We start from the raw sequence: 115,343 nt of genomic DNA, 5'->3' as shown, positions 1-115,343 counted from the left end.
TTGACCAAGCCCATGATGTTAGAAGATGGTGCCGACGGACAGGCCCTCGTCGGTGTTGGTCAGCTGCCGCTCCCACTCGGAGCGGATGTGCTCCACGTGCGCTTCCGGGTGCGACCCGAACTTGAAGATGTAATGCCCATCCGCCAGCGTCTCAATGGTGCGCGCCGTCTCCTGCGCGAACCCAAACGTTTGCTGGCACCAGAGGGCGTCCTCGGGGCGGGACTGCCGGTAGACGACCACGGTTTGGGCTTCCTGGATGATGGCCATGCCGGGTGAGTCCTTGGGAATGTCGGTGCCTTTGTGCATCACGAACACGTTCGAGATGCCGAGGCCGCGGGAGAGTTTCTGGTTGGCTTTGATCAGCTGCGCCGACGACCCGCCGATCATGTGCCAGCCTTCCTCATAAACAACGGTGGTCGCGGAGTCGCGTTCGCTGCGCAGCCGACCCAGCATCCACATGTTCCCGATCGCCATGACCACCGGCACCGCCGGGCCATCGTCGGGCAGCTGCGAGATATCAAACGAGGTCAGCTTGCCGCTGAGGTCCACGGTCGATGATGTCTCGCCGTCGAGGAGGCCGGCGTATTCGTCGAGCAGCCCGTTTAGCGTCCACTTCACGGACAGGCCGGCCTTGTGGAGGTCGTCGCGGGCTGTGGCCGAGAGGGTGCGGTAGTCGTCATCGTCGACGACGAGGCCGAGGTTCGGCAGCACGTCGGCGAGTACCGGGGCTCGCCCGTGTGCTTTGCCGACGGTGCGGCGCAGCGCCGCGCGGAGGGCTTCTTCTTCCCATTCGCTGAGGGGCTGGTCGCCGCGGGCGATGCGGGTGACGATGTTCAGCAGCCGTGTCTGCCCTTTAACGCCGGTGCCGCGGGCGATCATCGGATCGAGCAGGTTCAGGGTGGTGCCGGTGCCGTCGGTGGTGAACCGGATCGGTTCAAACCCGTAATGCCGCACCACGTTGGAGTACTCGCCCTCCCCGTTCTGGTCCTTCTTGTCAAACACCACCCCGCGTCGGCCCTGAAGCAGCAGGGGGCGGACGACGTAGTTGCATTTTGTGTGGGAGCTTTTGCCGGCGCCGACGTCGCCCATCACGATTACGTTCGGACTCGACACCTCCCGCGGCTCCGAGTTGTAGGCGGTAACGGGGTCGTGGGAGATCGTCGTGCGCGACAACACGTCCCGCCCGTTGACCACACCGCGGGTGCCGGTCGGCGGGCCGATCAGCGCGGTGTTGAGAATCTCCGCCTGCCGCGTCGTCGTCGGCGCGCCGGCCAGCGCGGGCGCGTAGAAGCCGCGACGCGCGGCCGCGGCCTGGGTGCGCAGCGGCGTGCCCGGCAGCGCCCACGGCACAATCTCTACCCCGCCGGCCCTGCCGGTACCGGCACGGTCGGCGCTGCTGGCTTCGTCGGCTGGGACTTCGATGGGTGGTGCGAAGCGGCGTAGCACGGGCAGCGACCAGAGCTTCGAGCGCGAGCTGTGGCTGTCGGGTGTGGTCATGTGAGGGCCTCCTTGTCGGATTTGCCGGCGAGGCGGCTGTAGACGCGGGCGGAAAATGACGGCGCGGATGCGACCAGGCCGCGGCCGATCGGCCAGGTCGTGCCTGACGCGGCCGCCTGATACGAGTCGAGCCAGTCGAGGCTCTCAATGCCCAAGCCGGTGGAGCAGGTCTCCTCGAGCTGCCGGGAAGCCCGCGCCAGCTCCTCCCGGCTTTGGACTGAGATCGTCACGAACCCGATCCAGACAGCGCCGTGGTGCTGCGACCCGGAGACGAGGTCTTGCCGGCGCCGGCGGGCGGCCGTCATGTGCACATCGGTATCGTCCGTGTCGAGCTGCCCGGCCTCCCTCCGGGAGAGGGCTTCGGCGGTATCGCGGACCAGGTCTTGCCGGGCGGCGACTTTCGCCTCCGACGCCGGCACCAGATGAATGTGAAAGCTCACCGAGCGGACGAACTGAATGTCCTTCCCGATCAGCAGATCCAACACCCACAGCTGCGTGCGCGCCGCGGTCGCGAGGGCTTCCGCACGGATCGCGGCGGTGCGGTGCCACCACCGCACCGGCAGCCCGGTGAGCGGGTCGATGCTGTCGACGATGTGCGCGGAGAACTCCTCCTCGGCCGGTTCGCCGACCCGGTTCGGGTGCACGTCGGCGACGAAGTCGATCGGCCGCGACGGGTTCTGCTGATGCCGCACCACCGCGGCCACCTGCCGCGCCGTCAGCACTTCCACCCGTCCGATCTTCGACTCCGCCAGGCCGCGCTTGGTCGAGGCGATCTCCTGCCGCATCAACGCCCGCCAGCCGTCACGACCGTCGCCGTACTTGGCGGCCGCGTCAAAGAACGTGGGCGTGAGCGGCCAGTTCACGGTGACGAAGTGGCGTTGCACCATCGCGTCATTTCCGGTCAGGCGCAATACTTCCTCGTAGGAGGCGACCGCGTCCACCGGTGCAGCCGGGTCAAGGTTGTTCAGCACCCAGAATTCCTGCAGCGCGGTATCCGCCGGTAACACCCGCGTCGTGACCTGCACGTCCTGCACCAGCACGGATGGCACGGCACGGGCAGCGAGGAATGCACCCCAGCCGTGGGCGGCGCGCGCCATCACGATGGCCGATTCGATCCCCCGCAGCTGACCGCTGACGGTGAACGTCATCGACAGGTAGCTCTGCTCCCCAACCGGCGCGTGCCAGGCGATGCCGGGCTCGCCCCTCCCGTATTGCAGCCAGCCAAGCCCGTCCGACCCGTCTGGGTTCGCCCGCATCGCCACCACCGCGCGGGACGCCTCCGCGGCCGCCTCTCGCGCTGCTGCGCCTTTGGCTGCGCGCGCGTCGGTGAGGGCTTGCTGGAGCTGGTCCCACGCCCCGACCTCGTAGGGCATGAACCTGGTCGTGCCGGCCTGGGTGCGCTTCTTCCACCGGGCTCGTTTGCGCCGCCGGTCAACGATCGACCCGCGATGCGTTTTCGCGGTAACCAGAAACGTCACCCCGCAACTCGCCGCCGCTACCGCGAGGGCGGGCCAGCCGATCAGCGGGGTGAACACCATCCCGAACACTAGCGAGCACGCGAGGAAGATGACGCGGGCGCGGGAGTGCGTGCCTCCGAAGAAGGACCGGTGTCCACTCTCCCCGCCTAGGTAGCGGATGACCGTGCGGTGGTGCAGATCCGTCATCATGTGTGATCTCCTCCAACCGTGGGGGTGTCATCCATCGAATCGGTTGCCTGCTCCCCCGCCATCTGAACCATCTCCACGCCCTTCCCGACCACTTCGGCACCCTTATGCGCAGCGGCGATGCCCGCCGCCGCGATCAGCGTCGGGACGCCGACGACCGCGCCCGCGCCGGTCGCCGACTCCGCAGTCCCCGCAGCGGCGAGCCCCGTCTCGGCCGCAGCGGCGCCTCCGGCGGCAGCCGCACTGCCCCCCTCAGCTCCTGCGGTGGCGGTTGCTGCCCGGCCGGCGCCGATCGTCGCCCCCTCACCTGCCGCACCCGAGCCCGCTGAGGCAGCAGCAGCGCGATTGCCGATGACCTCCGAGAGGCTCCCCTGACCTGTCGAGGATTCCGAGACCCGCTCGGTCGTGGAATCCGTGGACTCCTTCGTCGTCGTCGAGGGCCGATCCTGACTGGAGGGTTGGCCGTAGCGCTCGGTCGCTTCCGTCATGTTCTGCGCTCCGATGTGCTTGCTCACGTCCACGGATGGACCGGTCGTGCCACCGAAGGCCATCGGAATGATCGGCGCGAACTTCATCAACAGCAACGGCGAAAGTGCCGCCATCAGCAGACCGATGATGGCGACCAGCAGCGACACCATCGATTGGATGCTGAAGTTATTGCCGAACGCGTTGAGCTGGTTGGCCGTCATCGAGAAAGCCAAGCCCAGCAGCAGAAACAGCAGCGGGTGAGCGGCGAGAATCCCAATCCACAACCCAGCGATCTTCAAGCCGAAGGAGCGCTTGTTCTTGTCGATGATCCACACCAGCCCGAGCGGCAGAAGCACACCGGTAAAATACAGCGTCACCAGCTGCACCAGAAGCATCAGGAGCACGAGGAAGAGCCCAATGATCATGCAGACCATCAGAATGACGCCCATCACGACTCCACCGGTCATACCGACCGGATCAGCCTGCTTGATCATCGTGCCGAGCTGCGCGGTGATCGTATCCGTCGTCCCGGTCAACCCGGCAGCGACGAACACATCGGTCAGGGCGTGAAAGAAGTTGATCAGAATCATCCCGAACATTGGCCCGAACATGGCCCCGACCAGGAATGTTCCAAAGTACAGTCCGACGGACTCAACGAGATCGCGGCCCGCTTGCGCGCCGCGCGCGGTGCGCACGGCTTGCGGTATCAGCAGCAGGACGGCGACGAAGATCGCCGTGGCAAAGCTGATTTTGTAGGCGTTGATGAACCAATCCGCTGACAGGTCCGGCAGCGTCGCGCTCGTCAATGCCGGCATAATGTCCCGGCTCATTCCCTGCGCGGTATCACGCAGCATCTTGAACGTATTGCCCCACGGGTCCGACCAATACGACGCGACACCGACTGCGGTGTTGAAGGCATCGGCGATAGGTTGAACCGGGTTCCACCAACCGTCATCGGTCGCGAGTACGACTGCCTGCGCGAGCATCAGCATCCCTCCGTAAATGGCCGCCCCACCGAGTACAGGCTCTCGGGCGAACGATTGCCGTCCGCATCGAAGATTTCCCAATGCCCGTCTTCCCACACCGTCACTACCGTGATGGCCGAGTTCAGTGTGGGACTGAGCGCTCCGTCAATAACAAAAGCAGTGCCGACCGATACTTCAACCCGATCATCGGTCGCCGACTCCACGTTCCAAACGCCAGGAATGGTGCTCATGTAATACGTGACCCCAGGACCGACAACGCCGCCCGACAAGTCGGGTTGACCAGACAGATAACCGGGGAGGTCGCTCATTACAGAATCGCGCGCCATAGCGCTGCCGCCGACAGCGGCCGCGTCATCGGCGCTCGGATATGGGAAGCGTTGGATCCACCGCACGAATGACGCGGCGAAGTCGACGGCACCATTGGTCGTGTGCGGTGCGGCTTGCTGCGCGGCGAGGACCATTGCGGCGTCGCGTGTGTCGCCGCCGAGGCATCCGGTCGGCTCCGCGTCGACCGGTGTCGTGCTCGGCGTCGGCGTGCTGGTCGCTGCTGGGGTTGTCGGGTCGGGTGTGGGTGTGGCCGTGCCGCGTTGGCCGCCGAAATAGACGGCACCGGCGATGATGAGGGCACCGATGAGGATGGCGGCGCCGACGATCCAGGGCCAGGTGCGGCGTGTGGGCGGTGCGGTCGCGTGCACGGGTGCTCCTATCCGAAGACGGCGAGGATGGCGCCAACAATGACGGCGAGGGCGGCGAGCACGCCAAGGGAGATGCCGGCCCACATGGCTTGGTTGCGGGCGGTCTTATATTCGTTGGGGTTGCCGCCGCTGGACGCGCTGGCCATCTTGATGATGCCGATGATTAGGAACACGATCGCCAGGATGATGCCGATCCCCCACACCCCGGCGAGGAGCTTCTGCCAGAGCGAGGTGAACTCCGTCCCGAAAATGGTGAAGTCCGGCAGGATGCCATCGAGCGGATTGTCAATCGTGCGCACCACGGTGCCCACGAGGGTCTGCAGGGATTCTGTGAGCATGGCGCTTCGCCTTTCGCGGCTATCGGACGGTGGCTTGCAGGGTACGCACGACGCCCGCCGCCGCGGCGGCGAACGCCCGCCTGGTCGACGGTTCGAGGTGATCGAGGGTGATCTGCCCACGCTCAGCAATGTGCGGGTCGTAGGGGATGGTGAACACCTGCTCGACGCCAGCGTCTTCGATGATCTGGTCGACCCGGTCGACAACCTGCCGGTTCTCCGGCCGCCCATCGGTCAACCGCAGGATCGTGGCGTGATTGGCGAGGCTAGCGGCCTTGCCGCCGGCCGAGCGGAGCACATCCAGCAGCGCGACTGCTTCCAACACTGCATCCCCAGCGTTGAACACCGGAATCACCAGCGCGTCAGCTGTATCGACCGCGCCCTGGAACGCGGACGAGGAGGGCTGGTTGCCGCTGTCCATGACGCGGATGCCGTAGTACTGGTCAACGACCGCCGCGACAGCAGTCACGTCGTCGTGGGTGAGGCGTGGCCGACGCCGGACGGTGCCGATCACGGACGCGAACGAGGTTTGTGGGGCGGTGTAGCCGGCGAGCTGCCCGGCACTGCTGATCGTGTTCACGTCGCGGACGAGTTCGCCCATACCGTGGGCCGGGTTCCCCTCCGCCCGGAACGACAGCGCGCCGGGGTCGTCGGACACCTCGAGGATGCACACTGACCCGCCGCGGGCGGCGGCGAGGACGCCGCCGGCGATGATCGCCGACGGTGTCTTGCCGACGCCGCCCTTCTGGTTGGCGACCAACACGCTCACCGCGCGAGTCCAGGTCGCTTGCCGGATCGTTTCCTCATCCCGGCGCAGCGCCTCGGCCTGCTCCCGCTCGGCCAGCTCCGCCGGCCCCGGCGACATCGTGAATCCAATCCGGGAGAGCATGCCGCGCAGGCCGCGCTGCGCGCCCTGCACCGGCGGGGCGGTGGAGAGCCGTCCGAGGTTGTGGTCGGACCTGCCGAAAAGGTCGGCCAGAGCCGGCTCCGACCGGATTCCCGCCGGCATCTTCGGCGTCGCGGTGGACGGTTTACCAGTCGCGTCGACGGCCCGGACCTCTGGGGCTGTGGCGGCAGGGCGTTCGTTGGTGGGGGCATCCGCTTCGATGTAGCCCTGGGCGCGTGAGGCGCCGCGAAAGGCGGTGCTCACGGGTGGGTCGGTGTGCTGGTTCGTGGTCTGTGTCGTTGTTGCCTGATTCTGACTGGACACAAGTAAATCTCCCTCTCTAGGACTCGATACGGTGCTCGTCAATCACCACAACGACGCGACACGCAGAATCAGTTACGGGGCTGGCCGGGCGGCGGCGGATTGTGGCAACAGCCGGGCATATTCCTGCCAGCGGGGCTGTCTTATCCGTTCGAGCGGACCGGGTGTGCACCGTCACGATTCCCTTTCTGTGCGGCGTCGTCGCCGTCTATGTCGAGAGTAATGCTCACCTCTGACATTGGTGGTGACACACCCCCAGAAGACAGAAAATCACTTCAATAATCCTGAGCGCAACAACACCTCCGAACCCTCATTAGCCGTGTCGTGAGCTAACGTGCGGCGACCGCTGGACGATGCAAAGACCTGTGCGGAAGCGGCTGTCGCCGCTGCAAACCCCAAATTTTGAGCCGCATTCGCGGCCTGTTTTCAGGGGCTTGTTTGACCTTTCCGGCCGGTCATCGTAGCTCGCTTCGCGCCTGCGTTCCCAGATTCTCAGACGCGGTCGCAGGCTCCCTTATTTCGCCTGAGATTCTGGGCACTACGGCTCTCCCGCTCGCTATCGATTTCTCTCGCCGGAAGGCAAACAAAATATTCGGTCCAGGAGAGGGAGCCACCATCATGACCATCGCTGCGGTTATCGACACCATCAGCCAAGGCACCACCACGAACAGCCCCATCAGTCACGACACCATCGCCCGCACCGCCTGGGCCACCATCGCTGAACCCGGCGACCGTCACGTCGGCGCGCTTATCGCACGATATGGAGCCGAACCGGCCCTCACCGCTCTCCTCACCCCAGACGCCGAGACTGCGGCTGGACGAGACGGGACCATCGCGCAGCTGCGATCAACCACACTGCCGCGATACTCGGTCGACCTGGTCGTCGATACGATCCGCCGCACGGTCGACGGCGAGTACGAGCTGCTCACCCCGGCACACCCGAGCTGGCCGACATCCGCGAACGATTTCGGGGATGCAGCCCCGTTTGCTCTATGGGCTCGCGGGGATGCTTCCCTTTTGAGCGCTTCGAGCGTGGCACTGACAGGTACGCAGTTCGCGACCTCCTTTGGCCAGCACGTGTGCGTGGACCTGGCCTCTGGGCTTTGCGAACGCGGATGGGTGATCGCCTCCGGCGCAGCTCGCGGGATCGACGCCGCGGTACTCGCCACCGGCCGGGCATTCGCCGGCCGCAACGTGGTCGTCCTGTCGACCGGCCTGGATGAGACGGCCGCTGCGGAGAACACTGAGCTGGTCGACGCGGCCGCGACGCGCGGCGTCGTGGCAAGTGAGATCCCACCAGGGACCTCCTCGGCGGTGTGGAGGTTGCAACGGGGCAACCGGCTTCTGGCGGCACTGACGACGAAGACCGTCATTGTCGAGGCGGAGGACCAGTCCGGTGCGCTGGGCACCGCAATAACCGCCCTGGAGCTGAGACGTCCCTGCGGTGCAGTACCCGGTCTTGCTTCCAGCGCGGTGGATGCTGGCTGCCGCCGCCTCATCCGCGACTATGGCGTTCGCTGCGTCGTCACCATCGACAACGTCGACCGGCTCTGATCGTGGTGGGACGCCGCCGGCACCAGTCAGGCGGCGCTCCCCGATTCCTCCGGTTCGACAACATCGAGCTGCTCGATCTGGCTGACATCATCACGCTCGGCGACGGCCGACTGAGGCGTCATCGGCACAGACGGTGGTGTGTGCATCTGCCGGTTGGGCAGCGCACGAAAGGGGGCGATCGCACCGCCTTGCACGATCCAGAACGCCCCGTCGGCGGCTTCGCGCACGTCCTGCGGCGGGATGACGTAGGTGTGCTGGGCGCGGGCGCTGCCCAGCTCCTCACCGGTGGCGCGGCCGGCAGATTCCATCCGCATCACCGTCCCGGCATACTTCACCACATCCTCCGGGTCTTTGGACCGGCCAAAGATCAACGCCGCCCCACTCGTCAACGCACGACGCCGCCGAACCTCATCGTTCGACAAACCCGCCGGGCTCTGCGTCGCCAGGACCAGACCGACGCCCGCGCTGCGCGCCGTCTCAAACAGGCTCCCCGCGGTGTCGCCCGGGTCCTGCGACCCGGTCACCAGCTGCGGGAACTCATCGACGATGACAACCACCGGGGACTTATCACGCCGCTCCAGCCGGGCTGCCAAGAAGTTTCGTAGGTCCAGCAACAGCAGATCGCCCAGCCGAGCCTGGGCATCATCGACCGGCGATAGCGGAATCACCGTCACGTCGGCTTTCGGTGCGTTGTAGGACCAGCCGTCTTGGCCGATCCAGCGTTGCATCGGCCGCAACGCCACCAGCAGGCTCTGCAATGCGCGTGTTCCCGCGGTCGCGCCATCGCGTTCAACACGCTTGTTGATCAGCGGCAGGTCGACTGTATCCTCCACGAACCGGGCCGGATACGTCAGGCGCTCCCGCAGGTCGGCGATGCTGCGCAGCGGCGACCGCCCTTGCACCATTTGCAGCACGCCACGGATCTCGTCCAGGTAGTGCTGGTTGGCGCCGTCCGGGACCGGCATGAGCCGCATCAGCTTCGCTGTCACCTGGTCAGCGGTGCCGTTGAACAGGTTCCAGGTGCCGCCCGTAGTTGCGGTCCGTCCGTAGGTTTCGGCCACGGCAACGAGGTTCTCGGCGTCGGCCGGGTCGCCCTTCGCGTCGATGACGAAGACCGGCCATCCGTACTCCAGCGCGCACAGGACGAGACCGTTGATGAGGACGGTTTTCCCGCTGCCGGACTCGGCGATGATCAACGCTCGAACGGACGACGCTGTTGGCGGTAGCACTAGGTATTTGCCGGTCGCGTCGACCCAGTCGCGCACCCGGCGCATGTCATAGAACCGGTCGGCGAGCGTCCGCACCGTCACGCGGCTGGTCACCCCGAACGCTTGCCGCTGGCCGCCGACGGCTAGCGGCACGGTGACGGCTTGGCGGGTGGTGCCGATGATGCGGCCCGTTTCGGTTTCGAGGCGCACGCCGATGCGGTGAGCCACACTGCTGTCGGCGGCGCGCTTACGGGCGGTCTCGATCTTCTCCTGCCGCACTACGTTCGATACCCGCCGGGACCGTACCTGCTCGGCGATCTTCCGCCGGCGCAGAGACCACGCCGTCGGCAGCAGCAACACCCCGGCGAAAAAGTTTGCTACGGCCCACGGGCCAAACATGGGCCAGAGCTGCGCCCACCACTTGTCTCCGTCAAAGAATACGGTCGCGCCGCCGGAGCGGATCCAGCCCACCAACAGGAAGCCCTCCCAGATGATGAGCCCGGCGACCAGCAGGATGCCGATGGTGTTCACGACCCACTGCCATCGCCACACCACCCAGAACCGGGTCTTCGTCGCGATCACGTCGCCGGCAATCCGACTCGCCACAACGGGCACGACCAGGGGCAACGCAACTACGACGACACCGAGCGCGAACGCAGCGCCGAGGAGCCGGGCGATCATGTCGCTGGTGGCGTCCGTCTCGGCCGGAGCGACGGTACCGCTCATGAGGTGGCCTGCGCTGCGCCCCACCCGCTCGTGCTATCGAGTTCAACCAGGAGGTCGGTCCGGCCGTGGGCGGTGGCGTAGGCACCGGCGTCCAGTTCGGCGCCGGTCCAGTACCCGCGTGCGTCGAGGGAGTGTTGGGAAACGAAACGGGGTCGGTCGGTGCGGACCAGGTGCTTATCCGCCTCCCGTGTCACCGCCCGATCAGCGTCCGCCGTGCAGAAATACGACACCCGATCAATCCCCTCATGAGCCAGACGATACGCATGGTTCTGGCAGATCGACTGGTACCGCTGCCACGTCTTCGGCGTCAGCTCCACCTCCACCAACTCGACCATCCCGTCACGCTCGGCCACCCCATCAGCTTGATGCTCACGCATGCTGTTCGGTTTGCGGTCCCGCCGCCACGTGAACCCCTGAGCCAGGTAGCGGGCAGACACCGTCGCGACAGCGACCTCATGCCGGGTCGTCTGCCGAAACAAGTTCGGCGGGGGCTTCCCGATCGCCAGATGCGTGGCCCACACGACCGACCCGTCTCGATACGCCACTCGGCCCCGGTCCAGCAGTCCGGTACCGATCATCCGCGCGGCCCACTGCTGCGCCCGCCGCAACGTCACCGGCTCGCCAGCGCCGGAGAGGGCGCCCAGCGCCCACCGCACGGCGTCCATATCGGCCAGCCGAACGACGTCCAGCCATGCCAGAAGTGCTTCGTCGCGCTCCGTCACCTGCACCATCATTCAGCCTCCGCACTGACAACGTTTCAAGGTCTACGAGACGATTCTCCACCCGGCCACCGACAGCACCCGGCATGCCACACCGCGCATTTTCGACCTGAGCCCTGCTCCTTGATCGCATCCGCTCGTCACTTTGCCTGTCCTGCTCGTTCTACTGCGTCGCCGCTGTCAGCTCACGCATTTTCGGTTCGCCTCGCTGCTGTTCCTGCCCCATTTTTTCTACTTTCTTCCTGTCTTTTGTTCTTGTTCTTTCTCTGTTTTCTCTTCTGTTTTTTGTCTTTTGTTTTTGTACTTCTGTTTTCTCTTCTTCTACTTTTTTCTTCTCTTTCCCTGTCCCACCACCACCCCTTTACTTCCCAACCTCCTACACACTGAGGAACGATGGGTGTGGGAGGTTGGGAAGCGAGCGCAGCGCGGGGGTGGTGGTGGGACAGGGAAAGAGACCCCTTACCTATTCGTTTACCTATTCGCTGCCGGTGAATAGGTAAACGAATAGGTGGAAGCAGCAGCTGTCAAGATCAGCTGGCTGAAACAGCATCCCTAGATCGCCGAAGAGCGTTGCTCTTGCCACGCAACCGTTCGCCAGAGCCGACCCAAAATCCGCGGGCCAACCTAATTTTCAGCGGTGCGCTTAGTCTGCATTCGGAGCACACGCGCTGGGCCTTGATACACCTCATTGAGAATCTCTGCCATCACGCTCAGCACCGCCTCACTATCGTCGACATCCGTTCGATCAACAAAATCCCCGTGGGCCATGTCGTTACCGAGGAAGCGCAATTCGTGAGCCGCATCGCGAGTGAAATTCCGTACGATTCCTGCAGCGTGCATGCCCTCAATTTTCGCGTGAAGCGTCCCGGAGGTGATTCCGTTGTCCTTGGCAGTCGCTTCAACGACTCCGCGCGCGAGCAGAATAGCCGCGCGAAATGCGCCGATCGAATGACACATATACGTTTCATCAGCAGCGGACGCTATGTGCTCTGGAACATCGGGAAATTTCTTCCCCCCAATCGTCTTGGGCGTCCAAGAAATATGCTTCGTATTGCGGTCCCAAAAGGAGGTGTTGTTCGCGTGTGGAGCGGATTGTCCTGGGTCGCCCCAAACCTCCCCGATGCTAAAACGCTTGCAGTTACTGCATTGAAATGGGGCCTGGAACTGATGCTCCGTGGAAGCTTCGTCCATGTCGACGGTTATCGAGTCGTGGTAGCGAATCATCGTGGAGTATGCGGCGCACCACGCACATGTTGTCGCAGTCATGAAATCAATCCCCCCTGTTTCGGTAACCAGCGCAGTTTAGCGCGGAAGATATCGAGGCACCGCTTGATTCCGCGCTTCTTTGCCCTAGCCGCTGCAGCGTGAACCACGCTTCCTGCTCAACGAGAACGTTAGTCGCTAAGTTCGCGGAGACCTTTCCACGGCGTCGAACCAGCGGACGACGCTGTTGGCGTTGTGGGCTTGCACGAGGGCATCCTCGACGATGCTGGCGAATTGGGCGGCGTCGCGGAGGCCGAGTTCGGCGCGGGCGACGCCGGGTGCGCAGCCGGCGCCGCAGCCGTCTTCACCGTTGTACTCGACGCCGTCGATGACGGTGCTGTGCCAGTTGGCGAGCTGGTCGTAAACCTGGCCGAGCGAGCGTTGGGTGGCGGTGAGGCATCCGAGCAGTAGGTAGGAGTCGTAGGGCCGGTCGATCGCTCGAGTCGCGTGTGCCAGGCTGCGTGCGGTGTCGGCCAGTTCGTTCGCCCGGGTGATCAGTTCGCTGTCGTGGTCGTTCATGGTGGTGCTCCTTTCACGAGGTTGTGTGGGTGGGCCGCGAGTGCAGCCCACCCTGGATGGCTATTCGGTGTCGGGCTTGGAGTTGCGGCGTACGGTGGCGACGGCCCGGTTGAGGTCGGGTCCGACGTTGTCGGCGTCGATGACGCGGCCGTATTGGCGGGCCTGGTCGTCGCCCCAGCTGTCGGTGTGTTCGCGGCCAACAACGATGACAAGGTCGCCCTTGTGCAGGGTTGCGGCGACGTTCTGGCCGAGCTCGAACTTGGCTTCCACGAAGTGCGTGGTTGCGGCGTCGTGGGCGAGCCATTTTCCGCCGCGGTATTCGCCGGTGTTTTCGATGACGCGCAGTTTGGTGATCTGGATGCTGCCGGCTGTGACGACCTCGGGGTCGAGAGCCAGGTTGCCGATGATGGTGCGTGTGGTCATGAGTGCTTCTCCTTCAATGAGTCGAACGCTGACTTGCTATGGGATGTCGTTGGCCTTGGGTTCTTCGACCAACTGTTTTTTGTGCCGTCCGGCGAGAGAAATCGATAGCGAGCGAGAGGGCCCCGAGTGCACTGAATCTCTGACGAAATAAGGGAGCCTGCGACCGCGTCTGAGAATCTGGGAACGGAGGCGCGAAGCGAGCTACGGTGATCGGCCGGACAGGTCACAAATGGTGTTTTACGCGGTGTCACGTCGAGCCATTTGTGGCTGCGATCGAGGGGCAGTCGGCGGGCGTTTGAGGCACGTTATCCACAGGCGATTGTCGCGCGCGCGTACTGTTAATATTTTGTTTGTCCTGTTAGTACTGTTAGGGGGGCCAGTCAGCGGCCCCCTATAGGGCCAGATCTGGCCCCCTATAGGTACGCTAAACGGCCCCCTACGGGGGCCGCTCGCCGGCCCCCAAACGTCCTCGCCGAAGCATCGGAATGACGTTAGTTTCATACCCCCGGTGACCGCCCGGTTTTCTGCTGTCGACGAGCAGATTGAACTCGGCATTGTGGCCGCGATGGCCGGAGCTGACTCTCTCGATAGCGCCGCTGGCGACGAGTTCTGCAATCGCCCGCTTGACCGAATGGTGTGCCGATTCTGATCCGTTGTCAGGAGCCAGATAACCCAGGGCGATCGCCGATGATTCTCGGGATGCGAAGTACCGGCGCGGCGGTTGATTACCTGGGTTGTCGGTGTCGTCCCAGCTTTCCAGCGCCATGTGCAGCAATAGCCGGGTCGCCGCGTGCCCCAAACCCAAACGTGCAGCCACGAGAACGGCACCCTTCGCCGCATAGAGGCCCACCGCGCTCTCACCCACCAGGTCGGGTGCGAAGCATTGCGAGATGGCAGAATTTCAGTACTCTGGTCATAGATCAGATCCTTTGCGGGTGTTCGATCCTTGCCCCGGGGTGCAACCCGGGGCTTTTTCTTTGGCCTACCGCCAGCCGGCGTTCTCGGCGCTGGCAGCAGGAGGAGCGGCCTCACCGGGCCACGAGGGCGGGTTCGCCCGTCTGCACTTGGGCGCTCGCCTCGATCCAAGCGATGATCTCGGACCTCTTGTAGAGGACCTTCTTCGGGGTCGGCTTGTAGAACCGGGGACCGCGGCCGTTATAGCGCAGCTGAGCCAGGCCGCCGACAGTCAAGCCGGTGAGTTCCGCCGCGACAATCGGGAGAACGAATTCTTCACTCATCACTACTTCCCTTCGTTGACACGAGACACTCGTTATCTCGTGTTGCGATCACAATAAAACGCTTCTGACTGTTTGACAAGGGTCAATCCCTGTACGGTGTCGACATGACAGGTTTTGTGAGGCAGTCTGGCATTGGCGAGCGGATTCAAGCCATCCGGAAACGGCATGGCATCCGCTCCGCCAAGGACCTCGCCGACCTCATGCCCGGCGGAAACGTCACCGAAGCCATCCTGCAAAACCTCGAAGCCGGCCGCAAACAAGACCTCTCGGTCAGCCAACTCCTGAACATCTCCCACGCCCTACGCGTCCCACCGGTCTTTCTCCTGGCACCGATCGGACGCCCACAGGACCCGCTCGACCTGGTCAACCTCAGCGATACCTTCGAGGGAATGACCGTCGCTGAATTCGATGCCTGGATCTCCGGGGAAACGAATGGCACCTACCGGTGGCGTGACCTCACTGAACGCGCCGAACGCTCGCAGCTCGAGGCCATGCGCGAGCTGCTCGCCAGCCTGCGCGAGCGCCACCGTCTCACCACCAACATGGTCATCGAGGCGGAACTCACACCGCCCGGCGAGGTCAGCACCGGTCCTGCGATCTGGGACACCACTCAGGAACGACTTGCCGAGGCAAACCGGCGGATCGACCAGCTCAGCAGCTATCTCTCCGACGCGGGCTGGGACCTCGAAGGATGGGTCAAGTAGGCCGCTAAGTCAGGGCCGAATAACGGTCGTCCGCGTGTGAGCCGTCGGGGTGGCGGCCTCAAGTTGTACTCTGTGCGCGTGACGAACTTTCTGGCGCAGGTTGGGATCGGCGACCGCATCCATGCGATCCGCAAACAGCACGGCATCCGGTCGGCCAAAGCCTTGGCCGACCTCATCCCGGGTGACAATGTCACCGAATCGATCGTGCAGAATATCGAAGCCGGCCGTAAGGACGACCTTCTCGTCAGCCAACTCCTGAACATCGCCAAAGCTCTCCGGGTCACGCCGATTTTCCTGCTCACCCCTATCGCCACACCATCAGCCCGTCTCGACATCGCGAACCTCAGCTCGAGCTTCGATGACATGACCGTGGTCCAGTTCGATGCCTGGATCTCAGGCGAGCCCGACGGCGCCTACGAGTGGAGGACCCTCGCCGAGCGTTCCGAGCGCACCCAGCTGCACGCGATGCGAGAACTGCACGAACAGATCCGCGAGCGCAGGAGACTGGCAGCCAAACTCGATGCCGCGATCGACACCGGCGGAGGCGACCACGCTGGGGACACGACCAAGGGCCGACTTAAGGAAGCCGACCGGCGCATCGCGCAGCTCACGTCCTACCTTGTCTCCGCCGGCTGGTGCCTCGAAGGTTGGGTCGACTAAGCGCATTATCGACATGTCGGTGGGTGCGAGGAGAGTGAGTCTAGAATCACGATCATTGAGTATCCCGAGGTGAGGTCATGGGAACGATTTCGGCGTATGAGACAGCCTCTGGCAAGCGTTACCGTGTGCGGTATCGCAAGCCCGATCGTTCGCAAACCGACAAGCGAGGCTTCAGAACAAAACTTGAGGCTGAGCGTTTTCTCGCTTCAACGGAGGTTTCGAAGTCGCGGGGTGAGTTTGTCGACGTCTCGACCGGGCGCATCACAATTGGGCGGCTGGGTGACGATTGGCTGACGCACCGGGGTCATCTGAAGGCATCTTCTGCTCGGCCTCTTGAAATTGCTTGGCGCCTGCACGTAGCGCCGCGGTGGGCGGCCATCCCTGTCGCTGACGTTCGCTACAGCGACGTGCAAACGTGGGTCACGGATATGCATCTCGTGCGAAAGATGAGCCCCACATCTGTGCTGCGCGCCTACGGAGTCTTGGCCTCGATCCTCGACGTAGCGGTACGTGACCGTCGCGTGCTGTCCAACGCTGCGCGCGGCGTGAAGCTCCCTCGAAAAGTGGGCAAGGAACACATTTACCTATCCCACCAGCAGGTTGCTCTCTTGGCCAGTCATTGTCCAAGGAACAGCACAATGGTCGAATTCCTCGCGTATACCGGCCTCCGGTGGGGTGAGATGACAGCACTGCGGGTCAAAGACCTGGACTTTACCCGCCGACGAGCAAACGTGCACCTGAATGCTGTGGGTGTGGGCGGGGCTTTCGTGCTGGGAACGCCAAAGTCGCACGAGTCCCGAAGCGTCCCCTTTCCAGGATTTCTCTCGGCCCCACTGAAGGAATTATGTACCGGCAAAGCGGCAGACAGCCTGGTCTTCGGCACTGGCATCGCGTTTGTTCGACCGCCAGATAGCCGCCGCGGCTGGTGGATGGCGGCGCTCAAGAAGTGTCAGATCGACGATCCCAATTTTCCGTCGATCACCCGTCATGACCTCCGGCACACGGCGGCAAGTCTGGCGATTTCGGCCGGCGCAAACGTGAAAGCCGTTCAGCGAATGTTGGGGCACTCGTCCGCCGCGATGACACTGGATACCTATGCCGACCTCTTTGACGATGACCTGGATCGCGTCGGCAACGCCCTCGACGAAGCGCGCATGCGTTCCACGACGACGTTTGGTTCGACTTCGGTCTAGTTTCAACCAGCTCACCAGCAACGCGGAGAACGACCGCTTTGCCGATCCGGGACGCCGAAAGAAACCGAATTCTCGACAATTCACTGGCCGCAATATGCGCGACCTGGACTTGCCCGAAACCGCCGTGTGATCACGATGTGGAGTCTTTTCTATGTCCAAAATTTTTTGAAGTGTGGGCAAAATGTGGGCAAAATGACCATCCGGGCAAAACGAAACCCCCTACTCCCCAGTGAAACACTGGGCTGTAGGGGGTTTTTCGTGGCGGTACCGGTGGGATTTGAACCCACGGTGGAGTCTCCCCCACACGACTTTTCGAGAGTCGCACCTTCGGCCGCTCGGACACGGTACCGGGAGAGAGCTTAGTTCACTCTGCGGCCCCGCGCGAATCGAGATTCTCCCTTCCCCGTTTCATCTGGTCGCTGTACTCTCAGCTCGTGAGAATTCTGAGTCCCGGCATGCGTGCCGCCTTCATTGCGGTCGGCATCGGCACGGCCGCAGCTTTGCAGCTCAAGGGGTTTCGTGAGCGACTGGCGATCGGCGCCGCCGACCTGAACGAAACCCTTCCCGTGCACTCATTGTGGTGGCGCAACCATGCCAAGGAGCGCGGCGAGCTGCTCTACGTGGCAGTCGGCGACAGCGCCGCGCAGGGGATCGGTGCGAGCCGCCCGAACAACAGCTACGTGGGGCTTCTCGCCGACCAGGTGCGGACCCGCACCGGCCGTACGGTGCGCGTGGTCAATCTCAGCGTGTCGGGTGCCACGGTGGACCTCGCCGTGCGCGACCAGTTGCCTCGATTCGGAACCCTCTCCCCCGACCTCGTCACCGTCGCCATCGGTGCGAACGACATTGCGCAGTGGGATGCCGCCCTGTTCGAAGCGGGAATTCGTCGCGTATTCGGGGCACTTCCGAGCCATGCGCTCGTGGCGGAACTGCCCTGCTTTCACCTGCCGTCGGCCGAGCGCAAGGTGGCCGTGGCCAACGGCGTCGTGCACGCCGTTGCGGCCGAGCTGGGCCTGACCGTGGTGCCCCTGCACGCTGCCACAAAACGATCGGGACTGCGCAGTGTGGCAACGCACGTGGCGAAGGACCTGTTTCACCCCAACGATCTCGGCTACCGCGTCTGGGCCGACGCCTTCCTCCCGTCTCTCACCGCACTGGTCGACAGCCGTTTCACCCCCAGCGATGGCCCCGCGCCGGAGACTGTCGGAGGCCGCGGCTAGGCTCGATTGCATGGCTAAACTCGTCTCCAACTTCCGCTGCACGGAGTGCGGCTGGACCACACCCAAATGGGCCGGCCGCTGCGGCGAGTGCCAGCAGTGGGGCACGGTGCAAGACGCCGGTCAGTCGGCCGGCGTGATCCGCTCGCTCAAGGCAACGCCGGTCGTCGGCGACGACATCGCCCGCCCCATCACGCACGCCCGAACGGACGCCGCCGATCACTGGCCCACCGGAATCAACGAGTTCGACCGTGTGCTGGGTGGTGGCATCGTTCCCGGCTCGGTCATTCTGCTCAGCGGTGAGCCCGGCGTGGGCAAGTCCACCCTGCTGCTCGAGGTCGCTTCCAAGGCCGCGGCGGCCAAATCCCGCGTGCTCTATGTGAGCGCCGAGGAGTCCGTGAACCAGGTGCGCCTGCGCGCCGAACGTACCAACGCCCTGCAGGAAGAGCTGTATATCGCCGCCGAAACCGACCTCGGCACCATTCTCGGCCAGATTGACGCGATCAAACCCGACCTGCTCATTGTCGACTCGGTACAAACGGTGTCGAGCGCACTCTCCGAGGGCTCTGCGGGCATGCCCAGCCAGGTGCGAGAGGTGGCCTCCACGCTGATTCGCCTGGCCAAAGACCGCGACCTGCCCGTGCTGCTCGTGGGCCACGTCACCAAAGACGGCTCGATCGCGGGACCGCGCGTGCTGGAGCACCTGGTCGACGTCGTGTGTCAGTTCGAAGGCGACCGGCAGACCGCCCTGCGTTTCGTGCGCGCGCTGAAGAACCGTTTTGGTCCCACCGACGAGGTGGGTTGCTTCACGATGACGGGTGAGGGTATCGAAGAGGTACCGGACCCGAGCGGGCTGTTCCTGAGCCGCGGCGCCGAGCCGGTGTACGGCACGTGCGTCACCATCACCATGGAGGGTCGCCGGGCGATGCCCGTTGAGGTGCAGGCGCTCGTCACGAAGACCTCCGCCCCGAACCCGCGGCGCGTCACCAGTGGGATCGACGCCTCGCGTGTGGCCATGCTGCTGGCCGTGCTGCAGGAGCGCGTCAACATGGACCTCTCCGGCATGGACGTGTACGTGTCGACCGTGGGAGGGATCCGCCTCACCGAACCGGCCGCCGACCTCGCCATCGCCCTGGCGATTGCCTCGGCGATGACATCGCTGCCGATCGGGCACGAGGTCGTGGCTTTTGGCGAGATCAGCCTGGCCGGCGAAATCCGCGGCACGTCCGCGGCCAAACAGCGCGCCAGCGAGGCGAAGCGGCTGGGTTTCGACACCCACGTGGATGCCGCGAGCGGGTCGATCCAGGCGGCCGTCGCGTACGCGCTCACCACCGGCCGCGACCCACGCGAGGCGGAGCTTGATGAGGCTTTTCGGTAGCGTCGACGTGTCGGGTGGCAGTTCGACCGGCCGGGCATGACGCCGGCGTTGTAGCACCGGACCCGGATGCCGTCACGAGGTGCGGCGTCCGTGTGGTTCCACGGAAGCGACGTAGGCCAACGCTCGAATCGGCCACCGGTCAGTGTCAGTGGTGCCTGTCACACTTATCTCATGACAACCACCATCGAAGGTGTTTTCGTTGGTTTGACCGGGTCGCTGGCCCGATCGAACATAGCCGCGGCGTCATTCGCGGAGCTCTCCGACGACGAGTCGGAGAACACCCATCGGGCCATCGCGCGCCTCTCCCGCGAGGTCGCCACGTACCTCGCCCTGTCGGCGGCAAATGTCGCCGCCCGCTCCGACTGGCAGCTCGGCCGCGAGGGCCTCGCCAGAAAGAAGGGTTACGGCTCCGCAGAGGACCACGTGCAGGCGCTCGGCGGAGGTGGCGGCGGCACGAAGGCCGACACCCGCCGCCTGATCGAGGCCGGAACCATGGCCACCGAAGCCCAAACCGCCCGCGAACGCCAAAAGCAGGCCGAGACTCACTCTAGTGAGCACCCGGACGCGCCGCCGGTGGACGTGCACGTGCCCTGGTTCGCGCCGCTCGGCACAGCAGTCGCCGATGGAACCCTCAGCACGGACGCGGCCACGGCCATTCGCCGGGGCCTCGGCGAACCGGCGATCGGGGTCACCGAGGAGATGCTCGCCGACGCGGTCGTTGCCCTGATCGCCCAGTGCTGCACCGGGAACGCCGACCAGGCCGCGAAGGCGGCGCGGCAGTGTCGGGACTCCATCGATGCAGCCGGAGTCGCCTCCCGGGCCGACGCCATGCGCGCCCGCCAGTACCTGCGGGTGTGGGACAAGCCCGACGGCATGTTGCACGGGAGCTTCGAACTGGACCCGGAGAACGGTGCCTACTTCCGGGACTTCCTGTTGCGGACCACCGGGCCCCGCACCGGCGGACCGAGGTTTGTGGAGAAGGGCGAGAAGGAACGCGCGCACCGCATCATCGACGACCCCCGCTCCACGGACCAGATTGCGGCCGAGGCACTGATCGAGGTGATCAAGGTCGCCGCGGCCGCCGACCCCGGCACCCTCTTCGGCCGCATTCGCCCGTCGGTGAAGCTCGTTGTCACTGCGACAGACTCTCCGGCACCGACACCCTCGCGTGGTGCCTCGGGCCACCTGGTTCTGACTGACGGGTTCATCGAAGGAACCCCGGACGCGATCCCAACGACCACCATCGACCGGTCGATCTGCAACGCCGGTTTCATCCCGGTGCTGTTCAGCAGGGCCGGCACCGTGCTGGATGTAGGCAGGGAACAGCGCCTCTTTTCGCAGGCACAGCGCGCGGCACTCGCGCTTCGCGACGGCGGGTGTCTCTGGCCCGACTGTCACCGCCCGCCCAGCCACTGCGAAGCGCATCATTTGCACGGATGGGCAGACGACGGCGGGCTCACCAATCTTGACGACGGTATCCTGCTCTGCGCCCGCGATCACCTCCGACTGCACAACGACGGGTGGCAGATCACCCGCGTCGGTACCGGTAGCGGCATGGATTACTGGCTGATCCCACCGTCGACGGCCGACCCCACGCGCACTCCGATCCGGCTGGCCGGAATATCACCACTGAGGTCGCGGTCGCCGCTGCGACAAGGCTCCTGAGACCGACGACGGTTACGTGCCGGCCGATCGCGTCACTGAGGTGACGGTCGGGTCGCGTCAGTCGAGGCTGCTGATGTCCTGCGCGGTATTCTCGTCGGGTTGCTCGCCGAGGGCCCGCATGAGGTCGGCCGGGGCCGCCTGCATGACGTGGGGTCCGGCGATGTCGAAGAACACCATCTCGAGGGTGCTTTCGTGCACGGTGAGGAACTCGCGCAGCCACTGGCCGTCGCCCACCATCACCTGCGGATTCACGTCGTCGGGCACCATCCGGGCATAGTTCTCCGCGGACGAGAAAAGAAGCAGCATGCGCTTGTCGGTCCCCTCGCGGCCGAAGACGCGCACCTGCTCGGCTTGCCCGTTGACCACGAGCTGCGGAATGATCATCACGTCGTTGCGCAGCGCATAGGCGACCGCCACCACATCCTGGGCTGCGAGGGCTGCGGCGAGGGCTTCGGAGTGCGTTGGGGTGGCAGGGTCTGGGGAGAGAGAATCGGTCACCCCTTCATTCAATCAGGCCGCGCCCGACCTGCCCAGTCCGCAGGGCACGCCCCGAGCGAACGGGCGGAGCGAGCGCTCTAGTAGAGCAGGATCTGCTTGGGACTTGCCGAGGCGATGCCGTCGACGGTGACGTTGAGAAAATAGGAGGCGCCGCTGCCGGGTGCCGCCTCGCGCGTCGGGTTGTCGCAGGTGTCCACGGCGGATCGAGTGCGGTCCCACGCGATTGGCGTCGAAGAGCTCACGGCCACGCCGGGCTTGAGTGTGACCTCGGAGTCGGCGGCATCGGTCTGGCAGTCCGTTGACGTCCAGTACGTGTCGCTGCCGCTCGTCACGGTGAAAACCTGCTGAGCGGTGCCGGCATTGATCACGCAGCCGGTGGAACCATTGTTGGTGAGGCTCAGGGAGAGCTGAGGCAGCTCCCCTGGTTCGTATGAGCTCTTGTCGGTCAGCGCCTCTACCGTCACATTGGCGGCGTCACACGGAGCGCCGTCGACCGCGGCCACCGCAGATGGCGTCGGACTGGCCGAGGCATCCGTGGCGTTGCTTGACGGCGATGCCCCCGGGCCCGGTTCTCCGCCACTCGCGGCGGGTTTCACGATCACCAGGGTGACGACCACCACCACGGCGAGAAGTCCGAGTAACGCTACGAGACGACGGCGCCGGTACACCTTGTTGGACTGGCGGCCGTGAGGCTGCTTGATCGTCGACATGCCCCTAGGTTAATGATGTTCGGAGCCCGCACCCGGTAATGGTGAGCGTGTCGGATGCATTTGCCGTCGGAATGCACGCGGCCCGCCTACCACCGGAGAAGTTCCGGTGGCAGGCGGGCCGTGTCACCCCGCGCGGTTAGCGGTGGTGGTAGGAGGAGTGCGAGTAGGAGGAGGAGTGCGAGTTGGCGCTGGAGTACCAGTTGTAGTGCCCGTGCTTCGGGGGCTTGTGTGCCTTCTTGGCCTTATCCACCTTGAAGTCGGTCCAGCCGATCACGCCACCGTCCGCATTCTGAGCGGACAGAGTGTAGTTGCCGTGCTTGAGGCCATCGGCGAGCGTGACGCTCACGGTGCCCTCAGCGCTCACGAGCAACCAACCGCCCAGATTGTCAGCCTTCTTCTTGGAGTACACCCACACCGACACGTACTCTCCGGCGTGCTTCACCCCGACATCAACAACCACGGTGGCACCGGCTCGGTACGAGCTCTCGTCGGTGTCGATGCGGTTCTTCAGGTGCTTGGTGAGCGACTTCGCGGGGGCTGCGGTGGGCGCATCCCCCGGTTCGGCGCTCACGGCCACCGCGATCGCCAGGCGCACGATGGTCCCCGACTCTGCGGCGGTCATCTCGAGCACGCTGTTTTCGACGGCATCGGTCGGCACCGTCACCGTGACGGTAGCCGTGCCCGTGGCGTCAACAGATGCCGTACCCACATCGGTGCCCGACCAGCGCAACGCGAGCTGTGTGTTCTTCGGGGCGCCGAGCGATGTGAGGTTGAGGCTGCCCACCGTGAAGGTGATCGTGTCACCCGGGTTGACGGCCGTCGTGGGTGCGCCGGTGATCGACGCCTGGTTGGCCTTGAACGACGGGGACAGCGGGCTGTTGGTCTGGATGTAGGAGATCCAGGCCTCCCGGTCAACGAGACCGGAGTCGCGGGTGTTGGTGCCGTTGGTGAACTCGCGGAAGTTGTCGCCTCCCGTGAGCAGGAAGTTGAACGAACCGATGCGGTAGGACTGCGCCGGGTCGATCTGCGTCCCGTCGATCCAGATGCCCGTGATGCGGTCTCCCGCGGCACGGCCGGCATCGAACGTGTAGTTCACGTTGTCGCTCAGGCCCAGCTGCAGGAACGGCCGGCTCGGAATCGTGCCGTCCGCGTTGGTCTGCCACTGCTGCTCGAGAACCGTCTTGAACTGTGCACCGGTGAGGCTCGTGGTCCAGAGGTTGTTCAGGAACGGCAGCACCGCGTTCGCCTCGGCGTAGGTGATCACGCCGTCGGGAGCGAACGAGAGATCAGCACGCATACCACCGGGGTTGACCACGCCGATTTCAGCGCCGCCGATGGCGGGGTCGGCCAGGGATGCGCGCAGCGAGTTCGCGACGAGCGTGCCCAGGGTCGAGGGAGCCATCCGGTTTTCGGAGCAGGGTGCCACTCCCCCGACACATGCCCGGGTGATGTCGGCAGTGACGGATCCCACAGGCACGTTGCCCTGGATCGCAGCCTCGGCCAGTGCGGCGGTCGTGATCGACTGCACCTCGGCAGCGCGCGGGTATGCGGCAACCAGATCGGCATCGGCAGCGGTGGAACGCGTCACGTTGCGGTTCTTCACCGTTGTCGTGTCACCGGATGCGATGTCGTAGCTGAGCACGACCTGCCCGATGTGCTCGCCGTAGCTGCCCGTCTGCAGCACCGGACGGGTCACGCCGTCGGCTGCGCCAGGAACCTGTGCGTCCCACGCGTACTGCTTGTGCGTGTGACCGGTGAAGATCGCGTCGACCTCGGCAGAGGTGTCATTCACGATGCTCGCGAAGGCCCCGCCGGCCGCGAGCTCCTGCTCAAGCGTCGCGCCTTCGGGGAGTCCTGCTCCGGCACCCTCGTGGTACTCGGCAATCAAGACGTCCGCTTCGCCGTTCGACGGGTCACCGTCGGTCAGCTGGGCGGCCACGCGGTTGACGGCCGCGACAGGGTCACCGAAACTCAGGCTCGCGATTCCGTTCGGCGAGACGAGCGACGGAGTCTCCTTCGTCACCGCTCCGATCACGCCCACCTGCACGCCGGCCACGTCGAAGATGGCGTATTCCTGCATCGCGGGGGTCTCCGTGCCCACGTCGTAGACGTTGGCGCCGAGGTAGTCGAAGTTGGCTGCGTCGGCCACCCGACCCGTGAGATCAGCGAAACCCTGGTCGAACTCGTGGTTACCCACGCTCGAGGCCGCGAGGCCCAGGGCGTTGAGAACGTTGATCGTCGGCAGGTCCTTCTGCAATGCCGACGCGAAGAGGGAAGCCCCGATGTTGTCGCCGCTCGACAGGAACAGCGAGTTTGCGTCGCCGTACTCGGCCTTCAACTGCTCGACGGTGCCCGCGAACTTGACGGTGTTGCCGTCGATACGTCCGTGGAAGTCGTTGATGTTGAGCAGGTTGAGCTCGACCGAGGTGGGTGTGGCGAGGTTGAGTCCGAGAATGACCGGGTCGTGGTCGGACGAGCGGAAGGGATCTGCCGAGTAGAAGTCCGTCACGTTGTTGTTGTAACGGCTGTACTCGAGGGCGACAGACTCGACCGAGTTGATGTTCCACACGTCGACGTCGTTCACCGTCGCGTCCGCTTCGGGGGAAGCGAACACGTGGTCGAGCGATCCGACCGTGCCGCCGAACGCGTAAGTGTATTCGCCGGTCTTGGCCTCCTGGTTGATGTAGCCGGCGTCCGTGAGAACCTTGATCGGGTCTTCCCGGTCGTAGGCGTTGAAGTCACCGGTGAGGAACACCCGGTCAATGCCTGTGCTGGTCTTCTGGCTGTCGGCGAAGGCGACGAGTGCCTCGGCCTGGTTGACGCGTGAGGCGTTGGATGCCCCCTGGCCGTCTCCCATGTCGGCGTCGACGCCCGTTCCCGAACCCTTCGACTTGAAGTGGTTGACGATGGCGAGGAATCGACTGCCTTCGTCACCGGTCAGCTGGAAGGCCTGAGCGAGCGGCTGGCGCGCGTTGCTGAAAGCGGCCGACCCGGTGAGGATCGTGGAATCTCCCACGGTTTCGACGGTGCCGACCTTATAGATGAACGCGGTGCGGATGACATCCTCGTTGACCGGAAGCGAAGCGGGCGAGGCCACATAGGCCCAGACCGTGCTGCCGGCGGCGGCGTTGAGCGCGTTCACCAGGTTGGAGAGGGCGTCGTCGCGAACCTTGCCGAACGCGGCGGAGTTCTCAATCTCTTCGAGCGACACCACGTCGGCGTCGAGCGCATTGATGGCGGCGACGATCTTGGCCTGCTGGCGCAGGAAGTTCACCTCGTTTGCCGCACCGCGTGCGTCGCATCCGGTGCGAACCGTGATCGGGTTTCCGGCCCGGTCGTTGTAGTAGCTGCAGCCGGAGATGGAGTCGCCGACCGTGGAGAAGTAGTTCAGCACGTTGAAGCTGGCCAGGCGCACGTCACCTCCCACATCTTCGGGAGCGTTGGTACGGGTGTTGGCGAATGTCGCCGGCTGCACCGAGGCGGCATTCGCCGCTGTGAGTGCCTCGCTGGGCTGGAACTTCCACGTGCTGTTACGGTAGTCGAGAATCACGGGCTTCGTGAACGTGACGGCGGCGCCGATGCGGAGCGGGTCGGCGACCGTGAGGTACGGAACCGGGGTGCCCTGGTTGGTGCCGGAGAGGTAGTTCGTGCTCGCACCGTCATCGAGGGTCACGGCCCGTGCGGCGTTGTCCGCGATGGCGGCCGTGTACTCGGCCGATTTCGGTCGTGCGGTCACTGTGGGGTTGACCAGGGGCGTCGTTCCGGCGGCGAGGCCGATCTCGGCGTACTGGTTGGTCGAGTAGTTGTTCGTCACGGTGAAGTCGCCCTGCGGCGCCACCAGCATGCCTTCAAGCGACTCGCGCTGGCCATCCGTCGCGGGCAGCGGCACGGTGGCCGGCGTCGCGCCGACAACGCCGGTCGCGTCGAGCGGCACGATGTCGCCGAGCGACGTCACGTTAAGCTCGGTGAGGCCGAAGTACTCGGTGATGTTTCCGGTGACCGACACGTAGTCGCCCACGGCGACGGATGCGACCAGGCTGCCCGTATAGACGAACACGCCGTCGGACGCGGTGTGCGTGCCCAGGTCAATCGCACCACCGGTTCCGGCGGTCTGCAGGTAGAACCCGGCAAACCCACCGGTCGGGTAGGCGGCCGTGACGATTCCTTGGGTCTTCACCGTGGTGCCGGCGAGGGGGCTCGTGTCTGTCGTGCCCTGGATCGCACTGATCGGCGTCACATCGGTGGGCGCCGGGGTGTCGGTGGGGACCGGCGTCTCGGTGGGTTCGGGTTCGACCGGAGCGGCCGTCTCACCGGCCGCGTTGGTGGGGGTCGGTGTCGCCGTCGTGAAGTCGGCCGCGTTGACGTCGGTGTCAGCGAATGCCGTGCGATTGAGCGAGGTGCTGACGGAAGCGGCGGTGGCCGCCGTTCCCTCGAAGGTGTTGGAGGAGCCGTAGCCGAGCAGGTCGATGATCGCCGGGTTGCCCACAATCGACCCGGTCGGCGGCGCCGTCAAAGCGGTCGACTGGTTCGCGAAGAAGATCGTTCCCGATGCGCCGGCGAAGGAGAAGCCGAGTGCGGCGTCGGGGGTGGGGAGCGTCGCTCCGTTGGCGGCGTTGGAGCTGCCCTGCACCAGGTAGTACGCGCCGGCCTTGATGGTGCCCGACAGCGCGAGCGTGCCGGTGGGGTTGACGGTTCCGCCCGAGGACCGGTACTGAATGGACGTGCCATCCAGCGACACGTCCGACGCGGTCGGATTGTAGAGTTCCACGAACTTATTGAGGTACGTGGCCCCCGAGCTGCCACCGTTCAGGTAGGCCTCGTTGATGATCACGCCGGTGCCGTCAACGCTGGCGGCAGCGGGTAGGGCAACCAGTGGGGCGGCCACAAGGCTCACTCCCAAAATCGCCGCGGAAATGAGCGTCTTGACGCTCCTGGACCGGTTTCTCATTGGTGCCCCTAATGAATTAGCAATGCCCTGAGTGGTCCTCGCAGGATAGCTACAACGCGTGTCCAATAGGTAAACTCGGTGAAATTTGCTCACATGCGCGTTGGCTGGGAGCGGGCCTCAACATCAGACAGACCCGTCGACTGCCGTGACGGCCTTGACCATGCGGGTGTTGCCCAGGGTGTTCGGCTTGACCCGCGCGAGGTCGAGAAACTCGGCGACGCCCTCGTCGTGTGAACGGACGAGTTCGGCGTACACGGCCGGATCCACCGTCTCGGTGCCCATATCGACGAAGCCGTTGCGGCTGAAGAACGGCACCTCGAAGGTGAGGCAGAACAGGCGGGTCAGGCCGAGATCGTGGGCATCCGTTTCGAGGCGCCCGAGCAGGGCACGACCCACGCCGCGGCCCAGCCACGCGGCATCCACGGCCAGCGTACGGACCTCGCCGAGGTCTTCCCAGATGACGTGCACGGCGCCGCACCCGATCAAACGGCCGGTGGAATCTTCGGCGACGCGAAACTCCTGCACGGCCTCGTAGAACACGACGAGGTCCTTGCCGAGCAGGATGCGTTTCTGCACGAGCGGCTCGACGAGCGCCTGTATTCCGGGCACATCGCTGGTGCGAGCGCGGCGCACCGTGAAGTCGTTCTGCGTCATCGGATGCCCCTTCGTCGTGGACTTTCAAGTCTAGGGAGTGGGCCCGGCCCGGCCGACCAGCCGCTCGCGTGGGCCACCGGGCGCGACGAAGGGCCCGGCGGAAATCCGCCGGGCCCTTCGTTGCTGCTTGCGTGGCTACTCGGTCGTGATGGCGAGGTCCGGGGTGCCCGGGCCGGTGCCCACGGCCGCCGTGGTGTTCACGCCGACTCCGACCGCGTCGTCACGCGTCGTGGTGGTGAAGACGAATTCACCGTCGAGAAGGTCCACGTGCACGTGGTCTCCCGCGTTGAGCTCTCCCTGCAGGATCTTCTCCGACAGACGATCCTCAACCTCGCGCTGGATGGCGCGACGCAGCGGACGTGCTCCCAGGGTGGGATCGAAGCCGATCTCGATGAGGCGCTCCTTGGCGGCCACGGTGACGTCCACGGTCATGTCGCGGTCGAGCAGACGCACGCCTAGTCGCTTGATGAACAGGTCGACGATCTGCAGCAGCTCCGGCTTCGTCAGCTGCGGGAAGACAATGACTTCGTCTACGCGGTTGAGGAACTCGGGCTTGAAGTGCTTCTTGAGCTCGTCTTTCACCTTGCCGGCCATGCGCTCGTAACCCGTAGCCGAATCGCCCTCGAGCTGGAACCCGACGGGGCCGCCGCTGATGTCCTTGGTGCCGAGGTTGGTCGTCATGATGATCACGGTGTTCTTGAAGTCGACGACACGACCCTGGCCATCCGTCAGGCGTCCCTCTTCCAGAATCTGGAGGAGCGAGTTGAAGATGTCGGGGTGAGCCTTTTCGATCTCATCGAACAGCACCACGGAGAACGGCTTGCGGCGCACCTTTTCGGTGAGCTGCCCGCCTTCTTCGAAGCCGACGAACCCGGGAGGAGCACCGAACAGACGAGACACGGTGTGCTTCTCGCCGTACTCACTCATGTCGAGCGAGATCATCGCGGCCTCATCATCGAACAAGAACTCGGCCAGGGCCTTGGCGAGCTCGGTCTTGCCAACTCCGGTGGGGCCGGCGAAGACGAAGGAACCAGAGGGACGCTTCGGGTCCTTGAGGCCGGCGCGGGTGCGACGGATGGTCTTGGCGAGCGCCGAGATGGCCTCTTCCTGACCGATAACGCGCTGGTGCAATGCCTTCTCCATGAACACGAGGCGAGCGGACTCTTCCTCGGTGAGCTTGAAGACCGGGATGCCGGTGGCCTGGGCCAGAACCTCGGCGATCAGCCCCTCGTCGACGACTGCAGTCGACTTGACGTCGCCCGACTTCCACTTCTTCTCCAGGCGCAGGCGCTCTCCAAGGAGGTTCTTCTCCTCGTCGCGCAGTCCCGCGGCCTTCTCGAAGTCCTGCTCCTCGATGGCGAGTTCCTTGGCGGCTCGAACCACGGCGATCTTCTCGTCGAATTCGCGCAGCTCGGGCGGGCTCGACAGGATCGACAGGCGCAGGCGGGCGCCGGCCTCGTCGATCAGGTCAATGGCCTTGTCGGGCAGGAACCGGTCGGAGACGTAGCGGTCGGCGAGGTTCGCCGCGGCGACGAGCGCACCGTCGGTGATCGACACCTTGTGGTGTGCCTCGTAGCGGTCGCGCAGGCCCTTGAGGATGTTGATCGTGTGCGGCAGCGACGGCTCGTTCACCTGGATCGGCTGGAAGCGGCGCTCGAGCGCGGCATCCTTCTCGAAGTGCTTGCGGTACTCGTCCAGCGTGGTCGCACCGATGGTCTGCAGTTCACCGCGGGCCAGCAGGGGCTTGAGGATGCTGGCGGCATCGATGGCGCCCTCGGCGGCACCCGCACCGACGAGGGTGTGGATCTCGTCGATGAAGACGATGATGTCGCCGCGGGTGCGGATCTCCTTGGTGACCTTCTTCAGGCGTTCCTCGAAGTCACCGCGGTAGCGACTGCCGGCGATGAGCGAGCCGAGGTCGAGCGAGTAGAGCTGCTTGTCTTTCAGCGTCTCGGGAACATCACCCTTGACGATCGCCTGGGCGAGGCCCTCGACGACGGCCGTCTTACCGACACCGGGTTCACCGATGAGCACGGGGTTGTTCTTGGTGCGCCGAGACAGGATCTGCATGACCCGTTCGATCTCTTTCTCGCGCCCGATGACAGGGTCGAGTTTGTTGTCGCGGGCGGACTGCGTGAGGTTGCGGCCGAACTGGTCGAGGACCTGACTGCCCGCTGTGCTGGCGGTCTGCTCGTTGGCGCCGACCTGCACCTGCTCCTTGCCCTGGTATCCGGAGAGGAGCTGGATGACCTGCTGGCGCACCCGGTTGAGGTCTGCGCCGAGCTTCACGAGCACCTGGGCGGCAACGCCTTCACCCTCGCGAATGAGGCCGAGGAGAATGTGCTCGGTGCCGATGTAGTTGTGGCCGAGCTGGAGCGCTTCGCGCAGGCTCAGCTCCAGAACCTTCTTCGCACGCGGCGTGAAGGGGATGTGGCCGGTGGGCTGCTGCTGCCCCTGGCCGATGATGTCCTGAACCTGCTCGCGCACGGCATCCAGCGAGATGCCGAGGCTCTCGAGAGCCTTCGCGGCGACGCCTTCACCCTCGTGGATCAGCCCGAGCAGAATGTGCTCGGTTCCGATGTAGTTGTGGTTGAGCATCTTGGCCTCTTCCTGGGCCAAAACGACGACACGACGAGCTCGGTCGGTAAATCTCTCAAACATATGATCGCTCCCTTGGCGCCAGGGCAGTTGGTGCCGTTACATCGAGAGTAACGAGCCTGCGCGCGCTATGGGCCGATGTTCGCCCTAGGCGTGACGGATGCGTGCCGAGGCCGGTTCGCGCAGCCTCACAAATCGGCGTCGGGCTACTGAACTGCGGAGGTCAACCGGGCGAGATTGTCCAGCACAGTGGAGCGCAGCGGCTGCTTCATCCATTCCTCCAGGGTGAGCTCCCGGCTGTCGGCACGGTAGCCGTCTTCGACCGCACGCAGCTCCCGCACGAACGAGCGGCCGCGCACCATGAGCGACACCTCCATGTTCAGGCTGAAAGAACGCTGGTCCATGTTGCTCGAGCCGATCACGGCGACGTCGTCATCGATCGTGAAGTGCTTCGCGTGCAGAATATACGGTGCCTTGTACATGTAGATGGTCACCCCGGCCCGCAACAGCTCCTCATAGAATGACCGTTGCGCGTGGTAGACGAGCGCCTGGTCGCCGATCTCTGAGACGAACAGTTCCACGTGCAGGCCCCGTTGCATCGCCGTGGTGATCGCGTACATCATGGCTTCGTCCGGCACGAAGTAGGGGCTCGTGATGATGATCCGCTCCTGCGCGTAGTACAACAGCGCCAGGAAGAGCCGCAGGTTGTTTTCGCCCGTGAACCCGGGGCCGCTCGGCACCACCTGGCAGTCGAGGGCGTCGCTGACCAGGCGCGGGTGCACCGGTTCTACATCGCGGGTCAGCAATTCCTCGGTCTCGCTGTACCAGTCGGTGATGAAGATGGCGTTGAGCCCGGCGACGATGGGCCCCTCCAGCCGGGTCATGAGGTCTTTCCACTGCAGCCCACGGCGAATGTTGCGGCGCATGTTGTACGACCGGTCGATGATGTTCTGTGAGCCCATGAACCCGACGACGCCGTCCACGATGAGCAGCTTGCGGTGGTTGCGCAGGTCGGGACGCTGCCACTTGCCCTTGAGCGGTTGCAGCGGGAGCATGAGCTGCCACTGCACCCCGGACTCGGTCATCCGTTTCTTCGTGCGGCCGAATCCCGGCTTGCGCAGGCATTGCAGATGGTCCATGAGCACCCGCACGGTCACACCGCGCGTGACGGCCCGTTCCATGGCGTCGAAAAACGGGGCCGTGGTGTCATCGAGGGAGAGAATGTAGAACTCCACGTGCACGTACTTCATCGCCGTGTCGATGTCCGCGATCATCGCGTCGAAGGCGTCCTGGTACCCGCCGATCAGGCGCGCGCTGTTGTCGCCCACGAGCGGCATGGCCCCGAGATTGCGGTTGAGTTCCACAACGGAATCCAGCCAGGAGGGCCATGGGCGGTCGTGCTGCACGCGTTCCATGCCCTCGGTGCTCTCGAGGATGAACTGGTTGATCTCCGCCTGCATCGCCAGACGCTTCTTGGGCAGGGTGCGGTAGCCGATGAGCATGAAAAGCAGCACCCCCACGTAGGGAATGAAGAAGATCGTCAGCAGCCAGGCCATACCCGACATGGGCCGCCGGTTGCGGGGCACGACGATGATCGCCACGACTCTGACGGCGAAGTCAACGAGAAAGGCCAGGAGTATGACGATGGTTGAGCCATCGATACCGAACATTCGGATCAGGTGACGGGCTTGTCGAGACCGAGGCGCGCGCGCTCTTCGGCCTCGATCTTGGCGTAAACCTTACGTTCGGTGCGGTCGGCGTGGAGAATTGAACGCAACAGCATCCAGAACAGCAGTCCCAGAAAAATGGTGGGGATCACTGAAAAGAGTGCGTTGGCCCAGAAGTTCTCGATCACGCATCCAGACTACCTGCTATTTGTTGATGAGTCCGATTACGCCGGAGAGCAGGAAGTACACGCCGACTCCACCGACGATCACCCAGATGACGATCCGGTTCATCGAGGGCTTCCTCGGGTCTTTGTCGGGCTGAAGATCGTCGGGCGGCACGAACGTCATGGCTACTTCACCAGGGGGAAGAGGATGGTCTCGCGGATGCCCAGGCCGGTGAGGGCCATCAGCATGCGGTCGATTCCCATGCCCATGCCGCCGGTCGGTGGCATGCCGTGCTCGAGCGCCCGCAGGAATTCCTCGTCGAGGCGCATCGCCTCCGGGTCGCCGTCCGCGGCGAGTCGGGCCTGTTCCACGAAGCGTTCCCGCTGCACGACGGGATCGACGAGCTCGGAATACCCGGTGGCGAGTTCGAACCCACGAACGTAGAGATCCCATTTTTCGACGACGCCCGCGATGGTGCGGTGACCGCGTACCAGGGGGCTCGTGTCGACGGGGAAGTCCATCACGAACGTGGGGCGGGTGAGGCCGCCCTTCACGAAGTGCTCCCAGAGCTCCTCGACGTACTTTCCGTGGATGGGGTGGTCGATCTCCAGGTTTTCCCGGGTGGCGAGAGCCTTGAGTTCCGCGATCGGGGTGTCCGGCGTGATTTGCACGCCCGCCGCAGCCGACAGGCTGTCGTACATGCTGATGCGCGCCCAGTCGCCGCCGAGATCGAACTCGGTGCCGTCGGCCCAAGTGACGACGTGTGACCCGGCGATGGCAAACGCGGCATTCTGAATGAGGCTCTGCGTAAGGTCGGCGATGGAGTTGTAGTCGCCGTAGGCCTCATAGGCCTCGAGCATGGCGAACTCGGGTGAGTGCGTGGAGTCGGCGCCTTCGTTGCGGAAGTTGCGGTTGATCTCGTAGACCCGGTCGATGCCGCCGACGACGGCGCGTTTCAGGAACAGCTCGGGCGCGATGCGCAGGAACAGTTCGGTGTCGAACGCGTTGCTGTGCGTGGCGAACGGACGCGCGGATGCCCCGCCGTGCATAACCTGCAGCATCGGGGTCTCGATCTCCAGGAACTCGAGGTCGGTGAACGTCCTGCGCAGGCTCGCGACGGCCGTGGACCGCGCAACGACGTTGCGGCGGGCCTGGTCACGATTGATCAGGTCCAGGTAGCGGCTGCGCACGCGGGTCTCTTCGCTGAGCTCGGTGTGCAGGTTGGGGAGCGGGAGCAGGGCTTTCGCGGCGATCTGCCAGTCGCTCACCATGATCGACAGCTCCCCGCGGCGGCTGGAGATGACCTGGCCGGAAACGAAGACATGGTCGCCGAGGTCGATCAGGTCTTTCCACTGGGCGAGCGATTCCTCGCCCACCTCGCCGAGGGACACCATGACCTGAATCCGGGTGCCGTCGCCGGACTGCAGACTCGCGAAGCACAGCTTGCCGGTGTTGCGCGAATGCACCACACGGCCGGCGAGGCCGACGACGACGCCGGTGACGGCATCGGCCTCGAGGTCACCGAAGCGCGCGCGCACGGCCGGGATGGTGTGGGTCACGGGAACGGACACCGGATAGGCACCGCCGGCCGGGGAGACGGCCGCGGCGTTCAAGCGCTCGCGCTTGCCCAGGCGCACGGCCTTTTGCTCGTTCATCTCGGCGGGGGTGAGCTCTTCAGCGGGGTTGGTGCTCATGCGGGTCTCCATTTGGTGCGGGCTGGCGCTTGGTGTGGGTGCTGCCGGGTCGTGGTGCGGTTACGCCACGTCGAGTGACACGTTGTCGATGAGCCGCGTGCCGCCGACGAGAGCGGCCACGAGCATCCGGGCCGGCCCGACGTGGCCCGCCCCGACGGGCAGGAACGTGAGCGGGTGAACGACGACCAGATAATCCAGTTTAACCAGCGGCTGGGCGTCGATGAGCGCATGAGCCGCGTCGAGTGCGGCAACGGGACCGGCGGCGGCGGCGGACTGGGCGCTCGTCAGGCCGGCATACAGCGTGGCGGCGGCGTGCCGTTCGGCCTCGCTCAGGTTGCGGTTGCGGCTGGACAGGGCCAGTCCATTCGCCTCCCGCACGGTGGGAACCACGTCGATTGCCACGCGCACGTTGAGGTCGGCGACCATGCTCTGCACGAGGAACACCTGTTGGGCATCCTTCTGGCCGAACACCGCCGTGTCGGGGTTCACAATATTGAGGAGCTTCGCGACGACGGTGAGCATGCCGTCGAAGTGCCCGGGGCGGGAGGCGCCTTCGAGGAGCGCCCCGACGGGACCGGCCGCGACCCGGGTGTCATTGCCGCGGTCCGGGTACATTTCACGGGCGTTGGGTGCGAAGACGAAGGTCACACCCTCTGCGGCGAGCGCTTGCAGGTCCGCCGCCAGGGTGCGCGGATACCGGTCGAGGTCCTCGTTTTCCCCGAACTGGAGCGGGTTGACGAAGATGGACACAATGATGATGTCGCCCAACGCTCTGGCTCGCCGAATGAGCGCAAGGTGCCCCTCGTGCAGGGCGCCCATGGTGGGCACGAGCACCACGCGGGTGTCGCCGCCGACCATGGCTGCCACGTCGCGGGTCTCGCACACTCGATTGCGGAGCTCGTCAATAGTGCCAATGACTTCTGGCATGGTGAGCACAGTCACTCGTCCTCCGGGTCGTGGTCGTCGAATGGTCCGCGTGGGCCGTCATCAAGCCTGTCACGAAGAAGGCTCGGCGGCAGACCCTCCAAGTCCGACAGATCGACCGCGCCGGGAGCAAGGCGACCAAGCGCATTCTCCATGGCGGAGCGCACCAGCGGACCGATGACGGCACCCGGCTGTTCGATGCCGATGTCGGCGAGCAGCCGGGTGGCCTGTTCCACGATCGATGTGGAGAAGGCGGTGGCCGTCTCCACCGCCTCGGCGTAGCTCTCCCGGTCTCCCTCGGCCACGATGATGGGTTCGCCGCCCATCTCCACGACCAGGGCCTGCCCGATGGGCAGCACCGGCGTGGGCGCCGTCACGGCGAAGTAGCTGTCGGTAAGCCGAGTGAGATCAAGACTCGTGCCGGTGAACGCCATGGCCGGGTGAATCGCCAGCGGGATGGCGCCGCCGGCGAGGGCGGGAGCGAGCACCGCGGTGCCGAACCTGGCCGAGGTGTGCAGCACGAGTTGGCCGGGCCGCCACGTGTTGGTGGCCGCGAGACCCGCCACCAGTCCAGCCAGCTCGGCGTCCGGCACCGCGAGAATGACCAGTTCGCTTCGTTCCACAATCTGCGGCACCGTGAGGATGGGAACGAGCGGCAGGATCGCTTCAGCCCGATCACGGCTCGACTGGGAGATGGCGTTGATACCCACCAGCGCGTGGCCGGCGCCGGCGAGAGCCGCGCCGAGGATGGGGCCGACCCGCCCGGCACCGATGATGCCGACGCCGAGTCGTCCTGGTCGTTGAGTCATTCGGCTGGTCCTGTCAGTGGCGTGATGTCGTGGGGATCGTTCGTGTCGATTTCGGCCGCCGCGATGGCGCTGCGCGACACGAGATCGAACAGATGCAGGGCCTCACCGCGGTTGATGACACTGAGCCGCGCCGATACCGGGCCGGTCACGGTGTGCAGGGTGGCCGTGGCGAGGCCCAGGCGACGCTGGAGCGGACCCTGCGAGATCCGCACGCTTTGCAGCCGGGCGAGCGGCACCAGCACCAGCTCACGGGACAGCACGCCCCGGCGCAACAGGGTGACGCCCGCACTGACCGCGTAGCCTGTGCGCCGCCAGGAGAACGGCCGCAGCCAGGCGGCCGCCCGAGGCGCGTTCACGAAACCGTCGCTGCCGCCCCGTGATCGCAGGCCCCGCTCGATCAGGGTGCGCTGCTGCTCGCCGGCGAAGCTCGGCACGAGTAGTTCCAGCACGCGAGTCACATCGTCGAGGGTGCCGACCGGCAGGATGACGGTGTTCGCCGCGCCGGCTGCACCCGAGTTGGAGGAATGCCCGGCCTTGTTGATCTGCACCTGCCACCAGCCGAACGGCCGCCACAGCAACGGCTGCGACACCCCCACGGCATGAATGCGCCCGCTGGGCAGGGTTTCGCTGCTGGTGGACAACAACCCGAAGCCGACGCGCACGCCCTCGTCTGTCGCGGCGATGCTGTAGCGCAACGACTTGACGAAGCGCGAGTAGTAGTAGCCGAAGCTGCCGATGAGACCGGGCAGGATGGCGACCAGCAGCCAGTCGGGGCCGCCGACCACCGTGCTCATGATCAGGGCAGTGATGGCCAGCAGCACGAACACGGTGAACCCGTTGCAGACGACCGAGCCGATGAGTCGGCCCGGGGGGATGCGCACGATCGACTCGGGCGGTGCGGCATCGGGATCGAGTTCGGGCGCAAGAAACTCGCTCACTCGCGATTGGGCCAGATCGCCGAGGGTGTGGCGATCGCCGGTCGGGCCCGGGGCGCCGGTCGCCGAAGCGCCCGCTGTGGGCGTCGGCGCGGCGGCGTTGGCCGGGGCGCCGGTCGCCGTGCCGGCCTGCCGCAGCCCGGACGCGAGTCGCAAAATATCGTGGCGTAACCCGTCGGCGAGGGATGAGCCGAGGTAGGCCAGCTGCACGTTGCCGTCCTGGCCGGCCACGCTCACCTCGAGGCGGGCCGCCCCGAACAGGCGGGGTATGAACGGCCGCACGAGGTTGACGCCCTGCACGCGATCGAGTCGGGCGCGGCGACTGCTGCGGAAGACGACTCCGCTGCGTACCTCGACCACCTCCGAGGTCACTCTGAAGGTGTGCATCCGCCAGGAGAGCGTGAACGCTGCGAGGATGACGATGAGCACCACGGCGATGCCGAGTAGCGCCCAGCCCACCACCCCGTTCCTGACGATGACGTCGATGGGGTCGTTACCGTCGGTCGGCTCGTCGAAGAAGATGCCGAACACGCGTTCCCTCAGGTTCGCGATCACGAAGCCGAGAACGGCCACGACAAAAAATCCGCCGCGCAGCAGCGGGGTGGCCGGGTGCAGCCGGTGCCACTGGCCGTCGGTGACCCCGGGCAGTGCGAGCGCCACACCGAGTTCGGTCGGGGCAGGTTCCGACGCGTCTGGCGATGACTCGTCGGCGGTCACAGTCCGGCCCGGCGACTTTCGGCGAGTTGCACGAGAAGATCACGCAGTCGCTCCGCGTCGGCCTCCTCGAGTCCGGGGATGGCGACCCCCGTGGTGGCGGCGGCGGTGACAAATTTGAGGTCTGCCAGTCCGAGCCAACGCGCAACGGGCCCACGGGTGATGTCCACGAGCTGCATGCGCCCATAGGGAACGGCGACGAAACGCTGGAACATGATCCCGCGTCGAAACAGCAGGTCGTCGTCGCGCAGTTGGTACCCGATGGAACGCACGCGGCGTGGCTCGAACGCGACGATCACGATCGTGATGACCGCGATGGCCAGCCCCACGTACAGAGCCCAGATCTGGTCTGTAAGGATCCACACCACTGTGGCCGCGCCGCAGAGCACGAGGCCGAAGAGGATACTCCCCACGATCTCCACCACCACGTAGCGCGGCGCCACTCTCTGCCACTCCCGCACCTCTGGCAGGTCGAGTCGCACGGAAAGGTTCGGTTCAGACTCGTTGGGCACCCGGAACATCTCCACTCGGTTTATCTGCGGCTTTCTCGTCGTCGTCGGGGGGCAATGTGCAGAAAAACTCGGCGACGAGGCCTCCCACCAGCAACAGAAGGGCACCGATCGCCGCAGCGATCGTGAGCCAGAACGATGGTAGCGCCGCGACGACCGTGCGGGTGAGAATGTACGTGACCACGCCCACCGCCATGCCGAGCAGCAGCGCTCCGCTCAGACTCGAGGCCTTCGAGAGCACGGCCACCCGCATGGCCCAGAACGGGTCCATCCGCCTGGTGCCGCGGCGCCTGATCGACCGGCGCACCCGCCAGGCCAGGCCCACCACAATCGCGGCCATGGCCGCGAGGGTGAGCGGCAGGCTCACAGGCGGCACGATCATGGCCGAACCGGAAGCCGCGGCTCCGATCTCCACCAGGAAACCGACAACGAGTCCCAGCAGTCCAAGCCCGATGAGCGGCGATGCGTGCGTGCGCTTCATCGCGCCGCACCCGTCTCGGGGGCGCCCACGACAGTGTTTTCGGTAGCGGCGAGCAGGTCGCGCACGAGTCCGCGGCCCGGGATGACGGCATCCGCGTCGAGGTGAAGCCACGGCGCGAGCACGAAGTCACGCTCCCAGGCCCGGGGGTGCGGCAAGGTGAGGCGCGGGGTGTCGAGTTCGAGGTCGTCAACGACGATGATGTCGATGTCAAGCGTGCGATCGCCCCACCGTTCGGCGCGTACGCGTCCGTGGCACGCCTCAATGGTGTTCACGGCGGCGAGCAGGTCGAGTCCCGCCCCCGCATACCGGCCCGTCACCACGGAGTTGAGGTAGCGGGGCGAGCTGTCGTCGACCCCGTCGGGTTTGACCGCGGCCGATTCGAAGTTCGGTGAGATACCGGTCAGGGCGAAGCCGGCCAGGTCGGCGAGGTCGCGCGCCGCCGCGGCGAGTGTCGCCTCCCGGTCACCGAGATTGCTGCCGAGGGCCAGGACGACACGTGCCGACGCGGGAAGCGGCGACACCGTATCGGCGTTCACGCGCGCGTCCGCTCGATGCGCACCGCGACATCCGTGAACGGCACCTCGATCGGCGCCTGTGGTTTGTGCAGCGTCACCTGCACGCGTTCGGCGGCCTCGTGCAACAGCACGACGGCGGCGATGCGCTCGGCGACGGTCTCGATAAGGTCGACCGGGTTGTGCTGCGCGGCCGCGGTGACCTCATTCGCGAGTTCGCCGTAGTGGATCGTGCGCGACACGTCGTCGCTCGCGGCGGCCGTGCGCAGGTCCAGCCACACGGTGACGTCGATCACGAAATCCTGGCCGTTTTCGCGCTCGAAGTCGTAGACGCCGTGGTGAGCCTTGACGCGCAGCCCGGTAAGAATGATCGAGTCGCTCATCACACCATTGTGGCTCATGCCACGGGTCCGGGCGCGACGGCCGCCGTGACCCGCTCGAGAACGTTGAGCGCGGTGCGCGTCGCCGACACGTCATGCACTCGCACGGCCCACACGCCGGCCTGCGCGGCGAGCACGCTGATCACGGCCGTCGGCAGGTCGCGGGCGAGAACGGATGCCTGCGCCGGCAGCACGGCCGCGACGAAGCGCTTGCGAGACGCCCCCACCATCAGCGGGAGGCCCAGGTCGTCGAAGGCGGACAGGTTTGCGAGCAAATCCCAGTCGTGTTCGGCCAGCTTGGCGAATCCGAGCCCCGGGTCGATCACCAGGTTCGAGCGTTTGATTCCGGCGCGTTCGAGCTCGGCGACGCGGGTGACGAGTTCGTCGTGCACCTCGGTCACCACGTCACCGTACTGCGCCCGAGCGCCCATCTCCTGCGCGTGACCACGCCAGTGCATGGCCACGTAGATGCGCTCGCTGCGGGCTGCAACGCCGGCCATGAGCGGGTCTGCGAGGCCACCGGAGACGTCGTTGATGATCTCGGCGCCGGCGGCAACGGCCGCCTCGGCGGTGCCCGCGTTGAGGGTGTCCACGCTGATGCGCACACCGCTTTGCGCGAGCGCGGTGATCACTGGGATCACCCGTGCCCGTTCATCCGCCGGCGCCACACGGGTGGCTCCGGGACGGGTGGATTCCCCACCGACATCGACCAGGTCGGCTCCCTGCGCGGCGAGTTCGAGGCCGTGCTCGATCGCGGCATCCGTGGAGGCCCACCGCCCGCCGTCACTGAACGAGTCGGGCGTGACGTTGAGCACCCCCATCACGAGCGTCATGATCCGGCCGCGATCAGGGCGATGATCTCGGCCCGCGCTGCCGGGGACGACAGCGTGCCGCGGCTGGCCAGGGTGACCGTGGAACTGCGGGTCTGGCGGGGGCCGCGCGTACCGACGCAGCCGTGCACCGCGTCGAGCACCACGAGAACCCCGAGGGGGTCAAGGCTCTCCTGCAGCGCCTCGACGATCTCCTCGGTCAGGCGTTCCTGCAGCTGCGGGCGGGCCGCGATCGTCTCGACAACCGCGGGCAGACGGCCCAGCCCGACGACGCGTTCCCGCGGCAGGTACGCGATGTGTGCCGTCCCGAGGAACGGAAGCAGGTGGTGCTCGCAGGTGGATCGGAACGACACGTCCCGCAACAGCACCAGCTCCCCGGTGTGCGGGCCCACCGGCAGAAAGTCACGCAGGTGGTCAAGCGGATCCGTGCCGATGCCGCCGAAAAACTCGGCGTAGGCATCCGCCACCCGGGTGGGAGTCGACTCGAGGCCGTCGCGATCGGGGTCCTCCCCGATCGCGGCCAGAATCTCCGAGACCGCCGCCTGGATGCGCGCCTTATCGACCCCCACGTCGACCTACGCGGTTGCGGGGCGCGGGTTGCGGTTGGGTGTGCGCTTCGGCTTGGCGGTGGCCGGGTCGTCGCTGGAGACGCCACCGTCGACGACGCCCTCATCGATGGGCGCCTTCGGTGCCGGCATCTCGATGGGAGGCAGGTCAGAGACCGGGCGCTTGTCGCTGGAGAGCCACTGCGCACGCGGCGGCAACTTCTCCACGTTCGTGAAGATCTCGGCGAGAGCATGCTGGTCGAGCGTTTCATGCTCGAGCAGCGCCGCGGCGAGCTCGTCGAGGATGCCTCGGTTACGAATCAGCACCTCGTAGGCCTCGTCATGGGCGTCTTCGAGCAGCTGACGCACCTCGCTGTCGACCTGTTCGGCGACGCTCTCCGAGTAGTCGCGCTGATGGCCCATGTCACGGCCGAGGAAAACCTCGCCGGACCCCTGACCCAGTTTGAGCGGCCCCACGGTTGCGCTCATACCGAACTCGGTGACCATCTTGCGAGCGGTCGATGTCGCCTTTTCGATGTCGTTTGAGGCGCCCGTGGTCGGGTCGTGGAAGATAATCTCCTCGGCCACCCGGCCGCCCATGGCGTAGGCAAGCTGATCGAGAAGTTCGTTGCGCGTCACGGAGTAACGGTCTTCGAGCGGCATGACCATCGTGTAGCCGAGGGCGCGCCCGCGGGGCAGGATCGTGATCTTCGTCACCGGGTCGGTGTTGCGCATCGCCGTGGCGACGAGAGCGTGTCCACCCTCGTGGTACGCCGTGATGAGCTTCTCCTGGGCGCGCATCACACGGGACCGACGCTGCGGTCCGGCCATGACGCGGTCGACGGCCTCGTCGAGGGCACGGTTGTCGATCAGCTGCGCATTGGAGCGAGCGGTCAGCAGCGCGGCTTCGTTGAGCACGTTGGCGAGGTCGGCACCGGTGAACCCTGGGGTCTTCCGGGCGAGAACCTCCAGGTCGACACCGGGCGCCATCGGTTTGCCCTTCGAGTGCACCTCGAGGATGCGCTTGCGTCCGAGCATGTCGGGGGCGTCGACGCCGATCTGACGGTCGAACCGGCCCGGGCGCAGCAGCGCGGGGTCGAGAATGTCCGGACGGTTGGTGGCGGCGATCAGGATGACGTTCGCCTTCACGTCGAAGCCGTCCATCTCGACGAGCAGCTGGTTGAGGGTCTGCTCGCGTTCGTCGTGCCCGCCACCCATGCCGGCACCGCGGTGGCGGCCGACGGCATCGATCTCATCGATGAAGATGATGGCCGGGGCGTTCTCCTTCGCCTGCTGGAACAGGTCGCGCACGCGGCTGGCGCCGACGCCCACGAACATCTCCACGAAGTCCGATCCGGAAATCGCGTAGAACGGAACGTTTGCCTCGCCGGCGACGGCGCGGGCCAGCAGGGTTTTGCCGGTGCCAGGGGGGCCGTAGAGCAGTACACCCTTGGGAATGCGCGCGCCGACGGCCTGGAATTTGGCCGGCTCTTTGAGGAATTCCTTGATCTCTTCGAGCTCTTCGATGGCCTCGTTGGCGCCGGCCACGTCAGCGAACGTCACCTGCGGGCTCTCTTTGGAGACAAGTTTTGCCTTCGACTTGCCGAACTGCATCACCTTGTTGCCGCCGCCCTGCATGCCAGACAGCATGAGCCAGAAGAACGCGCCGATCAGGAGCACGGGCAGCAGGAAACCCAGTACGGAGAGCAGCCAGTTGGGCTGCGGCACCTCGTCGGTGAAGCCGTTCTTCGGGTTCGCGTTGCTGACGGCCGTGATGACTTCTTCTCCACGCTGGGAGACGTAGTTGAACTGCACCTGGGTGCCGAGATCACCGGACGCCTTGGAGAGGGTCAGGTCCACGCGCTGTTCGCCGTCGACGATCGTGGCCTCGGCCACCTGCCCGTTCTTCAGGAACTCCAGCCCCTGCTGGGTGGTGATCTCACGGAAGCCGGACATGGTGATCAGGCTCGACCCCACCCAGACGGCGATGACGGCGAGCACGACATAGAGAATGGGACCGCGAAGCAGCTTCTTGACGTTCATAGTGCTCCTAAGTTAGCGTGCCCGCACTGGGGGAACGGTGTGTGTTCGCCTCAAGGAAAACAACCAGGGGGCGTATCCCACTCCCGGGGCCGGATCAGGCCGTGGCTGAGTCGCTGGTCGGCGCGTAGACGTGCGGGGCGAGCACGCCCACGGAACGCAGATTGCGATACTTTTCGTCGTAGTCGAGGCCGTAGCCGACCACGAACTGGTTCGGGATGTCGAAACCGGCATACTTCACGTCGATGTCGACCCGTGCGGCGTCAGGCTTGCGCAACAGGGCGCAGATCTCGACGGATGCCGGCCCGCGCGAATTCAGGTTGGCGAGCAGCCACGACAGGGTCAGGCCGGAGTCGATGATGTCTTCGACGATGAGCACGTGCCGGCCGGTGAGGTCGGTGTCGAGGTCTTTGAGAATGCGCACGACGCCGCTCGAGGTGGTGCCGGAACCGTACGAGCTGACCGCCATCCAGTCCATCGCGATGGGGTGGTGCAGTTCGCGGGCGAGGTCTGCCATCACCATGACGGCTCCCTTGAGCACGCCCACGAGCAGCAGGTCCTTGCCGGCGTAGTCCGTCTCGATTTGCCGGGACATCTCCGCGAGACGGCTGTGGATCTGCTCTTCGCTGATCAGAATTTCGGTGAGGTCGCCGTCAATGTCGCGAGTTTCCATAAGAGCGGGGCAGTCCTTTACTGGGGTGTGTGTCCAGAACGGTGAATGTCAGCACACCGTCCTGCCGTTCAACTCTAATGCCTGGCAGGTTGAGAGCCTCCTGTCCGCGCCAATCGGTCACCAGGCGGGCCACGGCGAGGGTGTGAGTGCGGGAGAGCAGCGCCCCGAAGTTCTGCTCTGCCGCGAATCGAATCACCCGCTGCCGCACGGCCGCCGAGGGCGCTGCGAGGTCGTCGACCGGGATCTGACCGCCGCGTGCGGTGCCGGACCACGTGGCACGCAGCACCCCGCGCGCGAGTTCGTCAAGCGCGTCGGAGTCCTCGCGCAACGCGTCGGCGGTGCGCACGAGCGCCTCACTGATTCCGGGACCGAGTTCGTTCTCGAGCATGGGCAGCACGGTCTGCCGCACGCGCACCCGGGCATAGTGCGCGTCGTCGTTTTGCGGGTCGTGCCAGGGCGTGAGGCCACTGTCGACGCAAAACCGGTGGGTCTGTTCCCGTCGGATACCGAGGATCGGCCGCAGGTAGGGACCGTTGCGAGCGCTCATGCCCCGCAGGCTCGTCGGGCCGGACCCGCGAGCGAGCCCGAGCAGCACCGTCTCGGCCTGGTCGTCGAGGGTGTGGCCGAGAAGTAGGGCGCTCGCCCCGGTCTCGGCGAGGGCGCGCTCGAAGGCGGCATAACGCGCCGTCCGGGCGGCGGCCTCCGGACCGCCGCCGGAGCCAACATGCACCGTGAGCACGAGCACGGGAGTGAGACCCAACCGGTCGGCCTGCTCGGCCGCCGCTGCGGCGACATCCGCTGACCCGGGCTGCAGGCGATGGTCGATGACAACGGCGCCGGCACGCACCCCGGCGCGGCGCGCTTCGAAGGCCGTTGCCGCGGCGAGGGCGAGGGAATCCGCTCCCCCGCTGAGTCCCACGAGCACGAATTCGGGGGTGGGCTCGGCGCGAAGAACGTCGCGCACGGCGCGGCGCACATCCGCAATGGCCGGGGTGAGACGGCGGCGGCGTTCAGACTGCATCCAGTAACGTTAGCGGCAGACTTAGATCAAGGGAGAAAAAAGGCCATGGCCGAATACGACGCAGTCATCGAAATCCCCCGCGGGAGCCGCAACAAGTACGAGGTCGATCACAAGACCGGACGGGTCTACCTCGACCGAGTTCTGTACACCAGCTTCATGTACCCCACCGACTACGGGTACTTCGAGAACACACTCGGACTCGACGGCGACCCCGTCGACGTTCTCGTGCTGCTCGATTACCCGCTGTTCCCCGGCGTCGGCGTTTCGGTTCGCCCGGTCGCCGTCTTCAATATGACGGATGACGGCGGCTCAGACGCCAAGGTCATCGCCGTTCCCGCCGGCGACCCGCGCTGGAGCCACATTCAGGACGTGCTCGACATTCCCGAGTACACCCGTAAGGAGATCGAGCACTTCTTCGAGCATTACAAGGACCTCGAGCCCGGCAAATGGGTGAAGACCGAGGGTTGGGGTGACGCCACTGAAGCCGAGCAGATCGTGCGTGACGGCATTACCAAGCTTGCCGCAGAGGGCCACTAGCCCGCTGCACGGTCCGCAACACAGAACGGCCCCGAGCACTCGCTCGGGGCCGTTCTGTGTTGTGCGTCAGGCCGGGCGGCCCACGTACGGCGCGACCTGGCTGATCGACCAAATACTGTGGATCCGCACCGGCGACGACGGGTTCGGTGCCTCCAGAATCTGCCCCCCACCCATATAAATGGCCACGTGGTAGTAGTTTCCGGGGCTGCCCCAGAACACCAGGTCGCCAACGGTCGCCTTTGAGAACGACACGAGCTTTCCCTGCGACGACATGGTGTTGTACTGGTTCGTCGCGGAATGCGACCCGACGTAGATGCCGGCCGCGGAATACGCTGCCTTGGTGAGACCCGAGCAGTCCCACACGTCGGGTCCGGAACCGCCGAGCACGTACCGGTCGCCGAGCTGCGCCCTGGCGAACGAAATGGCGGTGTTGACGGCCGTCGCGTTGGGGATGCGAATCGGGGTTCCGACGGAGGCGCTGGCGGATTCCGCGGGTGGCGGCGCCGCCACCGGAGCCGCTAGCGGAGCCGCTACCGGAGCCGCCACCGGAGCCGCCACCGGAGCCGCCACCGGAGCGGCGACCGGAGCCGCCACGGGGGCAACCGGGGCCGCGACGGGGGCGGCGGGCGGGGCGACCGGAACCGCGACCGGGGCGGCAGCTGCCGGCGCCGCAGCGGGCGCCTTGGGTGCTGTCCTGGGGGCTTCCTTGGCCGCGATGCGCGCCGCCGATGCCTGAGCCGCGGCGAACGCCCTGGCAGTAGCAGCGGCATCCACGCCGGCCTGGTAGCTGCGTTCTTCCTCGGCCGTCGTGTCTTTGAGCAGGGCGAGCTGTTCGAAGAGCTCGCTCGACTTCTTCTGCTGCACGTCGAACGCGGTCTGCGTTTCGGTCGCTGCCCGGTTGGCGGCGTCGAATGTGGTCTTGGATTCCTCGGTGAGGCGTGCGCGCTCGGTGCTCGCAGACGCCGCCTGCGCGCCCAACGACTCGGCCGTGTTCTTGTCCTGGAGCGCCTGGCTGTAAATCGCCTGCGACTGTTCGCTGAGCTTGCTCGCGCTACCGAGCTGGTGTAACAGGTCGTCGGCGGTGTTGCCGTTGAGGAACAGATTGAGTGACAGTCCGCCGGCGCCGGCCTTGCTGAGATGCGCGGCGATGAGGCCGGCGCGCATCCTGGAGGTAGCGGCGGAATCCTCAGCAGCGGACGCCTGCCTGCTGAGGCTCGCTTCCCGTGCGGTTGCCGCGTCGAGCGCGTCGAGCGTCACCCGGTAGGCCTCCGCGGCCATCTGCGACGATGTGGCCGAGTTCTCGGCTTTTTCCCGCAGGGTGCCCAGCAGACCGCTGATTGTCTCGATCTGGTCGAGTTTGGTGGCCTCGTTCTCCTTGGCCTTCTGCACGTCGTCCCAGCTCGGGTAGCCGGGGTTGGCGAACGCGGCCGGGGCGACAAGGCCCCCCGACACCCCCACCGCTCCGACGAGTCCGATGGTCACGGCCGAGAGCAGCCGATTGGGTCCCCCACGTGTGCGAGAACGTGTATTGCTAGTAACCAAGTGAAGCTCCCCTGTTGGCCATGAACGGCACGGCGTTGATGCGGTTCCCGTTGGTCCACACCTCAAAGTGCAGGTGGCAGGCGGTCGAGGCGCCCGTGTTACCGGAACTCGCGATGTTCTGCCCGACCGACACGCTCTGGCCGGCTCGAACGTAGATCCCGCCGTCGCGGATGTGCGCGTAGCCCGTGGACACTCCGCCGCCGTGGTCGATTTTCACAAAGTTGCCGTACGTGCCGAGCCGACCGGCCCAGGTGACCGTGCCGGAGTGTGCGGCGTAAATGGGGGCGCTGCATCCCGTTCCGATGTCGGTGCCGTAGTGGAAGGAGCCGCTGCAGTATCCGCCGCCGCTGCTGCACAGCGACGTGCGGGATCCGTAGCCGCCGGTGACGCGGCCACTGGCCGGCACTCCCCATCCGGACGTGCCGACGGATCCACCCGATCCACCCGAGCTACTCGATCCACTGGATCCGGCGGAACTCTGCGCGGCGGCGGCGGCTGCCGCGGCGCGTGCTGCGGCTGCGGCACGTGCCGCTGCGGCCTGGCGCGCGACCTCGGCCACCCGGATCGCTTCGAGACGGGCCCGCTCGACCACGCCGGCTTCGTACGCGGCGGATGTCGTGGCCTCTGCGTCGCGCATGAAGGCGAGCTGCGAGTCGAGTTCAACGCTCTTTTCCTGCGACTCCACGAGAGCGGCGGCGGCGGCGTCGGCCGCGGCCTGTGCGGCCTTGAGAGCTGCTTCCGCGGCCACGCGGAGGGTTTCGCGTTCGGTCTGGGCGATCTTGGCCTGGTCACCGAGCGCCTGCGCACTGTTGTTGGCGGCTTGCGCCACGTCGTAGATGTCGGTGCTGCGCTCGACGAGTTTGCTCATGTTGCCGAGCTTGGAGAGCAGGGCGTCGGGTTCTCCGCCGGCGCTGCCTTCCATGAACAGGTTCACGCTCAGGTCGGTTCCACCGGTGCGGTAGAGCTGGGCGGCGAGCTGACCGGCCTGGCGCGTGGCGGCATCCGCTGTCGCCTTGCTCGCATCCGCCTGCTCCTGGAGGTCGCTGGCGCGACGGGTCGCGTCGTCAAATTTCTGTTGGGCCTCTTCGAGTGCTGCGACGCGGGCGTCTGCTTCGGCCTGCGTCGTTTCGACCTGCGTCTGCAGACCGACGAGCAGTTCCTGAATTCGAGTGACCTGCGCCGCGGCGGCCGCGGTGTTGGACTTCGCGTTCTGCAGGTCTTGCCAGCTGGGATAGTCCAGAGCCCGGGCGGCACCGGCCGGGCTGACCAGGGTCACGACCAAGGCCAGCGTGGCTGCGACGCTGGCGACCGTCAGGACACGACGACGGGCGGGGCCACGATTCTGGGTCAGGTGCCGCCAGGCGCCCACCAGCTCACGGCCGATCACGGTTGTCGTGCGATTCATCATTCCCCGATCGGGCGCTCATTAGTCACATTTATCACAGTGATCACGGTGTTAACTTTGTTCACAGTAACAAAGCAGACAAGTATTACCCAGCGATCGCTGTGAACCTAGCCGAATAAACCCCCAGAACGGCGGTCATTTTCGGGCGAGGCGTGCGGCGCATCCGTGGCGATGCACCAATCTTCGCACTCGATTTGGGCATTTCCGTTTTTGACCGTATGCTTACCTCTCGTTGGTCATGCACGCTGTGACACACGGCCCCATCGTTTAGTGGCCTAGGACGGCGCCCTTTCACGGCGTTAACACGGGTTCGAATCCCGTTGGGGTCACGTAAGTGAAGGCAAGAAAAATAGAATAGTATTGCAGCAGGTACATTTACAGCAGTTCAGTTTGATAGCAGTAACAGTTTCACCAGTAAGGCCCTGTAGCGCAGTTGGTTAGCGCGCCGCCCTGTCACGGCGGAGGTCGCCGGTTCAAGTCCGGTCAGGGTCGCAAAAGCAAGGACCCTTTCGAGAGAGAGGGTTTTTGTTTGAGAAGGCATCGTTTACGACACCTTCTGGCCCTGTAGCTCAGTTGGTAGAGCGTTCGACTGAAAATCGAAAGGTCACCGGATCGACGCCGGTCGGGGCCACCACAGCCACTCCCTTGGAAACACAGGGACGTGGCCTTTTTTATGCCCTTTTCCAGAGAATCCAGAGCATGGAGCGCCGAGCATCGACCGCCGAACCGGCGATAGCGCGCTTCAGCAGGATCATTCGTCTGATCAGAGACCGTCAGAGCGCGACGTGTTGCCCGTGATTGCGAACGACGTCGACGTCATCGTCATCGTCATCGCGACGTTCCACATGTTCCTCAACCTCTCCGCTGATCGGAGCGTTTGGACGAATGCTCCGAGTCTCGGATCGACGGTTGGCTCCCCTGATCCAGTCCACGAGATACACCTTGGGCAGGATCTTCGCTACAGCCAGTGCAAAATAGGCGAGCGTGTTGATCGCGACGAAGACCGAGAGGGTGACAAAGAAGTCTGATTGAAGGAAGGACGCGGGAAACAGAACTCCGGCGGAGAACACCTGGGCCAGTCCGCTAGTCATTCATCACGCTCCCCCGATCGTCATCGCCCTAATCATTCCGGCGCACGGCCCCAGTCCGCCTTCTTACCGAAGGTGATATCGATGGTGCCCTTGACATGCACCGCGTTCAGGAAGAGATCGTACACCAGTTCCGGCACGATCAGGATGGCGAGCGCGCGCGCTCGCCATCCGCCTTTCCAAACCGTGAAAACGCGCTCAACCACGAAAACGGAGCCAAGACCCAGCCAGAAGGGAAACCAGACCCACGTGTCCATCGACACGAACATGAGCAGCATGAGCAGCGCGAAGGCGCCCAGCGCGATCACACCATAGCCGAGTCCCAGTTGCTGGGCCCAATAGCGCAGTGTTGCGGGCGTCATGCCGTATGCGCCGATGTTCTCCAGCGCTCCGCGTTGCCAGCGCAGTCGCTGCCGCCACAGTGCGCGTGCCGTAGGCATCAGCTCCGTGACGACCGTGCAGTCCGTGGGAGAAACGATGAGGGCGCCCAGCGACTTCAGCGCAATGGTGATTTCGTTGTCTTCAGTCAACGCGGCGGTATCGTATACGTCTCCGGGGGTCCCGGGAATCGTGACACCTCGATTCCCGGCTACGGCGCGCAAAGCGGCGGGCCGGAAGATGGATGCCGTCCCCGTCAGCACGAAGACCCGGCCTCGTCGACGCTTCATCTCCCTGGCGTAGCGAATGTACTCGTTGCGCTGGAATTGTCCGAGCAATCCGAATCGCTCTTCGCCATAGAACAGTCCCCCGACCGCCATGAGTGCCCGATCGTCAGTGAAGCGCGTGACGGCCGCCTCGAGGAATCCGTCGTCGAGCGTCGTGTCGGCATCCATGACCATCACGAGGTCGCTGTCGCCCTGCCCGGGAAGAACCGCCGTGAGCGCCTGATTCAGGGCTCCAGCCTTCCTTTTGGTGTTCCTCTGGGATTGGATGACCTCAACCCCGCGTTGCCTGGCGATCGCCGCAGTTGAGTCGGTGCAATTATCGGCGACGACAATCACCCGGTCTGGTCGGCGGGACTGGTCGCGGAGCGAAGCAAGCGTCCCTGCCAACAGGTCCTCTTCGTTGTACGCGGGAATCAGTACGGTCAGGGTCACGGGACCGGCAAAGATGCCTCGCGTTTGCTCCATCACGAGTTTCGCGGCCAGCGGATAGTGCTGCGCATCCCTCGATCGGCGCGATCTTCTCGACACGCGACGTTCGATCAACGCTAGCCCTGCGGCGAGGAACAGCCCCACGGCGATCGCCACCAGGATGGCTCGCAGCGGTGGCGCCTGGGCGTTGTACAACACCGTCCATACGCCCACGACGAAACCCTCGGTTGGTTCCTGGGCGGGGGTGAGCGCCCCTGAAGCGCCCGCGAACCAGAGCAGAAACGCCCCACATAGCGCTGTCACGCCGATGACGACACCGACGGCCCGATCCAAGTGCCCCATGGTCACTAAGCTACGGCACCATGCGGCTGCCTCGTGCGGCAGAGCGTGGAACGTCGCCGATTCACGTCTCCTCGCCTATTCACTCAATATCTTTAGGCTAGGCTTACCTAAAGAATTGAATTCCCCTGAAGAGCACCAGAAGGACACATAACCCGCTATGACACTGACTCGCAAATGGACCATGATCGCCGCCGTGGGAATCGCGACGATACTCGGCACGAGTGCCTGCAGCGCCGGCGATCCGTCCGACTCTCCGGCCACCGACGGCGGCAAACCGGCGGGGTCGATCACGGTCTACAACGCGCAGCACGAAGAGCTGACACAGGCCTGGGCCGACGAATTCACCAAGGAAACCGGTGTGACGGTCGTCCTGCGTAACGGCGACGACTCGGAGCTCGGCAACCAGATCGTGCAGGAGGGGGCCGCCTCTCCCGCCGATGTCTTCCTCACCGAGAACTCACCGGCGATGAGCCTCGTCGACAACGCTGAGATGCTGGCCCCGGTCGCCCCCGCCACCCTCGAGAACGTGCCGGAACAGTTCCGTCCGTCCACGGGAAACTGGACCGGAATCGCGGCCCGGTCAACCGTCTTCGCGTACAACCCCGAGCTCCTCAGCGAGGACGAATTACCCGCGTCCCTCCTCGACCTCGCCGACCCGAGCTGGAAGGATCGCTGGGCCGTATCGCCGTCCGGCGCCGACTTCCAGGCCATCGTCAGCGCTCTTCTCGAGCTCAAGGGCGAGGACGCGACGAAGTCCTGGCTGGCCGCTCTCAAAGAGAATGCCGTCGCGTACAAGGGCAACAGCACGGTCATGAAGGCCGTCAACGCGGGCGAGATCCCGGGCGGACTGATTTACCACTACTACTGGTTCGGCGACCAGGCAGGAACGGGCGAGAACAGCTCGAACACGCAGATGCACTACTTCAAAAACCAGGATCCCGGCGCATTCGTGAGCCTGTCCGGCGGCGGCGTCCTGTCCACCAGCGAGAACCCCACGGCCGCACAGGCATTCCTCGCCTTCATCACCGGCAAGGCGGGCCAGGAAATTCTGCAGACCGGCACTTCCTTCGAATACCCGATCGGGAGCGAGACGGATGCCAACCCGAAGCTCGTACCGCTCGACGAACTGGACGCGCCCGAGGTGGACCCGTCCAAGCTGAACAGCACCAAGGTCACCGACCTGATGACCGAGGTCGGCCTCCTCTAGGTGAGCCCAGTGCCTCCAGCCCCCTCGTCCGTGAATTCGGCGCCGAACCTCCCGCAGCAGCCTGCGGGAGGTTTGGCGCGCGGCCGAGGCAGGGGCGCGACGGGACCGAGCACTTCTGGGAGCGCCCCGAAGCGCCGTCCTCCGCCCGCGATCGTCCTGTTCGCCGTCGGCGTGTCATTGCTCGGTCTGGTACCGCTGGGCTACGTCGTCGTTACCGGTGTGCTGACCGGCTGGACGGAGCTCTCTGCCCTCGTCTTCCGACCGCGGGTGGCGGAGCTGCTGGTGAACACGATTGGCCTCGTCGTTGTCACGGTCCCGATCTGCGCCGTCGTCGGCGTTCTCGCGGCGTGGCTGGTCGAGCGCACCAGCATTCCCGGCGCCCGGGTCTTCGCGGTGCTCCTGGCCGCTCCGCTCGCCGTGCCGGCCTTCGTCAACAGCTACGGCTGGGTCAGCGCCATTCCCTCCCTCCACGGACTCTGGTCCGGTGTGCTTATCGCGAGCCTCTCCTACTTTCCGCTCGTCTACCTGCCGTGTGCCGCAGCCCTCCGTCGCCTCGATTACACCGTTGAAGAGGCGGCCTCGGCGCTCGGCACCGGCCCGTGGCGGGTCTTCTTCCGCGTTGTGCTCCCGCAGCTGCGGCTCCCGCTCCTGGGCGGTTCCCTACTCGTGGGGATGCACCTTCTTTCCGAATACGGCGCCTTCGCGATGATCCGGTTCGACACGTTCACGACGGCCATCGTCGACCAGTACCGCTCCACGTTCAACGGTCCCGCCGCGACCGCCCTGGCCGGCGTGCTCGTGCTCTGCTGCCTGTTCCTGCTCGTCGGCGAGTCGGCCGGCCGCGGGCGCGCCCGCTACGCGCGAATCGGATCCGGCGTGTCCAGGGCAGCCCGACGACGACCGCTCGGCGCGCTCACCCCGGTCGCCTGGGCCTTCCTCGCCGGAGTTTTTGTGTTGTCGATCGGAGTACCGTTTTGGAGCGTGCTGCGTTGGCTGGTTGCCGGCGGCACGGCCGCCTGGGCCGACGGCGTCGTGGCCTCGTCGCTCGCGCAGACCGTGCTCTACGGAGTAATCGGCGCGGCCGTCACATGCGCCCTCGCGTTCCCGATCGCCTTCCTCGCCATCCGCTTTCCGAGTCGGATGGCCCGGGCCCTCGAATCGATCAACTACGTCACCAGCTCGCTGCCCGGTATCGTGACCGCGCTCGCGCTCGTGACCGTCAGCATCCGCCTGGTCCAACCCCTCTATCAAACGGCGGTGCTCGTAATCGTGGCCTACCTGCTCATGTTTCTCCCCCGGGCGTTGGTGAATCTTCGCGCGGGCCTCGCCCAGGTGCCTCCCGGGCTCGAGGAGGCGGCCCGCTCCCTCGGCCGTCCGCCGACGGCCGCGTTCCTGGCCGTCACCACTCGGTTCATCGCGCCGTCGGCCCTCGCCGGTGGCGCCCTCGTCTTCCTCGGGATCGTGAACGAACTCACGGCGACCCTGCTGCTCGCTCCCAATGGCACGCGCACGCTCGCCATCCAATTCTGGTCACAGGTGAATGACATCAACTATGCCGGCGCCGCTCCCTACGCCATGCTCATGATCGCCCTCTCGATGCCGGTGACCTACCTGCTCTTCGCGAAGTCGCGACTGGTGAGCGCTCCGTGAGCGCGATTGAACTGCACGGTGTCAGCAAGAGCTTCCTGACGCCGGTGCTGCGCGAGATCGAGCTGTCGGTGCCGGAGGGCAGTCGAACCGTTGTCGTTGGTGCGTCGGGCTCGGGCAAGACCACGCTGCTCAGGCTGATCAGTGGCTTCGACTTTCCGGATGCCGGCACCATCACGGTCAGCGACCGCCGGGTGGCCGGCGGGGGAACCGCGGTCCCGGCCCACCAGCGGGGAATTGGTGTCGTTGCCCAGGATGGTGCGCTGTTCCCGCACCTCACCGTCGGAGAGAACATTGCGTTCGGGCTGGGCCGGCGCAAGAGTGGGGCGCGGGCGGACGCCGTGGCGAAGCTTCTGGACATGGTGTCGCTCGCGGCGAGTTTCGCCCCGCGCCGACCCGACGAGCTCTCCGGCGGGCAGCAACAGCGCGTCGCGCTGGCCCGGGCGCTCGCCCGGCGGCCGAAGGTCATGCTTCTCGACGAACCCTTCTCCGCGCTCGATGCCGGGCTGCGCGCGGCCACGCGCGACGTCGTCTCCGAGACGCTCGCGCGGGAGGGCATTACGACCGTGCTCGTCACGCACGACCAGGCGGAGGCGCTTTCCTTCGCCGACCAGCTGGCGGTGCTCCGGGAGGGCCGGCTGACCCAGGTGGGCGCGCCTCGCGAGCTCTACGAACGGCCGGTCGATCTCTTCACCGCGCGGTTCCTCGGTGATGCAATCGTGCTCGACGCCACAGTCGACGGCAACCTCGCCCGCTGCGCCCTGGGTGCGGTGCCGGTCGTCCCCGGACCGGTTCGCGGCGACGCGTCGATCATGTTTCGCCCGGAGCAGCTCGAGGTCGGCTCGGCAGAGTCCGCCGGATGCGCGGGACGGGTCGAGGCGGTCGAGTTCTTCGGCTCCGAGGTGCTACTCACCATCCGCCTCGAGGGAGCAGAACCCCACGCGGGGCCCGGCGGAACCATCCGAGTCAGCCAGCGCGGTGCGCCACACGCCGTGGTCGGCGCCCGGGTGGGTATCGCGGCGATCGGGCCAGCGATCGCCTACCCGCGCGAGCCGGTGTCTGTGCCCTGACCCGCGGGCACCTCGAGGTATTGCCACCCAACGCCGTCGTGCTGGCGGCTTCTCCGCCGACAGGCGGCTGGGACCGCATCGACTTCGACCCGAGGAATCCTTGACTTTCCATGTCTTAACCGGTTTAGTTAAGGTGCTGTACCGGTTTAGGAGTATCGAAGACCGCGTAGCGCTGCGGCAACGACGCCCGGGGGTGGAGGGACGTGCCGCGCCATCGCCCTCAAAGGAGGAGAAATCCATGACGCACAGTGTTGTCCGTTCACGTTCCACCCGAAGTAGAAGCCGGCTCAGGTCCGTTGCGGCCCTCGCCGCCCTGACGTTACTGTTCACGGGTGTCGGCGCCGTCGCGACGCAGGCCTCCCCCGAGAGCTCCGGCGTGGCATCCGCTCGCCTCGGAAAGCACAAACCACGCCCCACCGTGCCGCTCACCAACCTCTCCCACCTGAACTTCCTGCTGGACACCGTTCCCCTGAGCGCGGTTGAGGGACACACGACGTTCAACATCGACGAGGATACGACCGCGCTCGCACCGTGGACTTACGCCGACAAGAACGACGATGGAAGCTTCACCCGGATCGGCGGCGGCGACCTGGATACCGCGACGGGTCATTGGAGCCAGGGCGCGTACAACGCCGACGACATTGCCCGCACGGCCGTGGTCTACCTGCGGCACTGGCAGCAGACCGGCGACGAGGCCAGCCGCGAAAAGGCCTTCCAGACGCTGCGCTCCCTGACGTACCTGCAGACGGCCGAGGGGCCCAACGCGGGCAATGTCGTGCTCTGGCAGCAGGCCGACGGCACCCTGACCCCGAGCGCCACCCCGATCGAACTGCCCGACCCCAGCGACTCGGCCGAGTCGTATTGGGTGGCGCGCACGGTCTGGGCGCTCGGCGAGGGCTACGCCGCCTTCACGAAGAGCGACCCGCAGTTCGCGGCCTTCCTCAAGGACCGCCTGCACCTCTCCCTGAACGCGCTCAATGCGCAGTCCCTCGGCGACTATGGACGGTTCGACGTCGCCGACGGCGTACAGGTGCCGTCGTGGCTCATCGCCGGCGGCGCGGATGCCTCGGCCGAAGCCGTGCTGGGCCTCGCCGCGTACACGTCGGCGGCCCCCGACGACTCCCTCGCCACGACCGCCCTCACCCAGTTGAGCGAGGGCGTGGCCGGAATGTCGTCCGGGTCGATGCGGCAGTGGCCCTTCGGCGCCATCATGCCCTGGACCAAATCGCAGACGCTGTGGCACGCGTGGGGCGGACTCGCCCCGGCGGCCGTCGCCACGGCATCCACCGCCCTGGATCGCCCCGACCTGCTGCCGTCGGCGGTCGCGGATGCGGCCGGCTTCACCCCGCAGCTGCTCGCCGCGGGAGGGCCGGACAACGCCTGGTCGCCGACACCCGGCGAGGCACAGATCGCCTACGGCGTCGACTCGCGCCTGCAGAGCCTCGTGGCAACCGCGACCGCCGCGAAGGCTCCCGGCCTGCTGGACATTGCTGCGGTGACGGCCGCGTGGTACTTCGGTGCCAACCGGAGCAACGAACCGGCGTACCACCCCGCGGACGGCACTGCCGTTGACGGCATCGAACACGACGGACGGGTCAACGCCAACTCCGGCGCCGAGTCGACCATTCACGCGCTTCTGTCGATGCTCACCCTGGACGCGAACCCCGGGCTCAAGGCGAAAACACTCGGTATCAACCGCACCGTGGCCACGGACGGTCTCAGCGTGGTCGAGGCCGAAACCGGAACCATCTCGGGCGCCGGAAGCGTGATCACGCCGGCCTCGGCCTGGACCGGCGAGGCCAACATCTCCGACGGCGCCTTCGTCGCCCTCGACGCCGGCGCCGGGTTGAGCATCCCGGTAACGCCAGGCGACCAGCCGCGCAACGTCTACCCGATCATCAACCAGACCTCGAATGCGTCCGGAACGTCCACCTGGACGTCCGGTCCCGATCCGCTCGGCACCACGCAGAACGGCGGCGTCGGCAACCAGGGCATCACAGATGCCCCGGGAAAGCTCAGTCCGCTCACCCTCGAGGGCGTTCTGCCGGCCGCGGCGACCGCCGTGGACGTGCACACAGATGCCGCGGCATCCGTCGATGCGCTGCTCCTGCAGCCGCTGGTCTCGACGGTGTCCTTCACCGGGCAGGCCGGCGACGGGACCCTGTATGTGAGCGCGGCGAGCACGGTCTCCCAGCGCGACGTCGCCGTGCCCCGAGGCTTCGTCCTCAGACAGAAGGGGTACGACGCCGGCGGAAAGCCGGTGAAACTCGCCAAGCCGGGGAAGGCCAAGACCACGGTCATGATCGCTCCCGGCGGCTTCACGATGGTGTCCCTCACCCGCAGATAACCCGATCCCAACCTGATCGCGCCCGTTTTCGGTGGTCGCTACGCCCGTTACCGTCGCGACCGCCGATTGGGGTGGCGTCCACCGATATGGGCGACCGTTACTGGCGCACCACGGAGGGGGACCAGGCGTGCTCGATCGCGATCTCGGCCCCCGCCGAGCCGTCGGCCGGAGCCGACCAGACGTCGCTCTGCCTGCTCGGTGACGAGGTCGTAAACCGCGATGTTCCAGAACGGCACCACGGTGTCGGAAATATTCTTCTTGTACGCCACACGCGTGCCATCGGGTGGCACCCACGGGCACTCCGCGCCCTCACGCACGGCCGTAGGTGTGGCCGCTCTCCGATCCCCGCGAACACGCCAGGTCTGACCTGCCGAGGCGGCTGTCGCATAGAACTCGTTGGGTCACTCGTGAAGGTGACGCCTCAGACGTTGCGGTCGGCTCGGCACCCCCGCCAACGGCCACGTCTGCAGGCTCATGCCGTCGGCGAAAAGAGCCCACGGCGAGCGCGCCGCGCGGCGGACCCGAGCGCACCGCGGCCATCGCGCGCCTGACCTTCTCTGTTCCGCGCATGTGGACCTCCTCGCCCTGGCCCGCTTCCGGCGGCGTTTCCAACACCAACGACGCCGAGCCCAGCGGGCGGTGTTCAGCCGGGCGACCGGGCGTTGGCCCCCTAACTGGCCGCATACACCCGCGTTGTTCCGGCGGTATGGTCTGAGCGTGCCTAGCTGAGGATGAATCACATACCCGAATATGACCTCAGCGACTCTCTGGTTCCGCTACGGCACTGTCCACCCCTCGACCTGTAACCCCTAGATGCAGGGAATGAAACCGTGAAATCGTCCACGCCGGAAACATCACGTCGTCGCGCCAGACTCCCCTCCCCCAGGCGAGCTCATGCCGCCACGGTGGCCGGTCGATGAGCGACCCCACGCCGAAGGCGACCACGGCCCCGGCCGCGGCCGCTCCTCGACTGACCCTGGTGCGTCGCCCGGAGACGGCGCGCCCTGAACTCGAGATCGACTCTCCCGCCTCCGGCGCGGTGTGGGCCCGTCGCTACCGTGCCAAACTCTTGATCAGCGATGCCGCGGTCATCGCCGTCGCCCTCACCGCGGCGATGCTTGCCAGATTCGGCATCGACGGCGCCGCGGCGCCGGTCGGCGGGCTGCAGTTGAACTACTGGTTCATTACCGCCGTGATTGGCAGCACGTGGATCTGCGCCCTCGCCGCCCTGCACACTCGAGACCCTCGGATGATGGGCATGGGCGCGACCGAATACAAGCGCGTCATCAATGCCAGCGCGATCACGTTCGGCCTGTTGGCGATTGCATTCCTCGTGTTCCAGGTCGACATTGCTCGCAGCTACTTCGTTCTCTCCTTCCCCGCGGGGGCCGCGGTGCTGGCCCTCGAGCGCTGGTTGTGGCGCAAATGGCTCTCGCGCCAGCGCCGTTTTGGTCACTACCTCTCGCGGGCACTTGTGGTGGGACAGCGTGACGACGTCGAGTACGTGATCACCCAACTGCATGCCAAATCGGGGGTTGCCTACTACGTAGTCGGCGTGGCGCTCGACGCCGGCGAGGAGATCACGCGGCCGGCAGAGATCACGGTGGACGAGCGGGTCGTGCCCATAGTCACTGACCTGGAAAACCTCGCCGGCACCGTCTCCGCCCTCGGCGTGGACACCGTGATCGTTGCCGGCCGGCCGAGGGGCGGTGCGCAGTACATACGCTCGTTGGGCTGGGAACTGGAAAACACGAATGCGGAACTGGTTCTGTCCAGCCGACTCACGGATGTCGCCGGGCCTCGGATCCACTTCCGGCCCGTGGATGGTCTTCCCCTCATCCACGTGGAGATTCCGCGTTTCGACGGCTTCAAACATGCCCTCAAGCGCAGCCTCGACGTGGCAGCATCCGCGGTCGCGCTTGTGATCCTGCTGCCCGCCTTGCTCATCATCGCGGGACTCATTCGGCTCGACAGTCCCGGTCCGGTCTTGTTTCGACAGGATCGTTGCGGCCGTGGCGGGGCGACGTTCCGGATGCTCAAGTTTCGCTCCATGGTGCAGAACGCGGAAGACAACCTGACGGGGCTGCTCGACCAGAACCAGGCGTCCGGCAATCTGTTCAAGATCCGCAATGATCCTCGAATCACCCGCATCGGCGGGTTCCTGCGCAAACACTCCATCGACGAGCTGCCTCAGCTCTGGAACATCCTGGTCGGCAACATGAGCATCGTGGGCCCGCGCCCCTCCCTGCCGAGGGAAGTCCTCAACTACGAGACCCACGTGCACCGCCGTCTGTATATCAAACCGGGGCTCACCGGAATGTGGCAGATCAGCGGTCGCTCAGATCTGAGCTGGGAAGAAAGCGTTCGACTCGACCTGTACTACGTCGAAAACTGGTCTCTGGCCGGCGACCTGATGATCATCTGGCGCACAATCAAAGTCGTCATCCACCCCGTAGGAGCGTATTGATGAACACCGCCCCCCTCTCGCCCCCGGCCACGCCCGCGGGCGCCGGTATCGACGTTCCCGCACAGGTCGCCGAAACCGCCGACATCGACGCGACGGCGATCCTCGGTTCCGGAAGCCAGATCTGGCACCTGGCGCAGGTTCGGGAGCACGCCCGCGTGGGCCCGGGCTGCATCATCGGCCGCGGAGCCTACATCGGCCCGGGCGTCATCCTCGGCCGCAACTGCAAGGTGCAGAACTATGCCCTGGTCTACGAACCGGCCGTGCTCGAGGACGGTGTCTTCGTCGGTCCCGGCGTGGTGTTCACCAATGATGTCTTCCCACGCGCGATCAATGTGGATGGCTCGCGCAAAAGCGCCGATGACTGGCCCATGGTCGGTGTCATCGTGCGAACCGGTGCGTCCATCGGCGCCCGGGCCGTGTGCATTGCACCGGTCACGGTCGGACGTTGGTCGATGGTCGCCGCGGGATCCGTCGTCACAGTCGATGTGCCCGAGTTCGCGCTGGTTGCCGGTGTTCCCGCCCGACGCATCGGCTGGGTCGGGCGCAGCGGAGTTCCTCTGCAGGAAGTCGAACCGGGACGGTTCACCTGCCCCACGACCGGAGAAATCTACACCGAGACCGAAGGGACGCTCACCCTCTCATGACCTCGACAACCCGTTTGGATCATCCCGCACGGCCGGGCACACGCGTGCTCATCATCGTGCAGAACCTTCCCGTCCCCCTCGACCGGCGCGTCTGGCTGGAGTGCCAGGCCCTGCGCGCCCAGGGCTACTCGGTCTCGGTTATCTGCCCCAAAGGCCCCGGCGATCCCGCGCGCGAGGTCATCGACGAGATCGGAATCTACAAGTATCGGCCGGCGCCCGAGGCACGCGGCGCGATCGGCTTCGCCATTGAGTTCGCCCTGTCCTGGATCCGCACGGCCGCCCTGTCGCTCGTGGTGTGGCGCGAACGCGGTTTCGACGTCATTCAGGCCTGCAATCCGCCGGACACCTATTGGCTCCTCGGCCTGCTCTGGCGCCACAAGGGCGTGCGCTTCATCTTCGACCACCACGATCTCAACCCCGAGTTGTTCCTGTCCCGATTCGGTCGGCCTCGAGGGCTCGCGGCGCGATTCCAATACAAGACTCTGTTGTGGCTTGAGCGCATGACCTTCCGTGCGGCGGACCACGTGATTTCGACGAACAATTCCTATCGGGCCATAGCCCTGCGTCGTGGCCAACTGCGCCCCGATCAGGTCACGGTGGTGCGCAGCGGGCCGGACACCCGGGTGATGCGACCGATCCAGCCCGTCGCCGAAGTCGCGACAATGCAGGAGTCCCTCCTCGTGTACCTCGGCATCATGGGCCCGCAGGACAACGTCGACAAGGTTCTCGAGGTCGTCAGTGAACTCGTGCACACCCGCGGCAGAACGGATGTCCGGGCCGTGTTGATGGGGTTCGGCGACTGCCTCGAGGCGCTCAAGGCGCAGGCGATTGCGATGGGTCTGAGCGACCGGGTTCATTTCACCGGCCGGGTTGGGCCCGAGACGATCGCGAATTATTTGAGCGCCGCCGACATCGGCGTCGGACCGGACGAGAAGACTCCGCTCAACGATTTGTCGACCATGAACAAGACGATGGAGTACATGGCGTACGCGCTTCCCTCGGTGTCCTTCGACCTGACCGAGACCCGGGTGTCCGGTGCCGACAGCGCAATCTACGTGCCCTCGGGTGACATCAGCGCCTTTGCCGATGCCATTGAGCTCCTGCTCGACGACCCGGAGGCTCGGGTGAGCCTCGGCCGCGCGGCACGCGCGCGGGTCACGAGTGAACTCGACTGGCAACACCAGGCACAGGCCTACATTCGCGTCTTTGACACCGTGCTCCAGCGCGCCCAGAACGACCTTCGCGCCGCCTCGTGGCCGTTCGCAAATTCCGGTGTTCCGGCCCGGCCGGAGCACATCAACCTCGACGACCCGATCGCGTACGGGAAGTTCCTGCTGACCAGGGGCCGTCATCTCCAGGCGCCGGAGACAGAGTTCATTCAGCATTCGACAAGGGCATAGCGATACATGTGCGGAATCATGGGCATCCACCGTTTCGACAGCACCGTCGTCGACCCCGCCGCTCTCGCGTCAATGACCCGCTGCCTGGCCCATCGGGGCCCCGACGGCCACGGTTTCTGGCTCGCGGAATCCGTGGGTTTCGCGCACACACGGCTGTCGATCATCGACTTGTCCGGAAGCAAGCAGCCGATGCACAGCGCCGACGCCCGCTGGGTACTCACGTTCAACGGTGAAATCTTCAACTACCGCCAGCTGCGGGCCGGCCTGCGGTATCCGTTCCGCACCAACGGAGACACCGAGGTGATTCTCGCAGGCGTGAGCCTGCACGGAATCGGCTGGATCGAGCAACTCGTGGGACAGTTCGCCTTTGCGTTGCATGACACCCTGACCGGCACCACCCATCTGGTGCGCGATCGGCTCGGAGTTCTCCCGCTCTATTATTCGCGCACGCCCGAGCAACTCATCTTCGCGTCGGAGGTCAAGGCTCTCCTCGCCGTTCTTCCCACGGCCCCGGGCGTCGACCTGCTGAGTCTGGACTCCTACCTGGCGGCCCGATCCGTCCCATCTCCGAATACCCTGTTCGAGGGCGTATCCAAGCTTCCGCCCGCGCACCGGGCCGAGATCACGCGCGCCGGCACCCTCACTATCACCCGCTACTGGCAGCCGCCGGAGCCCGACCCGCGTGGGCGCTGGACCGACCACGGTGCGCTTGATGCCGTCGATGAGGCCGTGACCGAGGCCGTGGACGCCGCGCTCGTGGCCGATGTTCCCGTGGGCGCCTACCTCAGCGGCGGGGTCGACAGCAGCCTGATCGTGGCCAAAATCGCCTCCCTCCGCCCGCAACACCGGGTGCAGACCTTCGCCGCCGGCTTCGGTGATGCGCGCACGGACGAACTGCCGTGGGCGCGCCGAGTGAGCGAGCATGTGGGCACCGACCATCATGAGGTGCACGTCGACGCGAGCGACTTCGAAGCCCTCTGGCCGCAACTCACCTGGAACCGCGACGCCCCCATCTCCGAACCTGCCGACATCGCCGTCTATCGTCTCGCGCAGACGGCCGGCCAGTCGGTGCGGGTCATCCTCTCCGGTGAGGGCGGCGACGAGCTGTTCGCGGGGTATCCCAAGTATCGGGCGGCCCGGGCCGTCGCCGCCGCGTCGCTCCTGCCTTTTGCCCTGCGCTCCAAGGTGATCGATTCGGTCGAGCGACGCATGCCCGCCCGGCTCTCCCGGGCCCGTATCGCCCTCCGCGCGGCCGCAACCGCCAGCCGCGAGGAGCAATACCGCACCTGGTTTGCGCCGTTCACCGGTGTGGAACGTGCCCAGCTGCTCGGTGGCATCCCCGCGCGCCTCCCCCGTCGGGACGGCGGCGAATTCGGACGCGATCCGATCCGCAATATGCTCCTCGGCGACCTCGATGGCTGGCTTCCCGACAATCTGTTGGAGCGTGGCGACCGGATGTCGATGGCCGCGTCGCTTGAGCTGCGTCCGCCGCTGCTCGACCACCGACTCGTCGACCTCGCGTTCCGCCTGCCCTCGTCACTCAAGGTCCGCAACGGCACCACGAAGTGGGTACTCAAGGAAGTCGCCCGCCGCTACCTGCCGTCAGAGGTGGTGGACCGGCGCAAGGTGGGCTTTCGCGTGCCACTCGACCAGTGGTTTCGAACCGGGCTCCGCGATTCCATGTGGGACCGCCTCACCGGCGCAGACTCTTTCGTCGCCCAGACATTCGACCGCACGGCCGTGCGCGATCTGCTCGAACGGCATGAGAGTGGCCGGTTCAGCGAAGAAAACCGAATCTGGACGCTCATGTGTCTCGAGGTCTGGCACGAAACATTCTTCGGCGCTCCGTCGTCGCCGTCCTCCCCGGAACCGACTCTCACCGCCTCAGAAATCGCCGTCGCCAATGATTGACCTCGCCATCATCATCGTGGCCTACAAGAGCGCCGGCGACCTGCCGGCGCTGCTCGAATCCGTTCCGCGCGCTGTGGGAGAACTCCAATGGCACGCCATCGTGGTCGACAATTACGGGCTCGACGACCTGTCCGCCGTCGCGGGAACAGACCCCCGCGTGACCGTGATGCAAACCGGCGCAAACCTCGGATATTCCGGCGGGCTGAACCTCGGCCTGCAGAATGCTCCCGCGTCCCGGCATACCGTCTTTCTGAACCCTGATCTGACCTTGCACGAGAACGCCCTCTCCGCGCTCGTGTCGGCGTGCCGCCCCGGGTCGCTCGGCGATGTCGCCGCGGCCGTACCCCTCGTCCTCGACGAAACCGGGGCCCTTCAGCCGTCGCTTCGGCGCGAACCGACGGTGCGTCGTTCTCTGGGCGAGGCGCTATTCGGGGACCGCTGGGCCGCGCGACCCGCATGGCTGGCAGAAATGGTGCGGGATCCCGCGGTCTACCATGCCCCGGCGCAGGTGGAATGGGCCACCGGCGCCGCGCTCGTCGTGCGTTCAGATGCCCTCGCCGCTGTCGGCCCCTGGGACTCGCAGCGGTTCTTCCTCTACTCCGAGGAGACAGACTACTCCCGTCGGATCCGCGCCTGCGGACACGCAATTGTGTTCGTCCCGGACGCCATCGTCAGCCACCGGGGCGCCGGTTCGGGCTCGTCATCAGCATTGGAAGCCCTGATGGCCGTCAACAAATTGCGCTACTTCCGCAAATGGCACGGCCCGGCGGCATCCACGGCCTTTTTCTGTGTCGCCGTGCTGCACAACCTGCTGCGCGCGAACCGTCCCAATTCCCGCGCGATACTCACGGCACTGCTCGTTGCTCCATCCCGCACGAAGCTGCCGGGAGGGGTCGCATGACCGTTCCGATGCTCGGTACGATCATCATCGCCGCGCACAACGAGCAACTCGTCATCGAGCGGTGCCTGCGAGCACTTGCGCCGATCCTGGCGGCAGAGACCGCGCGTGTGGTCGTGGTCTGCAACGGATGCAGCGACAACACGGCCGACCTCGCACGCCGTTTCTACGGGGTGACGGTTCTCGAGCTGCCCGTGGCGTCCAAGGCCGGCGCACTCCGCGCAGGAGATCTGGTCGCCACAGAGGGTCCGCGCATCTACCTCGACGCAGACATCACGATGACCGCCCGCGCGGCGGTCGAGGTCCTTCTGACGCTCCGGGCCGGTGGTCCCCTTGCCGCGCGCCCTTCCGTGAACTTCGATTCCACCCGGTCGCAGTGGGCGGTCCGTAGCTGGTACCGAGTGAGAGCCCAGCTGCCCTCGATCAGCAACGTCCTCTGGGGCGCGGGTTGCTATGCCCTCTCGGTCGAGGGACGTGGCCGGTTTACCGAATTCCCCGACATCGTCTCCGATGATCTCTTCATCGACCAGTTGATGCCCGAGGCCGAACGCGCCATTGTGCCCACGGATCCTCTTATCGTTCGCGCCCCGCGTTCCTCCACCGACCTGCTGAAGATACTGAAGCGAACCTACCGGACACAGAATGACGTCACGGTTGCGCCGAATACAGGTGTCGTCTCGGCCGGACAGCGCGGCCAGCTCGACGATCTTCGTGCGTTGGTGCAACGCGACCCAACCTGCATCCCCGACGTCGCGGTCTACGTCGCGCTGATTTCAATCGCGAGGATGCAGGCCCGGTGGGCCCCGGCGTCCGCCCGGTGGGAACGCGATAACAGTTCCCGTGAGGTCAGCATGCCCCACCCCCCCAGTGCTCGCTAACTCGCGTTGAACTGCACGTCGACGAAGTAGTTCGTTGAGTTCCACGTTGACGTCGGAAACCCGCCGCCGCCACAGGGTGCCGATTTGCTCCCCGATATTGCCCGGTGCCTTGTAGGAGCGGATTCCGGTGATGTCGCCCGGCTCGGACGACGTGAACGACATGCCAAGCTCGACCGCGGAGGTGTCCGAACTTTCGATCGTCGACGGCGTCTGGTCGCCGAAGAGGGTCAGGCCGGTGGGAGTCGGTTGAGTGGCATCCGCGCTGAACAGCACGTCGAGCGTTCGGGGAGGCGTATCGGTCCCGTCGATGGATGGTTCGTATCTCGTGCGCCAGTAGGCCTCGTTGCCGGACAGGAAGTGGAGGTTCACACCGGCGTCCCTGGCCGCTTCGACGTTCGCCCGCTGCCGGACCGACCAATTTACGCGAGACCATTCGCGGCCGCCTGATAGAAGCTACTCCCCCGTAGCTGTGGTACGCCTGCCACGTCGTGTCCGATGTCTGGAAGATCACCTGGGCGTGGCTCGCCTCGTTGCGCACGCCAAAGGTGATGTGGCTGCTGGTAACGCCGTTGTCGGATCCCTGATGTCCCACTCGTCCGGGTACGTTCCGGTTTTGATGTTCTCGCAGACCGGACCGCGGGCCCCTAACAAGGGCCATACGTATCCGACCGCACGCAGAGAAGCGCCCGTCACATTCGACGGGCGCTTCTCTGGGTGCGTGTGTGGGCTCTAGCCGATAGGGGCCGCCACGGCAGTGCCGTTCGACATGACGTTACCCGACCAGGCATTGCCCTGTCCGGATGTGTAGGACGTAGCGGGACCATAGGATCCACACTTCGAGAACACGGACGTACCGAACGTATTGTTCGTGAACCTGGCGTTGCTCGCCTGCTTGCCGTTGGTACTGCCCGCGTACAGGCAGTAGCCGCCACCGTTCATCAGGTTTCGATCGACGACGACGTTTCGGATGAGTTCCATCTGGCTGTACAGTGCGACGGATGCCGAGAAGTTCGGCGCAGATCCGGCATCGAGACGATTGCCTGTGATCGTGAAGTTCGTGCCACCGAGGCTGATGATCGCCTCGTTGTGACTCCCGCCGTTGGCCGGGTCACCGTGCACGACGAGGTCGTGGATCCAGGAGTTCTTAATCGTTGCGTTGGCGACGAGTCCGGCCCCCTTGCCCCAGCCACGGATGTTGCAGCCGTCGCAGGTGAAGTCGGTGTAGCCCACGGCGGGGAAACCGCCATCGGCAGCGCTGTTGTACGGACCGATGACCTCGACGCGCTGGATAAGCGTTCCCGGGTACTTGCCCGCAGAATCGCCGGTATCCACTCGACCGTGCACGCGTGAATTCTTCAGGGTGACACCCGCAGCGCGGATGAACACGTCACCGCGGATTTCCAGGCCGTCAATGACCGCGCCCGGTGTGGTGATCGTGATTCCACCGGACTGTTTCAGCGTCGTGCCCGCAGGGACGCCCGTCGTCGAGGCATCGGGCCACCCGGTGGTGGGCGCCGGAGCCGGAGCCGGCTCGGGGGCCGGGGCCGGAGCGGGAGCAGGTTCGGGGGCCGGTGCCGGAGCGGGAGCAGGTTCGGGGGCCGGGGCGGGCGCCGGAGCCGGTGCGCCTGACGTTTCGGCGGGGTTGAAGACGACATCAACGAAGTAGTTTGACGCCTTCCACGTCGAACTCGGCACGCCACCGGTGGTGCCGTAGCGGTAGCGACCCCCGTCAGCAGAGGCCGTCAGCGGACCGCTGGTCTTGGCCTTGGAGAAGTAGTCCGTCGTATAGGAGTACCGACCGTTCGGGGCCACATAGGAGACGACGTACGACTTGCCTGCGGTCAACGCCGCGGGTTCCGAAAGCTCGGCGGTCTGCCATCCAGTTGCGCTCTCATCGGTGAAGGTCACGCTCTGGAGCTTCGTTCCGGATGCCGTCCAGAGGTTCCCGGTGTGGGTTCCCCCGTTCCCCGCTCCCTTGTAGAAACGAAGCGCGGAAACGGTACCGCTCACCGACGGAGTGAAGTCAACGCCCAATTCCACGGCAGCCGTGTCGTCAGGAGCGGCTTCCACGTCGGGGGTTTCCGTATCGAAGAGCGAGGTCGACGTTGTCGCCCCCTGCTTCTGAGCTGTTGGGCGGTCGGCCAGGTCGTTGTGCGCCCAGGCGGCCGAGCTTCCGACCGTGAGACACATGACAACGGAGGCCGCGATCGCCGTCCCTATCGTTCTGCGGCGTTTGAGCGAGGTTGTATGCCCCGTCCGCCGATTGAGGTTCATCATTTACGTAGTGGACCTCTCGTGTGATCTGGACGCGCCGATCACCAATCCGTCCACAGATCTACGACGCGTCAATTTCAACCGAGTCGTGATCAAAATTCACTTTACTGTAACCCCCTTTGGGGGGCAAAAGACAGCGCCTATCTCTCATTTGGAGGAAATTCGGAGGAGTCCTCATTTTATAGTGACTCTATCTCGTCACGGTGCGTGAGCGCTGGGCCCCATTCGGGCCGCTAGGATCGTGCCAGAATGAACCGCCGCTGCGGCGTTCTCTGCAGCGGTAACCGAGAGGCCGACGGCAGATGAGAGTCCTATACAGCTTTCCGCACTCCCTCGATCGCGCCGGGATCGCCTTGACCGCGCGCCAGCAAGTGCTCGGGTTGGCGGAACGGGGCGTGCACGTCGTGTTGTTCTGCACATCCGTCGGGCATCTCGTGCTGCCCCGGTCGGTCGAAGTACACGAGACGTTGACCGTGGGCACGCTTCGGGTTCCGCACCGTGCCCTCGGCGTTCAGCGCGCATACTCATTTCATGATGCCCGCGTTGCGCACTGGCTCCGCCGGAATACCGCGCGCATCGACGTGGTTCATGCCTGGCCGCGGTCCTGCCTCCGCACGTTCGCGGCGGCCACCGCCGCAGGGATCGCGACGCTCCGGGAGTCGCCCAATCCGCATACCGCGAGCGTTATTCGGCAGTCGGCGCTGGCTGCGGCCGATGCCGGAGTGCCCTTGCCTCCGCAGCATTCCCACGCCGCCAACCGGACCGTTCTTGCGCGGGAGCGGGAAGAATACGACGCGGCGACCGCCGTGCTGGTCCCGTCGAACTATGCCAGAGACGAATTTCTGGCAGAAGGATTCCCACTGTCGAGGATGCTGCAACACCGCTACGGGTGTGACCTCCGCCGGTTCTCCGCCCGGTCTGCCGAGCCGCACGACCCGCTCCGACCATTTCGAGCCGTCTTTGTGGGACGCGGTGATCCGACCAAGGGACTGCACGTCGCTCTCGAGGCCTGGCGGCTTGCGGGACTCGACAACGCCGAGCTGGTCGTTGCCGGGGCGATTCAACCGGACTACGGCCGCTCCCTCATGCCGCTCCTGACGCAGCCGAACGTGACTGTCTTGGGATTTGTCGATGATGTCCCTGAGCTGCTGCGAAGTTCCGACGTGCTCCTGCTCCCCACCTGGACCGAAGGAAGTGCCCTCGTCATCCTCGAGGCGCAGGCCAGCGGCTGTGTCCCCTTGGTCAGTACGGCCGCGGGCGCGCTCGGCACTCCGGGCGTGGATTTTCTGGAGCACCCAGTCGGGTCCCGGCGCGCCCTGGCCGATCAGCTCCTAACGCTCGCCACCACCCCCGCCCTGCTGGCGACGCTATCGGCCCGGGGCACGGAACGGCGTGCCTTCCTGTCCTGGGACCGGGCCGGCGAAGCCTTAGCGCACTGCTACGAGGCGGTCGTCAACAGGGAACGCTGAGTCAAGCCGTCGAAAACCTTCTCGTACGGCGCAGGGCGGTCCTCAGCAGCGACGCAGCCAGAATCGTCAGCAACAGCAACATTCCCGCCGCCACGGAACGGTTGACCGGCCGCCCGAACACGTTCGGCTGCACGAACGCGTCACCGGCGACGACGTACAGTCCCTCCGGGATTCCTCGACCTGATTGCAGGGCCTGGAGCTCGGTCTTCACAGCATCGCGCACCGTTTGGGCCGCCGCGCTCGCGGCGAGCTCGGTGGCACCGCGAGCGGAAATCCACACCATGGGGCCGCTCCCCTGGCTTTCCGCGTAGGGCTGCCGACTTCCGCTGCCCACCGCGACGGTGTAATCGCGGATTCCCTGGGCCTGCAGGGTCTGCCTCACGGCACTGGTCGTCATGAGGGCAGTCACCACGCCTGACATGCCCGCAACTTCCACCTTCTTGTCGTAAATATTCTGCCCGATTGCGGCGGGTACGCCCACAACCAGGCTTCCCTGTGCTTCAAATTCGCCGTGGGCCGTGCCGATCGCCCATGAGCCCCCTAGCAAGGCGACAATTACGACCCCGACCACGACCATCCGCCCTCGGCCGTTGAGCCTCACCGCCCCCTCGATGGGGCGCCGCTTTTCCGGGGCACGATGTACGTGCCAGATGCCGCCGGCCACCCCAATCAGCACAAAGAAGACTCCCATCGCCATCGGGAACCCGAAGGCGTCAAAGGTGCCGCACAGCAGGACCCCTGTCGTCAACCCCGCACCAACTCCTCCCGCCTGAGTGCGCAGTAAGCGGGTCGGCGCGGCACTACCGGCCAGGACACACATGACAACGGCCCCGACGGCCAACAGGATGAAGGCGACAAGCCCCAGAATTCCCTGCTCCACCAAGATACCCAGGAACTGGTTATCGAGGGTTCGATACATGTCCGGCAAGAAGGTGAACGACCCTCGCCCCACCAGAGGCGACTGGGCGAAGAAGGCGTTGACGGCCTCGTAGTCCCGGGTTCGTCCGATCACGGACTGGTCCTGCCCGGCATCGAGGAACAACTCACGGATCGTGCCCAGCAGCCCCGGGATGACGGTGCGGAAAACTACCGCACCGATAGGGAGCACGACCAAGAGCCAGAGACGCTGACGCTTCGTCGCGATGAAGAAGGCAAATCCGAGGCCGACGACGAGGCCCAACATTCCGGACCTGGAGACGGTCAGGGGAATGGCCACAAAAATCAGTGCTAGCTGAACCCACGGCCATACCTTCTCTCTGGGCGCTTTGAATGCGAAATGAACGGCGATCGGCAGGATGATGCCCAGGACGGCCGCGAATTCGATGGAGTGCAGGGACGTGGCGCTGACACGCGGGTAGCCTGACCGCCGGTAGAGGCCGCCATCAGCCGCATTCTGGGTGAGCCCGGGCAGATGCAGCAGACTCACGAAATCGACACCGAAGAAGAACTGCACGAGGCCCATCGCGCCCAGAACGGAAGCCGTGAGTACCAGGAAACGCAGGAACGCGTCAAGTCGTTGCCGCGTGTGCAACGCATCCGTTGCGAGCAGCACGACGCCGGCCCACGACGCAAGCATGATCAGGCCGCGTTCGGCAGAGGAAACTTCTGCGCCGGTGATAGGTCGCAGCATCCCGGCGACCAGACTCACGAGCGCCGCCAGGCACATGGCCCCCAGAAACCAGTGGATGGGCGTAGGCCTGACGGACTGCCCCGACCGGGTGAGCGTTCCGGCCAACCACAGAATGAGAAAGAAGACGCCGAGTACCGTCGCCGGCGTGCCCGCGGCACCGAGCGGCTCGATGATGTAGATCGAGGGGGACGCGAAAAGCACGACAACATAGATCTGCAGGGCGACGAGCGGATCCCGGGAGATCATGCGCGGGGAGGACCGCGCCAGCCCCACCCGTGACACACTGCGCGCGCGTGTTTCGAGTTCCGTCATTTCGGTGACGTTCTGGCCAACTCGCTCGCCGAGGAAGGCGCGTATTCCGTTGACGGGGAGGACTCGTCAACGGAAGGAGGCGACGCTTCGGACTCCGAGTGCGCCGGCAGCCGCGTTTTTTTCGCGCCGACGAGTCGTCGCCGCTCGGCCATCAACACGATACCCAGCGAGAGCAGCAGGGCTCCCACGGCACCGGCCACACCGTTGCGAATCGGCGCAGAGTAGTCGAGAACCGGTTTCGGGTCGCGTGTGAACTGCGACATGGTGATCCACTGATCTACTGGTGCACCCGCGTCCTTCTGCAGCTCGTCCAGTCGTCGTCCGAGCTCAACTCCAAGGCTGCTCAGCGTTACGGAGGCCGAGTCGAGGCTGACGTCCTCCACCGAAATATTCATCAGGGGCGCCGCCAGGGACGTGTCACGCTGGGCCGTGTAAGTGAGCTCCGAATCCTCGTCCACGTAGTGGTCGACCGTCACGCCGTCTTCGAGGGACACGGCGAGAATGTCAACGGTCGTGGAGACGCTGTTTCCCAGCTGCAGGAATGGGTTGCCCGGTGTGCCATCTCCAGCCAGAACCGGGGAGAGAAACAGGTAGCTCGCCTGAACCTGGTACGTCACCGGGGTCGCGACACACACGAAGGCACCACCCGCGAGCCCGACCACGAGTCCCGCAATCACGATCCATCGCCAGCGCCCGATCATGTTCCAGAATATGCGAAGGGTCACCGTGAGCACTCCCGTTCAATTGCGGACACCACGGCGGTCTGGGCCGGAGACCAGGACATGTCTGCGACACTCTCGGCGAGCGCGTCGGGTCCTGTGCGGCGATGATCATCGAGTGCACGGGCCAGGGCGTCCGCGAGGGCCCTCGGGGTTGAGTTCGACCAGGCCACGTTCGGATTCGACAAGTCGGCCCGTGTACCGGCGTAGTCGTTCACGACAGGAACGACCCCGGCCGCGAGGAGCTCGAACGCGATCAGCGAAATGTTGGTGAATGACAGGGCCAAACCCGCGGCACAACGGTTGTAGAGATCGTTGAGCGCGGACGGGCTCATATGCGCGTGCACGGTTGCGGGAAAGGGAATTCTGCGCGCCTCGATACCGAACGTGTGGATCTCAATCTCGGGATGGTCCTCATGGAACAGCTCCAGCGCCATCAGGCCCAGCTCGTACCCTCGCCGGGCCGTACCGGGTTTCGCATAGAAGACGACGGCTTCACGTTCGCCACGATTTGTCACGTGGTACTTCTCCCGATCGCAGCCGAACTCGGCGACAATCGGTCGAGCATCGAAGCGGGTTCTCAGTTCGTCCGCGACCATGTGGCCCACTGTGAGCGGGATAAATCCGAAGCGGTAGGTGTCCTCGGCGAGCTCATACGCACTCCCCCGGGGATAGAAGTAGGGCTCGAAGTCCTGAACGAGATAGAACCTCGCACCGACCAGTTCCGAGAAGCCGGCAAGGATGTGCGCCGTCGGCCAGGCCGTGGCGACAAAGGCGTCGATGTGCTGCGTTCCGGCGGTTGCCTCGGAGACATTCCGCACCTGGGCGCGCACCCGGGGCCACCAGGTGCGAATGAGCTCCTCGTATTGGCCGGCGTCTCCCCCCTGTCCGTCGTAGACGTACAGGACGCATTCGTGGCCGGCCGCCTCGAGCGCCTCGACGAATCGAAAGATCGTGGTGTGGCCTCCGGAAGCAGGTCCGGGCGCCGTCAGCACCCAGCCGATCCTGAGCGCTTGCCCTTCGGCCGACGGCGTTCGCTGGCGGAAAGGCTTGACGGTGCCGGAACCGACAACATCGTGGGGCCGCAGGAACATGGGCTCGCTGTCCCCGCCCCATCTCTTCGCTGCGCGGCGAACCAGCCGTTCTGCGACGCCGTTCAGGCCCTCGCGACGCATGACCTTGACGAGTTTCTGCGCATTGATGATGTGGTTCATTGTCGCTTCCTCACAGTCCCGTAGCGCGCCACCGCAGCGCGCGAAGCTCACGTGTGCCGCGATATGCGACGGCCCTGGCGAAGAGATACGGCGAGTATACGGCCTGGCGCGGACCCAGCTTGCGCGCTCGCTCCAGAACTGTAGCGTGCGGCAACTCGGCAGGCGCCGGGCACAGGGCCGCAGCGTACCGCTCGTACCGATCAACTTCCGGCGTGCCGCCTCGACCACGCGAGTACGCCTGCGCGGCGCGCGCTACCGCCTCATTGGCGAGCGCGTTTCGGGCCAAGATCCGGAGGCGTTCATTCTCCGGACGACTGCCGCCCGCATTCGAGAACAACACCTCAAACGCGCGTGCGCGTTCCTCGAGATCGGTCAAGACGTCCACTTCCCGGGCCGAGAGGCTGTCGTCATGCTCGCGATGCCAGGCCTGGTCTGCGCCGTTGATCCAGCCGACATCTCCGTGCAGGGCGAGCCGAAACCACATTTCCATGTCGTGGGTATGCGCGAGGTCGCGCTGACCGCCGACCTCACGAACAACGGCGGCGCGCATGAGAACTTCCGGTGAGGTTATGCAATTGACGCCTCGTCGACACCGCAGTTCGAGCCAGCTCGGTCCGGACCAGATCGTCCAGGACACGGCCTTGTCGCGATACGTCGGCAGCGTTGTCCCCGAGAAATGCACGGGGTGGCCGTAGACCATGGAGACGTTCGGGAACGCCTCGGCCAGGGCCGCCGACCGCGCTACGGAACCGGGCGTCAGGACATCGTCTGCGTCGAGCCGGATCAGGTAATCACCCGTCGCCACGGCCAGGCCGTCGTTGAAAGTGGCGACCGGGCCCTGATTCACCTCATGCACAATGACCCGCACGCGGGGATCGTGGTCGGCGGCGGCGCGCGCGACAACGGCCGAGTCGTCTGTGGACGCATCGTCGACGACGATGACGAGCATGTCGGCGTCGCGTTGGCCGAGCGCGCTGTCAATCGCGGCCCGCAGAAATCGGGCGTAGTTGTAGCACGGGATGATGACGCTCACGGTCACTCGATCGACCGGCCTGTCGCTGATGCGGCTTCCTCGCCGTCGGGCCAGGACAACGGGATGGCGGTCGTTGGGGCTCATCCGCAGCTCCCGAGGGCCTCGATGAGTGTGTCCGAGACGTATTCCTGTTGCTCCTGAGTGATCCCGGGGAAGATCGGCAGAGACAGAATCTCCTCACCGAACTGCTCGGCAAGCGGGAACGACGCCTCGCCGCGAACGAGGTTTTTGAAGGCGAGGAGGCGGTGGATCGGCGCCGGGTAGTGGATGCCGACGCCCACCCCGTTCCCGGCCATCCGCTCGACGATGGCGTTGCGAGCTGCACGCGGCACGCGAACGACGTACAGGTGGAACACATGCTCATTGCCCGGCGCGATCCGCGGCGTGATGACTCGCACCTCGTCGGCGAGGAGCTCCGAGTAGTAGGCTGCCGCCTCCCGGCGCTGCGCATTCCACGCATCGAGGTGGACCAATTTTGCCGAGAGCACGACGGCCTGAATACTGTCCATTCGGGAGTTCATTCCCACCAGGCTGTGCTCATAGCGTTTCTGGCCGCCATGATTGCGCAGTTGTGCCACCCGGTGGGCGTACTCCGACGTATTGGTCATCACAGCGCCGGCGTCACCGTACGCGCCCAGATTCTTGCCGGGATAGAAGCTGGTTCCTGCGATGTCGCCCAGCGAGCCGGCACGGCGACCATGCCGTTTGGCCCCCTGGGACTGAGCGGCGTCTTCGACGATCGCCACCGCGGGTCCGGCAACCTCCCGGAGCAGTTCGACGGGGGCGGTCTGCCCGTACAGATGAACGGCCATGATCGCACGTGTCTTCGTGGTGAGCCGCTCGCCTACTTGTTCGGGGTCGATCAGGTAGTTCTCGTCGTTGTCCACGAGCACGATGTCGGCCCCGGTTCGTACGACGGCCTCCGCCGTTGCCACGAATGTATTCGCCGGCACGATGACCTCGTCGCCGCGACCGATCCCGATGGCGCGCAGAGCCAGCTCGAGGGCATCCGTGCCATTGCCGACTCCCAGAACCTGTTCGACCTCGGAATAGCGGGCAAACGCGGCTTCGAAGGCCCTCACCTCGGGGCCGAGGATGAAGCCCTGATGCCGGAGCACGCCCGCGATCCCCGCTTCCACCTCTTCCCGAATCAGGGCATGCTGAATCGTCAGATCAACCAAGGGAATTTCGTGGGTCTTAAGCATGGTGCGTCTCGGTACCTTTCACTTGGTCTTCAGATAATGGAGTCGAAGCCGGGATCCGACCTCGCACCCAGCGAAACATCAGGGCCGCGTAGACGGCTCCCCCGGCGACACCTCCGGCGAGCAGCGCGCCCACCGTCGACGGCACCTGGGTCACGACGCCGTAGGCCACGAGGCCGGCAGGAATCATGGCGGCGATGGGTTGCCAGCTCGTCCGCAGGACCCCGGGCACGTCTGCGCCGACTCGTCCAAGAGCGATCAGGTAGGCGGGCAGCACAATGACCAGGCCCACGGCCACATGGGCGAGTGCCGCGCCCTCGATGCCCCACCCGATGGTCGCCATCACCGTGGCAGGGACCAGAACGACGAACCACAGGATCTGGATCCACAGGACCTTGCCCGACGCTCCCCGAGCAAGCAGGAAGGCGGCCCACACGTCGAAGACCGCTCGGAGGGCTCCGAAGATGCCGAGCGCCGCAAGCACGGGAGCCGCGGCGAGCCATTTCTCACCGTATACGACGGCGATGAGGGGGACGCTCAGCAGGGCGAGGAACGCCCCGGCCGGAAGTGCGACTGACCAGGTCAGTGAGGTGGCCGTCGGCAGCGCCGCACTTTGCTTCCCACCCCCGTCTCGCGCGAACGCGGGCAGGGCCACGGACCGCACGACCTGCCCCAGGGCCGACATCGGCCAGCTCGAGATGTTGAAAGCCAGCACATAGAACCCCAGGGCGAGTGGACCCGCGAACCGGGAGATCACAACGTTGTCGATGTTCAGGAGAGCCCAGGACAGCAGATTGGCTCCCGCGATCGGCAGGCCGAAGGCGAGCACCGGCCGCACCAGCCCGCGATCCAGGCCGAAACGCGGTCGTTCCCCCGACAAAATGAATTGGAGGATGAGGGTGACCGATTGCCCGACCAGGCGCCCAATGGCTAGTGCGAGGACGCCCCAGCCCGCCATGAGCAGCAGCAGGGTGATCGTGGTACCGACCGCGAAGTCAATGAGGCCGATGACCAGGAGCTTTTTCTGCTCGAAGCGCCTCAGAAGCATCGCGTACGGTACGACTCCCGCGCTGCCCAGCACAAGCGTGAAGGCGAGCACGACGATAACGTCGCCCGCGGCCGGGCTGCCGAGGAGCGCTGCGAGCCTGTGCCCCGAGACCGCCATCAGGGTCGTCATCACGGCGCCCGCGACGAGTCCGAGCGTGGCGACGGTCGGAGCAATCCTTTCCGGATGCTCGGAGCGGATGACGTCGGCGCTCAGACCGAGGTCGGCCAGGGTAATGAGCACGGCCTGCACGGTGAGCGCGACGGCATAGACACCGAACTGTTCCGGGGAAAGAATCCGAGCGAGCACAATCCCCACGGTCAGGGACCCCAGGCGCAGGGCGAGGTTGTTCAGTGCGCTCCACGCGATGCCGTGGCGCACCTGGATTCCTGCGTTCGTGGTCTGGGTCACTGGGCACCCCGTAGCCGAGCAGGTCCTCGCGAGGCCGCCCAGCGGTGTCGCTGAAGCGCAAACTTGAATTTGGCCAGTCGCGCGGCGCTGGTCGCCAGCCCGGACCACGAGCGCAAGGGTGACGGGCGCGTGTTCATCGCCTCGGAATAGATTTCGACGAGATCGTCACTCGCACGCGCCAGGCTGAAGCGGTCACTGACCAGCGCGCGTCCGAATGCACCGAGTTCGACGCGGAGGGCGGGGGCCGCGTAGAGCCGGTGGAGGATGCCGGCCAGTTCCGCTGCGCCCCCGCCGCGCGCTCCGTACCAGCCGTGCTCGAGAAACATCGCCAGGCTGGAGCCGTCCAGGAGCTTCCAGAACCCCGCCGCGCCTTGAACGACGAGGGGCTTAGCGAAGGCGAGTCCCTTGAGGGCTGAGCTGCCCATTCCGAGCACGACATCCGCCGCATCATAGGCATCCCGGGGATCCATGAGCGCCCCCGCAACCAGGATCGTGTCACGCCCGTGGCGAGCATTGACGGCGGCCGCGCACGCACGCACCTCCGCCAGACCGGCCCCGTCGCCCACCACCAGGAGTCGAACGGGGACCGTCTCGGCCAGGGCGTCCACGGCGGAAATCGCCTCGATGATTCCGTGCACCTTCTCCAGATCGGTGACGAGCCGGCCCACGACGGAGACGATGAACTCGTCGGGGCGGAAACCGAATCGTGTCCGCGCGGAATGCCCGTCTCCGGGAGCGTTGCGTACCGTGTCAATCGGCGGCTCCATGAGCCGGACGCCGTCGCGGGTGCGCGCTTGCTCGGCACAGAGCTGGGCCGTTCCGACGAGCAGCGAAGTGTGACGCGGCAGGAAGTCGGGAACACTCATCGACATCACCGTGGTCACCACAGGCACTCCGTACCGGAGGTGCGGCCCGAAGGCCAGATCGACTGCCGGTCCCCACTCGTACCCGTGGACCACGTCGATGGCTCGTTCCCGCACGAGGCGGTTGAGCGCGTGCATGTTGTGTCGCGACGGCCAGGTGCGTTCGCGGGGCGCCAATTCGTACTCGAGACCGAAATCTCGCACCGTATTGAGCAGGTCACCGTCCGGGCAGAAGAGGACAACGGTGTGGCCGCGGTCCGCCACACCTTTGGCCAATTCGACCGCGTTGGTCTGGCTGCCCCCGATCTCCATCATCGCCGGACACACGAGTATCCTCATCGCGTTCGGACTCCCGACAACCGGGCGGGGATCCCCACCCACGTCTCGCCCGCCGGCACGTCAGACAGCACGACTGCCCCCATGCCAACGACCGCGCCGGCACCAACGGTCACGTACTGACGAATGCTGACATTCATACCCAGATAGGCACCCGATTCAACCGTGACGCCACCGCCCAGAGTGGTCGCTGCCGCGAGGGTCACGCAGTCCTCAAGCACGTCGTCATGCGTCAGCGTGCATTGGGGCATGATGACGACGTGTCGGCCCAGGGTGACGTCAGCGGTCATGACCGTATTGGCCAAAATGATGCTTCCACGCCCTACCGTGCAGGATGACGGAACACGCGCGGACGCGTCGATCAGGGTGGCGAAGCGGTCCTCGGCCACGCCGAGGGCGCCCAGACGCTCTACGATTCCGCGCCGACTCGCACCGGAACCGACGCAGACGAGCAGGTCGGCGTCGAGCTCGGCGGCCAGATGGATTGCACCGAGCACCTCCACCCCGGAAACGCGCGAGCCGCGCAGGCCGGGGTCATCGTCGAGGATTCCGATCACGCGGAAATCATGCTGGAGCGCGGACAATACCTCGCGGGCAAGCCCACTGGCTCCGATGAGCAAAAGCTCAAGCATGCGACACCGCATTCTCGAGTTGCAGCACCTCGACGACACGCTCCTGATCTTCCAGAGTCAGCTGGTGGTAGATGGGCAGGATGAGGGTGTTGTCGGTGAGGTGTTCGGTCACGGAGAGGGATGCGGTTCCCCCGTTGTGTCCGAGGTAAGCGGGCTGACGATGCGCGGCCATGATGCCCCGGCGCGCGGAGATGTCTGCAACGGCAAGCCGTTCGAGCAGCTGCTCCCGGTCGAGCGCGTATTCAGGACCGACCTCAATCCAGAAGGACTGGAAGTTCGTCGTACCCCATGCCGGATCGGTGACGGCGCGCAGACCGGGGATCCCGGCGATCGCAGCCGCGTAACCGGCGGCGATCTCACGGCGACGTTCCACGATGGCGGGCAGCCGGCCGAGCTGCACGATTCCAACGGCGGCCTGCAGGTCGGTCATCCGATAATTGAATCCGATCTCGCGGTATTCCTCGGGCGGCGCGAGAACCAAGGAATGGCGATCTGTTGCCGAAACGCTCATGGAATGCTCGCGCAGCTGACGCGCACGCGCCGCCCATTCCGGACGCGTGGTGGTGAGCATGCCGCCCTCGCCGGTCGTGAGCAATTTTCGCGGGTGGAAAGACCACGCGGAAAGCTCCGCACCAGCGCCGACCGGACGCCCGCGATAGGTTGACCCCGCGGCGCAGGCCGCGTCTTCGATGACGACGATGCCGAGCGGGTCACAGAGCGCCCGAATGGGATCAAGGTCGACCGGCACGCCGCCCTGGTCGACGACGATGACCGCGCGCGTGGCCGGGGTGAGTGCGACTCGGATGGTGTCGGCGGTCACGTTGCCGGTCACCGCGTCGACGTCGGCGAACACGGCACGGGCACCCACATACGACGCCGCGTTGGCGGTCGCGACGAAAGAGAATGAGGGGAGAACGACGTCATCACCGGCACCGATACCGGCCACGACGAGCGCCAGGTGCAGGGCCGTCGTGCAATTTGAGGTGGCGACGGCGAACGGGACCTGCATGGTCTCGGCGAACAGCTGCTCGAACGCGGACACCCGCGGGCCCTGCGCGACCCAGCCGGACTCGATAACGGCCGTGACCGCGGCGATTTCCTCGGCGCCCATCCACGGCTTCATCACGTTGATCCGGGTCATGAGGAAACCCCGACAAAGCGCTCAGCGGAGATCTGCTCTCGCAGGGGCAACCACCACTGCACGAGCTGCTCCAGGCCCTCTTCCAGCGAGGTTTCGGCGACGAAGCCGAGATCTCGTCTCGCCGCTTCGATGTCGGCAAGCCGCCGCACGACGCCATTGACCGGGCGGTCGGGACCATGCTCCACATCGAGGGTCGATCCCATCACGCGCAGAAGCGCCTGTGCCAGCTCAAGGAGGCTGGTTTCCTCACCCCGGGCCACGTTGTAGACGCCTTCCGTCACATCGCTCGCGGCCGCAAGCACGTTCGCGCGCGCAATGTCGGTCGTGTAGACGAAGTCCATCGTCTGTGTGCCGTCGCCGAAAATCAACGGCGACTTGCCGTCGGCAATTCGCTCCATCCAGCGCACGAGCACCTCGGTATAGAGGCCGTGCACGTCCATGCGTGGTCCATACACGTTGAAGTAGCGCAGCAGCACGTAGTCAGTGCCGTACATCGCGCGAAAACTGCGCATCATGCCCTCGTTGAAGGACTTGGCCGCGCCATAGAACGTGTCGTTGTTGTGGTGATGGTGTCGCTCATCGATCGGGAAGTGCTCGGCCATGCCGTACACGGATGCGCTCGACGCGGCGATCACCTTGCTGACACCGTGTTCCTGGGCCGCCTCATAGACGTTGAACGTTCCGTCGACGAGTACCTCCAGCGCCAGACGGGGTTCCTCCGCACACTGAGTGATGCGAATCGCGGCCTGGTGAAAGACCAGATCCTTGCCCTTCGTCACGTCGTGCACGAGGTCACGATCGCGAATGTCACCCTCCACAAGAGTGACCCGACCTGTTGAGAGCGCCGGGGTCAGGTTGCTGCGACGACCGCGCACCAGATTGTCGAGGACGTCTACGTGCGCCACGCCGGCACCGAGAAGCTGGTCCACAAGGGTGGACCCGATCGTTCCGGCTCCCCCGGTGACCAGAACCCGAGAACCCTGCAGGGCGGTCATCGCACGACCTCCGCGAGATCGGCGTCCGCCGGTGCGCCGCCCTCAACGGCAGCGAGCAAGCCACCGTTGTCAAGGCTGCGACTCGCCGCCTCAAGAACGGACAGGACGCGCAGACCGGCCTCGCCGTCGGTGCGCGGTGCGCGCTCGTCGCGGATACTTTCCGCGAATTCCGCCGCCATCGCGCCGAGGGCCTCCCGCTCGGGCAGTGCCGGCGACCAGGTGTCGCCGAGCCGGTACGAGACCATGGAGGCGGCTGCATCCGCGCCGTCGACGGCCTGCTGCGTGAGGTCTACGCCGCGGTCGTACACACTCAGTCGCTGCTGCGGGTTCAGGTCGTCCCAGACCAGGGTTCGCAGTGTGCCGCCGATCACCATCTGTCGGATCTTCGTGGGGCTCAGCCAGTTGACATGCACATGCGCGATCGCGTCATTGCGCAGGGGAATGGTGAGGTACCCGATGCAGGCTTTTCCGGCACGGAGCGGATCCGCGCCCTGCGCCGAGACCGCCTCGGGGCGGAGCCCGCCGGGCAGAACAAAATCGATGATCGACAGGTCGTGGGGTGCGAGGTCCCAGAACACATTGACGTCCGGTTGGACGAGGCCCAGGTTGATGCGGACCGAGTCGATGAACAGAATGTCGCCGAGGGCGCCCTCGGCGATGAGGTCGCGGATCTTGAGCACGGCCGGGGTGTAACAGTACGTGTGGTCGGCCATCAGGGTGAGGCCGCGTTTCGCCGCCTCACGGACCATCTCGGCGCCGTGTTCCCGGCTGTCGGCGAGCGGCTTCTCCACGAGAACGTGCTTGCCGGCCCGCAGGGCGGCCAGCACGAGGGAGTGGTGTGTGCGGGCCGGGGTCGCGATGGCGATCGCGTCGATGTCGCGCCGTTCGAGGAGCGCGGCGACGTCGTCATAGGCGGCAACAGTGGCACCGACGCGATCCGCGAGGGCCTGGGCTCGTGGGCCGTCCAGGTCACAGATGGCGACGAGCTCCCAGTCGGGGCTTGAGATGAAATTGCGAGCCAGATTCGGTCCCCAGTAGCCTGCCCCGATCACAGCCACGCGCAGCCGTACCGGTGTTTTCAATGCCGTCATAACCGTCCCTTTGTTCCATGTCAGTGCCCGCATCGAGGGCCGAATGAGGTCAATCGCTCTTTTTTGGGGCAGCGCATATACCCCCAAATGAAGGGGTCAAGGCACTGCGCGATGCACCCGTCAGGGGTAATGAGGTTGTCTCACGCCCAAAACTGTGCCACAGCATTCCGTCGTTCGCGTCCCCCCAACATGGGTTATTCAGCGTGAAAAAGGGTCGTCTGAGGCCGAATTTCACCCCCAGAGCGGGTGTGCCCAGGCGTGCTGTCTGTCCCCGCGACCGTCACCGCTCTGAAATGACGATGTGGCACCGTTCGCGGGCTCACCGACCGGGAACCGCGCGACCCCCGATTTGGACGAGATATGCCGCCACAAAGCGCGCTATCGTCTGCACCAGAGTTTTCCAAGAATGCCAATACCCGACTTTTGGAGAGATCCAGTGATGATTCTTCCGACCGCGCAACCGCTGTGCAGCGTGGTGAGCGCGGGGCAATCCGGACCCGTCGCCCTGGTGCGCGCACGGACATTGCCGCGGCGGTCCTCACTCGTGATCGAGCCAACGACAGCACCCATGTCTCTCTCGCCGGTACCGGGAAAATTGCCGTTAAGCACGAGAACTTCGGGGGCGTACTGACATGAAATCTTCACCGAGACCCCTGCGCATCGCGCTCATCGGCACGAGAGGGGTTCCCGCCACCTACGGGGGCTTCGAAACGGCCGTCGAAGAGATCGGGCGTCGGCTGGTGGAACGCGGCCATGAGGTGACCGTGTACTGCCGCCGCAACGGCACCCCGGAGCTCGCGGAACATCTGGGCATGAAGCTCGTCTACCTGCCGGCACTGCACCACCGAGTGCTGGAGACGCTCAGCCACACGGCACTTTCCGTGCTGCACGCGACGCTGCATTCACGTCCCGACGTCGCTTTCGTGTTCAACGCCGCGAACGCGCCTTTCGTGCCGCTCCTCCGCGCGCGCGGCATTCCGACAACGGTGCACGTGGATGGCCTGGAGTGGAAACGTGACAAGTGGGGCGGCGTGGCCCGCCGCTACTACCGCTGGGCGGAGCAGTTCTCCGTGCTCCAGGCCGACGCTCTCATCGCCGATGCTCAGGGCATCGTCGACTACTACCAGCATGAATTCGACATTCCCACCGAACTCATCACCTACGGCACCCAGATACTGACCGACACGGCGTCACACAAACTCGCGGCGCTGGGGCTGGAATCCGGAAACTACCACCTGGTCGTTGCACGGTTCGAACCCGAGAACCACGTCGACGTCATCATTCGGGGATACCTCGCCAGCGACGCCGCCCTGCCCCTTGTCGTCGTCGGATCGGCGCCGTATGCGCTCGAACACACCCGCCTTATCAAGAAGCTCGCTGCGTCGGATTCGCGCGTACAGTTGATCGGTGCGGTCTGGGATCAGGAGCTGCTCGACCAGCTGTACGCGCACGCGGCCACGTACCTCCACGGACATTCCGTGGGCGGAACCAACCCGTCGCTGCTGCGAGCCATGGGCGCCGGGGCCGCCGTGATCGCCTGGGACGTGGTGTTCAACCGGGAGGTCCTCGGCGCCGCCGGCACGTGTTTTCGTAACCCCGCGACCCTGTCCGCGCTCATCGAATCGGCAGAGCGCTCCCCTGAAACCACGCAGAGCATCGGGCGCACCCTGCAAACCCGTGCCAGGGAACTGTATGACTGGGGTCAGGTGACGCTCGCGTATGAGGCTCTCGCCGTGCGACTGAGCGCGGGATACAGCACTCACGGCATGAGTGCAGGTCGCACCACCAACCCGGCGTGGCAGAGGTCGGAGTCGCTTGAACGCCACCCGTCACCCGTCCACGTCAGAGGATCAGTGTTATGAACCGTCCGCGCGCACACACCTCCACCCGTGGGACGACCGTGCCGGGCGCTGAGACCTATCGGCAAACCGTGCTGCGGTTGTCGGCGGCGCAGAAGACCGCGGCCCGCGGTGCCCCCGCCTACTCGATCTACGTCAACCGTCGCGTGGGGCGCTACCTCGCAGCGGGCGCCTACCGGCTGGGTCTCACCCCGAACATGGTCACCGGCGTCAGCGCCGTCTTCACTTTCGCCGGCATTGTTCTGCTGGCCGTCGGGCAACCGACGTGGATGCTCGGGATCTCGGTCTGGCTGCTGCTCGCGCTCGGATACGCTTTCGACTCGGCCGACGGTCAGGTCGCCCGGCTACGAGGCGGCGGGTCGCCGTCGGGTGAGTGGCTCGATCATGTGGTGGATTCGGTGAAGATTTCGAGCCTGCACCTCGCGGTCCTCGTGACGGCCTTCACCCATTTCTCGCTGTCGAGTCCGGTCTGGCTACTCGTGCCGATCGGGTTCACCGTGGTCGCGGCCGTGTCGTTCTTCGCCATGATCCTCAACGATCTGCTCAAGGCTAAGCATGGTTCCGGGGCGGCGCCCGCCCGGCGCAGCACCGTATGGCGGGCGTTGCTGGGAGCGCCGACGGACTACGGACTCCTCTGCTTCTCGTTCGTTCTCCTCGGGGCCCCCTGGCTGTTCTTCACGGTCTACGCGCTCCTCTTCGTCGCCAATTCGGGATACCTCGTTCTGGCGCTCATCAAGTGGTTCAAAGACATGAGCACCCTCGGCGCTGCCCCCGCTCACTCGGCGACGGTGAGCTCGTGAGTCTCTCCCGCGATATCGCCCTGGTGATCGTCAACTACGGCTCCGACATCCTGCTCGACGAGAACTTCACCAGTGTCACCGGCGAGATCGACCCCGCGCACATCGTGGTCGTCGACAATTTTCGTAGCGCCACGGATACCGCGCGGATGTCCGCCCTCGCGGCTCGACGCGGGTGGAGCCTGCTCCGCCTCCCGCAGAACCAGGGCTTCGGCGCCGGAACAAATGCCGGCGTGGCACGGGCCCAGGAGCTCGGCTGCCGCCGCTTCCTGATCATCAACCCGGACGCCCGTATCGATGCGGACGGGGTCGCCGCGCTGGCGGCTGAGTGCGCGGCGCGTCCGCGGAACATCGTGGGTGCGCGGATCCGGCGACCGGACGGATCCGTCTGGTTCCACGGCGGCACCATCCTGCTCGATCGCGGGCGCACGAGCACCGGTCCGGCCGCGCGCAGTTCGGGTCCGGGCGGCTGGATCACGGGGGCCTGCCTGATGATCCACACCGACCTCTGGGACCGCCTCGGCGGATTCGACGACGAGTATTTCCTGTACTGGGAGGACGTCGACCTGTCCTGGCGCTGCACGAAGTCCGGCGGGCGCCTGACCGTCTTGCCTGACCTCGAGGTGGAGCACAGCGTCGGCGGCACTCAGGTCGGCGGAGGCAAATCGGCCACGTACGTGTACTACAACTGCCGTAACCGACTCCTGTTCGCGTCGCGACATCTCAGTCGGAAAAGGCTCATGTCCTGGCTGCTGAGCAGTCCGGGCTACGCGTCGACCGTCATGCAGCATGGGGGGCGCCGGGCTCTGGCCCGCCACCCGGTCACCATGATCGGCGCTGCGCTCTTCGGAACGGCGGCGGGCGGCACACAGGCCCTGTTGCGGCGTGAGGCACGACCGACAGCAACACATGGCCGACAGACGTGAATCAAAGGGGAAGCACAATGGAACCGATCGAATACTTGCGCGCCGTGGCCAAACAGTGGCTCATCATCGTGCTGCTCGGCGCCCTCGGGTTCGGCGCAGCGTGGGCGTACGTGGCCAACGCGACACCGTTGTACAAGTCGACGAGCAGCGTCTTCGTGTCGTCCGAGCGCGGCGAGACCACCAGTGAGCTCGTGCAGGGATCCACCTTCAGTCAAAATCTCGTGCAATCCTACGCGCAGCTCGCCAGTATGCCGGCGGTGCTCGATCCGGTGATCGCCGAACTCAACCTCGGGACCACGGCGCCGGCCCTTGCCAAATCCGTCGTTGCCGCGACGCCCCTGAATACGGTCATCATCGAGATCACCGTATCCGACGCGTCGCCGGCTCACGCGGCCGAGATCGCGAATTCCATTACGCGTTCATTGGCGACGGTCGTGCAGAAACTCGCGCCGATGGGACCGAACAACACACCGTCGATCACACTCAGCACCGTATCCACCGCCCAGGTCGCCACCGCGCCCTACTCGCCTAACACCCGGCTCTGGCTCATCACGGGAGCGGCGGGCGGCCTCGCGCTCGGGGTCGTGTTCGCCCTCGCTCGCGAGCTACTGGATACCCGAGTGCGCGGTGCACAGGGCCTGCTGCGCGTCACGGATGCACCGTTGCTCGGCAAGGTCGGCGAAAAACGCCGCGGAGACCCGGACGGCCTGGTCATGCGTGCCATGCCGCGGAGCGTGCTCGCGGAAGGCTACCGTCGCATTCGCGCGAATCTGGAATTCATCGATGTGGACAGTCGTCCCCGTTGCGTGGTCGTCACCTCGCCCGTGGTCGCCGACGGCAAGTCCACAAGCGCGCTCAACCTCGCTCTGGCCATGGCCGAAAGCGTTCCCCGCGTGCTCCTCATCGACGCAGACCTGCGCCGACCGTCGATAGCCGGGATGTGCGACATTGAGGGCGAGGTAGGCCTGACCACCGTGCTGGTCGGCACCGTGGCTCTCGAAGACGCCGTCACCCTGTGGGCCGGCGTGCTGCACGTGCTCCCATCCGGAGCTCTTCCCCCCAACCCCGGCCAGCTGCTCGGCTCCACCGCCATGAGCGACCTTGTGTTGACGCTGCGAAGGGAATACGACTTCATCGTGATCGATTCCCCTCCCCTGCTTCCGACATCCGACGCGCTCGGCCTCGCCCACCTGGCGGACGGGGCCATCGTCGTCGCCCGAGACAAGTCGACCCGGCGCGCCCAGCTCGCGCACACCCTGGAATCGCTCGATGCCGTGAAGGCCCGGCTGCTCGGGATCGTGCTCAACCGGGTGAAGGAACGCCACTCCGACGCCTACGACTACGTGGAGTCGCCGACCGCCACGGCTCGCCGTTCTGCGGCCCGACCGGCAGACGTCGACCCCAATATTTCAGGGTCCCGGCCGCACGCGACCCCGGCGAGTCGCCGTGGCCTATGACCTCCCAGACGACCGCGCGAACGTTGCGGGTCATGCAGTCCTTTCCCGTGGGTCGCACGACGACCAACCCGTATCTCCTGCAGCTTCTCGCGGGGCTCGCGCCGTACGCTGAGGTCTCGGGGTTGTCGTGGCGACGCGGCCTGACGCGACGGGTTGACGTCTTCCACGTGCACTGGCCGGAAATGCTTCTGCGGGCGCGATCGCCCGGTCGGCGCTGGGTTCGGCGGCTTCTCCTCCGTGCCCTGCTGCTGAAGTGGCGGCTGCAACGCACCGCGATCGTGCGGACCGTGCACAACACCGCGAGCCACGAGGCGATACCGGTGCGTGACAGATCGTTGCTCGCCCATCTGGACAGGCAGACGTCGCTGTGGATTCGCCTCAACCCGTCGACCGACGTTGCCGGTGTCGATGCGGAGGCACCGGGCGCGCCCGTGTGGACGATCATCCACGGCGACTATCGGACATGGTTTGCCGGGTGCGCCGTGCCTGCACCGGTGAGCGGCCGACTGCTGCACTTCGGTCTTCTTCGCCCCTACAAGGGAGTCCCCGCGCTCATCGACGCTTTCGTCGGCTGCCCCGATTCCTCAGCGCCCGGGGCCGCACCGTTGACACTCCACATCTGCGGGTCGCCCGTGACGCCGGCATTCGGCGCGGATGTCGTGCAGGCGGGCAGCGCCGACCCTCGCATCACCGTTGCGCTGGGGCATGCATCCGACGCGGCGCTCGCCCACGAGATCGGGCAGGCCGAGCTCGTCGTGTTGCCCTACCGCGACATGCACAATTCCGGCGCAGCCCTGCTCGCCCTGTCCCTCGCCCGTCCGGTGCTCGTTCCCTCGAATGCGGTAACCCGCGCGCTCGGCGACGAGGTCGGTGCCGGATGGGTGTTCACCTTCGACGGCGCGTTGTCGGCGGACGTGCTTCGCGAAGCGCTGGTCCGCGCCCGGGAACGGAGCACGGGGCAGGAACCTGACCTGTCTGGGCGGGACTGGCCGCGTCTGGTGGCCCGGCACCTGGAGGCATACCGCGCGGCGGTGCGGCGCGTGCCCTAGCCGGCCTGGAACAGCCACGCATCGGCCGCCAGACGACCGTCACGGTCCGGAAGTGCCGCGGCGACGCTCGCGACGGGCCGGTCGGCGAGCAGTGTCAGGATGATGGCGTCCGCGAGAAGTTGTGGCGTCCCGTTCGCGGCCACGACCGCGTGACCGTTTTGCTCCAGCCACGACGCGAGGCCGGTCTGGCTCGTCGTCACCACGGAGCATCCGTGCGCCAGACCCTCCACGATGGGAAGCCCCACCTGTTCCCGCCATCTGCGGGTGGGTTGGGACGGCAGAGCGAGTACCGCGCTGCGCCGCAAAAGCCGATGGATGTGCGCTCTGCTGGGATCGACAACGACCTCGATCGTGGGGTCCGTCGCGGCGGCATGACGCACCACGCTGTCGAGCTCACCCTTTCCAGCGATGGTCAGTCGCGCGGTCGGCAGTCGTGCCACAACGAGTGGCCAGGCCTGAAGCAACTCGGGAATGCCCTTGCGCGCCGCGAACGCCCCGAGGAACATCACTCCGCCGGAACGCGCCTCGGTCGGATCGGCGTTGTCGCAGCTGCACGGTGCCGGGAGCGCAGGTATGAGCGTTGAACGGGTGCGACCCCGCGGAACGCCCCACACCGATTCGTAGGTGATCCGAGCGGCATCCGTTCCGAAGACCAGGCCATCGAGGTTTCTCCACACGTATCGGGCGAGCGCCGCCGTGAGGGCGCGGCGCGGAATCCCCCTGGCCGGGACCGCCCTCGCCCAGGGGTTGGCGTTGTCAATCAGGTAGCTCACGATGAGCGTGCGTGGTCCGCCCACGAGGGCGCGAACCCGAAGTCCGGCAACCGCAAGGGCGGTGGCCGCAACATTCGACGTCATGAAGGGCTCCGTGACCTCGAGCTCGCGTACGGGAGAACGAACGAGCAGCCAGGCGGCGCGCACGGGGCCGGCCTGCACGAGGGTGAGCCCGGCTGTGAGGGACTCGTCGAAGTCATAGCGAACGCTGCGGTACAGGATCGTCGCGGGTGCCAGCTCGTGGGCACGTTCGAGGTGCGCGCTGCGCACCGTCCGGTACAAGCGGGCCCGCGATCCGATGCGCCGCCGCCATGGCCGCGGGCCGAAGATCTGCGTCGCTGTGTCGCCGCGCCGGGGGGCCACGTGGCTCACAACGAGTGACTCACCGACGCGTCGGGCGCGGGCGCGGGCTGCGGCACGCGGCGCTGGTACTCGCTGTACACCGATCCCGCGGAACCGGTGAGCATGCCGGCGCCCCTCGCCGCGGTGCGCAGTCCCCTGGCGCGCTGCGTGACCTGCCCGGTGAGCAGGCCGATGCCGAAGTGTGCGCCGCCGACGACGACGCGGGCAAGGCCACGCACCGCGAGAGAAACGCCCACCATCACGCGCTGAACAGAGCGCGTTCCATCGAGGTGGATGCGGCTCCACGTGTTGCCGACCCGAAAGGCGCGGCGCAGCACCCAGTCCCGGGTGAGGCGTTCCGCCGGCACCACATCGATCACGATGGCCTCGTCGCACCACACCATGCTCCCGCCGCGTGCGTGGAGTTGGCGGGTGAAGAGGGAGTCGGAGCCGCCGCTGAGCCCGAACCGTTCGTCGAAGCGCACCCCGAGTCGGTGCACCTGTTCGACGTCGAGGAGCAGGTTGTTCGTGGCAGCCAGGGACACCCGCGTTCCCGTGGGCATGCGGCGTCGCTCGAAGAAGCGGCCGGCGCGAATCCACTCACTGGGTTCCGTGTCGTAGCGGGAGACGACGGGCCCGACCACCGCGGCGGGACGCGCGGCCCGATACGTTTGAAGCAACAGCGCCAGCCAGTGGGCCGTGGGACGTTCATCGTCATCGATGAAGACCAGGAGATCGAAAGCGGCGGCCTCGGTGAGGGCCAGATTTCTCGCTGCCGCAATTCCCGGGGTCTTCTCGTGCGCGTAGCGCACCAGCCCGCCCGCCCCGAACTCGTCGACGAGGTCCCGGGCCCCGCCACCCGGATCGTTGTCGACAACGACGACCTCGCTGCGGGGCACGTCGGCGCCGGCCGGCGCCGGCAGGGTGGCGAGCTGGTCGATGAGTTCCGGTAGGAGCTCCCGCAGGTCATCGGCGCGCTGATAGGTCAGCACGGCGATGAGCACCCGTGGCGGGGTTCGACCCCCCGTCATTCTGCCGGCCGAGCCGTGAGATTATCGAACGCCGCGGTGAACGGCTCGGGGTTTGCCAACCCACTCAGGTACATGGCAAGTCCGATCGACCCCGGAGTCTGCAGCGCAGCCGCGCCGTCGGTGGTGGACAGCTGCCAGCTCGCCGGCTCGGGTGTCCCCGCCTTCCAGACCTTGGCGCGAAGGGTGGTCGGCGAGGTGCCGAATGCCTGCACGGTCACCTGCAGCGCCTGCCCGGCCACGTGGGTGAGGCCGGAGACCGTGGCGGCCGAGAGCGTCGTACCCCCGCGCATCAGCTGAAGCTGCACCAGCCCGGTCGGGAGCACCTTGACCCTGGCGCGGTAGTCGTCGTTTCCCACTCGCCGGGCGATCACGGACACGTACGTTCCGGAACCGGTCGGCGCCTGCGGCAGCGTCAGGGCCACGGTGACCTCCGTGTTCACCGAAGACACCCCGGAGAGGTAGGAGTTGACGGTCGCGCTGGGGACCGCCGCGGTGAGCGTGCCAACGCCCTGGGCGACCGCGTAGTCGGACGCGGCACCGGTGACGCTCCAGGCTCCTCCGGTGTCGGCCGTGCCGAGTCCGTTCGAGACCGTGCGTTCGAAGGTGTCGAGAGCGAACGCCGAGTTGGCGGCCGGATCCGGAACGACGACGGTCTTCGCGCTCGTCCCCGTGGCCCCGCCGTTGTCGGTCACCGTGAGGGTGATGGGGTAACTTCCCGCAGTCGCGTAGGCATGCGTTGCGGTTGATCCGCTGCCCGTCGTTCCGTCACCCCATATCCACGCGAAGGAGGCGATCGTGCCGTCGCCGTCGGTCGACGCTCGGGCGTCAACGGCGACCGCCAGGGGTGAGACCGTCGCAGTGAACGCGGCAGTTGGGGCGGAGTTGACGGGCGCAGCCGCCGCGGTCACCGACCGGGTGGTGGCGCTCGTGCCGCCCGCATTGTCCGTAACGGTGAGCCTCACGTTGTATGTGCCTGCGGCGGCATATACATGTGAAGCCGTTCGACCGGTGCCGGTCGCCCCGTCGCCCCAGGACCACGCATAGCCGGTGATCGTGCCGTCCGGGTCGGCGGAAGCCGAGGCATCCGTTGTCACGGACAGGCGGTCGGCGACGGCGTCGAACGACGCGGTCGGCGAGACATTCTGCGGTGTTCCCCCGCGACCGATGGTGGAATGGGACGCAATTTGGCCCGCGCTGAGAGGGCCGGGGTAGACGGCTACCTCATCGATGTCCCCGGCGAGGTAGGAGCTCGTCGGAGCGCTCGGCCAGGAGGTGAGCGAGTCGCCGCCAATGCGCCAATATCCCGTGTACGGGGCCTGCCCGGTCGTGGTGCCCGCGAGCGTGCCCACGGATGTCCCGTCGACGAAGAGCCCGAGCCCGCTCGTGCCGAGAGTAGCCACAACGTGGTGCCACGCGCCGTCGTTGTAGGACGCCGCGGACGTCACCGTCTTGATCGGTCCCGGATTGACGCCGAACCAGATCTTGCCGCTGTTGTCCATGTACAGCTGACGGTCGTAGCTTGTGGACTGGCCCGTCGCCTTATTGCCGAAGCCGATGATCTTGCCGCCGGTCGTGCTGGACGTCTTCACCCAGGCTTCCAGGCTGAAGCTGTTCGTGGCGGTTTCGGCTGTGCTCGTCGCCGCGTAACCCGTGGTCGTGCCGTTGAAGCGCGATGCCGTTCCCGAACCGACCGCCCCGGTGACGTTCCGGGTGACTCCCGATCCCGTGACCGCGTCGTTCGACGCCGCCCAGTCGAAGGCGGCAGTTCCACTCTCTTCGCCGAGGGGCCAGTAAGAACGTGGGGAGTCGTGGAGCACGGCGGCGGCGTAGCCACTGACGGTGCCCACATTGCTGACGGTCACGGATGCGGGATCCCCCGTGACGGTGTTGCCGAAGGGATCGGTCACTCGGATGCGATACGCGTGGCTGCTTCCGGAGGTGAGCCCGGTGTCTGTGTAGCTCAGGTAGGGACGTTTCCAGTACACGGACGCTGCGGTGATCTGGGTGACGGGCACATTGTCGCGCAGCACCTCGTAGCTCAGGTGTTCGTTGTCCCGGTCGTAGGCCGTCTGCCAGGTCACGCGGGCGCGTCCTGCCGCAAAGGAGGCAACGGTCGGCACATACTCGGAAGGCACGAATGACACGTCCGACACCCGCGGGCCCTCCTTGTTGGGCGCAATGGCCGGAACGGCGAAGCGCGCGAGACCTTGTTGCGACTTGTTGTTCACGATGGTGAATTCACCGGCGTAGAGCACGTATTGGGAGTTCGCCACGACGTTCCAGGCGCCCTGGCCCTGGCCGGTGTACACCCCCGTATTGATGTCCGAGTAGAACGAGAGGAGGCTCGGTCGTGGGTTGCCGGCGAAGTTGGTGTAGTTTCCGACGGCGTTTGCCGTGATGAGGCCGGTCTGTTCCATGGTGAAGGTGAGTGTGCGCTGCCAGGAGCGTGGTGAAGTCTCCGGGAAGCCGCCGATATTGCCGCAGTAGTGCACATGGCCGGTCGTGTACACGGCGTTCGTGGCCGGGGCCACGGAGTAGGTGTCACCGTGGCAGTCCTCCATCCAGATGAGGGTCCCGTCGGCCCAGCCGGCGCGGAACGTTCCCTCGAAGTTGCCCCCCGCGCCAAAGACATACCCCGTACCGAAGAGCCCCTCGGCGGATGCGGTGAGACTCGTGATTCCGGCTCTGCTGCCGCCGTTGCGGATAAGCGAGTTGACCTTCCACGGCAGGGAGGCGCCGGTCGCGGCATCGGTCGCGGCCAGGCCGTAGCCGGGGTTGTTCCCGCCGTTGTAGGCCGTGAACGTCCCCCCGAGGATGATCTTGTTCTCATCGGGAGACACGGCGAGAGAGGTGACCCGGCCGCCGGTGGGTTGGCCGGTCCACGGCAGCAAGGCGCCGGTCGACGTGGAAAAGGCCGACGTTCCGTATCGCGTCGCGTTGCCGGAGTTGGAGAAAGCCCCGGCGAGGTACAGGGTGGAACCGGTCACGGCGAGCGCATATACCTGCCCGTTTGTGCCCGGGTTCCAGGGGCTGACGAGCGTACCGTCTGTGCTGAAGGCCGCGACCCGGTAGCGGTTGACCCCGCCGACCGCGGTGAAGGAACCCCCGACATAAATTCGTGAGCCGTCCGGCGCTGCCACGAGCGTCTTCACGGGGGCGTTGAGGTTGGGGTTGAAGGAGGTCATGACGCCCGTTGTGAGGTTATAGGCGAGCAGGTTGTTGCGCACCACCTCGTTCACGCCAGGGGCGGAGCCCGCGGGGCGTGCCCGGGTGAATTCACCACCCACGTACACGGTGTTCCCCACAACGACCTGAGCCCAGACGACACCGTTGATCTGGACGGTCGGCAGGGAGTCGGCGGCGACCGTGGCGGGCACGGCCGTATCCGCCGGCGCGCTGTCGGCGCGGGCCGGAATGGTCGTCCACGCGAGCGTGGCGAGCAAAGCGAGCGTGGTCGCAATGGCGAGCACGCGCAAGCGTTTAAAAATAGAAGTACCCACGGTAGGCCCCGGTCCACGTTAGGGCGGTGGCCCTAGGGTGGCCACCGCTCTTGTGGGCGAGCCTAGTAAGCACGTCGCCGGCTCGCTGCCCCCAAATCGGGAATCAGGCGGGGGCTGTACCTTCGAACACCACGAGCGGAACCCCCACGGAATAGTCGACCGTGATCTTCACCTGATCTCGATCGGACCGGGCAACCACGAAGAGGAACGTTCCGGAAACCGCCTGCCCGGGCTTGAGCTCGCGGGGCAGCGGCGCACCGCCGGGGTGGAAAATCTCGCCGGCAGGAGACTGATCGGCCCCCGCGTGGAAGTTGACGATGGTGGCGGCGAGCGACACGGTCTCGGTCGTGTCGTTGCGCACGGTCAGGGTGAAACGCACGGCGGGGCCGCCGACCTCCCCGGGGCCTTGCGCCTCACCTTCCACGGCCTGAAGAGCGCCCAGGCTGAAGACGACCTCGGGAACCGCCGCCGCGGAGTCGGTGAGGGCCACGGGCGGCTGCTCCACGGGCGGAACGGCGTCGCCCGGCACCGTCGGCGGTGCCCCGGCTGCGGGGGGTTCGGGGTCCGGGGACCCGGGCGCCGCGGAGTTCGGCGCCGCGAGGCTGACAGCGGGGGTCGGGGTCGTCGACGCGGTCGCGGATCGTGTTGGGCTGGGCGTGGCGCCGGCCACGGGGCGCGAGGGCTCGGTGGCGGTCGTGTTGGCGCGAACGAGGGCGGTCGAGAGCACGACCAGGAGGGCGACGGCGAGGGCGACGGCGATCCAGCCCAGGCGGGTCGTCCACCGAAAGCGGCCTGATGCCGGAGGTTGTACGGTCATATTCCTCCCCCTCTGTTCGTGCTGATTCTAGGGCCTTGCCGGTGGCGCGGCCCCGTTGTGACCTGATCATCGTGCACCCCCAAACGGGACGAGGTCCCGGGTCATGGCCGCGCGCTAGGGTGGGCGTCACCGCACACTGCAGCAGGAGTCCCGATGAGAATTGTCGTCTTGCACGGGAGCAACGACTCCTACGGCGCTACTCGCGTGCTCGCGCAGGAAACGGAGTGCCTGGCGCGACTCGGGCATCAGGTGACGGTTTTTGTCCCGCGGGACGGCCCCCTCGCTGACATGCTGGCTCCCCTGGGCGATTCCGTGCGCGTGGTGATCGATCCGGCGCTGAGCGTGCTGCGCCGCAGTCGACTGCGGGATGTGTTGCGGCGACCGGTCCTTCGACCGGAGATGGTCGAGGCGGACCTCGTGGTGTTGTGGACCCTGGCCCTCGCCGCCTACATCCCGGTGCTGCGGGCACGACGCAGACGATTTTACGTGTCGGTTCACGAGCTGCTCCCCGGCGCGGCGGGCGGATTGCTCGTGCGAGCTCTTCTCGCGCCGGGAGCGTTCCCCATTTGCGCATGCAGCACGGCGACGGCGGACTGGCTGAGCGCCCATGGCGTGAAGCAGCGTCGTCTCACGGTCATGTTTCCCGTCTTCGAACCGGTGGACGGCCTCGACAAGAGGGCCGTACATGAGCCGCCGACGCTTGCCGTGGTGGGGCGGGTGAATGGTCACAAGGGTCATCTGGAGGTGGTTCGGGCCGTGCGCGACGAGATTCCCGGCGGGGTGCCGTGGCGTCTGCTGCTGTGCGGCGCTCCCTTCCCCGGCCAGGAGGAGGCCCTCGTGGAGGTTCTGGCCGCCGCCGCATCGAATCCGCGCATCGAGTATCGGGGCGAGGTCTCCTCGCTTGCCGCTATCGCACCCGAGATTGACGCCGTGCTGTGCTTTCCGACGAAGCCGGAGCCGTTCGGCCTCGTTCCGGTCGAAGCCTGGCGTCTGGGCCTGCGCGCGGTGGGCTACGGCGACGGCGGGGCCGCGGAGGTGCTGCGGATCGTCGGCGGGATCGCCGTAGCGCGCACGGATGACGCGGTGTCGGACATACGCACGGCGCTCACGGTCCTCGCCCGCGGGATGCTTCGTGGTGACGAACTCGCGACTCCCGCGGCCGTCAACCCGCTGTTCGGCAGGCAGCGCCGCGAAGATTTGCTGCGCGACGTGATCGGCGCCGCCCTCGCCGGTCGTCCAGGACACGGTTCGGCCCGGCTGCGGGAACCCGCTGAGCACTGAGGGGGCCACGCGCCGAAGCGGGTGGCCCCCTCAGTGAGGCGATACTACGTGGAGTCAGGCTCCGCGTTTCACGGTGACCAGGGTGTTGTCCGGCACGTAGTAGTTACGGGCCAGGGCAATCGGTGTGGTCGGCGCGTTGATGATGGCGCAGTTGGCCAGCTTGGTGTTGCGACCGAAGGTGTTGTCGGTGATCGTGACACCGGAGAGCGGACCATACGCCTTCTGGGCGATGTTGATCGTGCAGGCACCGTTGTCGGCGTAGTTGTTGCTGAACGTGAAGTTCGAGACCTTCCCGCGGTCCTGTGTGATCATGACGGCGGCGCTGTGCGCACCGGTGAGGGTATTGCCCAGGATGCGAATGTTGTCGCCGACCTGAATCTGGATGGTGTCGTCGTGACTGGGCTTGCCGCCCTGGTTCGGGTCGACGAGGTAGTGCAGGTTGTCGTGGATCCAGGACTTCTGCACCGTGACGTTGCTGCCGGTGATGTGCACGCCGTCCACGATCCCGTGCATGTTGACCCGGGTGAAGGTGGCGTTGGACCCGTAGAAGCCCTGCACGTTGGGCGAGGCCTCCGAGGGGAACATCTCGGTGTCAGTGATGTTCAGGTTGGCGTAGTCACCCATGTTGCTTACCAGAGCCATCGGGCTTGCGGCGGACCGACCACGAATGATCGAGTTCTTGATGGTGACGTTGGGCGCCATGATTTTGACCATGCCGCGGATGTCCATGCCGTCGATGACCGTTCCGGGTGTGGTGATCGTCCAATCACCATTGCGCACGGTGAGGGCCTTGCCCGCGGGGACACCGGTGTTGCCGGCGCCGGGCTGGGCGGCGGCCGGAGCGGGGGCGGGAGCGGGAGCGGGAGCCGGAGCCGGGGCCGGGGCGGGAGCCGGGGCGGGAGCCGGTGCCGGTGCCGCAGCGGGAGCCGTCGTGAAGGTCACGCCGCTGGTCGCGAGATTGATGCTCGCCCGACTGCTGTGGAACGTGATCTGCCCGTTCGTGTCGGCCGGAACCGGCAAGCGCACCGTCTTCGTGGTCGCCTGGTTGGCGACAGCGGTCATCAGGAGCGTCTTACCGCCGCTCGCGCCCAGGGACGCACTGACATCGGTGTTCTGCCACTGGCCGGTGCCCCGCACAGTCAACGTGACGTGGGTGGTGCGGGCCGGAACCGTGCCGAGTGGAATGGTGGCCGACGAGCCGGTCTTCACCACGATCGTCTGCAACGAGGCAGCTGCGGCCGGGGCAGGGGTCGTGAAGGTCACGCCGCTGGTCGCGAGATTGATGCTCGCCCGACTGCTGTGGAACGTGATCTGCCCGTTCGTGTCGGCCGGAACCGCCAAGCGCACCGTCTTCGTGGTCGCCTGGTTGGCGACAGCGGTCATCAGGAGCGTCTTACCGCCGCTCGCGCCCAGGGACGCACTGACATCGGTGTTCTGCCACTGGCCGGTGCCCCGCACCGTGAACTCGACGTGGGTCGCGCCGGCAGGAACGGTCCCCAAGGAAATGGTGGCGGACGAGCCGGTCTTCACGACGACCGTCTGCAGCGAGGTTGCTGATTTGACGGTGACGGCGGTGGCTGCCTGCACGCCGGTGGCCGAGAAGAGGCCGACGCCGACGATGGCAAGGATTGCGGTGGCCCTCAGGGCCATTCGGGAGCGGGAAGAGGACATGGCGGCGACGGGTCGAACCGTCACGCGCTTGAGCGTGGAGAGCATGGAGTGGCACGATTTCGAAAGCTGCACATGTTCGGCATGTGCGGGTGAGGCAACTGCAGGGGGCCGCCATGGACCGCTGGCCACAACTCATGGCGCAGCGCAAAACAACACACAACGCCCTCGCAGGAATTCCTGGTCAGGCGAAAAGCAGGGACAGGCCAAGCATCGGACTGCGAAGCCCGCGCAATGCGGCTCACGAGCCGCGCGGAAGAATCGCCACCTTTGACAATCGGCATGATGCGGTCAACGGTGCGAAGAAATGGAACTGAATGTTGGTGGATCGACGGTGCACGCGCTCGGACAGGTGCGGGATGGACGCGCAACTGAGGGGAGCCGCACAACTAAACCAAGCATTACTCATTTAGGACTCACCGTCAACCTAATCCGACACATCCGGCGAAACCCCCAATTATGGGGCGACCCGGCCCAGCAGCTAGACCGCGTCGACACCTACTCAATAGGCTCTGGCGTATCCCCGAAAAGAAGGTGATCAGCAGGTGACCCAGGACATGAGCGAAGCGCGCGCACGCACCGATTCCATGCGGGTGGGCTACGCCGCCGGGGGATTCGACCTGTTCCATGTGGGGCACCTCAACATCCTGCGCCAGGCCAGGAGCCACTGCGACTACCTGATCGCCGGCGTGGTGTCCGACGAAATGCTCGAGTTGACCAAGGGCGCCCGGCCCGTCGTTCCCCTCAACGAGCGACTCGAGATCGTGCACCACATCAGCTTCGTGGATGAGGCCGTGCCCGAGGTCCTCCCGGACAAAATGGATACGTGGGAGCAGCTGCGCTTCGACGTGTTCTTCAAGGGCGACGACTGGCGGGGAACTCCACGCGGGCTCCGGCTGGAACGCCAGTTCGCCGCCGTCGGAGTTGAGGTCGTGTATTTTCCCTACACCGTGCACACCTCGAGCACGGCCTTACGGCGGGCCCTCGAGTCGCTCAGCCGCCCGGTCGCGCTCGGGCGAAACGCGCAGGCGACCGCACGGGACTGACCATCGAGCCACGCCGCACGAGAATGAGCCCCATGACGAGGATGATCATCCGGGTGGCGCCGTACAGCGGACCGAACATCATCGCCCAGACCACGCTGATGCAGAGGAAGGTCACGACCGCGCTCGCGGAGGCCTGGGCGATCAGGGACCCGAGCGCCCAGACGATCAGCACGAGCAGCACCACGGCGAGCGCCAGGCCCGGAATACCGAAATGGGCCCACAGATCACCGAAGACGGAGTGCAGTTCGATATGCCCGCCGAACATGTACTTCTCCACGTAGCCGTTGTCGGGCTCGTAGTTGATGCTCGCCATGCCGGCCTTGGCCGTCTGCAGGTCTTCTGGGTTCAGGATGGTGCCGGCCCCGTATCCGAGCGGTCGATCCCGCATCAGGCTCAGGGTGGCGGCGAGTTCTGGCCGCCCGCCGAGAATCAGCGACCCGGCGGCTTCGAGCTGCGCGACGGTGCGTTGCCGTGTCGCCTCGCCGAAGTAGCCGGCCAGGATGGCCGACTGGGCTAGGTAGAAGACCGTGGCGGCGAGCGCCCCCATCCCCGCGATGACACCCACGCCTGATTGCCGCCGCCCGGCCCGCCTCGGGCGCATCTGCCAGAGAACCAGAATCGCGGTCAGGAACAGAATGGCGAACGCAGAACGTGCGTCCGTGAACATGGACACGACGGTGAGGATCCCGACGACGCTGAGCTCGACCCAGCGGCGGCCGGTCAGGTGGGCCAGCGCGAGAGCGATCACCGTGACGGCGAAGGAATACCCGAAGCGCCACGGATTGTCCTCGAACATGCCGCTGGAGGACGTGACGCCGGCGAACAGACCGATGCCGAAGTACAGGGCGATCCACGACGTGTTCATCAGCTCCCTGACCCAGAGCAGAAACCCGATGGAGCAGAGAATTCCGACGAGACCGATCAGAACGCCGGCCGTTTCGCCGAGGCTGATGGCGTGGGTCGAGGAGGAAAGGCCGTTGAGCCACACACCGGAAATCAGGCACGCGAGGCCGGTGACAAAAATGGTCGTCGCGCCCCGATAGAGCGGCAGCACGCGCAACCAGACGGGAACCAGCGCAATGACGGCGAGGTAGCCCACCGTGAGCCCCTGCGGCAGGTCTACGCGCATCCCCAGCAGGATGAGTACGACCGCTGCAAGGATGCGGCTCGACAGGGCCGCAGGACCGATATGACCCATCGCAGTCAGCGGGGATGTGACCGGGGCAGCACTCACTCGGGACGATCCTCAGCCGGCGGTCACCGGCGCACGCGGGATCGGTTCGCCTGGCAAATGGTCGCCTCGCACCCAACGATAGGTGCCGACCGGCGCCCCATCAAGGACAAGCTGCCATTCCCCGGCGAACTGACCCGGAAGGGGGGTGTGGCCGACGTCCCGTCAGGCGGCGAAACGATCCGTGGCGTCAATGATCGCGTCAAGGATTCCCGGCTGGTCAAACGCGTGGCCGGCATCCGGGATCATTCGAAAGTCCGCCTCCGGCCAGTTCTTGTGCAGCTCCCAGGCCGTGAACGCGGGCGTGCACATGTCGTAGCGCCCCTGGACGATGACCCCGGGAATGTCGGAGAGGCGGCTCGCGTCCCGAATCAGCTGATTCGGCTCGAACCAGCCCCCATTCGAGAAGAAGTGGTTTTCGATGCGGGCGAAGGCCACCGCGAAGGCCGGCTCGGAGAAGTGCGCGATCTTGTCCGGCTCCTGCAACAGGGTGATCGTCGACGATTCCCAGGTGGCCCAGGCGATGCCGGCACGTTCACGCACGAACGCGTCCGGATCATGCAGCATACGCCCGTACGCCGCTATCAAGTGGCCGCGATCATTTTCGGGGACCGGGGCCAGAAACGCCTCCCACAGGTCGGGGTAGATGGCGGCGGCGCCGCCCTCGTAGAACCAGTCGAGTTCCATCGGACGCAGCGTGAAAATGCCCCGCAGAACCAGCTCGGTGACCTTGGCGGGGTGGGTCTCGGCGTACGCGAGCCCGAGCGTGCTGCCCCAGGAACCGCCGCAGACCAGCCAGCGTTCAATCCCGAGGTGCTCGCGCAGTTTTTCGAGGTCGTCTACGAGATGCCACGTCGTGTTCGTGGTCAGGTCGGCATCGGGCGCGCTCGCATGCGGGGTGCTGCGCCCACATCCCCGCTGGTCGAAGAGAATGATCCGGTACTTCGCCGGATCGAAAACCCGGCGCTGCGGAGCGCTGCTGGCTCCGCCCGGACCCCCGTGCAGGTAGACGGCGGGCTTGCCCTGCGGGTTGCCCGACGCCTCCCAATACATCGTCTGTCCATCGCCGACGTCGAGCATGCCGGTTTCGTAGGGTTCGATTTCTGGGTAGAAAGTACGCATGCTGTGAGCCTATTCCCCGTGCCGGTCCGGGAGAAGTCAGCCCCCGACGAGGCCCAGCTCATAGGCGAGTATCACGGCCTGTACGCGGTCCCGCAGCCCGAGCTTCTGGAGGATACGGCCGACGTGGGTCTTCACCGTCGACTCCGACAGGCTGTAGCGCAGGGCGAGTTCCGGGTTTGAGAGTCCCTCGGCGATGGCGAGGAAGACCTCGTGTTCGCGCGAGGTGAGAGTGTCGAGGCGGCCGCTCTCCTCGCTTTCGGCCCCCGGCCGGGCCGGGAGCTGTGAACCGAAGAGGTCAAGCATCCGCTGCGTCACCCGGGGTGACACGGAGGCCTCCCCCGACGCCACCGAGCGGATCGCCGCTATCAGCTCGGTCGGTTCGGTGTTCTTGAGCAGGAAACCGCTCGCGCCGGCTCGAAGCCCGCCGAAGGCGTACTCGTCGAGGTCGAAGGTGGTGAGGATGATCACCCGGGTGGTCGGATTCGCCGCGACGATCTGCCGGGTGGCTTCAATCCCGTCCATGCCGGGCATGCGCACGTCCATGAGCACGACGTCGGGCCGTTCGCGAGCGGCGAGGGCGAGCGCGACGGCCCCATCGCCGGCCTCGCCGACCACCCGGAGGTCGTCTTCGGCGTCAAGAACCATGCGAAAACCGACCCGCAGCAGGGTCTGATCGTCGACGAGCAAAATTCGAATCGTCACGCGTTGTCCTCCGGATCGAAAACCATGGTGCCCGTGACACGCCAGCCGCGGTTGGCGGCCGGGCCTGCTTCGAGCGTGCCTCCGTACACGGCGACGCGTTCCTGAAGACCGATGATTCCTCGCCCGGATCCCTGCGACGGTGCGGGAGAGTGCGACTGCCCGTTGTCGGCGACGACCACACGCACGCTGTCCGACGTGACCACGATCCGCACGGTGACGAGCGTGGGACTGTCCGAGTAGCGCAATGCGTTCGTGAGCGACTCCTGCACGATCCGATAGATCGTGAGTTGCACCCCGGTGTTGTGCGGCGAGCGCCCGTTCTGCTCCAGACGGATCGGCAGATTCGCCGAACGGAAGGATTCGACGAGTTCGACGAGCTGTTCGGTTCCGGGCTGGGGTGCGAGCGGGGCCGTGACGGCGGGGTCACGCGCGCCGCGGCGTTCTGCGGACCCCGTCTCGGGATCTTCGGCGAGTACGCCGAGAAGGCGACGCATCTCCTGCATCGAACTGCGCCCGGTGGAGGCGACCTCCAGCATGGCGTCTCTGGCGCGTTCGGCATTTTTCGGTGCGATGGCGTGGGCTCCGTCGGCGAGGGCGACCATAACCGACAGGCTGTGCGCGATGACGTCGTGCATTTCCCGCGCAATGCGTGCCCGCTCGGACACCCGGGCCAGCTGCGCCTCCTGATCCCGTTCGGCGGCGAGTTGGGCCGCGAGGTCGACGAGCGCTTCCACGTAGCGCTTGCTGTTGCCCACGTTGACGCCGATCAGGGTGGCGGCCAGCATCATGATCGCAAGCTGGCTCGCCATGGCGACCCAGGACATGAACGTGACGCCGTCATTGAGCCATGCGGAAAGCCCGCCGAGCAGAGCCGACGCGCCGAATCCCACCCACGCCGTCGGCACGTCCCCGTAGACGGCCACGGCGTAGAGGGCCAGGAGCACGGGCAGCAGATGTCCCTGTCCGTATTCGGCGAATCCCGCCACCATTCCCAGCACGGCGATCGCGAGCACGAGTCGGGGCGCACGCCGGCGGAAGAGCAGCGCCGCAGTGACGCCGAGCACGATGATCGCGTTGAGCGCGAGCATCCCCCGCGAGGCACCGACGTTCATTGTCGTGTCCACGAGCAGCACGATCCCCATCGGCACGAGATAGACCCCCGCCAGGAGCACGTCGGCCAAGAGCGGATGCCGAGCCCAGAAGCGCCGGATCAGGCCGGGTGGGGTGGGCAGACGCAACTCTCCCCCGGGTGGCGTGTTGCGCCCGGGGGAGAGATGTGTCGGCGTCATTTTGACAATTTTACGCCGTCGGCGTGCAGTGTGCCGAGTTACGCGTCGCGCTTCTTGAGCAGGACGCCGGCGAGGCCGACCACGGCGACGATCCAGCCGAGGACGACGAGCAGTCCCTGCCAGGGCTCCATGGCGGCCGTGGTTGAGAACAGCGCGGTCCCGGCGTTCGAGAGCAGGTACGGGGACACATCCATTGCCCACTGTGCGGGAATCATGGAGAGCACGATCGGCAACAGCAGGAGCGCTCCGAGCGCCGCGGCGATGCCGCCTGCGGAGCTGCGAAGGATCGTGCCGATTCCGAGCGCGAACACGGCGATGAGGCCCAGGTAGAGCGATGCGCCCAGCAGCGGCAGAACAACGGCCGAGTCGAACAGGCTCACGCTCAGGCCCTGCCCGGCGAGCATCGGGGCCGCCACGAGGAAGGATCCGACGGTACTGACGACGCCCACCGCGAAGGTGCACGCGAACAACACGACGGCCTTGGCCCCGAGGGCACCGAGACGGCGCGGAACCGCCGTGAGGGTGGATTTGATCATGCCGGTGGAGTATTCGCCGCTGATGACGAGCACTCCGAGCACGGCCACGATCAGTTGACCGAAGAAGACGCCGAACGTGGCGGCCTGCAGAACGATCGCGGCCTGGTCGGCGGCGGGAAGCACGCTGAGGTCGGCGGGGCCCGCCCCGTTGTTCAGCTGCAAGGTTGCGGCCCAGGCCATGACCGCGGCCATGCCGAGGGACACGACGACGACGAGGGACAGCGACCATACGGTGGAGCGCACGCTCCACAGCTTGATCCACTCGGAGCGGATCAGGGCGGCGAAGCTGAGGCCGGGGCCGGACGACACGTAGGGCGTGTCGATGGCGGCGGGTTCGGTGGGGTGGGTCAGGGTGGTCATCGTGCCGCCTCCTGCAGTGCCGGTGTTACCGAGTCATTGGTCGAGGGCACACCATTGGTGCGGTATTCCACCTCGTCCTGGGTGAGAGACATGTACGCCTCTTCGAGGGATGCGCTCACGGGGGTGAGTTCGTGCAGGACGATCCCGGCGCGGGCGGCCTGGTCGCCGATTTCCATGGCGGTCACGCCGACAATCTCGAGCAGGTCCTGCTCGAGGTTGGTGACCGTGACGTCCGGCTGGGCGAGAAGATTCGCGAGACCGGACGAGTTGGGCGTGCGAACCCGGACCGTGCTTCGGTTGGCCGAGGCGATGATGTCGGCCACGGGAGCATCCGCTATCACGCGTCCACGGCCGAGCACGATCAGGTGGTCGGCGGTGAGCGCCATCTCGCTCATGAGGTGCGAGGAGAGCAGAACGGTGCGACCCTCAGCGGCCAGCTGGCGGGTGAGGCGTCGAACCCACAACACCCCCTCGGGATCGAGGCCGTTGACGGGTTCGTCGAGAATGAGGGTGGCGGGGTCGCCGAGCAGCGCGGCGGCGATGCCGAGACGCTGACCCATGCCGAGGGAGAAACCGCCGACGCGCTTGCGGGCGACGGACTCGAGGCCGGTCAGAGCGATGACCTCATCGACGCGGCTGGACGGGATGCGGTGGGTCGCGGCCAGCGCCCGCAGGTGGTTGTAGGCGCTGCGTCCGGTGTGCACGGCTTTCGCGTCGAGCAACACACCGACCTCGCGGAGGGGCGCCCCGTGCTCGCGGTAGGCCTTGCCGTTGACGATGACGGAACCCGAGGTGGGCTTGTCGAGTCCCACGATCATGCGCATCGTGGTGGATTTTCCGGCGCCGTTGGGCCCGAGGAACCCGGTGACCTTGCCCGGCTGCACGGAGAAGTCGACCGAGTCGACGGCGGTCTTGCTGCCGTAGCGCTTGGTCAGGGACTGTGCCTGAATCATCCGTTGCCTCTTTCATGAAGTGGTGGGGCCGCACACTCTGCGGCCCCTATGAAAGACGTTACGGGCGACGACTACCGCGGCACATCACCCGCAAGGATGGTCATTCCGTGCGGGTCTCGTACCGCGGTACGACGTGCCTGGGCTATTTCTTGGCGGGCTTCTCCGCGCGCGGAGCGGAGCCCGAGGCGCGGGCAGCGGCGTAGTAGTCGCGGGCTTCCGTCTGGCGTTCGCGTTCGAGCCCGCTCGCAATGGGGGCACGGAGGTGGTCCTGTGTGTAGCCGAATGCGTCGACGAGGTCCTGCGCGTGCGGTCGGATGCGCGCAATCAACCGGTCGATGTAGGCCGTGACCGCTTGCGCACGCTTCGCGGAGAGACGCCCGTTGATGAGATACCAGGCGAGGTTCTTCTCCACGAGTCCCAGGCCGAAGAGGTCACGCAGCCAGGTGAGCACGCGCTTCGTTCCGGGGTCCTCCGTCTTCTCGAGGGCTCGCGTGAAGGCCTCCCATTGCAGCAGCTCACCGTGGGCCCGAGCGGCCTCGATGAGCTCGTTCTGGTGAGCGTTGAACAGATCGGCCGCTTCCTTTTTGGGCAACTTGGTCGCCGGACGCAGCTTGCCCGCGACATCGGCGATCATCGTCTCCACCCGGTCGGTCAGCATCTCGCGCTGCACCTCGGTGTCGCGCAGGGCGCCGACCGAGCGTGCCGTCGACCCGCGGTCGGCCATCAGCTGGGCCAGGGTGCGCAGGCCCGTGCCGTGGTAGGCGCGGTCGGCGGCCTGCTGCACGACGTAGCGGGCGAGAGCGCCGGCATCCGCTTTCGCGAATTTGCGGCTGTAGTCGGTGAGCAGACGCTTGGCCACGAGTTGCAGCAACACGTTGTTGTCACCTTCGAAGGTGGCGTACACGTCGAGGTCCGCGCGCAGCCCCACAAGGCGGTTGGCCGCCAGGAATCCGGCGCCACCGCAGGCTTCGCGCGCCTCCTGGAGGGTGTCGAGGGCATGCCAGGTGGAGAGCGGCTTGAGCGCGGCGGCCAGGGTTTCGAGGTCCTGTCGGTCGGCGTCCGTGTCGGCCTTCCCGCTGAACACGTCGTCGAACTTGACCAGGAATTCATCGTGCGCGAACGTCTGGGCGTAGGTCGTCGCGAGGCGAGGGAACAGCCGGCGCTGGTGGCGCTGATAGTCGAGGATGACCTCTTCGTCGGTCGCGCTTCCCGCGTTGAACTGCCGCCGTTGGCCGCCGTAGGTGATCGCAATCGTGAGGGCCAGGGCGGATGCCGCGGTGGCGGCGCCGTCGAGGGACACTCGGCCCTGCACGAGCGTGCCGAGCATGGTGAAGAATCGGCGGCCCGGGCTGGAAATGGAACTCGTGTATGTGCCGTCTTCGGCGACGTCGCCATAGCGGTTGAGCAGGTTTTCGCGCGGAATGTGCACCTGGTCGAAGTGCAGCCGACCATTGTCGATGCCGTTGAGACCGCCCTTGAGGCCGTCGTCTTCGCCGCCGATGCCGGGCAGGAAGGCACCGGATTCATCACGAATCGGGATATAGAACGCGTGCACCCCGTGGTTGACGCCCTGGGTGATCAGCTGCGCGAAGAGCACGGCTGCGATGCCGTCCTTCGCGGCGTTGCCGAGGTAGTCCTTCCAGGCCGCGCGGAACGGAGTGTGGATCACGAAGTCGCCGGTGTCGGGGTCGAAGGTCGCGGTGGTGCCGATGCTCGCGACGTCCGAGCCGTGCCCGATCTCGGTCATCGCGAACGCACCGGGAACGGTGAGGTTCATGATGTCGGGCAGGTATTTGTTGTGATGCTTCTCGGTGCCGAGGTGCAGCACAGCCGCTCCGAAGAGCCCCCACTGTACGCCGCCCTTGATCTGCAGGCTGGGGTCGGCGATGACGAGTTCTTCAAAACCGGCGATGTTTCCGCCGTGGTCGTCGGCCCCGCCGAGGTGCGCCGGGAAGGCGCGGAGCACATGGCCGTTCTCGGCGAGCACATGCAGTTGGCTGAAAACACGGGCGCGGTGCTCGTCCATGCTGAGACCCTCTATGCGCTGCATGTCGGGGCGAGCAGACAGCTCGCGGGCCTTGACGCGCACGTCGGCCCACGTGCCAAGCAGCTGTCGCCCGAGGCCGGCCACGTCAACGGTCGGGTGCGTCGTGACACCGCCGACGGCTACGGGTCCGGTGTCCGCATCCGCGTGGGCGTCGGTCGAGCCCACGGTGGGGCGGGTCGTGGAGCGCTGGGCGGTGTCAACCATCGGGGTCCTAACTCTTGCGCGGAACGTTGCTGTTCGCTCACGCTAGAACCAACCGGGCTCCCACGGAAATGGTGCGTGACCGGGCTACAAAGGCGCATGCGGGTGACGGCATCAGTGTTGTAGGTTTCCTCAACCGCACCGGCGATCTCCCAGCTATCCTCCACAACCCCCGGGGTGGTCGAGCTAACCGACCGGCGCCGCGCCCACCACCTCGAGCAGCGCTTCCCCATACGCCTCGAGCTTCTTGGCACCGATACCGGTGATGCCGTCGAGGTCGCTCATCGTCGCGGGCTTCGCCGCGGCCACCGCAAGCAGGGTCGCGTCGCCGAACACGATGTACGCCGGAACGCCCTGCTCCCTCGACTGGGCTGAGCGCCAGACCCGCAATGCCTCGAAGAGGGCGGCCTGATCCGGCGACAGGTCCGCCGCGGCCGCCTTCTTGCTCGACCCCCTGGCGGCGGCAGACCGCACGGGACGGTCGGGTTCGGTGCGCAGCTGCACACTGCGGCCCCCGCCGAGCACGTCGGCGGCGGAATCCGTCAGGATCAGCGTGCCGTATTCGCCGGAGGTGGCGAGAAAGCCCTGGGCCAGCATCTGTCGCACGACACCGCGCCACTGCTGGTCGCTGAGGTCCGCGCCGATCCCCCACGTCTTGAGCTCGGTGTGCCGGTGTTGCGTGGCACGGGGGGTTTCCTTGCCGCGCAGTATGTCGATGAGATGTCCGGCGCCGAATTTCTGGTTGCGCTCACGCAGCAGGCGCACAATCGTCGACAGCAGCTTCTGGGCGGGGACCGTGCCGTCCCAGGCTTCGGGTGGTTCGAGGCACGTGTCGCAGTTGCCGCACGGCTCGCTCGTCTGCCCGAAGTAGCGAAGCAGGTTGACGCGGCGGCAGTGCACCGTCTCACACAGCGCGAGCATGGCGTCGAGGTGCGCGGAGAGCTTGCGGCGATGCGCGAGGTCGCCCGGCGACTCGTCGATCATGCGGCGTTGCTGCACGACGTCGGCGAGACCGTAGGCCAGCCACGCGTCGGCGGGGGCGCCGTCACGACCGGCGCGACCGGTTTCCTGGTAGTACCCCTCGACCGATTTGGGCAGGTCGATGTGGGCCACGAAACGCACGTCGGGTTTATCGATTCCCATCCCGAATGCGATGGTCGCCACGATGATGACGCCCTCCTCGCGCAGAAACCGGGACTGGGTGCGAGCGCGCAGTCCCGCGTCGAGGCCCGCGTGGTACGGCAGGGCGTTGAGCCCGTTCTGGCGCAGGAACTCGGCGGTCTGGTCCACGGTCTTGCGACTGAGCGCGTATACGATGCCCGCGTCGTCTGCGTGCTCGGTCTTGATGAACGACAGGAGCTGCTTGCGCACCTCGTTCTTGCCCACGATCCGGTACTGGATGTTCGGCCGGTCGAAGCTCGCCACGAAATGCCTGGCGTCGCCCATCTGCAGGCGGGTCGTGATTTCCTGGTGCGTGGCATCCGTGGCGGTCGCCGTGAGGGCGATGCGCGGCACGTCCGGCCAGCGGTCGGCCAGCTCGGAGAGAGCCAGGTAGTCCGGACGAAAATCGTGCCCCCACTGCGACACGCAGTGCGCCTCGTCGATCGCGAACAGCGCGATCGTGCCCTGGTCGAGGAAGCGTTTGGTCGCCTCACTCGAGAGGCGCTCCGGTGCCACGTAGAGCAGGTCAAGGTTGCCCGACAGGTAGTCGCGTTCCACCTGACCTCGCGCGGCAGCATCCTGACTGGAATTGAGGAACGCGGCGCGCACCCCCACCGCGGTGAGCGCATCGACCTGATCCTGCATCAGGGCGATGAGCGGGGAGACGACGATGCCGGTTCCTTCGCGCACGAGCGAGGGGATCTGGTAACAGAGGCTTTTGCCGCCACCGGTGGGCATGAGCACGACGGCGTCGTTGCCCTCGACGACCTGCGCGATGATCTCGGCCTGGTCACCGCGAAACGAGTCGTACCCGAAGACGGTGTGCAGGGCCTCAGCGGCCGTACCGAATTTGCGCGTCGCCGGCGCGGTGACCACGCGGGGGGCTGCGGGCGCCTGCCCGCTGCTCGCCGGCTGGCCACCGGAGGGTTGCGCGTACCCGCCGTCACCCGGCGGCGGTGGAGCGTCGAAGTCTTCCGGTGGTTCGAACTCGTCAGGATTCCACGGGATTTCGGCGTTCCAACTCACCGTGCGAGTCTACCTGCGCCAACGGCGCGCCGCCGAGAGCCGGGGGTTCTGATCGGGTGCGGCGGGCAGCGCTCCGGCGGCCACCGCCGGCAACGTGACCGGGCTCCCCGGGCTCGGCGCCCCGCCACGCAGGGCAAACCGTCCCTGCCGAAACACGTTCTTGAGCTGCTGCGCCGGCTTCTCGATCAGCCACCAACTCGCGACCGCGAGCGGAATCGTCGTGAGGATGCTCGCCACAATATAGAAGGTGATCCCGAAGCTCGTGGCGCCCGCGATCACGAGAAGCTGCTGCACCGGGAACGCATACACGTACAGTCCGTAGGAGTAGTCGTTGCGGCTGCCAAGCCGCCGCAACCGAGCCGGGAGCGCCGAGCCGAGCCAGATCATGACGTAGGCGAGTGGCAGCGCGGCCAGTTCACGCCCCAGACCGACCGTGCACAGCGCGGTCACAAGCAGCACGGCGGCCAGCCCGATTTTTCCGTTCAGCGGCACGACGTCGCTGTAGCGAAACAGCACGGCGCCGGCCAGGAAGAACGGCAGCAGCAGGGCGATGTTTTCGAGGGTGCCCGAGTCGTGCCGCACACTCTCGGCGATTCCGAAGGCCGTCGCAGCGAGGAACGTCACGAGCAGGGGCCACCGTCGTGTCCGCGCCATCCGGGAGTAGAGCAGGAGCCCCACGAGGATGTAGCAGCCGATCTCGTAGCGCAGCGTCCAGAGCGATCCGTTCCAGGTATGGGGGAGGGGAGACCCGACGAGGGTGTCACCCACCTTGGAGTCACCATTCCACATGTCGGCATTGCTCACGACATAGTGCAGTCCGGCCTGGGCGTTCCAGCCTCCGTGGACCGTCCCGGTGAGGGCACTCGCCACAAAACCGGTGAAAATGAGGCAAACCCAGAACGCCGGCAGAATGCGCAGCGCCCGCCGCCACAGGTACGGGAAGAAGGCCGTGCGCATGCGGCTCTTGGTGATCAGGTAGCCGCTGATGCCGAAGAATCCTCCGACGGCCAGCACGCCGAGTTTCATGTCTCCGAGCCGTGGGTCGTCGCCGACGCCGGACACCGGCCACGAATGGGACACGATCACGACGGCGGCGAGTATCAGCCGGATCAGGTTGAAGGCGTTATCGCGCGGGTCGTGGGCATCTCTGATTGAGACCATGGATCCTCCCCGGGGCGCGAATAGGGACACTATACAAGTGCTCTTGCGCCGGCCGAGAGGGGCCTTTCGGGGGGTGCCGCCCGAAATCCCCTGACGGGTGATTCCGGGCGGCGGGGGAATTACCCCGGGGTGTGGTGCCGCGCCTTGCGTCGCAGCACGAACAGGGTCGCGCCGACGGCGAGGAGCACGACGCCGAGGGACCCGCCGATCCAGGCCAGGTCGGCGAGCATCCCGGACGAGGCAGCAGGCTCGGTTGCGTCCGCGTCCGGGGCATCCGTTGCCGGCGGTGTCCCGTCGGCGGCCGCTCTGCCACACGTGGGGGCGTCGGGCGAGCCGGTTGCGAGCTTCTCTCCGGCGGCCGGTTTCCAGGTGAACGAGTACGTGTCAGAGATGGCGTGACCGTCGGTGGACACGGTCTGCCACGTGACGGTGTATTCGCCCGCGGCGCCAAGCTGGGCCGTCGTCTCCACCGTGGCGCCGGAGACGGTGGCGCAGCCGTCACCATAATAGAGCGGGGTGCCGGCGCTCATCGGGCCGGTGATCAGCATGGCGCTGGCCGCGCCCGTCCCGTCGAGGTCGAGCAGCAGGTCATTCGTGGTCACGGAGAAGATGCCGGGTTGCTCCGTGACGACCGCATTCTCGGCCGGTGCGGACCCGACCGGGTAGTTGTGCGCCGAGGCGGGCGCAGCGCATAGCCCCACGGCGGCGAGGACCAGGCTGCCGCCGAGCATGACCCGGGTGAGCACGGACATTCCCGGGCCGTGGGTGTGCGAATGGGACCGTACGCTGCGCATGCGGTGTCCCCTACGCAGACTGCTTGCGACGCGCGGTCACGGCGAGCACAATGCCGACGGCTCCGACGGCGAGGCCGCCGACGCCGAGGATACGAGCGAGAACATCGTCAGAGGATGCGGTGCTCTCCGTCGCTGCCTCGTCGGTCGTCTCGTCGTGGTCGGTTGTCTCGACCCCGTGGCCAGGCTCGTCGCCGGTCGCTTCGGTCACCGTGATGAAGGGCGCGGGGCTCGCCGGCTCGTCTTCGCCGTCAACGGTGGTTTCGTTCCAGTTCGTGGAGCCGATCTCGCACGTCTGCAGGACCGGGAACTCGAGCGTTTCGCCCGCAGCGTCGGCCGGAATCGTGAAGCTCAGCACGAACGTGGTGCGCAGGCCGCTTTCGAGCGGCGCCTGAGCCGTGTAGACGACCTGTCCGGTGCGGCTGGTGATCGTGTTGCCGTGGCCGTCGTCGATCGGCGTGGCCAGGTCCTCGGCAACTTTTTCAACGTCCCAGCCGGCGTTGATCGTGGGCGCAACGCTCGCGACGCCCTCGGGGAGGGAAATGGCGATACTCGTGGTGGGTGAGCCGTCGCATCCGTGTGCCGTGGAGAAGGTCAGCAGGGTAGACGACCCAGCGGCGGTTGAGGTGGAGTCCGCGGAGACGTGGGCGCTGGCGGCGAGCGGGGCGCTCAGCGCAAGCAGCACACCGGCGACGAGGGCGGATCCCGCGAGTGCGGATGTGGAGGTGGAACGCTTCATGGGTGGTCCTTCAGAGGTTTCGGAGCGGCCGGCGACGGCCGCACAGGAGGCAGCACGGGGTCTGCATCTCATTTGGTGCGAAATGGGCAATGGTCTGGTTCTGCCGAGAATCGGCACGGCGCGGCGAATGCGGCCGAGAGAGTGTCAGGAGACGCTTGAGACCAGTGGCGGCCCACGGAGCCAGACCGAGGACAACAGGACGAAGATGCTGCGGGGAACGCTCACGCGTGCGGTGCTTGCGCGACGCGCAAGCACCGGCGGAACGACCACGGTGACCGTCGGAAGAAAAAGGGCGCGGACGATGAGCCGCGCGGTGTCGAAGAGGCTCCAGAACGCGCCCTCGCCGAAACGGAGCGCCACGATTGTGATGCCGGCGGCCGCCCCGTGGGCAAGCCACATCGTGGGACTGTCGTGACCGACATGCGTGACAGCCGTGCCGCCGGTGGCCTCGATGATCCCGGGCAGCAGCGAGTGCTGATGCGTTCCGGAGGTGGAAATCGCATCGGCCGTGATCGCGCCCCCCGACTCGCCCAGGGAGAAGAGGCCGTGAAAAATGAACTGGCTGGCGAGCACGGCCAGGGCGCCGCGCCAGAGCGAGAGGGTACGCCCGGCAAGAACCACGCAGATCATTCCGGCGAAGGCCAGTGAAACCACAATGGGTAAAACGCCGGGGCCGGCTCCACCGGCGAGCGTGTGTGAGACCGCGGCCACAAGCGTGGAGACGAAGGCGACAATCCAGCCGCGGGTGAAACGTGCCCACCGTGTGGTCATGTTTCCTCCTCTGGCGGCCTCACCAAGCCTACATCGCGCCGTGCCGCACGCTCTCCGTCACCTGTGCGGAGGGGGCTAGGAGTGTCCGGTGAAGGCGGGCCGACGCTTCTGCTGGAAGGCGGAGAACCCTTCCCGGTAGTCCTCGGTGTCGCACAGTGTGGCCTGGGCTGCCGTTTCAGCGGTCATGCTGTCCCACAGTCCCAATCGTTCATCGCGCAACGCAGCGACGAGTTTCTTGCTGGCGAGAAAAGCCAGGGTGGCCCCCGTCGCGGCGCGCTCGGCGGCCTGCACGGTGGCCTCCACGACCTCGGCTGCCGGGAACACCTGGCTGAACAGGCCGGCGGCCACCGCCTCGGCACCCGACATGAGCCGGCCGGAGTAGATGAGGTCGAGCGTGCGGTGGGCGCCGAGCCGCTCCACAAACAGGGCGTGTCCGCCCGAGTCGAGGGTGGCGCCGAGGTTGGCGAACGGTGAGCCGATTTTGGCGGTGTCGGCCACGTACACCACGTCGGTGGCGATGAGCAGACCGAGGCCGACTCCGAGGCACGCGCCATGGGCGGCCGCGAACGTGGGTGCCGGGAATACACTCATGCGCTGCAGCAGTGCGGTGACGCGGTCGCCGAGGTAGCCCTGCACGTCGTCGGTGCGGGGATCCACCGCCGAGATGTCGCGGCCGGCACAAAACGCCTTGCCCTCGCCGCGCAACACGAGGGCGCGCACCCCGGCGCTCTCCGCGGACGCGTAGGCCGCGTCCAGTTCGGCGACGGCGTCCTCGTCGAGGGCGTTCATCTTGTCGGGGGCGTTGAGCACCACGTGCGCGACGTCGTCTTTGTAGCTCAGCTCGATCATGGGCATCCGCTTTCTGTCGGGCGGGGTCAGACGTCGTAGTCGACGACAACCTTGTCGGTGGTGGGGTGGGACTGACAGGTCAATACGTACCCGCGTTCGAGTTCGTCGGGTTCCAAAGCGTAGTTCTCGGTCATGGTGACGTCACCGGTGACGAGCTTGGCCCGGCACGTTCCACACACTCCCCCGGCGCAGGCGAACGGCACATCGGGCCGCACACGCAGCGCGGCGTTGAGGATGCTCTCGTGCGCGTTGACCGGAGTGGTAACGGTGTTGCTCTGCCCGTCGAGGGTGAAATCGATCTGGAACGTCTTGTCCCCGGTCGCCACCGTGACAGGACGCCCGGTGTCGCCACTGGCCCGGTTGGTCTCGCCGGTCGTGAACAGCTCGTAGCGAACGGCGGAACGGTCGACACCCACATCTTCGAGGGTGTCGCGACACAGCTGCACGAGTTCGAACGGCCCGCAGAGAAACCATTCGTCCACGGTCGCGGGGCGCAGAATCGTTTCGAGCATGCGCCGGAACTTGTCTTCGTCGATGCGTCCGGTGAGCAGTGAGGACGAACGCTGTTCGCGGGAGAGCACGTGGTACAGCGCGAGGCGGGCGGGATAGCGGTCTTTCAGGTCGGCGAGTTCATCGAGAAACATGACGTCGAGCGCGGTGCGGTTCGTGTACACGAGCGTGAAGCGCGAGGTCGCGGATGCCGCGAGGACCGTGTGGGCGAGTGACATCAGGGGGGTGATTCCCGATCCGGCGGCCACACCGACGATGTGTCGGTCGTCGAGGTCGGGCAGGGTCGACGTGAAGGTGCCTTGCGGGCTCATCACGTCAATCTGCTGGCCCTCGCTCAGCTCGGTGTTGGCCCAGCTGGAGAACACCCCGCCGAGATCGCGTTTGATGGCGACGCTGATGGATCCGGCACTGCTCGTGCTCGGCGGCCTGCAGATGGAGTAGCTGCGACGCAGCTCGTGGCCGTCGATCGTGGCACGCAGCGCAAGATGCTGTCCGGGAGAGTAGTCGAACGCTCCGCGCAGCTTGTCCGGAACGGCGAAGGTCACCTCGACGCTGTCGGCGGTGAGCTGGCGCACGTCGGAGACGGTAAGCGTATGGAAGCGGGCACGGTGCTTCGTAGCGCCGATGTTCGTTGCAGTCATGGTCACAGCACCTTGAAGTAGTCGAAGGGTTCGAGGCATGCCTTGCACTCATAGAGCGACTTGCACGACGTCGAACCGAAGTGGGCGAGTTCGCGCGTGTTGAGCGAGTTGCAGCGGGGACACTTGACCGCGAGCTGCAGGCGCACGGGGCCGGCAGGCCCGGACGGACGCGCGGCGGCGTGTCCGGTGGGTGCGGCGATGCCGTACTCGGTGAGTTTGCGTTTGCCTTCCTCGCTCATCCAGTCGGTCGTCCACGCGGGGCTCAGCTCGAGCCGCACGGTGACGTTGGTGTAGCCGGCGGCGGTGAGTACCGCGTGAACGTCGTCGCGCATGGCGTCCAGGGCGGGGCATCCGCTGTAGGTGGGGGTCAGGGCGACATCAACCCCGGTTGAGGTGACGTTCACCGACCGCAGCACGCCGAGGTCCTCAATCGTGAGTACCGGAATCTCCGGGTCGACAACGGTGGCAGCGACGAGCCACGCGCGGAGAGACTCGGCGTCGGCGGGTCGTGGTCGCGCCATCGACGCGGGGGTGGGCGAGGTCACCATTTCGCTCCGGGGTGGGCGCGGGTGAGCACCTGCATCTCGGCGAGCAGCAGCCCCAGGTGCTCGGAGTGCACGCCTCGGCGGCCGCCGCCGGAGGCGATGAAGCCGCGGGGTTCCTCGAGGTCGGCTTCCGCGAATACCGGGGCGATAGCGCCATCGAACACGGCGCGCAGGCTTGACGGGCGTACGGCCACGCCCTCGAGGCGGTCCAGCAACGGTTCGTCGCGGAACATCTCGTCGACGTAGGGCCACATATCGGAGAAGGCCGTGATCATGCGACTCCGGGACTCGTCGGTACCGAGCGCCAGCCGCAACACCCACTGCACCGAGTGGTCGCGGTGGTAGTCAACCTCTTTTGCGGCCTTGTCGGCAACGGCGGCGAGCGTGGCATCCGTGGAATCACGGAGCCGGGTGTACAGCTCAAACAGGAAGTGGCTCACGATGAACTGCCGGGCGATGGTATGCGCAAAGTCGCCGTTGGGCTGTTCGACGATCTGCAGGGAACGCCATTCGGGTTCATCGCGCCAGTAGGCGAGGTCGTCTTCGCTCTTTCCGGAGGCCGACCCGGCGTAGTGCAGCAGCGAACGAGCGTGTCCGATGAGATCCAGGGCGATGTTGCCGAGGGCCACGTCCTCCTCGAGCTCGGGGGCCCGTGAGATCCAGGCACCCAGGCGCTGAGAGAGCACGAGTGA

Annotated in this window: 99 protein-coding genes, 4 tRNA genes and 1 pseudogene (2 of these 104 running past the window's edge); 29 read left to right on the top strand and 75 right to left on the bottom strand. The window is 66.1% G+C overall.

Features of this window, described 5'->3' with window-relative positions:
* The 7 genes in view from AC1MB9_RS16440 to AC1MB9_RS16410 are tightly spaced (at most 19 nt apart) and all read right to left on the bottom strand, a layout consistent with a single transcriptional unit that may run on beyond the window.
* Positions 1–14 carry the 5' end (the start) of a hypothetical protein gene (locus AC1MB9_RS16440; protein ID WP_479962979.1) on the bottom strand. 1,048 nt of this gene lie to the left of the window's left edge, so only the first 14 of its 1,062 coding nucleotides appear in the window; the start codon lies at positions 12–14; its stop codon lies beyond the left edge, outside the window.
* Between the two features lie 4 nt (positions 15–18).
* Entirely contained in the window at positions 19–1,497 is a 1,479-nt protein-coding gene (locus AC1MB9_RS16435) for an ATP/GTP-binding protein (RefSeq protein WP_479962978.1), read from the bottom strand.
* On the bottom strand, positions 1,494–3,164 hold the full coding sequence (locus tag AC1MB9_RS16430) for an SCO6880 family protein (protein ID WP_479962977.1): 1,671 nt from the start codon (positions 3,162–3,164) through the stop codon (positions 1,494–1,496). The genes AC1MB9_RS16435 and AC1MB9_RS16430 overlap by 4 nt, the downstream gene beginning before the upstream one ends.
* Positions 3,161–4,621 carry a hypothetical protein gene (locus tag AC1MB9_RS16425; protein ID WP_479962976.1) on the bottom strand — a complete coding sequence of 487 codons (1,461 nt, stop codon included), beginning with the start codon at positions 4,619–4,621 and terminating at the stop codon, positions 3,161–3,163. The genes AC1MB9_RS16430 and AC1MB9_RS16425 overlap by 4 nt, the downstream gene beginning before the upstream one ends.
* Entirely contained in the window at positions 4,615–5,310 is a 696-nt protein-coding gene (locus AC1MB9_RS16420; RefSeq protein ID WP_479962975.1) for a hypothetical protein, read from the bottom strand. The genes AC1MB9_RS16425 and AC1MB9_RS16420 overlap by 7 nt, the downstream gene beginning before the upstream one ends.
* Before the next feature lie 8 nt (positions 5,311–5,318).
* On the bottom strand, positions 5,319–5,648 hold the full coding sequence (locus AC1MB9_RS16415) for a pilin (protein WP_479962974.1): 330 nt from the start codon (positions 5,646–5,648) through the stop codon (positions 5,319–5,321).
* Positions 5,649–5,667: 19 nt separating this feature from the next.
* Positions 5,668–6,855: a MinD/ParA family ATP-binding protein gene (locus AC1MB9_RS16410; protein ID WP_479962973.1), complete on the bottom strand. Its 1,188-nt coding sequence runs from the start codon at positions 6,853–6,855 to the stop codon at positions 5,668–5,670.
* Positions 6,856–7,470: 615 nt separating this feature from the next.
* Between AC1MB9_RS16410 and AC1MB9_RS16405 the strand changes: the two genes are divergently transcribed.
* Positions 7,471–8,406, top strand: coding sequence for a DNA-processing protein DprA (locus AC1MB9_RS16405; protein ID WP_479962972.1), 936 nt, complete (start codon positions 7,471–7,473; stop codon positions 8,404–8,406).
* 26 nt (positions 8,407–8,432) lie between these two features.
* Here AC1MB9_RS16405 and AC1MB9_RS16400 read toward each other — a convergent pair whose 3' ends face one another.
* The 7 genes from AC1MB9_RS16400 to AC1MB9_RS16370 all read right to left on the bottom strand — a co-directional run bounded on the left by AC1MB9_RS16400 (position 8,433) and on the right by AC1MB9_RS16370 (position 14,502).
* On the bottom strand, positions 8,433–10,196 hold the full coding sequence (locus AC1MB9_RS16400; RefSeq protein WP_479962971.1) for a type IV secretory system conjugative DNA transfer family protein: 1,764 nt from the start codon (positions 10,194–10,196) through the stop codon (positions 8,433–8,435).
* A gap of 140 nt (positions 10,197–10,336) precedes the next feature.
* Complete coding sequence (locus AC1MB9_RS16395) at positions 10,337–11,074, bottom strand: hypothetical protein (RefSeq protein ID WP_479962970.1); 738 nt, start codon at positions 11,072–11,074, stop codon at positions 10,337–10,339.
* 609 nt (positions 11,075–11,683) lie between these two features.
* Positions 11,684–12,325, bottom strand: a complete 642-nt coding sequence (locus AC1MB9_RS16390) for a DUF4145 domain-containing protein (protein ID WP_479962969.1) — start codon at positions 12,323–12,325, stop codon at positions 11,684–11,686.
* Between the two features lie 135 nt (positions 12,326–12,460).
* Entirely contained in the window at positions 12,461–12,841 is a 381-nt protein-coding gene (locus AC1MB9_RS16385) for a hypothetical protein (protein WP_479962968.1), read from the bottom strand.
* Positions 12,842–12,901: 60 nt separating this feature from the next.
* On the bottom strand, positions 12,902–13,264 hold the full coding sequence (locus tag AC1MB9_RS16380; protein WP_479962967.1) for a single-stranded DNA-binding protein: 363 nt from the start codon (positions 13,262–13,264) through the stop codon (positions 12,902–12,904).
* Positions 13,265–13,700: 436 nt separating this feature from the next.
* Entirely contained in the window at positions 13,701–14,081 is a 381-nt protein-coding gene (locus tag AC1MB9_RS16375) for a hypothetical protein (RefSeq protein WP_479962966.1), read from the bottom strand.
* 211 nt (positions 14,082–14,292) lie between these two features.
* Complete coding sequence (locus AC1MB9_RS16370; RefSeq protein ID WP_134441123.1) at positions 14,293–14,502, bottom strand: helix-turn-helix transcriptional regulator; 210 nt, start codon at positions 14,500–14,502, stop codon at positions 14,293–14,295.
* 104 nt (positions 14,503–14,606) lie between these two features.
* On the opposite strand from AC1MB9_RS16370, the gene AC1MB9_RS16365 reads away from it, so the two are divergent.
* The 3 genes from AC1MB9_RS16365 (at position 14,607) to AC1MB9_RS16355 (ending at position 17,059) form a co-directional block, all read left to right on the top strand.
* Positions 14,607–15,206: a helix-turn-helix domain-containing protein gene (locus tag AC1MB9_RS16365; RefSeq protein ID WP_479962965.1), complete on the top strand. Its 600-nt coding sequence runs from the start codon at positions 14,607–14,609 to the stop codon at positions 15,204–15,206.
* Positions 15,207–15,278: 72 nt separating this feature from the next.
* Positions 15,279–15,866 carry a helix-turn-helix domain-containing protein gene (locus tag AC1MB9_RS16360; RefSeq protein ID WP_479962964.1) on the top strand — a complete coding sequence of 196 codons (588 nt, stop codon included), beginning with the start codon at positions 15,279–15,281 and terminating at the stop codon, positions 15,864–15,866.
* A 77-nt stretch (positions 15,867–15,943) separates the two neighbouring features.
* Positions 15,944–17,059, top strand: coding sequence for a tyrosine-type recombinase/integrase (locus AC1MB9_RS16355; protein WP_479962963.1), 1,116 nt, complete (start codon positions 15,944–15,946; stop codon positions 17,057–17,059).
* 259 nt (positions 17,060–17,318) lie between these two features.
* Here the strand turns inward: AC1MB9_RS16355 and AC1MB9_RS16350 are convergent.
* Positions 17,319–17,408, bottom strand: a tRNA-Ser gene (locus AC1MB9_RS16350).
* An 85-nt stretch (positions 17,409–17,493) separates the two neighbouring features.
* Here AC1MB9_RS16350 and AC1MB9_RS16345 point away from each other — a divergent pair.
* The 3 genes from AC1MB9_RS16345 (at position 17,494) to AC1MB9_RS16335 (ending at position 21,319) form a co-directional block, all read left to right on the top strand.
* Positions 17,494–18,279, top strand: a complete 786-nt coding sequence (locus AC1MB9_RS16345; protein ID WP_479962962.1) for an SGNH/GDSL hydrolase family protein — start codon at positions 17,494–17,496, stop codon at positions 18,277–18,279.
* 10 nt (positions 18,280–18,289) lie between these two features.
* A complete protein-coding gene (gene radA / locus AC1MB9_RS16340; RefSeq protein WP_479962961.1) occupies positions 18,290–19,654 on the top strand; it encodes a DNA repair protein RadA in 1,365 nt (454 codons plus the stop codon).
* A 171-nt stretch (positions 19,655–19,825) separates the two neighbouring features.
* A complete protein-coding gene (locus tag AC1MB9_RS16335) occupies positions 19,826–21,319 on the top strand; it encodes an HNH endonuclease signature motif containing protein (RefSeq protein ID WP_479962960.1) in 1,494 nt (497 codons plus the stop codon).
* Between the two features lie 57 nt (positions 21,320–21,376).
* Here the strand turns inward: AC1MB9_RS16335 and AC1MB9_RS16330 are convergent, their stop codons facing one another.
* The 21 genes from AC1MB9_RS16330 to tilS form a co-directional block, all read right to left on the bottom strand.
* Positions 21,377–21,817, bottom strand: a complete 441-nt coding sequence (locus AC1MB9_RS16330; protein ID WP_479962959.1) for an SseB family protein — start codon at positions 21,815–21,817, stop codon at positions 21,377–21,379.
* A 77-nt stretch (positions 21,818–21,894) separates the two neighbouring features.
* A complete protein-coding gene (locus AC1MB9_RS16325) occupies positions 21,895–22,527 on the bottom strand; it encodes a hypothetical protein (RefSeq protein ID WP_479962958.1) in 633 nt (210 codons plus the stop codon).
* Positions 22,528–22,663: 136 nt separating this feature from the next.
* The gene (locus tag AC1MB9_RS16320) at positions 22,664–27,475 is read right to left on the bottom strand and encodes an ExeM/NucH family extracellular endonuclease (RefSeq protein WP_479962957.1); all 4,812 of its coding nucleotides are present in this window, start codon (positions 27,473–27,475) and stop codon (positions 22,664–22,666) included.
* A gap of 123 nt (positions 27,476–27,598) precedes the next feature.
* Complete coding sequence (locus AC1MB9_RS16315; RefSeq protein WP_479962956.1) at positions 27,599–28,129, bottom strand: amino-acid N-acetyltransferase; 531 nt, start codon at positions 28,127–28,129, stop codon at positions 27,599–27,601.
* A gap of 135 nt (positions 28,130–28,264) precedes the next feature.
* The gene (locus tag AC1MB9_RS16310; RefSeq protein ID WP_479962955.1) at positions 28,265–30,790 is read right to left on the bottom strand and encodes an ATP-dependent Clp protease ATP-binding subunit; all 2,526 of its coding nucleotides are present in this window, start codon (positions 30,788–30,790) and stop codon (positions 28,265–28,267) included.
* Between the two features lie 143 nt (positions 30,791–30,933).
* Positions 30,934–32,397, bottom strand: coding sequence for a cardiolipin synthase (gene cls / locus AC1MB9_RS16305; protein WP_479962954.1), 1,464 nt, complete (start codon positions 32,395–32,397; stop codon positions 30,934–30,936).
* A 5-nt stretch (positions 32,398–32,402) separates the two neighbouring features.
* Positions 32,403–32,582, bottom strand: a complete 180-nt coding sequence (locus AC1MB9_RS16300) for a hypothetical protein (RefSeq protein ID WP_479962953.1) — start codon at positions 32,580–32,582, stop codon at positions 32,403–32,405.
* Positions 32,583–32,598: 16 nt separating this feature from the next.
* The gene (locus AC1MB9_RS16295; RefSeq protein WP_479962952.1) at positions 32,599–32,742 is read right to left on the bottom strand and encodes a hypothetical protein; all 144 of its coding nucleotides are present in this window, start codon (positions 32,740–32,742) and stop codon (positions 32,599–32,601) included.
* 2 nt (positions 32,743–32,744) lie between these two features.
* Positions 32,745–34,253, bottom strand: coding sequence for a lysine--tRNA ligase (gene lysS, locus AC1MB9_RS16290; RefSeq protein ID WP_479962951.1), 1,509 nt, complete (start codon positions 34,251–34,253; stop codon positions 32,745–32,747).
* Between the two features lie 60 nt (positions 34,254–34,313).
* Positions 34,314–35,180: a pantoate--beta-alanine ligase gene (gene panC / locus AC1MB9_RS16285; protein ID WP_479962950.1), complete on the bottom strand. Its 867-nt coding sequence runs from the start codon at positions 35,178–35,180 to the stop codon at positions 34,314–34,316.
* Positions 35,181–35,191: 11 nt separating this feature from the next.
* Positions 35,192–35,986: a Rossmann-like and DUF2520 domain-containing protein gene (locus AC1MB9_RS16280; protein WP_479962949.1), complete on the bottom strand. Its 795-nt coding sequence runs from the start codon at positions 35,984–35,986 to the stop codon at positions 35,192–35,194.
* Entirely contained in the window at positions 35,983–37,638 is a 1,656-nt protein-coding gene (locus AC1MB9_RS16275) for a PH domain-containing protein (protein WP_479962948.1), read from the bottom strand. The genes AC1MB9_RS16280 and AC1MB9_RS16275 overlap by 4 nt, the downstream gene beginning before the upstream one ends.
* The gene (locus tag AC1MB9_RS16270; protein WP_479962947.1) at positions 37,635–38,147 is read right to left on the bottom strand and encodes a PH domain-containing protein; all 513 of its coding nucleotides are present in this window, start codon (positions 38,145–38,147) and stop codon (positions 37,635–37,637) included. Before AC1MB9_RS16270 ends, AC1MB9_RS16275 begins: the two co-directional genes overlap by 4 nt.
* Positions 38,131–38,625, bottom strand: a complete 495-nt coding sequence (locus AC1MB9_RS16265) for a DUF3180 domain-containing protein (protein WP_479962946.1) — start codon at positions 38,623–38,625, stop codon at positions 38,131–38,133. Before AC1MB9_RS16265 ends, AC1MB9_RS16270 begins: the two co-directional genes overlap by 17 nt.
* On the bottom strand, positions 38,622–39,161 hold the full coding sequence (gene folK / locus AC1MB9_RS16260) for a 2-amino-4-hydroxy-6-hydroxymethyldihydropteridine diphosphokinase (protein WP_479962945.1): 540 nt from the start codon (positions 39,159–39,161) through the stop codon (positions 38,622–38,624). Before folK ends, AC1MB9_RS16265 begins: the two co-directional genes overlap by 4 nt.
* A complete protein-coding gene (gene folB / locus AC1MB9_RS16255; RefSeq protein WP_479962944.1) occupies positions 39,158–39,520 on the bottom strand; it encodes a dihydroneopterin aldolase in 363 nt (120 codons plus the stop codon). The genes folK and folB overlap by 4 nt, the downstream gene beginning before the upstream one ends.
* 14 nt (positions 39,521–39,534) lie before the next feature.
* Positions 39,535–40,350, bottom strand: a complete 816-nt coding sequence (gene folP, locus AC1MB9_RS16250) for a dihydropteroate synthase (protein ID WP_479962943.1) — start codon at positions 40,348–40,350, stop codon at positions 39,535–39,537.
* A complete protein-coding gene (gene folE, locus AC1MB9_RS16245; RefSeq protein ID WP_479962942.1) occupies positions 40,347–40,916 on the bottom strand; it encodes a GTP cyclohydrolase I FolE in 570 nt (189 codons plus the stop codon). Before folE ends, folP begins: the two co-directional genes overlap by 4 nt.
* 6 nt (positions 40,917–40,922) lie before the next feature.
* Complete coding sequence (gene ftsH / locus AC1MB9_RS16240) at positions 40,923–42,935, bottom strand: ATP-dependent zinc metalloprotease FtsH (RefSeq protein ID WP_479962941.1); 2,013 nt, start codon at positions 42,933–42,935, stop codon at positions 40,923–40,925.
* Between the two features lie 94 nt (positions 42,936–43,029).
* Positions 43,030–43,605, bottom strand: a complete 576-nt coding sequence (hpt, locus tag AC1MB9_RS16235) for a hypoxanthine phosphoribosyltransferase (RefSeq protein WP_479962940.1) — start codon at positions 43,603–43,605, stop codon at positions 43,030–43,032.
* Complete coding sequence (tilS, locus tag AC1MB9_RS16230) at positions 43,586–44,626, bottom strand: tRNA lysidine(34) synthetase TilS (protein ID WP_479962939.1); 1,041 nt, start codon at positions 44,624–44,626, stop codon at positions 43,586–43,588. The genes hpt and tilS overlap by 20 nt, the downstream gene beginning before the upstream one ends.
* A gap of 45 nt (positions 44,627–44,671) precedes the next feature.
* Here tilS and AC1MB9_RS16225 point away from each other — a divergent pair, with 45 nt between their 5' ends.
* Positions 44,672–45,163 (top strand): inorganic diphosphatase, encoded by a 492-nt coding sequence (locus AC1MB9_RS16225; protein WP_479962938.1) that lies wholly within the window; start codon positions 44,672–44,674, stop codon positions 45,161–45,163.
* 66 nt (positions 45,164–45,229) lie between these two features.
* On the opposite strand, the gene AC1MB9_RS16220 is transcribed toward AC1MB9_RS16225, so the two are convergent.
* Together AC1MB9_RS16220 and AC1MB9_RS16215 are read right to left on the bottom strand one after the other, a co-directional pair.
* Positions 45,230–46,645, bottom strand: coding sequence for a C40 family peptidase (locus AC1MB9_RS16220; protein WP_479962937.1), 1,416 nt, complete (start codon positions 46,643–46,645; stop codon positions 45,230–45,232).
* 49 nt (positions 46,646–46,694) lie between these two features.
* On the bottom strand, positions 46,695–48,113 hold the full coding sequence (locus AC1MB9_RS16215; protein ID WP_479962936.1) for a peptidoglycan DD-metalloendopeptidase family protein: 1,419 nt from the start codon (positions 48,111–48,113) through the stop codon (positions 46,695–46,697).
* 253 nt (positions 48,114–48,366) lie between these two features.
* Between AC1MB9_RS16215 and AC1MB9_RS16210 the strand changes: the two genes are divergently transcribed.
* The 3 genes from AC1MB9_RS16210 (at position 48,367) to AC1MB9_RS16200 (ending at position 48,744) form a co-directional block, all read left to right on the top strand.
* Positions 48,367–48,439: transfer RNA gene (locus tag AC1MB9_RS16210), tRNA-Glu, on the top strand.
* A gap of 89 nt (positions 48,440–48,528) precedes the next feature.
* Positions 48,529–48,602, top strand: a tRNA-Asp gene (locus AC1MB9_RS16205).
* Between the two features lie 66 nt (positions 48,603–48,668).
* Positions 48,669–48,744 (top strand) — tRNA-Phe (locus AC1MB9_RS16200).
* Between the two features lie 139 nt (positions 48,745–48,883).
* On the opposite strand, the gene AC1MB9_RS16195 is transcribed toward AC1MB9_RS16200, so the two are convergent.
* Positions 48,884–49,201, bottom strand: coding sequence for a hypothetical protein (locus AC1MB9_RS16195; RefSeq protein WP_479962935.1), 318 nt, complete (start codon positions 49,199–49,201; stop codon positions 48,884–48,886).
* A gap of 32 nt (positions 49,202–49,233) precedes the next feature.
* Positions 49,234–50,634: a glycosyltransferase family 2 protein gene (locus AC1MB9_RS16190; protein WP_479962934.1), complete on the bottom strand. Its 1,401-nt coding sequence runs from the start codon at positions 50,632–50,634 to the stop codon at positions 49,234–49,236.
* Positions 50,635–50,791: 157 nt separating this feature from the next.
* On the opposite strand from AC1MB9_RS16190, the gene AC1MB9_RS16185 reads away from it, so the two are divergent.
* From AC1MB9_RS16185 to AC1MB9_RS16140, 10 genes are all read left to right on the top strand, one after another.
* Positions 50,792–51,841, top strand: coding sequence for an iron ABC transporter substrate-binding protein (locus AC1MB9_RS16185; RefSeq protein ID WP_479962933.1), 1,050 nt, complete (start codon positions 50,792–50,794; stop codon positions 51,839–51,841).
* A 150-nt stretch (positions 51,842–51,991) separates the two neighbouring features.
* Positions 51,992–53,491 carry an ABC transporter permease gene (locus AC1MB9_RS16180; RefSeq protein WP_479964676.1) on the top strand — a complete coding sequence of 500 codons (1,500 nt, stop codon included), beginning with the start codon at positions 51,992–51,994 and terminating at the stop codon, positions 53,489–53,491.
* On the top strand, positions 53,488–54,558 hold the full coding sequence (locus tag AC1MB9_RS16175) for an ABC transporter ATP-binding protein (RefSeq protein ID WP_479962932.1): 1,071 nt from the start codon (positions 53,488–53,490) through the stop codon (positions 54,556–54,558). Before AC1MB9_RS16180 ends, AC1MB9_RS16175 begins: the two co-directional genes overlap by 4 nt.
* A 376-nt stretch (positions 54,559–54,934) precedes the next feature.
* On the top strand, positions 54,935–56,905 hold the full coding sequence (locus AC1MB9_RS16170) for a hypothetical protein (RefSeq protein WP_479962931.1): 1,971 nt from the start codon (positions 54,935–54,937) through the stop codon (positions 56,903–56,905).
* Positions 56,906–57,821: 916 nt separating this feature from the next.
* On the top strand, positions 57,822–59,372 hold the full coding sequence (locus AC1MB9_RS16165; protein ID WP_479962930.1) for a sugar transferase: 1,551 nt from the start codon (positions 57,822–57,824) through the stop codon (positions 59,370–59,372).
* Complete coding sequence (locus tag AC1MB9_RS16160) at positions 59,372–60,016, top strand: acyltransferase (protein ID WP_479962929.1); 645 nt, start codon at positions 59,372–59,374, stop codon at positions 60,014–60,016. The genes AC1MB9_RS16165 and AC1MB9_RS16160 overlap by 1 nt, the downstream gene beginning before the upstream one ends.
* Complete coding sequence (locus tag AC1MB9_RS16155; RefSeq protein WP_479962928.1) at positions 60,013–61,416, top strand: glycosyltransferase family 4 protein; 1,404 nt, start codon at positions 60,013–60,015, stop codon at positions 61,414–61,416. The genes AC1MB9_RS16160 and AC1MB9_RS16155 overlap by 4 nt, the downstream gene beginning before the upstream one ends.
* Positions 61,417–61,434: 18 nt before the next feature.
* Positions 61,435–63,327, top strand: a complete 1,893-nt coding sequence (gene asnB, locus AC1MB9_RS16150; RefSeq protein ID WP_479962927.1) for an asparagine synthase (glutamine-hydrolyzing) — start codon at positions 61,435–61,437, stop codon at positions 63,325–63,327.
* Positions 63,320–64,228, top strand: coding sequence for a glycosyltransferase family 2 protein (locus AC1MB9_RS16145; protein ID WP_479962926.1), 909 nt, complete (start codon positions 63,320–63,322; stop codon positions 64,226–64,228). Before asnB ends, AC1MB9_RS16145 begins: the two co-directional genes overlap by 8 nt.
* A complete protein-coding gene (locus AC1MB9_RS16140; RefSeq protein WP_479962925.1) occupies positions 64,225–65,103 on the top strand; it encodes a glycosyltransferase in 879 nt (292 codons plus the stop codon). The genes AC1MB9_RS16145 and AC1MB9_RS16140 overlap by 4 nt, the downstream gene beginning before the upstream one ends.
* Here the strand turns inward: AC1MB9_RS16140 and AC1MB9_RS16135 are convergent.
* From AC1MB9_RS16135 to AC1MB9_RS16125, 3 genes and pseudogenes are all read right to left on the bottom strand, one after another.
* Positions 64,999–65,376: a DUF4082 domain-containing protein gene (locus tag AC1MB9_RS16135; RefSeq protein WP_479964675.1), complete on the bottom strand. Its 378-nt coding sequence runs from the start codon at positions 65,374–65,376 to the stop codon at positions 64,999–65,001. The two genes, AC1MB9_RS16140 and AC1MB9_RS16135, sit on opposite strands and share 105 nt — an antisense overlap.
* Positions 65,377–65,403: 27 nt before the next feature.
* Positions 65,404–65,659 (bottom strand): annotated as a pseudogene (locus AC1MB9_RS16130) (N,N-dimethylformamidase beta subunit family domain-containing protein); the annotation flags it as partial.
* 173 nt (positions 65,660–65,832) lie between these two features.
* Positions 65,833–67,380, bottom strand: coding sequence for a DUF4082 domain-containing protein (locus tag AC1MB9_RS16125; protein ID WP_479962924.1), 1,548 nt, complete (start codon positions 67,378–67,380; stop codon positions 65,833–65,835).
* 299 nt (positions 67,381–67,679) lie between these two features.
* Between AC1MB9_RS16125 and AC1MB9_RS16120 the strand changes: the two genes are divergently transcribed.
* Entirely contained in the window at positions 67,680–68,846 is a 1,167-nt protein-coding gene (locus tag AC1MB9_RS16120) for a glycosyltransferase family 4 protein (RefSeq protein ID WP_479962923.1), read from the top strand.
* 1 nt (position 68,847) lies between these two features.
* On the opposite strand, the gene AC1MB9_RS16115 is transcribed toward AC1MB9_RS16120, so the two are convergent.
* From AC1MB9_RS16115 to AC1MB9_RS16065, 11 genes are read right to left on the bottom strand one after another with little or no spacing between them, the layout of a single operon-like run.
* Entirely contained in the window at positions 68,848–70,788 is a 1,941-nt protein-coding gene (locus AC1MB9_RS16115; RefSeq protein WP_479962922.1) for an O-antigen ligase family protein, read from the bottom strand.
* Positions 70,785–71,513, bottom strand: a complete 729-nt coding sequence (locus tag AC1MB9_RS16110; RefSeq protein WP_479962921.1) for a YveK family protein — start codon at positions 71,511–71,513, stop codon at positions 70,785–70,787. Before AC1MB9_RS16110 ends, AC1MB9_RS16115 begins: the two co-directional genes overlap by 4 nt.
* Positions 71,510–72,721, bottom strand: coding sequence for a rhamnosyltransferase WsaF family glycosyltransferase (locus AC1MB9_RS16105; RefSeq protein WP_479962920.1), 1,212 nt, complete (start codon positions 72,719–72,721; stop codon positions 71,510–71,512). The genes AC1MB9_RS16110 and AC1MB9_RS16105 overlap by 4 nt, the downstream gene beginning before the upstream one ends.
* A gap of 10 nt (positions 72,722–72,731) precedes the next feature.
* Positions 72,732–73,838, bottom strand: a complete 1,107-nt coding sequence (locus AC1MB9_RS16100; RefSeq protein WP_479962919.1) for a glycosyltransferase family 2 protein — start codon at positions 73,836–73,838, stop codon at positions 72,732–72,734.
* Positions 73,835–74,959: a DegT/DnrJ/EryC1/StrS family aminotransferase gene (locus tag AC1MB9_RS16095; RefSeq protein WP_479962918.1), complete on the bottom strand. Its 1,125-nt coding sequence runs from the start codon at positions 74,957–74,959 to the stop codon at positions 73,835–73,837. The genes AC1MB9_RS16100 and AC1MB9_RS16095 overlap by 4 nt, the downstream gene beginning before the upstream one ends.
* Entirely contained in the window at positions 74,952–76,412 is a 1,461-nt protein-coding gene (locus tag AC1MB9_RS16090) for a lipopolysaccharide biosynthesis protein (RefSeq protein ID WP_479962917.1), read from the bottom strand. The genes AC1MB9_RS16095 and AC1MB9_RS16090 overlap by 8 nt, the downstream gene beginning before the upstream one ends.
* Positions 76,409–77,590 carry a glycosyltransferase family 4 protein gene (locus AC1MB9_RS16085; protein WP_479962916.1) on the bottom strand — a complete coding sequence of 394 codons (1,182 nt, stop codon included), beginning with the start codon at positions 77,588–77,590 and terminating at the stop codon, positions 76,409–76,411. The genes AC1MB9_RS16090 and AC1MB9_RS16085 overlap by 4 nt, the downstream gene beginning before the upstream one ends.
* A 20-nt stretch (positions 77,591–77,610) precedes the next feature.
* On the bottom strand, positions 77,611–78,243 hold the full coding sequence (locus tag AC1MB9_RS16080) for an acetyltransferase (protein WP_479962915.1): 633 nt from the start codon (positions 78,241–78,243) through the stop codon (positions 77,611–77,613).
* Positions 78,236–79,384 (bottom strand): DegT/DnrJ/EryC1/StrS family aminotransferase, encoded by a 1,149-nt coding sequence (locus AC1MB9_RS16075; RefSeq protein ID WP_479962914.1) that lies wholly within the window; start codon positions 79,382–79,384, stop codon positions 78,236–78,238. The genes AC1MB9_RS16080 and AC1MB9_RS16075 overlap by 8 nt, the downstream gene beginning before the upstream one ends.
* Positions 79,381–80,379, bottom strand: a complete 999-nt coding sequence (locus AC1MB9_RS16070; protein WP_479962913.1) for an NAD-dependent epimerase/dehydratase family protein — start codon at positions 80,377–80,379, stop codon at positions 79,381–79,383. Before AC1MB9_RS16070 ends, AC1MB9_RS16075 begins: the two co-directional genes overlap by 4 nt.
* A complete protein-coding gene (locus AC1MB9_RS16065; protein WP_479962912.1) occupies positions 80,376–81,470 on the bottom strand; it encodes a Gfo/Idh/MocA family protein in 1,095 nt (364 codons plus the stop codon). The genes AC1MB9_RS16070 and AC1MB9_RS16065 overlap by 4 nt, the downstream gene beginning before the upstream one ends.
* A 632-nt stretch (positions 81,471–82,102) precedes the next feature.
* Between AC1MB9_RS16065 and AC1MB9_RS16060 the strand changes: the two genes are divergently transcribed.
* From AC1MB9_RS16060 to AC1MB9_RS16040, 5 genes are read left to right on the top strand one after another with little or no spacing between them, the layout of a single operon-like run.
* Positions 82,103–83,332, top strand: a complete 1,230-nt coding sequence (locus tag AC1MB9_RS16060) for a DUF1972 domain-containing protein (protein WP_479962911.1) — start codon at positions 82,103–82,105, stop codon at positions 83,330–83,332.
* Positions 83,329–84,129, top strand: a complete 801-nt coding sequence (locus tag AC1MB9_RS16055; RefSeq protein ID WP_479962910.1) for a CDP-alcohol phosphatidyltransferase family protein — start codon at positions 83,329–83,331, stop codon at positions 84,127–84,129. The genes AC1MB9_RS16060 and AC1MB9_RS16055 overlap by 4 nt, the downstream gene beginning before the upstream one ends.
* Positions 84,126–85,052 carry a glycosyltransferase family 2 protein gene (locus AC1MB9_RS16050; protein ID WP_479962909.1) on the top strand — a complete coding sequence of 309 codons (927 nt, stop codon included), beginning with the start codon at positions 84,126–84,128 and terminating at the stop codon, positions 85,050–85,052. The genes AC1MB9_RS16055 and AC1MB9_RS16050 overlap by 4 nt, the downstream gene beginning before the upstream one ends.
* A gap of 17 nt (positions 85,053–85,069) precedes the next feature.
* Positions 85,070–86,509, top strand: coding sequence for a tyrosine-protein kinase domain-containing protein (locus tag AC1MB9_RS16045; protein ID WP_479962908.1), 1,440 nt, complete (start codon positions 85,070–85,072; stop codon positions 86,507–86,509).
* The gene (locus AC1MB9_RS16040) at positions 86,506–87,558 is read left to right on the top strand and encodes a glycosyltransferase family protein (RefSeq protein ID WP_479962907.1); all 1,053 of its coding nucleotides are present in this window, start codon (positions 86,506–86,508) and stop codon (positions 87,556–87,558) included. The genes AC1MB9_RS16045 and AC1MB9_RS16040 overlap by 4 nt, the downstream gene beginning before the upstream one ends.
* Here AC1MB9_RS16040 and AC1MB9_RS16035 read toward each other — a convergent pair.
* From AC1MB9_RS16035 to AC1MB9_RS16020, 4 genes are all read right to left on the bottom strand, one after another.
* Positions 87,555–88,703 carry a glycosyltransferase gene (locus tag AC1MB9_RS16035; protein ID WP_479962906.1) on the bottom strand — a complete coding sequence of 383 codons (1,149 nt, stop codon included), beginning with the start codon at positions 88,701–88,703 and terminating at the stop codon, positions 87,555–87,557. The two genes, AC1MB9_RS16040 and AC1MB9_RS16035, sit on opposite strands and share 4 nt — an antisense overlap.
* Positions 88,700–89,704, bottom strand: coding sequence for a glycosyltransferase family 2 protein (locus AC1MB9_RS16030; RefSeq protein WP_479962905.1), 1,005 nt, complete (start codon positions 89,702–89,704; stop codon positions 88,700–88,702). The genes AC1MB9_RS16035 and AC1MB9_RS16030 overlap by 4 nt, the downstream gene beginning before the upstream one ends.
* Positions 89,701–93,174 carry a PKD domain-containing protein gene (locus AC1MB9_RS16025; protein WP_479962904.1) on the bottom strand — a complete coding sequence of 1,158 codons (3,474 nt, stop codon included), beginning with the start codon at positions 93,172–93,174 and terminating at the stop codon, positions 89,701–89,703. Before AC1MB9_RS16025 ends, AC1MB9_RS16030 begins: the two co-directional genes overlap by 4 nt.
* Before the next feature lie 133 nt (positions 93,175–93,307).
* Complete coding sequence (locus tag AC1MB9_RS16020) at positions 93,308–94,021, bottom strand: hypothetical protein (protein WP_479962903.1); 714 nt, start codon at positions 94,019–94,021, stop codon at positions 93,308–93,310.
* 153 nt (positions 94,022–94,174) lie between these two features.
* Here AC1MB9_RS16020 and AC1MB9_RS16015 point away from each other — a divergent pair, with 153 nt between their 5' ends.
* Positions 94,175–95,302, top strand: coding sequence for a glycosyltransferase family 4 protein (locus tag AC1MB9_RS16015; protein WP_479962902.1), 1,128 nt, complete (start codon positions 94,175–94,177; stop codon positions 95,300–95,302).
* A 54-nt stretch (positions 95,303–95,356) separates the two neighbouring features.
* Here AC1MB9_RS16015 and AC1MB9_RS16010 read toward each other — a convergent pair whose 3' ends face one another.
* Entirely contained in the window at positions 95,357–96,997 is a 1,641-nt protein-coding gene (locus AC1MB9_RS16010) for a hypothetical protein (RefSeq protein ID WP_479962901.1), read from the bottom strand.
* Positions 96,998–97,557: 560 nt separating this feature from the next.
* Here AC1MB9_RS16010 and AC1MB9_RS16005 point away from each other — a divergent pair.
* Positions 97,558–98,016: an FAD synthase family protein gene (locus tag AC1MB9_RS16005; RefSeq protein ID WP_479964674.1), complete on the top strand. Its 459-nt coding sequence runs from the start codon at positions 97,558–97,560 to the stop codon at positions 98,014–98,016.
* On the opposite strand, the gene AC1MB9_RS16000 is transcribed toward AC1MB9_RS16005, so the two are convergent.
* From AC1MB9_RS16000 to paaC, 16 genes are all read right to left on the bottom strand, one after another.
* The gene (locus AC1MB9_RS16000; RefSeq protein ID WP_479962900.1) at positions 97,964–99,250 is read right to left on the bottom strand and encodes a hypothetical protein; all 1,287 of its coding nucleotides are present in this window, start codon (positions 99,248–99,250) and stop codon (positions 97,964–97,966) included. The two genes, AC1MB9_RS16005 and AC1MB9_RS16000, sit on opposite strands and share 53 nt — an antisense overlap.
* A gap of 162 nt (positions 99,251–99,412) precedes the next feature.
* Positions 99,413–100,369, bottom strand: coding sequence for a prolyl aminopeptidase (gene pip / locus AC1MB9_RS15995; RefSeq protein WP_479962899.1), 957 nt, complete (start codon positions 100,367–100,369; stop codon positions 99,413–99,415).
* A gap of 36 nt (positions 100,370–100,405) precedes the next feature.
* On the bottom strand, positions 100,406–101,071 hold the full coding sequence (locus AC1MB9_RS15990) for a response regulator (RefSeq protein WP_479962898.1): 666 nt from the start codon (positions 101,069–101,071) through the stop codon (positions 100,406–100,408).
* Positions 101,068–102,360: a sensor histidine kinase gene (locus AC1MB9_RS15985; protein ID WP_479962897.1), complete on the bottom strand. Its 1,293-nt coding sequence runs from the start codon at positions 102,358–102,360 to the stop codon at positions 101,068–101,070. Before AC1MB9_RS15985 ends, AC1MB9_RS15990 begins: the two co-directional genes overlap by 4 nt.
* Before the next feature lie 38 nt (positions 102,361–102,398).
* Positions 102,399–103,256 carry an ABC transporter permease subunit gene (locus tag AC1MB9_RS15980; RefSeq protein WP_479962896.1) on the bottom strand — a complete coding sequence of 286 codons (858 nt, stop codon included), beginning with the start codon at positions 103,254–103,256 and terminating at the stop codon, positions 102,399–102,401.
* Positions 103,253–104,209, bottom strand: coding sequence for an ABC transporter ATP-binding protein (locus tag AC1MB9_RS15975; RefSeq protein WP_479962895.1), 957 nt, complete (start codon positions 104,207–104,209; stop codon positions 103,253–103,255). The genes AC1MB9_RS15980 and AC1MB9_RS15975 overlap by 4 nt, the downstream gene beginning before the upstream one ends.
* A 142-nt stretch (positions 104,210–104,351) precedes the next feature.
* Complete coding sequence (locus AC1MB9_RS15970) at positions 104,352–106,460, bottom strand: acyl-CoA dehydrogenase family protein (protein WP_479962894.1); 2,109 nt, start codon at positions 106,458–106,460, stop codon at positions 104,352–104,354.
* A 183-nt stretch (positions 106,461–106,643) separates the two neighbouring features.
* Positions 106,644–108,644 (bottom strand): DNA helicase RecQ, encoded by a 2,001-nt coding sequence (gene recQ / locus AC1MB9_RS15965; protein ID WP_479962893.1) that lies wholly within the window; start codon positions 108,642–108,644, stop codon positions 106,644–106,646.
* A gap of 9 nt (positions 108,645–108,653) precedes the next feature.
* The gene (locus tag AC1MB9_RS15960; RefSeq protein ID WP_479962892.1) at positions 108,654–109,805 is read right to left on the bottom strand and encodes an acyltransferase family protein; all 1,152 of its coding nucleotides are present in this window, start codon (positions 109,803–109,805) and stop codon (positions 108,654–108,656) included.
* 119 nt (positions 109,806–109,924) lie between these two features.
* The gene (locus AC1MB9_RS15955; RefSeq protein WP_479962891.1) at positions 109,925–110,599 is read right to left on the bottom strand and encodes a copper resistance CopC family protein; all 675 of its coding nucleotides are present in this window, start codon (positions 110,597–110,599) and stop codon (positions 109,925–109,927) included.
* Between the two features lie 10 nt (positions 110,600–110,609).
* A complete protein-coding gene (locus tag AC1MB9_RS15950; RefSeq protein WP_479962890.1) occupies positions 110,610–111,335 on the bottom strand; it encodes a YcnI family copper-binding membrane protein in 726 nt (241 codons plus the stop codon).
* A gap of 144 nt (positions 111,336–111,479) precedes the next feature.
* A complete protein-coding gene (locus tag AC1MB9_RS15945) occupies positions 111,480–112,106 on the bottom strand; it encodes a hypothetical protein (protein ID WP_479962889.1) in 627 nt (208 codons plus the stop codon).
* A gap of 75 nt (positions 112,107–112,181) precedes the next feature.
* Positions 112,182–112,955 carry an enoyl-CoA hydratase/isomerase family protein gene (locus AC1MB9_RS15940; protein ID WP_479962888.1) on the bottom strand — a complete coding sequence of 258 codons (774 nt, stop codon included), beginning with the start codon at positions 112,953–112,955 and terminating at the stop codon, positions 112,182–112,184.
* A 26-nt stretch (positions 112,956–112,981) separates the two neighbouring features.
* Positions 112,982–114,106: a 1,2-phenylacetyl-CoA epoxidase subunit PaaE gene (paaE, locus tag AC1MB9_RS15935; protein ID WP_479962887.1), complete on the bottom strand. Its 1,125-nt coding sequence runs from the start codon at positions 114,104–114,106 to the stop codon at positions 112,982–112,984.
* Positions 114,107–114,108: 2 nt separating this feature from the next.
* On the bottom strand, positions 114,109–114,627 hold the full coding sequence (gene paaD, locus AC1MB9_RS15930; protein ID WP_479964673.1) for a 1,2-phenylacetyl-CoA epoxidase subunit PaaD: 519 nt from the start codon (positions 114,625–114,627) through the stop codon (positions 114,109–114,111).
* A 20-nt stretch (positions 114,628–114,647) separates the two neighbouring features.
* A protein-coding gene (gene paaC, locus AC1MB9_RS15925; protein WP_479962886.1) for a 1,2-phenylacetyl-CoA epoxidase subunit PaaC crosses the window boundary here: on the bottom strand, positions 114,648–115,343 show its 3' portion. Its footprint extends 147 nt past the window's final position; the window shows 696 of its 843 coding nt (coding positions 148–843); its start codon lies beyond the right edge, outside the window; its stop codon occupies positions 114,648–114,650.

The organism is Cryobacterium sp. AP27 (assembly GCF_056680495.1).
The sequence above is the reverse complement of the archived record's forward strand: the minus strand, read 5'-3'. Positions and strand labels throughout refer to the sequence as shown.

Bases quoted from the DNA above. Each gene is read 5' to 3' on its own strand.
- AC1MB9_RS15955 (WP_479962891.1), bottom strand. From the start codon at position 110,599: ATGCGCAGCGTACGGTCCCATTCGCACACCCACGGCCCGGGAATGTCC.
- AC1MB9_RS16280 (WP_479962949.1), bottom strand. From the start codon at position 35,986: ATGACTCAACGACCAGGACGACTCGGCGTCGGCATCATCGGTGCCGGG.
- AC1MB9_RS16080 (WP_479962915.1), bottom strand. From the start codon at position 78,243: ATGCTTGAGCTTTTGCTCATCGGAGCCAGTGGGCTTGCCCGCGAGGTA.
- AC1MB9_RS16215 (WP_479962936.1), bottom strand. From the start codon at position 48,113: ATGATGAATCGCACGACAACCGTGATCGGCCGTGAGCTGGTGGGCGCC.
- AC1MB9_RS16085 (WP_479962916.1), bottom strand. From the start codon at position 77,590: ATGATGGAGATCGGGGGCAGCCAGACCAACGCGGTCGAATTGGCCAAA.
- folB (WP_479962944.1), bottom strand. From the start codon at position 39,520: ATGAGCGACTCGATCATTCTTACCGGGCTGCGCGTCAAGGCTCACCAC.
- AC1MB9_RS16020 (WP_479962903.1), bottom strand. From the start codon at position 94,021: ATGACCGTACAACCTCCGGCATCAGGCCGCTTTCGGTGGACGACCCGC.
- AC1MB9_RS15945 (WP_479962889.1), bottom strand. From the start codon at position 112,106: ATGACCACACGGTGGGCACGTTTCACCCGCGGCTGGATTGTCGCCTTC.
- AC1MB9_RS15950 (WP_479962890.1), bottom strand. From the start codon at position 111,335: ATGAAGCGTTCCACCTCCACATCCGCACTCGCGGGATCCGCCCTCGTC.
- panC (WP_479962950.1), bottom strand. From the start codon at position 35,180: ATGCCAGAAGTCATTGGCACTATTGACGAGCTCCGCAATCGAGTGTGC.
- AC1MB9_RS15940 (WP_479962888.1), bottom strand. From the start codon at position 112,955: ATGATCGAGCTGAGCTACAAAGACGACGTCGCGCACGTGGTGCTCAAC.
- AC1MB9_RS16155 (WP_479962928.1), top strand. From the start codon at position 60,013: ATGACCTCGACAACCCGTTTGGATCATCCCGCACGGCCGGGCACACGC.
- AC1MB9_RS16405 (WP_479962972.1), top strand. From the start codon at position 7,471: ATGACCATCGCTGCGGTTATCGACACCATCAGCCAAGGCACCACCACG.
- lysS (WP_479962951.1), bottom strand. From the start codon at position 34,253: ATGAGCACCAACCCCGCTGAAGAGCTCACCCCCGCCGAGATGAACGAG.
- AC1MB9_RS16265 (WP_479962946.1), bottom strand. From the start codon at position 38,625: ATGAAGCGCACGCACGCATCGCCGCTCATCGGGCTTGGACTGCTGGGA.
- AC1MB9_RS16165 (WP_479962930.1), top strand. From the start codon at position 57,822: ATGAGCGACCCCACGCCGAAGGCGACCACGGCCCCGGCCGCGGCCGCT.
- AC1MB9_RS16060 (WP_479962911.1), top strand. From the start codon at position 82,103: ATGAAATCTTCACCGAGACCCCTGCGCATCGCGCTCATCGGCACGAGA.
- AC1MB9_RS16160 (WP_479962929.1), top strand. From the start codon at position 59,372: ATGAACACCGCCCCCCTCTCGCCCCCGGCCACGCCCGCGGGCGCCGGT.
- ftsH (WP_479962941.1), bottom strand. From the start codon at position 42,935: ATGAACGTCAAGAAGCTGCTTCGCGGTCCCATTCTCTATGTCGTGCTC.
- AC1MB9_RS16040 (WP_479962907.1), top strand. From the start codon at position 86,506: ATGACCTCCCAGACGACCGCGCGAACGTTGCGGGTCATGCAGTCCTTT.
- AC1MB9_RS16120 (WP_479962923.1), top strand. From the start codon at position 67,680: ATGAGAGTCCTATACAGCTTTCCGCACTCCCTCGATCGCGCCGGGATC.
- AC1MB9_RS16365 (WP_479962965.1), top strand. From the start codon at position 14,607: ATGACAGGTTTTGTGAGGCAGTCTGGCATTGGCGAGCGGATTCAAGCC.
- AC1MB9_RS16115 (WP_479962922.1), bottom strand. From the start codon at position 70,788: ATGACGGAACTCGAAACACGCGCGCGCAGTGTGTCACGGGTGGGGCTG.
- AC1MB9_RS16385 (WP_479962968.1), bottom strand. From the start codon at position 12,841: ATGAACGACCACGACAGCGAACTGATCACCCGGGCGAACGAACTGGCC.
- AC1MB9_RS15980 (WP_479962896.1), bottom strand. From the start codon at position 103,256: ATGACCACCCTGACCCACCCCACCGAACCCGCCGCCATCGACACGCCC.
- AC1MB9_RS15970 (WP_479962894.1), bottom strand. From the start codon at position 106,460: ATGGTTGACACCGCCCAGCGCTCCACGACCCGCCCCACCGTGGGCTCG.
- AC1MB9_RS16325 (WP_479962958.1), bottom strand. From the start codon at position 22,527: ATGTCGACGATCAAGCAGCCTCACGGCCGCCAGTCCAACAAGGTGTAC.
- AC1MB9_RS16355 (WP_479962963.1), top strand. From the start codon at position 15,944: ATGGGAACGATTTCGGCGTATGAGACAGCCTCTGGCAAGCGTTACCGT.
- AC1MB9_RS15975 (WP_479962895.1), bottom strand. From the start codon at position 104,209: ATGATTCAGGCACAGTCCCTGACCAAGCGCTACGGCAGCAAGACCGCC.
- AC1MB9_RS16105 (WP_479962920.1), bottom strand. From the start codon at position 72,721: ATGAACCACATCATCAATGCGCAGAAACTCGTCAAGGTCATGCGTCGC.
- AC1MB9_RS16395 (WP_479962970.1), bottom strand. From the start codon at position 11,074: ATGATGGTGCAGGTGACGGAGCGCGACGAAGCACTTCTGGCATGGCTG.
- AC1MB9_RS16045 (WP_479962908.1), top strand. From the start codon at position 85,070: ATGGAACCGATCGAATACTTGCGCGCCGTGGCCAAACAGTGGCTCATC.
- hpt (WP_479962940.1), bottom strand. From the start codon at position 43,605: ATGGAAACTCGCGACATTGACGGCGACCTCACCGAAATTCTGATCAGC.
- AC1MB9_RS16310 (WP_479962955.1), bottom strand. From the start codon at position 30,790: ATGTTTGAGAGATTTACCGACCGAGCTCGTCGTGTCGTCGTTTTGGCC.
- AC1MB9_RS16055 (WP_479962910.1), top strand. From the start codon at position 83,329: ATGAACCGTCCGCGCGCACACACCTCCACCCGTGGGACGACCGTGCCG.
- AC1MB9_RS16005 (WP_479964674.1), top strand. From the start codon at position 97,558: ATGCGGGTGGGCTACGCCGCCGGGGGATTCGACCTGTTCCATGTGGGG.
- tilS (WP_479962939.1), bottom strand. From the start codon at position 44,626: ATGCAGTCTGAACGCCGCCGCCGTCTCACCCCGGCCATTGCGGATGTG.
- AC1MB9_RS15985 (WP_479962897.1), bottom strand. From the start codon at position 102,360: ATGACGCCGACACATCTCTCCCCCGGGCGCAACACGCCACCCGGGGGA.
- AC1MB9_RS16125 (WP_479962924.1), bottom strand. From the start codon at position 67,380: ATGATGAACCTCAATCGGCGGACGGGGCATACAACCTCGCTCAAACGC.
- AC1MB9_RS16065 (WP_479962912.1), bottom strand. From the start codon at position 81,470: ATGACGGCATTGAAAACACCGGTACGGCTGCGCGTGGCTGTGATCGGG.
- AC1MB9_RS16095 (WP_479962918.1), bottom strand. From the start codon at position 74,959: ATGCTTAAGACCCACGAAATTCCCTTGGTTGATCTGACGATTCAGCAT.
- AC1MB9_RS16190 (WP_479962934.1), bottom strand. From the start codon at position 50,634: ATGGGGCACTTGGATCGGGCCGTCGGTGTCGTCATCGGCGTGACAGCG.
- AC1MB9_RS16390 (WP_479962969.1), bottom strand. From the start codon at position 12,325: ATGACTGCGACAACATGTGCGTGGTGCGCCGCATACTCCACGATGATT.
- AC1MB9_RS16430 (WP_479962977.1), bottom strand. From the start codon at position 3,164: ATGATGACGGATCTGCACCACCGCACGGTCATCCGCTACCTAGGCGGG.
- asnB (WP_479962927.1), top strand. From the start codon at position 61,435: ATGGGCATCCACCGTTTCGACAGCACCGTCGTCGACCCCGCCGCTCTC.
- AC1MB9_RS16335 (WP_479962960.1), top strand. From the start codon at position 19,826: ATGACAACCACCATCGAAGGTGTTTTCGTTGGTTTGACCGGGTCGCTG.
- AC1MB9_RS16195 (WP_479962935.1), bottom strand. From the start codon at position 49,201: ATGACTAGCGGACTGGCCCAGGTGTTCTCCGCCGGAGTTCTGTTTCCC.
- AC1MB9_RS16140 (WP_479962925.1), top strand. From the start codon at position 64,225: ATGACCGTTCCGATGCTCGGTACGATCATCATCGCCGCGCACAACGAG.
- AC1MB9_RS16415 (WP_479962974.1), bottom strand. From the start codon at position 5,648: ATGCTCACAGAATCCCTGCAGACCCTCGTGGGCACCGTGGTGCGCACG.
- folP (WP_479962943.1), bottom strand. From the start codon at position 40,350: ATGACGCTCGTGATGGGGGTGCTCAACGTCACGCCCGACTCGTTCAGT.
- AC1MB9_RS16100 (WP_479962919.1), bottom strand. From the start codon at position 73,838: ATGAGCCCCAACGACCGCCATCCCGTTGTCCTGGCCCGACGGCGAGGA.
- paaE (WP_479962887.1), bottom strand. From the start codon at position 114,106: ATGACTGCAACGAACATCGGCGCTACGAAGCACCGTGCCCGCTTCCAT.
- AC1MB9_RS16185 (WP_479962933.1), top strand. From the start codon at position 50,792: ATGACACTGACTCGCAAATGGACCATGATCGCCGCCGTGGGAATCGCG.
- AC1MB9_RS16435 (WP_479962978.1), bottom strand. From the start codon at position 1,497: ATGACCACACCCGACAGCCACAGCTCGCGCTCGAAGCTCTGGTCGCTG.
- AC1MB9_RS16370 (WP_134441123.1), bottom strand. From the start codon at position 14,502: ATGAGTGAAGAATTCGTTCTCCCGATTGTCGCGGCGGAACTCACCGGC.
- AC1MB9_RS15960 (WP_479962892.1), bottom strand. From the start codon at position 109,805: ATGGTCTCAATCAGAGATGCCCACGACCCGCGCGATAACGCCTTCAAC.
- AC1MB9_RS16315 (WP_479962956.1), bottom strand. From the start codon at position 28,129: ATGACGCAGAACGACTTCACGGTGCGCCGCGCTCGCACCAGCGATGTG.
- AC1MB9_RS16075 (WP_479962914.1), bottom strand. From the start codon at position 79,384: ATGACCCGGATCAACGTGATGAAGCCGTGGATGGGCGCCGAGGAAATC.
- cls (WP_479962954.1), bottom strand. From the start codon at position 32,397: ATGTTCGGTATCGATGGCTCAACCATCGTCATACTCCTGGCCTTTCTC.
- AC1MB9_RS16070 (WP_479962913.1), bottom strand. From the start codon at position 80,379: ATGACCGCCCTGCAGGGTTCTCGGGTTCTGGTCACCGGGGGAGCCGGA.
- AC1MB9_RS16015 (WP_479962902.1), top strand. From the start codon at position 94,175: ATGAGAATTGTCGTCTTGCACGGGAGCAACGACTCCTACGGCGCTACT.
- AC1MB9_RS16295 (WP_479962952.1), bottom strand. From the start codon at position 32,742: ATGACGTTCGTGCCGCCCGACGATCTTCAGCCCGACAAAGACCCGAGG.
- AC1MB9_RS16320 (WP_479962957.1), bottom strand. From the start codon at position 27,475: ATGAGAAACCGGTCCAGGAGCGTCAAGACGCTCATTTCCGCGGCGATT.
- pip (WP_479962899.1), bottom strand. From the start codon at position 100,369: ATGCGTACTTTCTACCCAGAAATCGAACCCTACGAAACCGGCATGCTC.
- radA (WP_479962961.1), top strand. From the start codon at position 18,290: ATGGCTAAACTCGTCTCCAACTTCCGCTGCACGGAGTGCGGCTGGACC.
- paaD (WP_479964673.1), bottom strand. From the start codon at position 114,627: ATGGCGCGACCACGACCCGCCGACGCCGAGTCTCTCCGCGCGTGGCTC.
- AC1MB9_RS16030 (WP_479962905.1), bottom strand. From the start codon at position 89,704: ATGACGGGGGGTCGAACCCCGCCACGGGTGCTCATCGCCGTGCTGACC.
- AC1MB9_RS16380 (WP_479962967.1), bottom strand. From the start codon at position 13,264: ATGACCACACGCACCATCATCGGCAACCTGGCTCTCGACCCCGAGGTC.
- AC1MB9_RS16225 (WP_479962938.1), top strand. From the start codon at position 44,672: ATGGCCGAATACGACGCAGTCATCGAAATCCCCCGCGGGAGCCGCAAC.
- AC1MB9_RS16425 (WP_479962976.1), bottom strand. From the start codon at position 4,621: ATGCTGATGCTCGCGCAGGCAGTCGTACTCGCGACCGATGACGGTTGG.
- AC1MB9_RS16145 (WP_479962926.1), top strand. From the start codon at position 63,320: ATGATTGACCTCGCCATCATCATCGTGGCCTACAAGAGCGCCGGCGAC.